This is a genomic window from Paraburkholderia agricolaris (genome assembly GCF_009455635.1).
GTDB lineage: Bacteria > Pseudomonadota > Gammaproteobacteria > Burkholderiales > Burkholderiaceae > Paraburkholderia > Paraburkholderia agricolaris.
In genome coordinates this window covers 3,501,935-3,616,165 of the sequence record NZ_QPER01000002.1, presented here as the reverse complement: position 1 = coordinate 3,616,165, position 114,231 = coordinate 3,501,935, and the positions used below count along the sequence as shown (strand labels likewise).

The 114,231-nt window shown below is 61.4% G+C and carries 104 protein-coding genes and 1 pseudogene (2 of these 105 only partly in view); 55 read left to right on the top strand and 50 right to left on the bottom strand.

Features of this window, described 5'->3' with window-relative positions:
- Positions 1-70, bottom strand: partial view of a response regulator transcription factor gene (locus tag GH665_RS37410; RefSeq protein WP_153142026.1) — the start only. The gene continues 962 nt to the left of window position 1, outside the view; 70 of the gene's 1,032 nt are visible here — the first part of the coding sequence; its start codon is at positions 68-70; its stop codon lies off the left edge, out of view.
- A gap of 622 nt (positions 71-692) precedes the next feature.
- Here GH665_RS37410 and GH665_RS37405 point away from each other — a divergent pair.
- On the top strand, positions 693-1,793 hold the full coding sequence (locus tag GH665_RS37405; RefSeq protein ID WP_153142025.1) for an aromatic ring-hydroxylating dioxygenase subunit alpha: 1,101 nt from the start codon (positions 693-695) through the stop codon (positions 1,791-1,793).
- Positions 1,794-1,820: 27 nt separating this feature from the next.
- On the opposite strand, the gene GH665_RS37400 is transcribed toward GH665_RS37405, so the two are convergent.
- The 4 genes from GH665_RS37400 to GH665_RS37385 are packed head-to-tail and all read right to left on the bottom strand — an operon-like array spanning position 1,821 to position 7,764.
- Positions 1,821-2,573, bottom strand: a complete 753-nt coding sequence (locus tag GH665_RS37400) for a class I SAM-dependent methyltransferase (protein ID WP_153142024.1) — start codon at positions 2,571-2,573, stop codon at positions 1,821-1,823.
- Positions 2,574-2,577: 4 nt separating this feature from the next.
- Positions 2,578-3,477 carry a phosphotransferase family protein gene (locus GH665_RS37395; RefSeq protein WP_167531061.1) on the bottom strand — a complete coding sequence of 300 codons (900 nt, stop codon included), beginning with the start codon at positions 3,475-3,477 and terminating at the stop codon, positions 2,578-2,580.
- 10 nt (positions 3,478-3,487) lie between these two features.
- Positions 3,488-6,991 carry a hypothetical protein gene (locus GH665_RS37390; RefSeq protein ID WP_153142022.1) on the bottom strand — a complete coding sequence of 1,168 codons (3,504 nt, stop codon included), beginning with the start codon at positions 6,989-6,991 and terminating at the stop codon, positions 3,488-3,490.
- 32 nt (positions 6,992-7,023) lie between these two features.
- Entirely contained in the window at positions 7,024-7,764 is a 741-nt protein-coding gene (locus tag GH665_RS37385; RefSeq protein WP_153142021.1) for a DUF3455 domain-containing protein, read from the bottom strand.
- 314 nt (positions 7,765-8,078) lie between these two features.
- On the opposite strand from GH665_RS37385, the gene GH665_RS37380 reads away from it, so the two are divergent.
- The 5 genes from GH665_RS37380 to GH665_RS37360 all read left to right on the top strand — a co-directional run bounded on the left by GH665_RS37380 (position 8,079) and on the right by GH665_RS37360 (position 15,379).
- Entirely contained in the window at positions 8,079-9,188 is a 1,110-nt protein-coding gene (locus tag GH665_RS37380; RefSeq protein ID WP_167531060.1) for a cupin-like domain-containing protein, read from the top strand.
- A 188-nt stretch (positions 9,189-9,376) separates the two neighbouring features.
- Positions 9,377-10,204: a hypothetical protein gene (locus tag GH665_RS37375; RefSeq protein ID WP_153142019.1), complete on the top strand. Its 828-nt coding sequence runs from the start codon at positions 9,377-9,379 to the stop codon at positions 10,202-10,204.
- Positions 10,205-10,501: 297 nt separating this feature from the next.
- Entirely contained in the window at positions 10,502-12,610 is a 2,109-nt protein-coding gene (locus GH665_RS37370; RefSeq protein ID WP_167531059.1) for a glutamate cyclase domain-containing protein, read from the top strand.
- A 74-nt stretch (positions 12,611-12,684) separates the two neighbouring features.
- Complete coding sequence (locus GH665_RS37365; protein WP_153142017.1) at positions 12,685-13,080, top strand: type III secretion system chaperone family protein; 396 nt, start codon at positions 12,685-12,687, stop codon at positions 13,078-13,080.
- Positions 13,081-13,084: 4 nt separating this feature from the next.
- The gene (locus GH665_RS37360) at positions 13,085-15,379 is read left to right on the top strand and encodes a hypothetical protein (protein WP_153142016.1); all 2,295 of its coding nucleotides are present in this window, start codon (positions 13,085-13,087) and stop codon (positions 15,377-15,379) included.
- Here GH665_RS37360 and GH665_RS37355 read toward each other — a convergent pair.
- Positions 15,352-16,557 (bottom strand): cytochrome P450, encoded by a 1,206-nt coding sequence (locus tag GH665_RS37355; RefSeq protein WP_153142015.1) that lies wholly within the window; start codon positions 16,555-16,557, stop codon positions 15,352-15,354. The two genes, GH665_RS37360 and GH665_RS37355, sit on opposite strands and share 28 nt — an antisense overlap.
- Before the next feature lie 97 nt (positions 16,558-16,654).
- Positions 16,655-17,269 (bottom strand): hypothetical protein, encoded by a 615-nt coding sequence (locus GH665_RS37350; RefSeq protein WP_153142014.1) that lies wholly within the window; start codon positions 17,267-17,269, stop codon positions 16,655-16,657.
- A gap of 327 nt (positions 17,270-17,596) precedes the next feature.
- Between GH665_RS37350 and GH665_RS37345 the strand changes: the two genes are divergently transcribed.
- The 3 genes from GH665_RS37345 (at position 17,597) to GH665_RS37335 (ending at position 20,924) form a co-directional block, all read left to right on the top strand.
- Positions 17,597-18,004 carry an HrpB1 family type III secretion system apparatus protein gene (locus GH665_RS37345; protein ID WP_153142013.1) on the top strand — a complete coding sequence of 136 codons (408 nt, stop codon included), beginning with the start codon at positions 17,597-17,599 and terminating at the stop codon, positions 18,002-18,004.
- A gap of 1,050 nt (positions 18,005-19,054) precedes the next feature.
- Positions 19,055-20,218, top strand: coding sequence for a porin (locus GH665_RS37340; protein WP_153142012.1), 1,164 nt, complete (start codon positions 19,055-19,057; stop codon positions 20,216-20,218).
- A gap of 352 nt (positions 20,219-20,570) precedes the next feature.
- Positions 20,571-20,924 (top strand): transposase, encoded by a 354-nt coding sequence (locus GH665_RS37335; RefSeq protein ID WP_153142011.1) that lies wholly within the window; start codon positions 20,571-20,573, stop codon positions 20,922-20,924.
- Positions 20,925-21,045: 121 nt separating this feature from the next.
- Here GH665_RS37335 and GH665_RS37330 read toward each other — a convergent pair whose 3' ends face one another.
- On the bottom strand, positions 21,046-22,605 hold the full coding sequence (locus tag GH665_RS37330) for a methyl-accepting chemotaxis protein (protein WP_153142010.1): 1,560 nt from the start codon (positions 22,603-22,605) through the stop codon (positions 21,046-21,048).
- Positions 22,606-22,851: 246 nt separating this feature from the next.
- Positions 22,852-23,598, bottom strand: coding sequence for a Crp/Fnr family transcriptional regulator (locus GH665_RS37325; protein ID WP_153142009.1), 747 nt, complete (start codon positions 23,596-23,598; stop codon positions 22,852-22,854).
- A 166-nt stretch (positions 23,599-23,764) separates the two neighbouring features.
- Here GH665_RS37325 and GH665_RS37320 point away from each other — a divergent pair, with 166 nt between their 5' ends.
- Positions 23,765-25,396, top strand: a complete 1,632-nt coding sequence (locus GH665_RS37320) for an acyl-CoA synthetase (RefSeq protein WP_153142008.1) — start codon at positions 23,765-23,767, stop codon at positions 25,394-25,396.
- Between the two features lie 99 nt (positions 25,397-25,495).
- Here the strand turns inward: GH665_RS37320 and GH665_RS37315 are convergent, their stop codons facing one another.
- From GH665_RS37315 to GH665_RS37305, 3 genes are all read right to left on the bottom strand, one after another.
- Positions 25,496-25,720 carry a hypothetical protein gene (locus GH665_RS37315; RefSeq protein WP_025495857.1) on the bottom strand — a complete coding sequence of 75 codons (225 nt, stop codon included), beginning with the start codon at positions 25,718-25,720 and terminating at the stop codon, positions 25,496-25,498.
- Between the two features lie 288 nt (positions 25,721-26,008).
- Positions 26,009-26,212 carry a cold-shock protein gene (locus GH665_RS37310; protein ID WP_012428559.1) on the bottom strand — a complete coding sequence of 68 codons (204 nt, stop codon included), beginning with the start codon at positions 26,210-26,212 and terminating at the stop codon, positions 26,009-26,011.
- 292 nt (positions 26,213-26,504) lie between these two features.
- On the bottom strand, positions 26,505-27,140 hold the full coding sequence (locus GH665_RS37305; protein WP_153142007.1) for a LysE family translocator: 636 nt from the start codon (positions 27,138-27,140) through the stop codon (positions 26,505-26,507).
- Between the two features lie 462 nt (positions 27,141-27,602).
- Here GH665_RS37305 and GH665_RS37300 point away from each other — a divergent pair, with 462 nt between their 5' ends.
- A complete protein-coding gene (locus tag GH665_RS37300; RefSeq protein WP_025495855.1) occupies positions 27,603-27,866 on the top strand; it encodes an H-NS family nucleoid-associated regulatory protein in 264 nt (87 codons plus the stop codon).
- Positions 27,867-27,982: 116 nt separating this feature from the next.
- On the opposite strand, the gene pcaG is transcribed toward GH665_RS37300, so the two are convergent.
- Together pcaG and pcaH are read right to left on the bottom strand one after the other, a co-directional pair.
- Positions 27,983-28,570 (bottom strand): protocatechuate 3,4-dioxygenase subunit alpha, encoded by a 588-nt coding sequence (gene pcaG, locus GH665_RS37295; RefSeq protein WP_153142006.1) that lies wholly within the window; start codon positions 28,568-28,570, stop codon positions 27,983-27,985.
- A gap of 3 nt (positions 28,571-28,573) precedes the next feature.
- Positions 28,574-29,278: a protocatechuate 3,4-dioxygenase subunit beta gene (gene pcaH, locus GH665_RS37290; protein WP_153142005.1), complete on the bottom strand. Its 705-nt coding sequence runs from the start codon at positions 29,276-29,278 to the stop codon at positions 28,574-28,576.
- 107 nt (positions 29,279-29,385) lie between these two features.
- Here pcaH and pcaQ point away from each other — a divergent pair, with 107 nt between their 5' ends.
- Positions 29,386-30,402, top strand: coding sequence for a pca operon transcription factor PcaQ (pcaQ, locus tag GH665_RS37285; protein ID WP_153142004.1), 1,017 nt, complete (start codon positions 29,386-29,388; stop codon positions 30,400-30,402).
- 12 nt (positions 30,403-30,414) lie between these two features.
- On the opposite strand, the pseudogene GH665_RS39370 reads toward pcaQ, so the two are convergent.
- Positions 30,415-30,550, bottom strand: a pseudogene (locus GH665_RS39370) (translesion DNA synthesis-associated protein ImuA); the annotation flags it as partial.
- A gap of 148 nt (positions 30,551-30,698) precedes the next feature.
- Here GH665_RS39370 and GH665_RS37280 point away from each other — a divergent pair.
- From GH665_RS37280 to GH665_RS37250, 7 genes are all read left to right on the top strand, one after another.
- Positions 30,699-30,908 (top strand): hypothetical protein, encoded by a 210-nt coding sequence (locus tag GH665_RS37280; protein WP_153142003.1) that lies wholly within the window; start codon positions 30,699-30,701, stop codon positions 30,906-30,908.
- Positions 30,909-31,099: 191 nt separating this feature from the next.
- Positions 31,100-31,654: a fasciclin domain-containing protein gene (locus tag GH665_RS37275; protein ID WP_153142002.1), complete on the top strand. Its 555-nt coding sequence runs from the start codon at positions 31,100-31,102 to the stop codon at positions 31,652-31,654.
- 227 nt (positions 31,655-31,881) lie between these two features.
- A complete protein-coding gene (locus GH665_RS38990) occupies positions 31,882-32,166 on the top strand; it encodes a hypothetical protein (RefSeq protein WP_153142001.1) in 285 nt (94 codons plus the stop codon).
- Positions 32,167-32,672: 506 nt separating this feature from the next.
- Positions 32,673-33,002, top strand: a complete 330-nt coding sequence (locus GH665_RS37265) for a hypothetical protein (RefSeq protein WP_153142000.1) — start codon at positions 32,673-32,675, stop codon at positions 33,000-33,002.
- 961 nt (positions 33,003-33,963) lie between these two features.
- A complete protein-coding gene (locus GH665_RS37260) occupies positions 33,964-34,410 on the top strand; it encodes a hypothetical protein (RefSeq protein WP_153141999.1) in 447 nt (148 codons plus the stop codon).
- 557 nt (positions 34,411-34,967) lie between these two features.
- A complete protein-coding gene (locus GH665_RS37255) occupies positions 34,968-36,086 on the top strand; it encodes a 4-hydroxyphenylpyruvate dioxygenase family protein (RefSeq protein WP_153141998.1) in 1,119 nt (372 codons plus the stop codon).
- A gap of 510 nt (positions 36,087-36,596) precedes the next feature.
- Positions 36,597-39,803, top strand: a complete 3,207-nt coding sequence (locus tag GH665_RS37250) for an autotransporter family protein (protein WP_153141997.1) — start codon at positions 36,597-36,599, stop codon at positions 39,801-39,803.
- A 30-nt stretch (positions 39,804-39,833) separates the two neighbouring features.
- On the opposite strand, the gene GH665_RS37245 is transcribed toward GH665_RS37250, so the two are convergent.
- Positions 39,834-40,772: a LysR substrate-binding domain-containing protein gene (locus GH665_RS37245; protein WP_153141996.1), complete on the bottom strand. Its 939-nt coding sequence runs from the start codon at positions 40,770-40,772 to the stop codon at positions 39,834-39,836.
- A gap of 168 nt (positions 40,773-40,940) precedes the next feature.
- On the opposite strand from GH665_RS37245, the gene GH665_RS37240 reads away from it, so the two are divergent.
- Together GH665_RS37240 and GH665_RS37235 are read left to right on the top strand one after the other, a co-directional pair.
- Complete coding sequence (locus GH665_RS37240; RefSeq protein WP_153141995.1) at positions 40,941-41,978, top strand: DUF1338 domain-containing protein; 1,038 nt, start codon at positions 40,941-40,943, stop codon at positions 41,976-41,978.
- A 52-nt stretch (positions 41,979-42,030) separates the two neighbouring features.
- A complete protein-coding gene (locus GH665_RS37235) occupies positions 42,031-45,066 on the top strand; it encodes an FAD-binding and (Fe-S)-binding domain-containing protein (RefSeq protein WP_153141994.1) in 3,036 nt (1,011 codons plus the stop codon).
- Positions 45,067-45,095: 29 nt separating this feature from the next.
- Here GH665_RS37235 and GH665_RS37230 read toward each other — a convergent pair whose 3' ends face one another.
- Positions 45,096-45,740, bottom strand: a complete 645-nt coding sequence (locus GH665_RS37230) for a helix-turn-helix domain-containing protein (protein ID WP_153141993.1) — start codon at positions 45,738-45,740, stop codon at positions 45,096-45,098.
- A 263-nt stretch (positions 45,741-46,003) separates the two neighbouring features.
- Between GH665_RS37230 and GH665_RS37225 the strand changes: the two genes are divergently transcribed.
- Both GH665_RS37225 and ppnP read left to right on the top strand, forming a co-directional pair.
- Entirely contained in the window at positions 46,004-46,744 is a 741-nt protein-coding gene (locus GH665_RS37225) for a hypothetical protein (protein ID WP_153141992.1), read from the top strand.
- 223 nt (positions 46,745-46,967) lie between these two features.
- Positions 46,968-47,288 (top strand): pyrimidine/purine nucleoside phosphorylase, encoded by a 321-nt coding sequence (gene ppnP, locus GH665_RS37220; RefSeq protein WP_153141991.1) that lies wholly within the window; start codon positions 46,968-46,970, stop codon positions 47,286-47,288.
- A 123-nt stretch (positions 47,289-47,411) separates the two neighbouring features.
- On the opposite strand, the gene GH665_RS37215 is transcribed toward ppnP, so the two are convergent.
- Positions 47,412-48,332 (bottom strand): LysR family transcriptional regulator, encoded by a 921-nt coding sequence (locus GH665_RS37215; protein ID WP_153141990.1) that lies wholly within the window; start codon positions 48,330-48,332, stop codon positions 47,412-47,414.
- A 129-nt stretch (positions 48,333-48,461) separates the two neighbouring features.
- Between GH665_RS37215 and GH665_RS37210 the strand changes: the two genes are divergently transcribed.
- Together GH665_RS37210 and GH665_RS37205 are read left to right on the top strand one after the other, a co-directional pair.
- Positions 48,462-49,211, top strand: a complete 750-nt coding sequence (locus tag GH665_RS37210) for an SDR family NAD(P)-dependent oxidoreductase (protein ID WP_153141989.1) — start codon at positions 48,462-48,464, stop codon at positions 49,209-49,211.
- A gap of 64 nt (positions 49,212-49,275) precedes the next feature.
- Positions 49,276-49,815 carry a carboxymuconolactone decarboxylase family protein gene (locus GH665_RS37205; protein ID WP_153141988.1) on the top strand — a complete coding sequence of 180 codons (540 nt, stop codon included), beginning with the start codon at positions 49,276-49,278 and terminating at the stop codon, positions 49,813-49,815.
- A gap of 20 nt (positions 49,816-49,835) precedes the next feature.
- Here the strand turns inward: GH665_RS37205 and GH665_RS37200 are convergent, their stop codons facing one another.
- Positions 49,836-50,528, bottom strand: coding sequence for an NnrU family protein (locus tag GH665_RS37200; RefSeq protein ID WP_153141987.1), 693 nt, complete (start codon positions 50,526-50,528; stop codon positions 49,836-49,838).
- A 492-nt stretch (positions 50,529-51,020) separates the two neighbouring features.
- Between GH665_RS37200 and GH665_RS37195 the strand changes: the two genes are divergently transcribed.
- From GH665_RS37195 to GH665_RS37185, 3 genes are all read left to right on the top strand, one after another.
- The gene (locus tag GH665_RS37195; protein ID WP_153141986.1) at positions 51,021-52,340 is read left to right on the top strand and encodes an Nramp family divalent metal transporter; all 1,320 of its coding nucleotides are present in this window, start codon (positions 51,021-51,023) and stop codon (positions 52,338-52,340) included.
- A gap of 104 nt (positions 52,341-52,444) precedes the next feature.
- On the top strand, positions 52,445-53,098 hold the full coding sequence (locus tag GH665_RS37190; RefSeq protein ID WP_246216503.1) for a TetR/AcrR family transcriptional regulator: 654 nt from the start codon (positions 52,445-52,447) through the stop codon (positions 53,096-53,098).
- Positions 53,099-53,215: 117 nt separating this feature from the next.
- The gene (locus GH665_RS37185) at positions 53,216-53,620 is read left to right on the top strand and encodes a VOC family protein (protein WP_046573127.1); all 405 of its coding nucleotides are present in this window, start codon (positions 53,216-53,218) and stop codon (positions 53,618-53,620) included.
- 155 nt (positions 53,621-53,775) lie between these two features.
- On the opposite strand, the gene GH665_RS37180 is transcribed toward GH665_RS37185, so the two are convergent.
- The 3 genes from GH665_RS37180 to GH665_RS37170 all read right to left on the bottom strand — a co-directional run bounded on the left by GH665_RS37180 (position 53,776) and on the right by GH665_RS37170 (position 57,114).
- A complete protein-coding gene (locus tag GH665_RS37180; protein ID WP_153141984.1) occupies positions 53,776-54,171 on the bottom strand; it encodes an RcnB family protein in 396 nt (131 codons plus the stop codon).
- A gap of 271 nt (positions 54,172-54,442) precedes the next feature.
- Positions 54,443-55,813, bottom strand: a complete 1,371-nt coding sequence (locus GH665_RS37175; protein ID WP_153141983.1) for an MFS transporter — start codon at positions 55,811-55,813, stop codon at positions 54,443-54,445.
- Between the two features lie 50 nt (positions 55,814-55,863).
- Entirely contained in the window at positions 55,864-57,114 is a 1,251-nt protein-coding gene (locus GH665_RS37170) for a metal-dependent hydrolase family protein (protein WP_153141982.1), read from the bottom strand.
- Positions 57,115-57,524: 410 nt separating this feature from the next.
- Between GH665_RS37170 and GH665_RS37165 the strand changes: the two genes are divergently transcribed.
- Positions 57,525-57,731 carry a hypothetical protein gene (locus GH665_RS37165; protein ID WP_153141981.1) on the top strand — a complete coding sequence of 69 codons (207 nt, stop codon included), beginning with the start codon at positions 57,525-57,527 and terminating at the stop codon, positions 57,729-57,731.
- 533 nt (positions 57,732-58,264) lie between these two features.
- Positions 58,265-59,356 carry a serine hydrolase domain-containing protein gene (locus GH665_RS37160; protein ID WP_246216502.1) on the top strand — a complete coding sequence of 364 codons (1,092 nt, stop codon included), beginning with the start codon at positions 58,265-58,267 and terminating at the stop codon, positions 59,354-59,356.
- A gap of 37 nt (positions 59,357-59,393) precedes the next feature.
- Here GH665_RS37160 and GH665_RS37155 read toward each other — a convergent pair whose 3' ends face one another.
- From GH665_RS37155 to GH665_RS37145, 3 genes are all read right to left on the bottom strand, one after another.
- Positions 59,394-59,816, bottom strand: coding sequence for a cupin domain-containing protein (locus GH665_RS37155; protein ID WP_246216544.1), 423 nt, complete (start codon positions 59,814-59,816; stop codon positions 59,394-59,396).
- A gap of 454 nt (positions 59,817-60,270) precedes the next feature.
- Positions 60,271-61,224 (bottom strand): PDR/VanB family oxidoreductase, encoded by a 954-nt coding sequence (locus tag GH665_RS37150; RefSeq protein ID WP_153141978.1) that lies wholly within the window; start codon positions 61,222-61,224, stop codon positions 60,271-60,273.
- A 1-nt stretch (position 61,225) separates the two neighbouring features.
- Positions 61,226-62,275 (bottom strand): aromatic ring-hydroxylating dioxygenase subunit alpha, encoded by a 1,050-nt coding sequence (locus GH665_RS37145; RefSeq protein ID WP_153141977.1) that lies wholly within the window; start codon positions 62,273-62,275, stop codon positions 61,226-61,228.
- Between the two features lie 100 nt (positions 62,276-62,375).
- Here GH665_RS37145 and GH665_RS37140 point away from each other — a divergent pair, with 100 nt between their 5' ends.
- On the top strand, positions 62,376-63,317 hold the full coding sequence (locus GH665_RS37140) for a LysR family transcriptional regulator (RefSeq protein WP_153142491.1): 942 nt from the start codon (positions 62,376-62,378) through the stop codon (positions 63,315-63,317).
- An 81-nt stretch (positions 63,318-63,398) separates the two neighbouring features.
- Here the strand turns inward: GH665_RS37140 and GH665_RS37135 are convergent, their stop codons facing one another.
- From GH665_RS37135 to GH665_RS37115, 5 genes are all read right to left on the bottom strand, one after another.
- Positions 63,399-63,653 (bottom strand): hypothetical protein, encoded by a 255-nt coding sequence (locus tag GH665_RS37135; RefSeq protein ID WP_153141976.1) that lies wholly within the window; start codon positions 63,651-63,653, stop codon positions 63,399-63,401.
- Positions 63,650-64,066 (bottom strand): VOC family protein, encoded by a 417-nt coding sequence (locus GH665_RS37130; protein WP_028196200.1) that lies wholly within the window; start codon positions 64,064-64,066, stop codon positions 63,650-63,652. Before GH665_RS37130 ends, GH665_RS37135 begins: the two co-directional genes overlap by 4 nt.
- Complete coding sequence (locus GH665_RS37125; protein ID WP_144192960.1) at positions 64,063-64,605, bottom strand: helix-turn-helix domain-containing protein; 543 nt, start codon at positions 64,603-64,605, stop codon at positions 64,063-64,065. Before GH665_RS37125 ends, GH665_RS37130 begins: the two co-directional genes overlap by 4 nt.
- A 118-nt stretch (positions 64,606-64,723) precedes the next feature.
- Positions 64,724-65,683 (bottom strand): phosphotransferase family protein, encoded by a 960-nt coding sequence (locus tag GH665_RS37120; RefSeq protein WP_153141975.1) that lies wholly within the window; start codon positions 65,681-65,683, stop codon positions 64,724-64,726.
- 125 nt (positions 65,684-65,808) lie between these two features.
- Complete coding sequence (locus tag GH665_RS37115; protein WP_153141974.1) at positions 65,809-67,173, bottom strand: tetratricopeptide repeat protein; 1,365 nt, start codon at positions 67,171-67,173, stop codon at positions 65,809-65,811.
- Positions 67,174-67,551: 378 nt separating this feature from the next.
- On the opposite strand from GH665_RS37115, the gene GH665_RS37110 reads away from it, so the two are divergent.
- Positions 67,552-68,010 (top strand): hypothetical protein, encoded by a 459-nt coding sequence (locus GH665_RS37110; protein ID WP_153141973.1) that lies wholly within the window; start codon positions 67,552-67,554, stop codon positions 68,008-68,010.
- 143 nt (positions 68,011-68,153) lie between these two features.
- Here GH665_RS37110 and GH665_RS37105 read toward each other — a convergent pair whose 3' ends face one another.
- The 3 genes from GH665_RS37105 to GH665_RS37095 all read right to left on the bottom strand — a co-directional run bounded on the left by GH665_RS37105 (position 68,154) and on the right by GH665_RS37095 (position 70,808).
- Positions 68,154-68,537: a hypothetical protein gene (locus GH665_RS37105; protein WP_025495829.1), complete on the bottom strand. Its 384-nt coding sequence runs from the start codon at positions 68,535-68,537 to the stop codon at positions 68,154-68,156.
- 130 nt (positions 68,538-68,667) lie between these two features.
- The gene (locus tag GH665_RS37100) at positions 68,668-70,125 is read right to left on the bottom strand and encodes an NCS1 family nucleobase:cation symporter-1 (RefSeq protein ID WP_153141972.1); all 1,458 of its coding nucleotides are present in this window, start codon (positions 70,123-70,125) and stop codon (positions 68,668-68,670) included.
- A gap of 227 nt (positions 70,126-70,352) precedes the next feature.
- Entirely contained in the window at positions 70,353-70,808 is a 456-nt protein-coding gene (locus GH665_RS37095) for a tautomerase (protein WP_153141971.1), read from the bottom strand.
- An 82-nt stretch (positions 70,809-70,890) separates the two neighbouring features.
- Between GH665_RS37095 and GH665_RS37090 the strand changes: the two genes are divergently transcribed.
- Positions 70,891-71,880: a GlxA family transcriptional regulator gene (locus GH665_RS37090; protein ID WP_153141970.1), complete on the top strand. Its 990-nt coding sequence runs from the start codon at positions 70,891-70,893 to the stop codon at positions 71,878-71,880.
- Between the two features lie 84 nt (positions 71,881-71,964).
- Here the strand turns inward: GH665_RS37090 and GH665_RS37085 are convergent, their stop codons facing one another.
- Positions 71,965-72,900 carry a LysR family transcriptional regulator gene (locus GH665_RS37085; protein ID WP_153141969.1) on the bottom strand — a complete coding sequence of 312 codons (936 nt, stop codon included), beginning with the start codon at positions 72,898-72,900 and terminating at the stop codon, positions 71,965-71,967.
- A gap of 126 nt (positions 72,901-73,026) precedes the next feature.
- Here GH665_RS37085 and GH665_RS37080 point away from each other — a divergent pair, with 126 nt between their 5' ends.
- On the top strand, positions 73,027-73,530 hold the full coding sequence (locus GH665_RS37080; protein ID WP_153141968.1) for a hypothetical protein: 504 nt from the start codon (positions 73,027-73,029) through the stop codon (positions 73,528-73,530).
- A gap of 289 nt (positions 73,531-73,819) precedes the next feature.
- Entirely contained in the window at positions 73,820-74,482 is a 663-nt protein-coding gene (locus GH665_RS37075; protein WP_153142490.1) for a dihydrofolate reductase family protein, read from the top strand.
- 52 nt (positions 74,483-74,534) lie between these two features.
- On the opposite strand, the gene GH665_RS37070 is transcribed toward GH665_RS37075, so the two are convergent.
- From GH665_RS37070 to GH665_RS37050, 5 genes are all read right to left on the bottom strand, one after another.
- Positions 74,535-74,897: a cupin domain-containing protein gene (locus tag GH665_RS37070; protein ID WP_153141967.1), complete on the bottom strand. Its 363-nt coding sequence runs from the start codon at positions 74,895-74,897 to the stop codon at positions 74,535-74,537.
- 139 nt (positions 74,898-75,036) lie between these two features.
- A complete protein-coding gene (locus GH665_RS37065) occupies positions 75,037-76,155 on the bottom strand; it encodes a polyamine ABC transporter substrate-binding protein (protein ID WP_153141966.1) in 1,119 nt (372 codons plus the stop codon).
- A gap of 753 nt (positions 76,156-76,908) precedes the next feature.
- Positions 76,909-77,220 (bottom strand): DUF4148 domain-containing protein, encoded by a 312-nt coding sequence (locus tag GH665_RS37060; protein WP_153141965.1) that lies wholly within the window; start codon positions 77,218-77,220, stop codon positions 76,909-76,911.
- Between the two features lie 173 nt (positions 77,221-77,393).
- Positions 77,394-78,479, bottom strand: a complete 1,086-nt coding sequence (locus tag GH665_RS37055) for an aldose epimerase family protein (protein ID WP_153141964.1) — start codon at positions 78,477-78,479, stop codon at positions 77,394-77,396.
- Positions 78,480-78,512: 33 nt separating this feature from the next.
- Complete coding sequence (locus GH665_RS37050; RefSeq protein WP_153141963.1) at positions 78,513-79,730, bottom strand: XylR family transcriptional regulator; 1,218 nt, start codon at positions 79,728-79,730, stop codon at positions 78,513-78,515.
- Between the two features lie 274 nt (positions 79,731-80,004).
- Between GH665_RS37050 and xylA the strand changes: the two genes are divergently transcribed.
- The 5 genes from xylA to GH665_RS37025 all read left to right on the top strand — a co-directional run bounded on the left by xylA (position 80,005) and on the right by GH665_RS37025 (position 87,481).
- Positions 80,005-81,327 carry a xylose isomerase gene (gene xylA / locus GH665_RS37045; RefSeq protein WP_153141962.1) on the top strand — a complete coding sequence of 441 codons (1,323 nt, stop codon included), beginning with the start codon at positions 80,005-80,007 and terminating at the stop codon, positions 81,325-81,327.
- Positions 81,328-81,498: 171 nt separating this feature from the next.
- Positions 81,499-82,527, top strand: a complete 1,029-nt coding sequence (gene xylF / locus GH665_RS37040; protein ID WP_153141961.1) for a D-xylose ABC transporter substrate-binding protein — start codon at positions 81,499-81,501, stop codon at positions 82,525-82,527.
- An 88-nt stretch (positions 82,528-82,615) separates the two neighbouring features.
- Positions 82,616-84,175 carry a D-xylose ABC transporter ATP-binding protein gene (gene xylG, locus GH665_RS37035; protein WP_153141960.1) on the top strand — a complete coding sequence of 520 codons (1,560 nt, stop codon included), beginning with the start codon at positions 82,616-82,618 and terminating at the stop codon, positions 84,173-84,175.
- Positions 84,172-85,371 carry a sugar ABC transporter permease gene (locus GH665_RS37030; protein ID WP_046571964.1) on the top strand — a complete coding sequence of 400 codons (1,200 nt, stop codon included), beginning with the start codon at positions 84,172-84,174 and terminating at the stop codon, positions 85,369-85,371. The genes xylG and GH665_RS37030 overlap by 4 nt, the downstream gene beginning before the upstream one ends.
- A gap of 337 nt (positions 85,372-85,708) precedes the next feature.
- Positions 85,709-87,481: a tetratricopeptide repeat-containing glycosyltransferase family protein gene (locus tag GH665_RS37025; RefSeq protein WP_153141959.1), complete on the top strand. Its 1,773-nt coding sequence runs from the start codon at positions 85,709-85,711 to the stop codon at positions 87,479-87,481.
- 211 nt (positions 87,482-87,692) lie between these two features.
- On the opposite strand, the gene GH665_RS37020 is transcribed toward GH665_RS37025, so the two are convergent.
- Together GH665_RS37020 and GH665_RS37015 are read right to left on the bottom strand one after the other, a co-directional pair.
- Entirely contained in the window at positions 87,693-89,315 is a 1,623-nt protein-coding gene (locus GH665_RS37020) for an FAD-dependent oxidoreductase (protein WP_153141958.1), read from the bottom strand.
- The gene (locus GH665_RS37015) at positions 89,315-90,832 is read right to left on the bottom strand and encodes a polyamine aminopropyltransferase (protein WP_153141957.1); all 1,518 of its coding nucleotides are present in this window, start codon (positions 90,830-90,832) and stop codon (positions 89,315-89,317) included. The genes GH665_RS37020 and GH665_RS37015 overlap by 1 nt, the downstream gene beginning before the upstream one ends.
- A 127-nt stretch (positions 90,833-90,959) precedes the next feature.
- On the opposite strand from GH665_RS37015, the gene GH665_RS37010 reads away from it, so the two are divergent.
- The 5 genes from GH665_RS37010 (at position 90,960) to speD (ending at position 94,532) form a co-directional block, all read left to right on the top strand.
- The gene (locus GH665_RS37010; protein WP_153141956.1) at positions 90,960-91,346 is read left to right on the top strand and encodes a DUF350 domain-containing protein; all 387 of its coding nucleotides are present in this window, start codon (positions 90,960-90,962) and stop codon (positions 91,344-91,346) included.
- A 63-nt stretch (positions 91,347-91,409) separates the two neighbouring features.
- Positions 91,410-92,420, top strand: coding sequence for an SPFH domain-containing protein (locus tag GH665_RS37005; protein WP_153141955.1), 1,011 nt, complete (start codon positions 91,410-91,412; stop codon positions 92,418-92,420).
- 9 nt (positions 92,421-92,429) lie between these two features.
- Complete coding sequence (locus GH665_RS37000) at positions 92,430-93,989, top strand: DUF4178 domain-containing protein (protein ID WP_153141954.1); 1,560 nt, start codon at positions 92,430-92,432, stop codon at positions 93,987-93,989.
- A 2-nt stretch (positions 93,990-93,991) separates the two neighbouring features.
- Positions 93,992-94,141: a hypothetical protein gene (locus tag GH665_RS38865; protein WP_167531058.1), complete on the top strand. Its 150-nt coding sequence runs from the start codon at positions 93,992-93,994 to the stop codon at positions 94,139-94,141.
- Positions 94,142-94,151: 10 nt separating this feature from the next.
- Positions 94,152-94,532: an adenosylmethionine decarboxylase gene (gene speD, locus GH665_RS36995; RefSeq protein ID WP_153141953.1), complete on the top strand. Its 381-nt coding sequence runs from the start codon at positions 94,152-94,154 to the stop codon at positions 94,530-94,532.
- 31 nt (positions 94,533-94,563) lie between these two features.
- Here the strand turns inward: speD and GH665_RS36990 are convergent, their stop codons facing one another.
- The 8 genes from GH665_RS36990 to GH665_RS36955 form a co-directional block, all read right to left on the bottom strand.
- A complete protein-coding gene (locus GH665_RS36990; RefSeq protein ID WP_153141952.1) occupies positions 94,564-96,099 on the bottom strand; it encodes an efflux transporter outer membrane subunit in 1,536 nt (511 codons plus the stop codon).
- Positions 96,096-97,100 (bottom strand): efflux RND transporter periplasmic adaptor subunit, encoded by a 1,005-nt coding sequence (locus tag GH665_RS36985; protein WP_153141951.1) that lies wholly within the window; start codon positions 97,098-97,100, stop codon positions 96,096-96,098. Before GH665_RS36985 ends, GH665_RS36990 begins: the two co-directional genes overlap by 4 nt.
- Positions 97,097-97,306, bottom strand: a complete 210-nt coding sequence (locus GH665_RS36980; RefSeq protein ID WP_120348982.1) for a DUF1656 domain-containing protein — start codon at positions 97,304-97,306, stop codon at positions 97,097-97,099. The genes GH665_RS36985 and GH665_RS36980 overlap by 4 nt, the downstream gene beginning before the upstream one ends.
- A 45-nt stretch (positions 97,307-97,351) precedes the next feature.
- Complete coding sequence (locus GH665_RS36975) at positions 97,352-99,454, bottom strand: FUSC family protein (protein WP_153141950.1); 2,103 nt, start codon at positions 99,452-99,454, stop codon at positions 97,352-97,354.
- A 6-nt stretch (positions 99,455-99,460) separates the two neighbouring features.
- Complete coding sequence (locus GH665_RS36970) at positions 99,461-99,922, bottom strand: MarR family winged helix-turn-helix transcriptional regulator (RefSeq protein ID WP_153141949.1); 462 nt, start codon at positions 99,920-99,922, stop codon at positions 99,461-99,463.
- 127 nt (positions 99,923-100,049) lie between these two features.
- Positions 100,050-101,708 (bottom strand): ATP-binding protein, encoded by a 1,659-nt coding sequence (locus GH665_RS36965; RefSeq protein WP_153141948.1) that lies wholly within the window; start codon positions 101,706-101,708, stop codon positions 100,050-100,052.
- Positions 101,709-101,712: 4 nt separating this feature from the next.
- Complete coding sequence (locus GH665_RS36960) at positions 101,713-103,230, bottom strand: ATPase domain-containing protein (protein ID WP_153142489.1); 1,518 nt, start codon at positions 103,228-103,230, stop codon at positions 101,713-101,715.
- 153 nt (positions 103,231-103,383) lie between these two features.
- Positions 103,384-104,292 carry a LysR family transcriptional regulator gene (locus GH665_RS36955; RefSeq protein ID WP_153141947.1) on the bottom strand — a complete coding sequence of 303 codons (909 nt, stop codon included), beginning with the start codon at positions 104,290-104,292 and terminating at the stop codon, positions 103,384-103,386.
- A 201-nt stretch (positions 104,293-104,493) separates the two neighbouring features.
- Here GH665_RS36955 and GH665_RS36950 point away from each other — a divergent pair, with 201 nt between their 5' ends.
- The 5 genes from GH665_RS36950 (at position 104,494) to GH665_RS36930 (ending at position 109,673) form a co-directional block, all read left to right on the top strand.
- Positions 104,494-105,549 (top strand): porin, encoded by a 1,056-nt coding sequence (locus GH665_RS36950; protein WP_153141946.1) that lies wholly within the window; start codon positions 104,494-104,496, stop codon positions 105,547-105,549.
- Positions 105,550-105,633: 84 nt separating this feature from the next.
- Positions 105,634-106,710 carry an alpha/beta hydrolase gene (locus tag GH665_RS36945; protein WP_153141945.1) on the top strand — a complete coding sequence of 359 codons (1,077 nt, stop codon included), beginning with the start codon at positions 105,634-105,636 and terminating at the stop codon, positions 106,708-106,710.
- Positions 106,707-108,068: an MFS transporter gene (locus GH665_RS36940; protein WP_153141944.1), complete on the top strand. Its 1,362-nt coding sequence runs from the start codon at positions 106,707-106,709 to the stop codon at positions 108,066-108,068. The genes GH665_RS36945 and GH665_RS36940 overlap by 4 nt, the downstream gene beginning before the upstream one ends.
- Positions 108,069-108,110: 42 nt before the next feature.
- Positions 108,111-109,127 (top strand): alpha/beta hydrolase, encoded by a 1,017-nt coding sequence (locus tag GH665_RS36935; protein ID WP_153141943.1) that lies wholly within the window; start codon positions 108,111-108,113, stop codon positions 109,125-109,127.
- Positions 109,128-109,232: 105 nt separating this feature from the next.
- A complete protein-coding gene (locus GH665_RS36930; RefSeq protein ID WP_153141942.1) occupies positions 109,233-109,673 on the top strand; it encodes a hypothetical protein in 441 nt (146 codons plus the stop codon).
- Between the two features lie 56 nt (positions 109,674-109,729).
- On the opposite strand, the gene GH665_RS36925 is transcribed toward GH665_RS36930, so the two are convergent.
- Positions 109,730-110,383, bottom strand: a complete 654-nt coding sequence (locus GH665_RS36925; RefSeq protein ID WP_153141941.1) for a histidine phosphatase family protein — start codon at positions 110,381-110,383, stop codon at positions 109,730-109,732.
- A 237-nt stretch (positions 110,384-110,620) separates the two neighbouring features.
- Here GH665_RS36925 and GH665_RS36920 point away from each other — a divergent pair, with 237 nt between their 5' ends.
- The 5 genes from GH665_RS36920 to GH665_RS36900 form a co-directional block, all read left to right on the top strand.
- Positions 110,621-110,842: a CbtB domain-containing protein gene (locus GH665_RS36920; RefSeq protein WP_028196224.1), complete on the top strand. Its 222-nt coding sequence runs from the start codon at positions 110,621-110,623 to the stop codon at positions 110,840-110,842.
- 11 nt (positions 110,843-110,853) lie between these two features.
- Positions 110,854-111,600: a CbtA family protein gene (locus tag GH665_RS36915; RefSeq protein WP_153141940.1), complete on the top strand. Its 747-nt coding sequence runs from the start codon at positions 110,854-110,856 to the stop codon at positions 111,598-111,600.
- Between the two features lie 224 nt (positions 111,601-111,824).
- The gene (locus tag GH665_RS36910; protein WP_153141939.1) at positions 111,825-113,012 is read left to right on the top strand and encodes an ABC transporter substrate-binding protein; all 1,188 of its coding nucleotides are present in this window, start codon (positions 111,825-111,827) and stop codon (positions 113,010-113,012) included.
- A gap of 55 nt (positions 113,013-113,067) precedes the next feature.
- Positions 113,068-113,883 (top strand): VOC family protein, encoded by an 816-nt coding sequence (locus GH665_RS36905; RefSeq protein ID WP_153141938.1) that lies wholly within the window; start codon positions 113,068-113,070, stop codon positions 113,881-113,883.
- 320 nt (positions 113,884-114,203) lie between these two features.
- Positions 114,204-114,231 carry the beginning of a DUF6531 domain-containing protein gene (locus tag GH665_RS36900; RefSeq protein ID WP_246216501.1) on the top strand. The gene runs 2,438 nt beyond the window's last position, so 28 of the gene's 2,466 nt are visible here — the first part of the coding sequence; its start codon is at positions 114,204-114,206; its stop codon lies off the right edge, out of view.

The window sequence follows — 114,231 nt, the reverse complement described above, 5'->3', positions numbered from 1 at the left end:
CGTCGGCTTCGAAACACTGACAGATCAACCTGAAAAGCGCCCCGCTTCGGGTCATTACTGCGAGTTTCATTTTTCCTCCGAATGGTCCTGGCGCGCGACGGACTCATACGCGACGGGAACAACAGCCTGGCGGTGGGAGTGCGTTGCGAATGATCGGACAGTAGAGCTACAGATCAATCAAGGGTGTAACGGTTTGTTTCATATAAATTGCAAAGCGTCACCCAGCTAATTTCCAGTTACATGTTGATGAATTGAGCATCGCATTTTGTGAACAACTTATCGGCAGTTAGCAGTGAATTAGCTCACTAATACGGCTTGAGTATTTTTTTCGTCTTTTCCGAACCTTACGGTCGGTTCGACCGGATGGTGGTCGATGGCCCGTCGTAGCGGGCTCGTGATAGTCATTCTTTCAAAATTGAAAGTTAAAATTAAGCTAATTGAGGTTCTGTTGTCTGTTTGAATATTCATTGCTTATTGCAAGTTCGTTTTTCAAAACATCAGGCCGCATTGAAGCGGCGATCTGTATGTCGCGTATTGCATCCGTACTGCTATTTGGGAAAAATTGACGAATACGGCATTCGTGAGGATTGTTGAGCGTGTGGCTGTGCCGCTTGCTTAGGATCGAATCTGCACGCTGCCAGCACGCAGGTTACCCATCAAGCTGCGCAGATATCCTCCTCGGAGCCCATCCCATGCCGTTTCTATCCAGCGCCTGGTATGTCGCTGCATTCAGCCGCGAGATCACCGTAGACGCGCCGCTTGCGCGCACCTTGCTCGACCGCGCGATCGTGCTTTATCGCGAGGCGAGCGGGGCGGTGGTCGCGCTCGACGATCGCTGCCCGCACCGCTTTGCGCCACTCTCGCGCGGGCGCCTGATCGACGGTGCGCTCGAATGTCCGTACCACGGCCTGCGGTTCGGCGCGGCGGGTACCTGTGTACTCAATCCGCACGGCGATGGACGCGTACCCGCGGGAGCGGTGGTGCGGCGCTATCCCACCCGCGAGCGCTACGGTGCGATCTGGATCTGGTTTGGCGAAGCGCACGAGGCCGCGACGGTGCCGCTGCCGGAGTTCGAGTTTCTGGACCCGCTGCACAATTTCACCTGTGACGGGTATCTATTGACGCAGGCGAACTATCAGTTGAGTGCCGACAATCTGCTTGATCTCAGCCATTTCCAGTACCTGCATCCGGATACGCTCGGCAGCGACATGATGGCGCGCGGCACGGTGCAATCGGCAAGCGAGGGTGACATCGTATGGGTGCATCGCGCGATGCGTGGGGAAATACTGCAACCATTTGTCGGGCGTTCGTTCGGCGTGCCGGATGGCAAGTCGGCGGATCGCGACCTGGACGTGCGCTGGCAACCGCCCGGTCTGCTGACGATCACGGTAAGCGTGCGCGAAGCCGGGGCGGCGCCGGAAATGACGCGTGTGGGGATGTCCGCCCACTGGCTGACGCCCGAAACCGCTGCCACGACCCATTATTTCTTCTCGTTCGGACTGCCGCGCGAGATGGGCGACGCGGGCGAGGCGCTTGTTCAGTTCTCGGTCGAAGGGTTGATGAAGCCCTTCCGCGACGAGGATCTGCCGATGCTGGAAGCGCAACAGCGTGCCATCGGCGAGCGCGATTTCTGGTCGCTGCGCCCGGCGCTGTTGCCGATCGACGCGGGCGCCGTGCGTGCCAGACGCATCATGGAGCGGTTGATTGCCGACGACCTTGCGTACCTCAATGCCGCGGTGCCGGGCGCACCGCAGCGTGTCGCCGGCTGCGTCGGCGAGGTGTCGGGGCGATGAGTTACGCCAATGAGTCGCGCCAATGAGTCAGGCGCGTGAAGCAGTGCGGTAGCTGATCATCCACCAGCGCCCCTCGGCGCCGGTCGAATAAACCAGCTCCTCGGCGGTACCCGCCAGCAGACCGGCGAGCTCGGCCTCGGTCGGAAAATTCTTGACGATTTCGAACCGGGTGCCGTCCAGCAAAGCGCGTTCCTCGAGCAGGTTGCCTTCATCGTCGAAATGCCGGTTGCCGCGCCATTCGTACGGCAGTTGATCGGCGAAAACGACCTGTGCGCCGGGTGCCAGTTTGCTATGCAGTGTGCTCAGGAAGGCGGGAATTTTCGACTTCGGCATATGTGACCACCAGAACAGCGCGAAGGCCGCGCTGAACGGGCCAGATACGCCGTCGAGGGAATAAGCGTCGGCATGCTGGCAACGAACATGGTCGCTCGACGCCATCCTCGCTTGTGCGAGCGCGAGCGACGCTGCGTCACGATCCGTAGCCAATATCGAACGCGCCGTGGCCGCGGCCACGTGGGTCCAGTAACCGGTCCCGCATGCAAGTTCGAGTGCGTCGTGGCCTTTGAGGTTAGCCTGAAGCCGAGCCTGCAGCGAAGCGAGATGCCGCTCCACGAGGGGCGTTCCATAGCCCACGGAGACGTCATATTCCGACGCACGCGCCGCGTAGTACGCGGCGTGCGGGTCGGCATGAGGCTCTGCGTTATGGGCCATTGCATGCGTATGCTTGTCGCGCTGCGGCGGCGCATCGGTCGGTTGATGGTGAAGGTCGGTCGCGGACATGGTGTTATTCCTCCTTGAGCAGTTCTTCTGATAGCGGCAGCAATGCGCTCCGCTCGGCACTGCCGATGCCTTCGCTCAGACGCGCCGTGGCGGCCACCGGAAGCCAGCGCGCCAGGCGGGCGGGCCCGTCGGGCACACCGGCAAGTTCGAAGTAGCGTTTCACGTAGGTATCGTGAACCTGTTGGCGTGCTGCCTCTTCGTGCGGCGATATCACGTGTGTTTCCGAGGTGCGCCCAAAACGCAGGAGAACCGATGTTTTCGCCAGATCGGCGAAGGCGTTGCCGCGCTCCGCGGACATCCAGTCAAGCAGGGAGACGGTTCCGTCACGGCATACGAGTACGTTCGAGGGATGGAAATCGCCATGACAAAGGCATGCGTCAGCCGCGTCGGCAGATTCCAGCGCGGCGAGCGCATGCAGCGCCGCGGCTCGAAGCCGGCGCGGCAGGTCTGGCGCTGCCTCGATCGACCAGCGCAATTTCGCGTGCTGGTGCGGCAAGCCGCGCAACCGCGTGTGAGCGCCGGCCTGGATACGATGTATCGCGAAATGAAGATTGGCCAGTTGCTCGCCGCAGCGTGCGAGGGGCGACGGACATCCCGTCTGGCGCATTGCACTAACCATGGGTTGTCCTCCGGCGCGCCGATAGAGCAATCCGTGGCGACCCGAGACAGCGACGATTCCGCCTGGGCACGGCACAAGAAACGCCGAATTCTCGTAGGTTGCATGACATACGTGGTCGACGAGGCGAGCCTCCAGTTCGATCTGGAGCAACGGGTAACCCGGGCGAAACAGTTTCACCACCCAACCCGGCGACCATTCGAACACCTCGGAGGTGCGGCCGATGCCAAGCGGTGTCGTGCCCGCGGTCAACTCGAACCTTGGCCTGGCGGCGAGGGGTTCCCTCACGGGTGCGCCTCTAGATGCCGCTACCCGGCGCGGTGGCACCCGGTGTGAGCGCCGGGCGCGGCGTGACCGGTTCCCACATCGTCAGTCCAATGCCGCTTTGCGTTTGTTCGTGCGAAGCACGCACGCCATACTTCCAGCCCTGGGAACTGCTGCGTGTCGTTTCCCGCAGGCCGTACAGTCCGAGTGGCCGCCATGCATGCGGATCGTTCAGTTCGTCGTCCATCTTCTTTTCCAGCGCGTGCAGTTTCGCGTCGATAGCGGCACGCTCGCGTCGGCTCGGGGCGTTGTCGCGTTGTTCGTTCAACTGGCGGCTGAGCGTCAGATAGTGGTTGAGTTTCGGCACACGCTCTTCCTTGATGATCCAGCGCTCGCCAAAAGCGAATTCGCCGGACGACTCATCCTGGGCCTCGCTGAGCACCTGCTCCAGCCGCTGCGCTCCCACGCCCGCTACCCAGGCGGGATTGGCGCGAATCGCATGGCCCCAGTCGTCCGCGTTGCGGTACATCACGTCGCGCAGCATGAATTCGGGCACAAAGCCGCGATTGTCACGAGTCAGATAAATAAAGCCGGAACGCCCGAGGCGAGCGAACTCCGTCGACGCCGCCGCAAGCGTCTTGCTGGCCGCACTGACGGATTTCACTTCGCCGTGGCCGTCGCCGTTGTGGATCAGGCGCGGCGCGAACTGCGCACCGGCGCCCGCGGTAACGGTGTTCTGAAAGATGGTCGAATCGACGACGTTGGTGAACTCGCCGGTTTCGGTGCGATTGCCACCCGCGAACAACGTGGTGTTCAAACCCGCGTTGACGTAGATGCCGACGCGATTCGGCGCGTCCGGACTGTCGTCGACATTCGCGCGTACTGCGACGCCGGCGGTTGGCGTGGCCGTGACGGTGGTCGCGCCGTAGGTCTGCGAAGACAGCGAGATGCGCGGATTATCCGCCGTGAGTTCCGCGAGCTTTTGCATGAAGCCTTCCGGCGAGGCCGACTGCTCGATCGCATCCCAGTAGGCGTCGACCATTTTGCTGCTGTCGTCGCGCCATTGATTGGCGTCGGGCGTTTGACCAAGACGCGTTGCCGAGGCGCGATGCGCGCGCAGCACAACGGTGTCTTCGCGCGATACCGCGCCGTTGACGGTGGCGGAGGCCACCGCGCCGGCGATGCCTTTCACCTTGCCGACCTCGCCGCCAATGCCAAGAAACCCTTGTGCCCCGACCGACGTATTCAGGCGGTTGCGCGTGCCGAATTGCATCTGGCCGCCGTCGTACGCGGTACCTACTGCGTAGACAGCGTCGCGGCCGCCCATTGCCGAGAGGATCGGGCCCACCGACGTCAGCCTGACTTTGGCGGGCAGGTTGGCCCAGAGATTCGCGTCGAGTCCGAGCATGCCGCCGTCGTAGGACGTGTAGATCGTGCCGAGCACGTTTTGCTCCATCAACTCGTGCTGCTGGTCACGCAGGTTTTCCGTCGAGATGCGTTCGAGCGGTGCGATGCCGGGCTGCGTGGTCAGGTCGCGTGCCGTGTCGATTTTCTCGCGTAACTGTTCGGCGCGCGCCGGGTCGTCCTGCTTCATGCCGCTCGCCATCGTCCAGCGCTCGAGGGCGGCGAGCGTGAAGCCGGTTTTCGCGTCGTCGCTCGCGGCGCCCTGGGTCATCTCCTTGACGAAAGCATCGCGCTGCGCCCGGCTGTCGAACAGGTCCAGCGTCCGCTGGATCAGCCCGTCGTTTGCGCCCGTGCGCATGTTTTCAACGCTCGCCCGTGCGTCCTGCCACATCCGCTGCGCTTCGCGCCGGCCGATGCCGAACGATTCAGGGCGGCGTTTCTGCAGCTCGTGCGGAGCGGCATTCGTCGGGACGTCGGGACGGGCCGCCTGCCATGTATCGAGCCGGCCGACATTGAGCGCCGTGTTCATCAGCGTGGCCGGATTCGTCGCGTGCGGCATCTGCTGCCGGCTGTATTCCAGCAAGCCGGTGCGGACGTCGATCAGTGCGGTGTCGTACTGGCCGCGTAACGTGTCGAAGAACGGCACGTCCGCGCCGAGCATGTTCGGCATCGTCCGGTAGGGCGTGCGCTGCTTGCTGAAGGCGCGCGGGACGTCATGGGCGGCGAGCGCCACGCGCGCCTTGACGCGGGCCATGCGCTGCGCGGGAGGGGCGCCGTCGATCGAGCCCATCGCACGATCTTTCAGCGCCTGCCGCTTCGCACCCAGCTCGACCCACTTCGTGCCGCCCTCGTAAAGCAGTTGCGAGGCTTTTTCCAGCTGCGAGCCGCGGCCGCTTTCATCGAAGCCCCATTGCCACGTCCGGTAGGCCGTGATCTGTTCCGGCGAACAGGCGCCGATGTCGCGGGAACCGGTGGGGGTATCGGGCAATTGCCGGGCGGCTGTGAGCGCGAGCGTGGCTTGCCGGGCACGGGCGTCGCCGAGCAAGCGGTCGCGCGTGCGGTCCGGATTGAGCGCCGAGGGTGTCGCGCCCAGATTCTTCTCCAGCGTGCGCAGCTTATGACCGGCCTGCAGGTAGACCACCAGCCGCGCCGCTTTGCCGTTGCCGCGTTCGCAATCGGCTTGCGCTGTGCCGTACTGCAAACGCAGTAGCGCGTCGAGCGCCGCGCAGCGCGTATGCGCGAGATCCTGCGCGCATTGCCATGCTTTCTCCTCGATAGCTTCGTTCGGCACACTGGTGCGCGGGTCGTCGATATCGAGCGGTTCCTGCAAGCGCGCGAGGATCTGCTGCGCAGTCCGCGCATCGCCGCCGCTTGCGCGCGCGAGGGCGTCCGCTAGCGGCATCGCGCAATCATGGGGCAGGCGTTCGACCGTGGCCCCCAGCGCCGGGTCGGCTTGTGCCGGGGTTGGGCGGTGCAATGTCAGTTCGTCGAGCAGTGAGTTCAGTGCTTGCCCATGAGCGGCCAGGGCTTGCGGGTCGCTACTGTCAGGTGGGGGAAAGAGCGCGCCGATCGCCAGTCTCGGCGTTTCGAAGTGTGTGTCGAGATCGTCAGCCCACACGCGTGCTTCGGCGGTCAACTTGCGCTGCCGTGTGCGGGTCAGAAATGATTTGATTGCCCGCGGACTCATGAACTTCGGCACCGGCACGCTCCGGCTTGCCGCGCCGTCCGTGACCAGATGCGCGCTCACGCGCTGGACCGAACCGCTGCCTAGCCGACCACCCTGCGGGCCCATGCGCACGTCATTGCGCGCCGGCGGCGCAGGCTCGGGGAGCGGCGTTCTGCGTGGTGGCCGAGGCAGCGAGGCATCGGCAAGTGGGTTTGTCAGCCCGCCTGCCGAGACCGTGGTCGATTCGAGTTTGACGCTCGTTGTCGTGACGGTGCGAAAGAGTCGGGTGCCGGGATTGTGTCTGGCTTTGTCCGCGGCCTGCGCGAGTCCGCCGAGGGGCGTGTCGGGCGCGGCGCCCGGTTGCGGCTTTGATGCCGGTGCGGAAGCCGGAGTGCCGGGCAGGTTCGACGCATGCGCGCTGTTGCCCGGCAACAGTGTGCTTAGCCACGACATGGGGCGAAAATTCATCGGCTTCTCCGAAACATGCGGCGGTTGCGCTTTTACTGCCCGCGAGCGGGCGCCGCGCCAGGGGCTTCCGTGTGCGACACGATCACGGCGGGATCAGCAACCGGCGTGGTGGCAGCATCGGCAGAGGCTGGCTCCGCGGTCCGATAGAACAGATATGTCGCGCTATAGGGGACGAACAGCGACGTCCCTTCCTGGTTACACGAAGGGGCGGGTGGCACGCCACCGGAGGTTCGCACGCGCTGAACCGAGCTGGTTTTCGCAAAGCGGCCCTGACCTTGCCGCTCGCCGGCGTTGAATTTCGCGCTGAGGCGCTGCCACGACAGCGCACCCGTCGTGACGATCTCTTCGCCCGTCACGCGGCCAATCACATAGCTGCCGTCGTAGGCCGTGAAATAGCGTCCTGGTGCGACCGTGCCGACGCTCTGCCGCGCGCCGTCGACCAGCGTGGCTTCCGAACCGGTTGGAACCCAGGACAGTCGCTCGCCGTCGCGGCGGCAACTGTAGGTGATGTCACCGACGGCGGTCAGCGCATCCTGGAGGATTTCCTGTGGCGTGGCGCGCAACGAGGCGGGCAAGGTTGCGTTGGCCGGCGGGATCTGCTCGGCCAAGGGTGGCTGGGCACAGGCAGCGAGCAAACCCGTGAGCGCCGCAGCCGATGCGGCCCGAACCGCCCGCGCTGCGCGGCGATCCCGGCTCAGGGCCGCGACACCGCCCGAAAGCAGGATGAAACGAAGCGCGGACAAAGCCGGTAGTGAGGTCGTGAAAGGTTTCATCGAAACGGCGGGCTCACCTGGGTGCAATCTACGCAGTACAACTCAAAGGAGGTGCGCCGGGCGCCTGCGACCCGAATTTTTGAATGACCGGACGCACCGACGCGCAACGCCGCGTGCGTTCGCGGCATTGCGCCAGGCTTCGCACCGGACGAAGCACTCAGTTGAGGCCAGCGGGAAAGTATGGCTTCTTCCGACTGTGTCGCCCGAACCTTGACGAGCCTTGTTCTGAAATCCATTTCGCCCAAGCAGACTGGCGCGCAGTTTGCCGACCGGTCCGCCATTCGATTCGCGCGCTCGCGGTGCGGGGCGCAGTGATGGGCGCGGCCAACCAGGAAAGTGCCCGGCCAGCGGCGCGGCTTGCAGAGTTGCTGTATGAACGCGTGGCTGAGCACTACTTGCCCACCGCGCGGCCGGTGAGCATTGGCGTCAGGGTGGCGGATGCGCCCGAACTCGATTGCCGCTTTGTGCTGGGAGAGCGATTGGCGATGTCGGGCGGCGTCGCGCCGGCCGATGCTGTCATCACGCTGACGCGCGGTGCGCTGGCATGGGCGCTGGCGGAACCCGCTGCATTCGACTGGCGCAACGAAGCCTTTCTGCGGGCGTGCAACGGCTGCTTTCGGGTGGATGGCGAAAGCCGCTTCGCTTACTACTGGCTGCAATTGCTCAAGCGTCCGGAACCCGCCGCGCGTGCCGCGCTTGCCCGCGCGCGGGCGGTGGCGCCGGTGGCGCTTGCCGTGGTGCCGGCCATTGCGATGTGCGACCGTGTCGCGATGCTCGACGCCGTGCGGCGCAGCACGCCGCTGCATCTGCAACGTGTGCTCGACTGGCCGGCGGTGCAATGGGATCCCGTCGAATGGGACGCGCGCTATGGCGATATCGTGCTGCGCGAGGCGGCGCCCGGCGATGATCCGCTGCGGCTGCGCGACGTGCTGCCGGTGCCCGGCCGTGAGCATGATGATCGGCACGGTAGCGTGCCACCGTATACAGACGGATGTCTGCTGCCCGAAAAACTTGCACCATTGTTCGCGTTGCCCGGTTTGCCCGCTGCCTCGTTCAGCGCGGCCCAGTTGTGGAGCGGACGGCGGCGCGACGGTTTCGTCACGGGCTTGCATTGCGATATCGCCAGTTCCTTTCTGGCGCAGGTACGTGGCCGCAAGAAGGTGCGGCTGTTCGCGCCCGGGCAGAGCGAGCTGCTGTATGTCCTCGACGCGTTCAATTCCCATCAGCTATGCCGCGTCAATGCCGATACACTGGATCTGGTGCGGTTTCCGCAGTTTGCGCAAGCATCGCCCGTTGATGTGATTCTCGAACCCGGCGACCTTCTGATCGTGCCGACCGGCTGGTATCACTGCACGTGGGCGCTCGACGACGTCCTGTCGGTCAGCCGGTTCATGCGTGACGAGGTGGCGCAGGAGCTGACATAGCGCGTCCGCAACGCACAACCCGAGCGCTCGCAAATTTCGTTTTTTCGTTCGTCGCTACGCATGCCGCCCTGCCGTGGCCGCTTCCTCGTTCTAAGGTAGGGGACGCCTTAGAGCGTGTCCACCGCATCTGGCGCTCAATCACACGGCGCGCTGCGAAGCCGCCCGCGCACGCCGCGAAAGGAATTGTCATGTCGAATAGCGCAATTTCCCCGTTGTCTTTTTCGTCCACGTCGTTCCCGACGTCCTTTGACGCCTCTTCATTTCAGCAAGCACCCGGCGCGCAAGGCGGAGACGACACCGCTTACTGGACCTCATGGCAAAACAAGATCGACAATTCCAGTTCGAAATGGGACGCAGCGGGTAGCGCATCGAATAGCGCTCTGGATGACGCGTTACAACAACTGCTGGCGGCGCTGATGGAAATAATGAGTGAATCGAGCTCATCCGACGGCGCTTCGGGTGGCACAGGGTATGGCGGGGGAAGCGGAGGAGGCGGTGGCGGCTTCGCGCCCACCCGCCACGCCGGCGCATCTTCGGGTAGCGGAAGCGGGGGAGGTACGGGCCAGCAAGGCGATCTGAATGTGAAGCGAGCCGGTTCCGGCAACCCGGCGGGTATTGCCGAAGGGCTGCTCAATACATCGGCGGCCAGCATCATGCAGAACCAGCAAGTGCCGATGGACAAGGGTATTCCGACCGACGTGTGCTGTGCGAACTTCGCCTCCGCCTGTCTCGTCAAGGCCGGTGAACTGCCGGACTCGCAACACACGAATAGCGTCGGTACGCTGGCCGGCGAACTCAAGGGCGACGGCTGGCACAACGAAAGCAGAAGCCAGGCAAAACCGGGCGACGTATGTATCGTCGGCGGCGACGAGCACGTCGAGATCGTCGCCAGCAACGACAACGGCCGCATCACGCTGGTTGGTTCAAACAATACGGACGGCGGCTCCGGACCGCAGGTCGTTTCGTACGACAACTGGACCGGCAATCAGGACGACGTTCAGTTCCTGTCGCAGTAACGTGTTGCGGCGTGATGCCTCGTGAGCACAATATAATTCGGCATCCATAATTATATTTGGAGTGCAGATTCGTTTGACCGTTGCTGACGTCGCCTCGCCGAATATGACAGTTCTATTGCGCTCGTAGAGTGACCCCTCGCTGTATCCCCGATATGACGATACGGAAGGTGTCTCATTATGGATGGAAAAATAACCGGGGCGGCCAGTCCCGAACCAGAGCGCAGCAGTGGCCGGGCAGGTGAACCTCAGGAGCAGGCGTCTTCGACAAAGCCCACCGAGCAGTCAAAGGGGCCGTCTGTGTTGAAACGCCTGGCGGATTTCGCACCGGCCAGGAAGATCGCTGCAAAGTTCGGCAAAGGCGGCGCTGCCAAAGCGAAATCCGCGGACGCGGACGAGGCCGTCACAGAGCAGGAAACACGCGTATCCGCGCGGCTGGATCGTCTGCTGACCGCGAACGACCTGCGCGACGTTTCCCGCTTTCACGTCGAGGGGGGCGCCTTGAGCGCGGCGAAAGCGCTCGAGCACGCCGACCGGGTGATGATCCTCACGGGCTTCTCTGTCGATCACACCGATCCCGCGAATCCTGCCAGTCCAGGCTTGCCGGAGACCGATGGCCCTCCGGGCGCCGCCGCCCTGGCACACGCGCTGTGGGAGCTTGGCAAGGTGGTCACCTTCGTCACCGACAAGGCTAACGAGCCCGTGCTGCGCGCGGCGGTGAAGGCGCTGAACCCCGAGGCTGAGCAATATGCGCGCTTTGACGTCATGGATGCACCGCATGCAGGTCATGCCGCCTCCAGACAGGCAGACGCGCTTCTCGACAAGCATCGTCCCGACGCGGTGGTGGCAATCGAATTGCCCAGCCGCAACGAAAATGGCGAGCGCCTCAATATGCGCGGCAAGAACATCAACGGCTTCAACGCGCCGGTCGACCAACTGCTGATCAACGCGAGAAGGCGTGAAGACATCACAACCGTCGGTGTTGGTGATGGCGGTAACGAAGCCGGCATGGGCGGCCTCGCGGGGATACCCAAAGCGCTCGATGGTGCAACGATGGCCGCCGCGGTGCCGGCCGATCATCCGGTAACCGCATGGAACTCGAATCTGGGTGCGACCGCGATCGGCGCGGTGATGCTGCAGCGTGCCGGCAAACTCGACAAGTTGCTCACGGGCGAACAGCAGGACGATGCGATTCGCGCGACTATAAAAGCAGGTGCTGTGGACGGCGTTACACGTGGCCGCGAAGTCAATCAACCCACCGCGGATGGGCGGAACTACACGGGCGTCGATGGTCATTCGCTCGATGTGCACCGGGGGATGCTCGAACTGCTGCGGACCAACGTCGCGCAACTGCCGCCAGGCGGAATCGTTGCGAAGCGCTCGCCTGACCACGACAAGCCGTTCCTCGTTGGGCTGTTCGATTCGGGCAACGGCGGACTGATTGCCGCGCAGAATGTCGCGAAGTTTCTGCAGTACCGGATGCCACGCAAAGCGCGTCTTGTGATCGTGACGGATCATGGCTCGGGTGCATACGGTGACAAAGAGCACGAGGAACTCGTTTCGCTGGTCGCCAAGGGGTTGAAGACCGGCGAGGACGTCGGCGTGGATGTCATTGCGATGGCGTGCAACACGGCCTGCACGGCGTTCCCGACGGCCAATGACGGCATCTCCGTGCCGGTGCTCGATCTGATCGAAACGACGGCTGAGCAGATTGTCAATCATGGTGGGGACCGGCCGGCCATGCTGTCGACGCAAAGGACCGCCGAATCACCCGATTACCCTTCGAAGATCGCGCAATACGCACGCGCCGGTGTCGATCAGTCGAAGCGCAACGTCAGGCTGCGGGACGGCTACGCAATCGGCGCGCCGGGCTGGGCCGAGCGGGTGAACAATCTCGACCACCTGAGCACGGATCCCGAAGTCTCGGGCGAGGTGGACGCAACCGTCGCGGAGTATGTCGACAAGGTGCCGCAGGATGCTACCTCGCTGTGGCTGTGCTGCACCCACTATCCGGCGCTGAAGGAGCGCATCGAAAAGCGGCTCGAAGAGCGTGGCATGGGCCACATGCCGGTGATCGATCCCATGGAGTACCAGGCCGACCGGATCATCACGACTCTGGAAGATGAAAACATCATTGTTCGTCACGACCGGCTCGCTACATTCTCTCCCGTAGTGCTGACGACCAGCACCGAAGCGGGGATTGTCGAGCGGTCCGCGCAGAAGCTGATGGATGCAACGGATACGCAGGTGATCCACACGCAGTTCGGCGAGGGTCACACGATCGAATTGATATCGCCGTTGCGTGTCGGCCAGAAGAGCGTGACCCAGGGGCGTCTGAAACCGCTTCGGCTGCCTACACGACGCACGCCGGAGCAGGGCGATCATCCGCCCGGATCGTCATCCACGTAACGTCGGCTTAAGCAGGCGCGCCGGGTCCGATTGACGGCGGCGCGCTTCACCCATTGTTCGCGAGCGAAATTTCCATGAACACTTCCGAATACAAGCGCGTTGTCCAGGAACTCTGCAAGGTGGTCGGCTTCGATTCGCCGAAGACGCTGCTCGACGGTGGCCGTTTGAGAATCGACGACTATCTCGTGGCCTTGATCTATGACGAGAGTTTCGACCCGGATCTGCTACAGGTTTATATCGACATGGGCCCGCTTCCCGACAATCGGGCTGATGTCTACAAGACGTTTCTCATGATCAATTTCAAACTCAATGCCAGCCAGCGCGGCTCGCTTGGCGTGCATCCGCAAACCGGGCATCTGTTTTACTCGTTCCGCTACCGGCTCGACCAGCAGGCGTCGGGTCAGGCGCTGCTCGATTCGCTGATCCGTTTCGTCGGCGACGTGGGGCTCGAGACGCTGGCGACGGTGTGAACCGATGGTCAAGGTGACTTCCGGGAGCAGCCCCGGCGCGTTCGATGAGCAAGGCGGCGATAAGCACAAGGAGGCGGAGTCGTCCAATCCGCCTCCGACTCACGTACGTCCACCGTCAGTGGCCGGTCTGAGCGCGCGACCGCGGGAGCATCCCGACGCGTCGAAGCCCGCAGCGCCTGCGCGGGCTGCAGCCGGTACCGATCCGACCGCACCCGCGACGCCCCCCGCAGCACGCAGGCAACGCGCGCTGCCGGCGCTGTCTCGAGCGAAGACCGCCCCTGCGGCGCTGCCCGAAACCTCGCAGACTCGCGACGCCGACGCGGAAGACATCAGTCGCGCGCTTACGTTGATCGAGGCGGCCAACCGCGCCGATGTGAAGCTGTCCGCGAAAGATATCGCGTATGGGCTCGGATACGAGCGAGCCCCGGTGATGGGGCGCCGCATCGACGCGATGAAACACCGTTTGCCACGCCTGAAGAGCCGTTGTGAGCGGCTCAAGGAGGTGGTCGACCATCTGCATCAGCGTGCCACGTGGGAGCAGCAGGAGCGGGAAGACCGGGCACGTCTCACCGAATGGTTCGGTTCGCAGGGGCCGCAGACACGAGCCAGTCTCGACGTGGATTTCGCAGACGCTGACGGTGCGCTGATGATGCAACCGCTAACGGTGCGTGCACAAGCTTCTGGAGACAACGCGTTCGATGCGGGACACATGGTGTCGTGGCCACCCGAGGTGCTCGCGGCATTGCCATCTGAACAACGCGAGTGGCTCGATGCGCGGCGCGACTTATGGAATGCCTTGGGCGTTGAAAGTGGGCCACAGGTACCGGTATTCATCGACGATCATTTCGAGAGTGTCACGTTCCAGGCCGACGGCGACATGCCGCGCGAAATCGAACGGCTCAGCGAATTGAGTCCCGCGGCGAAGCGCGCGCTGGATAAGCTGCATCGGCAGGGCGCGACGCTGCAGTTCGTCAAATGCAAGCAGACGCCTGATGGCGTGCTGGAAGCGATTCGCCATGTGGCGACTCAGTCGCAGCACAATTTCGTGTCGAACTGGTTGCCTGATCTCGTCAAGGCGGACATCGAGCCGACGGTGATTCAGGCGGACCGGGATCGCATCAACGAAAACCATCCGAAGCAATGGGCAAAGTCTCTGGCTAAAGTGGATGACGCCAGTTTTCGGGGCCAACTGCTCGAGCGCCAGTCCGCCGGGGAGCTCGCCGACAAGCTGGATTTCACCCGTTCAACCGGGTTGATCCGCACCTTTTCCGGCAGCGTCATGCGTGTAACCGCAAGCGGTGGCGACGCTGCCTCGACGCGCGAGCTCGCCGCCCTGAATGCAACCCTTGGCAGTACGTTCGGGCGCGAGTACGCGCACCGCCTGTTGACTGCCGACGACGCCAACAGCACCTCGGAAGGCGCCCAGGCGATCATCAAGTCGTTGGCCGTGATGGCGCCGACGGTGGAAATCGTTCAGGACGCGCTGCATCTGGGCGGCGTCGCAAAGTTCATCGCGGCTTCAGGCGACGATGTCATGGCCGAAGCCGCCGAACTGTCGGCGCTGCGCGGCGCCGGCATGACGCCGGCCGAAATGCGCAAGCGAGTCGTGTTCCTCGCACCGTTCGCGGCAGCGGCCCTCGCCGCAGCCAGTTCGATCGACGAGGTGGCGCACAAGGTCGGTGAGCGGGTCGGCGGCGCGTTGTTCTCCGTCGGTGCGGTACTCCTGTCCGCGGTGACCGGCATCATGTCGGTCAAGTATTTTGCCGGCCAGTATCGCCAGTTGGAACAGGAGGGCAAACTGCCAGGTCATCTGGCGCTTCCGCCCGAATTGCACGGCAGGCTCGACGAGTTGAGCGAGATGGACTTGTCGAAGGAGCGCTTGATAACGATCGTCGACGATGCGTTGACAAGTTGCGGCGCGGAACCGGCCGAGCGCGAGGCGGTGGTGGCGCGCATGAGCCAGTTGGACGCGCCGGAGATCGCGGCGGCGTTTCTCGAGCAGAGCAAGCCGGTGGGATGGCGCGAAGCCTGGGGCGCGGGCGCGCGGGAAGCGATGGGCATCAATCCGGCACGTCTTGGGCTGACTATCGGGACCTACACTTCTCCACTGATGGGCGCGGCACTGGGGCCATATTTTTTGCATCAGCCGGTTCTGTACGCGATCGCCGGGTCCTATGAGACGATCATCGGCGCCGCGTCGATCTGGGCGTACAAGCGCACCTTCGATGCACGCTGGAACCGATACGTGAGCCGGCAGGAAGCGTCTGAAGATCAGGATGGCCGTTCGAGCCAAAGCTGATCGAAGCCATGAAACGTGCCACGCTGCAGGCGCCGCGGTTCGGCGGCGCCCAGTTGCAAGTCGGGCAGACGATGCAGCAACGCGCGCAGCAGCGATTCCAATTGCATGCGCGCGAGCGCGACACCCATGCAGCTATGCGGACCCGCGCCGAACGTTAGTGAACGGCCCTGAGTGCGTGCGAAGTCGATCTCATCGGGCGAGTCGAATTCGTCCGGATCGCGATTGGCGGCGCCGAGCAGTAAGGCGACCAGTTCGCCGCGCCGGATCAGATGGCCGTCGAATTCGGTATCTTGCCAGGCATAGCGAAAGATCGCCTGCACGGCGGGATCGTAGCGGTACAGCTCGCGCACCGCTTGTGGAATCAGCCCTGGATCGTCGCGCAACGCGCGCCATGCGCGAGGCTGGCGCAACGCGGCGGCGACGCTGTTGCCTATCGACAGCAACGTCGTGCCGTAGCCCGCGATGAAGAGAAACAGAATGTTGACGAGCATTTCGTGGCGCGTGAACTCCCCCTCCTTCTCGAGGCGCAGAAACCAGGCGACCGGATGCTCGGGCGAGCGGGCCGGATCGATCGCGCGGATGAGAGAGTCGATGTGATCCAGAAAGGTTTGCGTCTGTGCCACCGCGTGAGCACGCTGCCCGGCACTCAGCGGGGCACCGCTGATCAACTGCCATGCGCCCATGGACGCCTGCAGATAGTTTGCTGCGTTCGATACCGGAAAGCCGAGCAGGTGGCAGATCGTGCGCAGCGGCAAGACGCTTGCCACCTCGGCGACGAGATCGAAACGCGCGGCGTCCTGCAACGGTTCTAGCAGACGCGCAATTTCCGCATCGATGAAGTCCTGCAGCGTAGCGAGCGACTTGCGCGAGAACAGGGGTGCGAGCAGGTGCCGCAGGCGGTCATGCTGGTCCGCATGCTGGAACACGATCATGCTTGCATAGCCGAGCGGGTCGTCAGCCGCGAGATCCATCGTCGGCGGCCGCGCGGAGAAGTTGCGATTGTCGAGCATGCGCGTGATCAGCGCATGTGACGAGAGCAGCCAGACGCCGCTTGCATCGCGATGCACGGGGCAATTCGCGCGCAGGTAGTCGTACACGGGATACGGATCGTCGAATCCGCTCCCGATGATCGAAGGCAGGACGCTGCGTAATTCCAGATCGGGGGTGTCCAATGTCATGTCCGGCCCAGTGGGCAAAACTCAAGCGCAATGCGCCGAACAACGCAACCCGCGCCTGCTTCACTCAGAAAGTCAGGCGCCACGGTTGCGCGAGCGATCAGAAATCGTTTTGCTGATTCAGGTCGCCGTCGGCGATGCTGACTTGCGAAGACGAGAACGTGACGTTGCCGCCGTCGCCCTTGGTCCCTTGCACCGGACCACCGGAAGCCAATAGTTGAAACGGGTTCTGACCGCCGGTTTCCAGCCGCTTGATTTCATCCGTGGCGCCGGAATTGAGCGTGACGCTGCCGTCGGCCCCAATGACACCCACCGAATTGCCGCTGCCGTTGTAGAGGGTGCCGTCCGGGCCTTCCTTCAGGTGCAATGCTTCGCCGCCGGCGCCCGAGTTGATCTTGACGTCGCGGAAACCTTGCTGGCCATCGCCCTGACCTTGGCCCAAACCCAGGTTCTGACCCTGGCCTTGACCAAACTCCTGTCCCTGGTTGCCACCCTTGTTCAAATAGCTGCTCGGGTCGTAGGGGCTGTTTTGAGCGCCGCTCGAGCCGGAGCTGTTGTTGCCGCCCATTTCGGAAAAGAGCTTTTCAATGTCAGAAATGAGCTGCTGTTCCTCTGCATTGTTCGATCCGCCGCTGGACTGGGAACCGTTGAAGTTCATGTTGTACATCGACGAATCGTTGTTCATAAACTGTGACGTAATCGCATTGGAGGCCATGGTTCTCTCGCAGGTTGGATGTACGGATGTCGGGGGAATCGGTGTGATCGCAGGCAGGCGCCGATCCAGCGGAAAGGGTATGAGATTGAGTGCGGCGCACCTGAGCGGATGCGAAGTGAGGTGTCGTCGCGCGAATCTCCGGCGGCCGATCGATATGCAGCAAACGGCGCGCTGTTTTTTTTGCCTGGGCGAAGAGGTACGGCTGGCGCGAGACTTCGCGTTGCCGGGCGGTTCTTCGGATTCGCCGGGCAGAGTGTCACTCCGCCTGGAATAATGAAAGGTCGCGTGCGAACGACGGCTGGGCAGGGCATATCGCGAGGACGAAACATGACGAACATTCAATGCAGTCCGAAGGTGCTCGGCGTGTTGCTGTCGATTTTCGCCGCGGGGCTCAGGGTCGACGCGCGCGCCGACCTGGAGGAACTGCTGCTTGCCTTGCGCTTGCTGCACCCCAAACCGTCCGCGGTCGATATCTGCGAGGTGCGGCTGCTCGTCAATTCGCGCAAGTGGATTGAAGCGCTGCGCCTGCTGATACAAATCGAAGAACACGAGCCGGGCTCGCCGGCCATCCTCGCATTGCAGGGCTGGTGCCTCTACGTTCTGGGCGACAAGGACTGGCGCCGCTGCGTGGCTTCGGTGCTGCGCAGTGGCGACTCGACCGGGATCGCCATCGCCGCGAGGTTTCTGGAGGTCAGCGGCGAGTCGGTCGCCGAACGGATAGCCGAGGTGCTGTGAGCGCGTTTGCGTTTTACGTAACGGGCGGGTCTGGGTGGATTCGCCGCGACTCACCCGAGTTGTGAAGAAGGCTTCCAGGTTTCAGGAATCCTTTTTGTTTGGTTGGGAAGCGTCAATATCGGATACGGCAATATGCCGGGTATTAAGCACCGCACGTCCCACGGCAGTATCGCCGCCATTTGCCTTGAGAGATGGAATCGGCGAACTTGCCGCAAATGTGCGCCGGCGTCTGGCGCCGGCAGGTTCGCGGCGAGCCCAATGAGCGGCGGCCGGAGATTAGGGAAACTCCGTGTAAAAAATGGTCCCGGCGACGCCGTTAATTGAATACGGAAGGCAGTTCGATATATGCCGTCCGCTTTCAGCACGGGCCTCTGTCACGCGGCGGTCGGCGCCGCAACTCACCTCCGGGCAACGCCCGTGCTGAAGGCTTTACTTCGGCTCGCTTGCCGCCCGCTTTGTAGCGCACTTCGTCAAGCCCGGGGGCGATCGCCCCTTTTTTAGCGGCACGCCTTAGGTCCAGCTTAATCACGGCTATTTGATAGCCGTCCCCGGGCGTATTCCAAGCCATTAAATCGGCGACCTTATTAAAGCAATTAAGTTCCCGCTTTTCTAAAATAAATTTATATCGAGTGGAATTGAACCTGTTGCAAATGCCTGATTTTCAGGCAATCAGTCATCTCTCACTTTTCTAACGTTCCGACCCGATTACGTCGAGCATATTAAACGCTGTTGCATACACACAACTTTAATATTGATATGTTGCGAACAAATTCTGTCCAGAGCAGGTGCGGCGCAGCCCGTATTTTGCGATAAACGTATGAAAAATAAAGACTTAGTGCCTGCCCCGATCCGATTGTTGCTGATTCTGAAAAATCCTGTTGCGTAAATTGCGGGCGTCCCTACTAGGGTCTCCCCCTACACTCACGCTTCGTTTAAAGGGTGCCCGGCTGATCCGAAACGGTTCGGCCAATTGGGCGGCAGCGACTGATGTATGCGCTGTTGAGGCTGGTCCCGCTCCCCGCGTAAATTTATCGAACTGGAGTCCCACGCATGAAAAAGAGTCTCATCGTTGTTGCGGTTGCCGCATCGTTCGCATCCGTCGCTCACGCACAAAGCAGCGTGACCCTGTATGGTCTGCTGGACGCAGGCCTGACGTACACCAGCAACGTCGCCCCCGCCAATGGCGTCGGCCACGGCAACGCAAAGTGGGCAGCGGGCAGCGGCGGCATCAACCAAAGCATGTTCGGTCTGCGTGGTTCGGAAGATCTGGGCGGCGGTCTGAAGGCAATCTTCACGTTGGAAAGCGGCTTCAACATCAACAACGGCAAGTTCGCTAACAACAACGGCATGTTCAACCGTCAAGCGTTTGTCGGCCTGTCGAGCGCGCAATTCGGTACGGTCACGCTGGGTCGTCAATACGACGCAGCACAAGACTACCTGGCACCGCTGACCGCAACGGGCAGCTGGGGCGGTACGTACTTCGCTCACCCGTTCAACAACGACAACCTGAGCACGAACGGCGGCTACGCAGTTAACAACTCGATCAAGTACTCGAGCGCTAACTACGCAGGCTTCACGTTCGGCGGCACGTACGGCTTCTCGAACCAGGCTGGCGCATTCGCAAACAACCGCGAATACAGCGTTGGTGCTGCATACCAGTACCAAGGTCTGCGTGTTGGCGCTGCTTACGCACAGCAGAACAACCCGGCTGCAAACGTGAGCGGTGCTTCGGACGGCGTGCTGGCTAACACCTCGGGCGTCATCACGGGCAACTTCCGTCAACGTGAGTTCGGCGCAGCTGCTGCTTACTCGTTCGGCCCGGCTACCGTCGGTGCTGCATTCACGCAGTCGCGTATCGACAACCTGGTTGGCGCAGCAGTTGGCCAACGTCAAGGTCGTTCGAACAACTACGAAGTCAACGGCAAGTACAACCTGACGCCGGCAATGGCTCTGGGCGTTGCTTACACGTTCACCGACGCACGTGGCTACGGTGTCAACGCTGCTGGCAACGACATGAAGACCCGTTACCACCAGATCGGCCTGCAAGCTGACTACTCGCTGTCGCGTCGTACGGACGTCTACGCTCAAGCCGTGTACCAACACGCAATGGGCGACGGCGGTGTTGCTTCGATCTACAGCGGCGACAACACCGTGCCGGCATCGTCGTCGAAGAACCAGACGGCTGCTACGATCGGTCTGCGTCACCGCTTCTAAGCTTCAGCAGAAGCTGGTTGTTGTAAAAAAGGTGCCGTTCGCGGCACCTTTTTTTATGGGCGCGCCATTTGCATGCATGGTCGGCGCCCGGCGCCCGGCGCGAATGCCGGATGCCGTGGCGTGTCCTGCTGAATCTTGCCGCACCGTGCGGTACCTGGGAAATCGTGCGCAGACCTGGCGTATTCAACCAGCGCGACCAACGTATTGCGATTTCTGACAATTGCACACACGAGCCTGACAATAATTGACTTTCCTGAGGGCGTGCTTGGGGTAGTCTGAAAAATGATCAATTTATAGACACCATTTTCGCGGCGGCGCTGGCATTTGCGCTGCGGGTGCGCGTTCTTACTGCATGGATACTCCCCCTTCAAACCTGCCGGCCCGCTCACCGGCCGTTCAGGATCTCACCGACGAGCAATGGCATCGCATCGTGCCGCTCCTGCCTGAAATGAAAGACCTCGGGCCTCGGCGTGGCCGTCCCAGCATCGACATCCGTTGCGTGGTGAATAGCGTGCTGTGGGTGTTGCACACGGGCAAGCCGTGGCACGCGATGCCCGACCGGTATGCGCCGTATCAGACCGCGCATCGCTACTATCTGCGCTGGAAGAATTCAGGTGTGCTGTCGAACATCGCGTTTGCGCTATTCGACGATGATGCGATGCTGGCGCGGCCTGTCACGCGCCGGAGCGACCCGCGCGCTGCGTAGCAGTGTCTACGCGGGTTCCGTCTGCAAAATGGAAAAAGCCGTTATCCGCCTGGCGGGTAACGGCTTTTTTATCGGCAGCGTTGACGAGCTATGCCGGGCGACTGCATAGCACGCCGCTCAATCACGCCTGCTGTTCGACCTTGAACACAGCAACTGCATTTCGCAGACGTTCGGTCTGCTCATCGAGCGACCCCGCCGCGGCCGCGGCCTGCTCGACTAGCGCGGCATTGCGCTGCGTGACGTCGTCCATCTGGCGGATCGCGAGATTGACTTCACCGATACCCGAGCTTTGCTCTTTCGAGGCCGCCGAAATCTCGTTCATGATCGCGGTGACGCGGCGCACGGCGTCGACTACTTCGCCGATCGTGCTGCCGGCCTTGCCTGCCAGCGTCGAGCCCTCGCCGACCTGCGCGACGGACTGATGGATCAGCACCTTGATCTCCTTGGCCGCTGTGGCGCTGCGTTGCGCGAGATTGCGCACTTCGCCCGCGACGACCGCGAAGCCACGGCCTTCTTCGCCGGCGCGCGCCGCTTCTACCGCAGCGTTTAGCGCCAGGATGTTGGTCTGGAACGCGATGCCTTCGATCACGCTGATGATCTCGCCGATCTTGCGTGAACTATCGGTGATGCCGGCCATTTTCTCGACCACGTCGTTGACGACCTGGCCGCCCCGCGCGGCAATATTCGATGCATCCGTCGCGAGTTCCGACGCGGTTGCTGCATTGTCGGCGTTCTGCGTGACGGTCTTGGTGAGCTCGTCCATGCTCGCGGCGGTTTGCTGTAACGAAGCGGCCTGTTCTTCGGTACGGCTCGACAGATCCAGATTGCCTGCGGCGATCTCCTTCGAAGCGATCGTGATCGTCTCGGCGGAGGTCTTGATCCGCGCGATGGTGGCAGCCAGTTGATTGCGCATCTCGCGCAGCGAGAACAGCAGGCTCGACGCGTCGTCATGGCGCAGGTCGATGTGCGTGGCGAGATCGCCGCGTGCGATCTGCATGGCAATCGTCGCCGCCGTGGAAGGTTCTCCGCCGATTGAGCGCGACACGTTGCGCACCACGCGCGAGGCCACGAACGACACCACCACACCGAGCAGCACCAGCATGCCGGCCGAGCGCGCGAGGGTGGCGTAGAACTGGGCCTGGATGTCGTCCATATAGGCGCCGGCGATAAAGTCCCAGCTCCACGGGGTGAAACGCTTCACATAGCCGATCTTTTCGCTCGGCGCCGTTTCACCGGGTTTCGGCCACCAGTAGCGCAGATAGCCTGCACCGCCCGTCGAGCCGCCTGCCTGCGCGATGTCGTGGTACAACGCGTTGCCTTTGGCGTCGCGGAAGCCGCTCATATCCTTGCCATTCAGCTTTGGGCTCATGGGATGAGCGACCATGACCGAATCGCTGCGCACGATCGTCACGTAGCCCGATGTGCCATAACGCTGTGCATTGATGCGGGCGATGGCCTGCTGTTTGGCTTCATCGACCGGGAGCTTGCCCGCGTCGGCTAGCTTCGCGTAGTCAGCGACGATCGATACCGCCATGTCGGTGACGTCGGCCAGGTCCGCACGCCGTGCGTCCATCTGGGCGTTGCGCGCATCGAACGCGTTCACGACGGTAACGATCAGGAGCGCCGCCCAGCAAAGCAGTATCGGCACCCATAATTTCTGTTTCAGTGTCAGGCGGTTCATTATCGGCTTTGACCATGCGTTGAACTCGGAATAGGGAGAGGCTGCAATCTGCGTTGCATAGTCGGCATAACGGCCATCGCTACGGATTCTTTATTGCGGCATCCGAAATTGCGCGCTGGAACGCGAGCGTCCGCTCTGATGCGGCCGATGAAAAGCGGGGAAATACTGGGGAAAATCGGGGAAAGTGAAGTCAAACCCGTAGAAAATGCGGGGAAATCAAGGGCCGGCGCTCGCGCGTGTCCGGACCTAGATCTGTTCCTGACCAAACGCCCCTAGGCGTTCAAGATCAAGCACGTCGATCTGGTTGTACGAGAGGCGCACAATCTGCAGCCTTTCGAGGTTTTGCAGTGCCTGGTTGATCCGTTGCCGCGATACGCCGGCCAGCAGGCCGAGCTCTTCCTGTGAAATGGCCAGCGTGCGCCCGGTGTCGGGATAGAGATCGGGATTGAACAACTGTGCGAGCGACTGGGCGACACGTGCGTCGACGTCGAGTAGGCGGCTATTCTGGATCGTCGCGATGAATTCGCCCATGCGGTTATTCAACTGCCGGATCACGAAGCCGGTAAACGGCAGGCTCGATTCCAGCAGCGCATGGAACGTCTCCGACGGCACGAACATCACGAGCGAAGGCTGGATGGTGGCCACGTCGTACTTGCGCAATTCGCGCTTGATCACGCTGCCTTCGCCGAACCAGCCGCCGGGCGGCACGCCGGAGAGCGTGCAACTGCGTCCCGAGGCGTTGTAGATGGCGAGTTTGATGAGGCCGGAATAGACCCCGATCCAGTAGTCCGACGGCTCCTGGCGGCGCGCGATCCATGCGCCTCCCTCGAGGCGCTCCGCGTAGGCGCTGGCAAGAATCATGGCCTGATGCTCGACGGCGAGCGCCCGGAACCAGGCGCAGGTGCCGAACAATTGCGGCAGGTCGGCGCGCGGGACCCGTTCAGGCCGATGCGAGGGGACGTCTGCGAGAGCGGGGAACGGGGCGTCATCCATAGGCGGCTAGCGGGGCGTAGGTGGGTGAAACCGGTTGGGTGGAGCCAGGGCGCGCCACTCTGTCATTTGAATGACAGACAGTTCACCATGACAGTTGTTAGGCTAGTTCGCTAGTCCATCAAGCAGAAAAATTGACGGCGCGGCCAGCGTCTCAGGAGACAAAGCGATGAAGCACATGTTTGAAGACGGCCTCCAGCGGCGCGAGGCCAATTACGTCCCGCTAACGCCCATCGATTTCATCGTGCGCGCAGCGGAAGTCTACGGTGAGCGGCTGGCGGTCGTCCATGGGGAGATTCGCCGAAACTGGCGCGAAACCTACCAGCGTACGCGGCGCCTCGCCAGCGCGTTGCGGCAGGCCGGGATCGAGCGCGGCGACACGGTTGCCGCCTTGCTGCCCAATATTCCTCCGATGATAGAAGCGCATTTCGGCGTGCCGATGGCCGGGGCCGTGCTCAATACGCTGAATACGCGGCTCGACGTGTCGTCGCTATTGTTCATGCTGCGCCATGGCGAGGCGAAGGCGCTGATCGTCGATACGGAGTACAGCGAATTCGCGCATCGCGCGGCGCTCGAGTTCCCGGAGTTGCGCGTGATTAGCGTGGCCGATGCGATGCCCGCCGACGCGGACAAGTTCATCCGCGCAACCGACTATGAAGCGTTCCTGCAAAGCGGCGACCCGGAGTTCGCATGGACCCTGCCCGCTGACGAATGGGACGCGATCGCGCTGAACTACACTTCGGGCACGACCGGCGACCCGAAGGGCGTGGTCTACCACCATCGCGGTGCTTATCTGAACGCGCTCAGCAATATCCTCGAATGGGATATGCCTAAGCATGCGGTTTATCTGTGGACCTTGCCGCTCTTTCACTGCAACGGCTGGTGTTTTCCGTGGACTGTCGCCGCGCGTGCCGGCGTCAACGTCTGTCTACGCAAATTCGACGCAAAGACGGTGTTCGAACTGATTCGCCGCGAAGGCATCACACATTATTGCGGCGCGCCGATCGTGCAAAGCGCGCTTGCGAATGCGCCCGCCGAATGGCGTGAAGGCATCACGCATCGCGTATCGACGATGGTGGCCGGCGCGGCGCCCGCGCCGGCGGTGATCGCCAAGATGAAGGAAATCGGTTTCGATCTGACCCACGTGTACGGACTTACCGAGACCTACGGCCCGGCCGCGGTCTGTGCGAAACAGGAGGAATGGGAAACGCTCGACGACAACGCGCGTGCCGAAATGAACGCGCGTCAAGGCGTGCGCTACCACTTGCAGGCAGCCGTCACGGTGCTCGACCCGGATACGCTCGCGCCCGTGCCTGACGACGGCGAAACGCTCGGTGAGATCATGTTCCGCGGCAACATCTGCATGAAAGGGTATTTGAAGAACGAGCGCGCTACGCAAGCGTCCTTCCATGGCGGCTGGTTCCACACCGGGGATCTCGGCGTGCGGATGCCTGACGGCTATATCCGCATCCGCGATCGCAGCAAGGACATCATCATTTCCGGCGGCGAGAACATCTCGAGCATCGAGGTCGAAGACACGCTGTACCGTCATCCTGCGGTCTCGGTTGCCGCCGTGGTGGCGATGGCCGATCCGAAGTGGGGCGAGGTACCCTGCGCCTTCGTCGAGCTCAAGGAGGGTGCTCAAGTGAGCGCAGAGGAGATCATCGCGCACTGCCGGCTGTTTCTTGCGGGATACAAGCTGCCCAAAGCGGTGCGCTTCGGCGAATTGCCGAAGACGTCGACGGGAAAAATTCAGAAGTTCGAACTGCGCGCGCGGATCAAGGCGGAACAAACCGGATAGATCGCGCACGCTAGTCTGGTCTAGCGCGCCGAATGGCGCGCTAAGTGTTGTGGAACGATGCAAGCGCGGGGTCCCGCGCGCATCAGGTTCGACAAGCGCTTAACCGCGCGTGTCGACCCAGCGGCGTGCCCAGCGTGCCGAGTGCTGCAGTGCCTGTTCTTCGTTCGGGAAGTAATCGAGCGAATAGAACTGGTAGCGCCCTTCGGTACGTGCGCTGTCAGCGCGTTCGAGCAACAGGTTGGATGAAAAGCTACCGTCGGGCAAACGATGCGCCGAGGGTTTGACGGCATAGCCGTTGTAATGATGAATATGTTTGTTTTGCATTTTATATTTTAATAATGTTCGAGTGCGCGCCTGCCGTGCGAGCCGTTTGTACGGGTCACGCGGACGAGCCGATTCAAGCCATTGCGAGCCGAATCCAAACGCAGTCGGAAAGCTAAAAAGGGCGTTGAAGCCAGAGGGGAGAATGAGGTGCAACGAGGCGTTTGGCGCTTAGGCTAGCTGCTCAACACACATGCAGCTAAAAGCGATCGCGCCAACTGTGGGAGACAAAGCTCCGCGAGGATGTCGCTGCAGCCCGATGTCCGTTGCCGGACACCGAGCCCTTCAAACTTACAGCGGCTTGATGTTAGCCGCTTGCAGACCCTTCGGGCCTTGCTTCGTTTCGAAGCTCACCTTCTGATTCTCAGCCAGCGTCTTGAAGCCGTCGCCGCTGATTTCGGAGAAGTGCGCGAACAGGTCGTCGCCGCCCTTGTCCGGGGTGATGAAGCCAAAGCCTTTGCTGTCGTTGAACCACTTAACGGTACCGGTATCCATGAGGAATCCTTGAGTAAAAATAGAAAAATTTGCTCGGTTGAGGAGCGCGTGAAGCATCAAGGAGGGAGAGGACAACGAATACCGCTGAGGAGCGAGACATTGATGAACAGCAATCGAACTTCTTGAACTTCGGACGTCACAGTAACCGCCGGGGCATGCCGGCGTCAATACTTATCTTGTAACTGTTTTGTTATGAACGTGGCTTGCCTGTGTTCGGCTTGCGACGATGCGGCCCCGTTACTGGCTTGCCGGCTCGTAACGCACGGCAAGCCATTCGAGCAGCCTTGCCGTTTCAGATACCCACTTTGTGCGCTGTCAGGATCAGGCGTAATCCAAGTGCGGCGACTGCGCTCGCGGCGACGCGATCGATCCAGGCCTTCCACCGCAAATACATTTCGCGCGGCCGCTTGCTCGAAAAGCACAGCGCGACCACGGTGTACCAGCCGGCTTCAATGGCGAAGATCGCGGGGGGCAGGGCGAAGTAGCACCACAGCGGCGGATGTTGCGGAAGCAGGGCCGCGAAGATACTGCCGTAATAGACCGCCGTTTTCGGATTGCTGAGTTGTGTGCTCAAACCAATCCAGAAAGATTTGCGCGCATTGGTGTTGGCGCCTTGCGCGGCATCGAATGCGAGCGGTTTGGCGGCGCCGCGCCAGATCTTCGACGCAAGGTAGATCAGATAGAGGCCACCGGCCACTTTCAAGCCGACATATAGCCACTCTACGGTCGCGAGCAGGGTGTACAGACCGAGCAAGGCAATCGCGCTGAAGAACACGCCGCCGATGCCCATGCCCGCTGCTGTCGCGAGGCCGTCGCTACGCGAGAGTCCGATCGAATTACGGGCAACGATGACAAAGCTCGGTCCAGGGCTCATGGCGCCGAGCAGCAGCGCGGCGAGGATGGTGGCGATGGCGGTCGAAGCGGGCATTTTTGTGTATCTCCTGGAGGCGGCAATGTGAGGCCGTCGGATCCGTGAAACATAGCATGAGAGAGTGGGGTTTTGTTCTTTGGCCGGTGTGAATAGAACTCGTAGGAATTGGAACAGGCCTGTGTCAGGCGCAAACGGAAATGACAAAAACCCCCCTCGTCACAGGTAAGCAATCACTTGCTGCAAGCAGCGGAAATTGGATGCTAGAATCACTTTCCATACGCTAAAGCAGCCTTGGAACACCAAGGCCGACCGGGCGCGATTCGAGCCGCTTGCCGACGAATTCCCCTAAATCCAGGATTTATTGGGCATGATTCCAGATGCGAATTGTCACGCATCGGGAGAGGCGTCGTGAGTTCGCTTTGCACCCAACCCATCTGATTTACCCACAGGCTTCGCGTTGTTTAGCGAAGCTTTTTGTTTTTCGAACGCGCGCACTATCAGCCGCGAAACCGGTACGTTATGAAAGAGCGAGAAGAACAACGGCTGTTCGACCTCGACGGGAATGCGCGTGAGCGCCTGATCGTGTGGATCCGCCGCCGCATGGACGAATACGGCATAACGATGGAAGCGCTTGCCGAAGCGATTGAGGCCGACAAAGCAGCAGTCCGCGCGGTGATGTATCGCGACGCCTTCGGTAATACGTGGGATGGCCATGGCGATAAACCGGACTGGCTCGCGCGCGCGATCTACGCCGGACAGAACATCGACCATTTCCGCTGCTGAGCGCAAAAAAAAGCCCGCGCGGGGCGGGCTTAACTACTCGGAGTTTCGCGATCCAGTCGCTAGACGGATCATCCTCAGTGTATGTGAAAGCTATATGAAAGTATAGAAAATCCACATCACAGGTCGAAAAACACCGTTTCCTTGTCACCCTGCATATGGATGTCGAACCGGTACACGTTGGCGGCATTCGGTTCGCGCCGCGCGATCAACGTGCCGCGCCGGTCCGCCGGAACTGCTGCCAGCACGGCATCCCGTTCGTTAGCCTCGGCTTCGTCTTCGAAATAGACACGCGTGAAGGTGTGCAACAGCATGCCGCGCATTGTCACGACCACGTTCAGATGCGGCGCTTCGTTCGGGCTTGCGCGGCCGGGTTTCACCGTTTCGACGACAAAGCGCTTCTGCGGATCGGTACCCGTGCCGACGCGGGCGAAACCGCGGAAGCCCGTTTTCAGCGTTTCCTCGCGTGATTCCGGGTAGTGGCCCTGCGCGTCCACCTGTGAGATTTCCAGCATTGCATCGCCGATCACCTGGCCGTCGCCATCGAATACCTGGCCGATGATCGTGATGTGCTCGCCGGCCGCTTCGCGGTCGGCCAGAACCGGTGTGAATAGGCTCTTGAAGTCGAAATCATATTGCTGCGGGCACAGACCATAGGCGAAGTACGGTCCAACCGTTTGCGAAGGCGTTTGCTTGAGAGTCGTCATGGCTTAGCGCTCCATCGGAGTTTCGTTGCGGCCGCGCAGCACGATGTCGAAGTCGTAACCGAGCGCATAGGCCTCTTGCGTCGTATCGAGCGAGAAGTTTGCAATCAGGCGGTCGCGGGCGTGCTCAGGCGTGCCCTGGAAAATCGGGTCGAAAGCCAGCAGCGGGTCGCCGGGGAAGTACATCTGCGTGACGAGGCGTGAGCCGAAATAGTCGCCGAACAGCGAGAAGTGAATATGGTTCGGACGCCATGCGTTCGGGTGATTGCCCCAGGGGTAAGCGCCCGGTTTGATTGTCAGAAAGCGGTAGCGGCCTTCGTTGTCGGTGATGCAGCGGCCGGCGCCGAGGAAGTTCGGGTCGAGCGGCGCGTCGTGCTGATCGTTCTTGTGCACATAACGGCCGGCGGCATTGGCCTGCCAGATTTCAACCAGCGTATTGCGTACCGGTCGGCCGCCTTCGTCGAGCACGCGGCCCGTCACGATGATGCGCTCGCCAAGCGGTTCGCCATTACGCACCGCGTTGCGCGTCAGGTCGTGATCGAGCGCGCCGAGGTCTTCGGTGCCGTAGACCGGCACGCGCTGGTCGCGCAGCTTTTCTTTCAGCGGAATCAGCGGACGCGTCGGGCCACGTTTGACCGACGAGCCGTAGCCGGGATAGACGTAGGCGGGGTGGGACGCGAAGTCGCGCTTGGTGAGAAAGGACTCGTCCATCAGTGTCTCCTTCGTGGAATTGTGGGATACAGCGTATGGAGCGACTTTATCCAACCTGTGCGGTTATGCAAAATGACGTTTTCGCCCTTTTCGTATAACCTCTCGTTATGCAACGCAGCCTCGCGGACAGCCGCGTCAAATTCCGTCATCTCCAGTGCTTTCTGGCCGTCGCGCAGTTCGGCAGCGTGCAGCGAGCCGCCACAAGCCTGTCCATTACGCAGCCCGCTGTCTCCAAGACGGTGGCTGAACTCGAAGCGATTCTCGGCGTGAAGCTGTTCGAGCGCGGCCGCCACGGCGCGGTGCCGACGCGTGAGGGGCAGCTTTTCATGCCTCATGCGAGTGCTTGCGTCAGTGCGTTGCGACAGGGCGTCGATTTATTGGCACGAGCGGAAGGCGCGGCCGCCGCCACGGTGGAAATCGGCATTTTGCCGACCGTTGCGGTCGCGCTGGTACCACCGGCGCTGAAGCGGTTCGCCGCGCTTTGGCCGCGTGTGATCGTGCGCCTCGCAACCGGCGCCAACCCCGAATTACTCGAACGCCTGAAGGCCGGCACGATCGAATTCGCAATCGGGCGCCTGGCGGACCCGGAAAGAATGGTCGGGCTCAGTTTCGAACAGCTTTTCAGCGAGCCGTTGATTGCCGTAGTACGCGCCGGGCATCCGTTGGCGCTCGTGGCAGGTTTACCGGCCACGTCGCTGGAGGATTTTCCAGTGGTGCTGCCGCCGTTCGGCACCCTGATCCGGCAATCGGCTGAAAGCCTGTTGAGCGCGTGGGGCGTGCCGCCGTTGTCGGGGTTTGTCGAAGTGCTGTCGGTGTCCACCGGGCGCGCTTTGACGCTGGAGAACGACGCGGTGTGGTTCGTGCCGCTGAGCGCGGTCGAATATGAACTCGGGCACGGGATGCTGGTGCGTTTGCCTCTGCCGTTCGCGGGCACCGGCGAGCCGGTGGGATTGATCCGGCGCTCGGACACGCAGCCTTCGCCGGTGGGCCGGGCGCTTATCGATGCCGTGCGCGAAGTCGCGCAGCAGCGCATGGCGGCCGCCGCCGGCAAGCCGGTGGCCAAACGCGCTTCCAGGTCCAGGTCCAAGCCCGGGCGTGGCCGCGACGAGCCGCCAAGGATCTGACGCATACCGCGCAGGCCACCCTCCTCCCGGTAGCTCAGCAGACAACGCGGGATAGCCGGTCTCAACGACCCGACCACGCCCGCGCAAGCTGAGACGCACGCCACAGCGACGGAGGTATCTCTTCGGCCGTGACAGTAGCGCTAGACATGGGGCATCAAAAAGCCTGTATATTTATACAGTATCCTGCACGCAAATTCGTAGGTGTGAACTGTCACTTTTATTTGAGGAAACGGGAGTCGCGCGACATCCGTCGCTCGGTTTCATGTCCTGCTTCCGTGTTCAGAGGAGGTTCCATCATGAGAGCAGATGAATGGGTTCGGGAGGCCGAACGCGAATCGAAGCTTGTTGACGCCTTGTACAAGGCTCGTTTTCTGATTTCGATGCACAACGGTATGACGGTGCGATGCGATGGCGAGGAATGGGCGCTCGATTTCGGTCCGGAGTTGATAGCAATTGATGCTGCGTTGAAGACGGCCGGAATTGACACTCAGCACCTCAAGCAGTAGGTACTTCTCGAGCCATCAGAACTGGTTGTCGTATCCCAACGCAAAGTGCCATGGCCACTTGAAGCTCAGCGCGAAACTATGGAGTACGCACACCATCGCGATGCGCCCGCCGTCGAATCCATTCGCAAGTATTCCCCGTATATGCAGTCAAGGCCGCGCAATCGTGCATGGCAACTCAGGGGGAGTACGTAATGAAATACAAGACTATGTTTGTTGCTGTCGCCATGTCGGCAGCTGTTTCAGGTGCCTTCGCTGCAAGCGACACGGTCATGGTAGGCGGTCAAGCCATGTACCCGAACAAGGACATCGTGGATAACGCGGTCAACTCAGCCGACCACACCACGCTTGTTGCTGCGGTCAAAGCGGCAGGCCTCGTCGACACACTGAAGAGCCCCGGCCCGTTCACAGTGTTTGCGCCGACAAACGAAGCGTTCGCAGCGCTGCCGGCTGGCGCCGTCGATTCGCTCGTCAGGCCTGAAAACAAGGCGATGCTGACCAGCATCCTGACGTATCACGTCATTCCTGGGCGCTACGACTTCCGCAAGCTCGACCAGGCCATCAAGGCTGGCGGTGGCAAGGCCGAACTGAAAACGGTCAATGGAGAGTCGCTGACGTTCACTGAGAACGGTCCACACAATATCGTAGTGACGGACGCAGGTGGCCACACTGCTGACATATCAACCTACGACGTTACTCAGAGCAATGGCGTCATCATGGTCGTCGATAAGGTTCTGATGCCGAAGTAGCGCAGACGGTCTACAAAGTCAGGGGCTCTAATTCAGCACATCGCTGTCACTTTCGGTGTCCAGCCTCGACTCACACGCATGCATTGCTCCTCGACGTGGCCCATCTCTGCTCCGTCCAGGAGCGGGCACCTGCTTGCGCGTTGCCGCCGCGCAGCCAGTCAGACCTTTGGCGGTATATGAGACTTCGGCACGGCTAACGGACGAGCCGACATCACAGGAGAAACACCATGGAGAAGTTGACGATGAAAGCTCTGGTCGCACGTGTCGCTGTCGCATCGCTATGTGTGTGTGCCGCGACGCTTGCGCAAGCTGGAGGGAATGGCAACGGTGGCAATGGCAGCGGTGGCGCCCACGGTGCCGCAACCGCAGGCATGACGTACCACAGCGAGCCCGTATCGAGCCCGTGGAACCGGGTCCCTGGCGACATGAGCAAGACGGCGGATAGCGCCAGTATGAACATGCCGACTATGCACCCCGAAGACAACAGCATGTCAACAAGGACTGTTCAGTAGGACCTTTCAGGATTGCCGGCAAGCGGAAATTCCCGGGGCAGGTCGCTCGCGAATTGAAGGTTCGGTAACTCCGCAGTACTTCCGTTCTGGTGACAAAGGCAGTTTTGTCCTGTCGGCGGCGCATCTGACTTCTGTATCTGCGCCGCCCACTTTGTCTGCGGTTTAGTAGCGGTGATAGTAGCCGCCTGCAGGCACAACGATGCAGCCGCCCAGCGCGCTACCAAGACAAACGGCCATCAGCATCAGCACAAGAATTCGTTTCATGGCGCACCTCACGTGTTGGTTGTGAGGGCACTATATTGAGCCGGTAGATTACCCGTGTTTTTGTGTGTAACGAGACGTGTAGACTGAAACATCTCCCTGCGCTCGCACGATTTTCCGAAACCCAGCCATCACGAAATATTCGGTTTCAGAACTCACAACTGCGCGGTCAGCATTGTGGTCCTCCGGAGCGTTAAGCAGTTGAACGGCCAGAAACCATCCCTTCAACTGAATCGGAGACGACCATGCGCAACGCTGCCTACAAAATCGCCGCTGCCGCGGCACTCGCCCTGTCATTTGTGGGCACCGCATCGGCGCAAACGAACTGGGATGCCACGCACCCACGCCGCGCTGAGGTCAACCATCGCCTCGCGAATCAGGACCGTCGCATCCATCAGGAGGTAAGGGAAGGCGAAATGTCCCACGCCGAGGCGGCGAGACTGCATCGCGATGACCATCAGATTCGCGAGGAAGAGCGCGACATGGCGAGCCAGAACGGCAGCCACATCACCAGGCGTGAAGACTACACGTTGAATCAGCAGGAAAACCACGTGAGTCGGCAAATCGGGCAATAACGCCCATCGCGAGCAGCAACGGTAGCCAAGGTACGGCGCTGCCGTTGACGGCCGACGCGCTCTCTGCGCCAACGGATGTCCTCAGACTTGCTGGAGGGTGACATGACAAGCACCAACGGGCAATCCCTGCGTTGCCAGGTGGAAAAGTGACTCGCACCGGGGCCACGCTATTGGTTGCAACCACAGTTTTCGCCCTACCTACTGAAGCCGATGCGCGTCCGCGCATGGAATGTCGCCGAGTTTGGGGGCATGGACATCTTGTTCGCAGGTGCAGACCGCTACCGCCGCCTCGGCGACATCATCATCGACTGCCTCCGCGCCACCGGCCGCCCCCGCCGCATCGCTACTGATGTCCCGCTCGCTTCATCTGTACGGCGGGCTATTGCAGTTGTTCGCAGCTGAACATTCACTCGGCGCACGTTCCATTTGCCAGATTTCTTTGCACGCGCGTTTCGGCTGTTCCGTGAAGTGCCAATTGCGCTCTGAGAAACGGCGTTCAATTGCCGCCTTTGCAGCATCGGTTGAAGCGTAATTAGGACTGGCCGGCTGTGCAGTAGGAGGGAGCCAGAATATCTAATCGCCTCCGCTGCAACTGCACGCGGTGCGCACAAATTTCCGGTATGCGGCGGCAGCACGAACGCGACCGGTCGATTGCCTGAGGTGCTGAGCGCAGGAGCCGCGATTCGCCCACTCCGGCTTGCTGCGCCATCAGGTCAACGAGCGCTCCGACCTTCCCCCCGACCGGGAAGTTCGGTAGACAACGCGGGATAGCCGGTCTCAACCACCCGCCCACGGCCACGCGCGAGGTGGGACACACGCCATAAGGACGGATGCATCTCTTCGGCCGTGACAGCAGCGCTGGACATGTGGCATCAAAAACTGTCACTTTTTTCGAGGAACGGGGCCGCGCGACATCTATCGCCCGGCTTCATCCTGCTTCCGTATTCAGAAGAGGTCCACCATGAGAGCAGATGAATGGGTTCGGGAGGCCGAACGTGAATCGAAACTTGTCGACGCACTGTACAAGGCGCGTCATCTAATTGCCACCGATTCCATCAATTGTGATCTCATCAACATCGCGCTTGTAGCCGACGATGGCCGAGAGTTTTACGGCGAACGATCAGACTATAATCAAGCCCGTCGCAGCGAGATCGTTGATGCGGCGGTCCTCTCGCGGCTCTGCCAATTCTTTCCGGTCGGGTGTTCACCCGCAACACTTCGGGGCTTGGACTGCTCGCGTGGCCATCAAGTTGTGCCGGAGCGGGAAAGGCTTCTGTGCTTCGACAATAGCGGTGGTTGGCAACTGCTTTGCGATTTACTCGGCGGATCACGAACCGGTTGGAAAGCGGTAGACGACCGCCAAGTCTTTGATGTAGGAAGAATGAAGGGGTGTTACCGAACACAGTGATTGGCACCATGCGCTATTCGACGCGCGCGAACCTCTACGTGATGGAAGACGGCAACGACTGTGAGAAACAATAGCTTTGCCCCATCTCAGATTACATGATGTTTGCTGCGATTGAAGATGTACGCAGCGACACGGCGTGTTATAGAGAGGTGCATGCGGAGATCGTTCAGCGACGTTGCGTGCGCTCGGCTCATGTAAAATTCGCGTGTACGCCGTCCCGCTATGTCGCATCAACATGGCGTGATCGGCTCGATACAGGAGGGCCGATTCTCAACTTAATTGTCAAGCATGCGGCAATACATGGCCGCCGACGGCATTAGTTCGCAACTTTACAAGCACTTGAGGCCACACCCGGAATGTCCCAGTGCGATGCTCAGCGGAGCTCGCAGTTCTCATCTTTATTGTGAAGAACTAGTGCTAAAGCCGCCGTGCGCTGCATTGCTGCGGCACGCCGCGCAAGCGGTGTCACACTGCGTGTGGACGGCAGCTTGCACCAGAGCGCAGAAACATCACAAATACTCGGAACGCTGTACGAAAAACCGTACAAGGAGATTGCCATGCCTAGCGACTTGCCCACTCCAGACGCCGCGTTACGCGCCGTGTCGGCGCCTGAGCACAATCCGCTCGGCACCGCCGGCCTCGAATTCGTGGAGTTCGCTTCGCGCGAGCCGAAAGCACTCGGCGAGACCTTCACGAAACTCGGCTTCAAGGCGATTGCGCGCCATATCAGCAAGGACGTCACGCTGTATCGCCAGGGCGAGATGCATTTCCTGATCAACGCCGAGCCGGATTCATTTGCCGAGCGCTACGCCGAGGAGTACGGCGCAGGCATCTGCGCAATCGGCATTCGCGTGGCCAATGCGCAGCGCGCCTTCGACCGCGCGATCGAACTCGGCGCATGGGCGTTCGAAGGTGAACGGATCGGCACGGGCGAGCTGTTGATCCCGGCGATCCAGGGCATTGGCGATTCACACATCTATTTCGTCGACCGTTGGCGCGGCCGTGGCGGCCAGCGCGGTGGCCTGGGCGATATCTCGATCTTCGATATCGACTTCCGTCCGATCGAGATCGATACCGCAGAAGCCGATCTGAATCACGCGGGCACCGGCCTCGTCGCGGTCGATCATCTGACGCAAACGGTCGGCGAGGGCCGGATGCAGGAGTGGCTCGATTTTTATCGCGACCTGCTCAATTTCCGCGAGATTCACGAGCTGCACGCGAACTGGCATGTGGCGGCGGAATCGCGCGTCATGGTCTCGCCGTGCGGCGCGATCCGCGTGCCGTTGTATGAAGAGGGCACCCGCCGCACGAATCTGATGCACGAATATCTGCCGGATCATCCAGGCGAAGGCGTGCAGCACATCGCGCTCGCCACCGACGATATCTTTGCGTGCGTCGAGCAACTGCTCGCGAACGGCGTCGAATTCGTCGAGCCGCCGCCGCGCTATTACGAGCAACTCGATGCGCGTCTGCCAGGCCATGGGCTCGATGTCGAGCGGCTCAGGCGTACGCATGTTCTGGTGGATGGCGAGATCGGCGCCGGCGGCGTGCCGTTGCTGTTCTTTCAGACTTTTGTTCGGCGCGGTGCTGGAGAGATTTTCTTTGAGATCGTGCAGCGGCAAGGACACCACGGTTTCGGTGAAGGCAATTTGAGTGCGTTGGCGCAGGCGCGATAAACGGTATATATGACCGGCTTCTGCCGCAACTGGGTAATCATTGCTTGATTTATGAGTGAATTGATTATCGTTCTCAAACTCGTGTTTGCTTTTATAGGTAATGGAGAATATTGATTATTTCAATTGAAAGATGTCCTGGTGCCAGAGCGTATTAATATTTTAATGAAAGCCGGGAATGCTTATGGAAAAGGCTTTCGGCGAATTTTTTCACTATTGTCTAAACAATCAGTTTCTCCATCTATTTCGCAGAAAAGCGACAAGAAAGGATAAAGTAATATCGTCTGTTTAATCTCCCGTTCGTAATATCTGGTAAGGCAGTCGTGTTGAAACAATTTGCGTTCCAACAACCAGGAGGGAGAGGTGCGATCAGAAGACGACTTCAGTGCAATACGACGTCTATGGATAGTGCGACAGGCCGGACCTCCTTCCGATCACATCAATATATGGCCCGCCAACGCGGTTGCAATCAGTTTGCGCGGGCGTCGAGGATTGCCTTTCCCCGCGACGACAATGGCAGTTTCTGCCGTCATCGCCTGCTTGCCGCTTCCGGCGCTCGCGAATTGCACCAGTGCCGGCAATGCCACCACCTGCGACACCAGCGCGCCTTCACCGTGGACGACCACTATCGGCACGGGGCCGAGCAACGCGTCAGGCGCGACCGTCACGATTGGGTCGAATGCCCAGGTGGTGGTCGGCGATGCAACGGCGATTGCTGTGTCCGACAATGCCAACATCACCGTATCGAGCGGCGCGTTGGTCCAGAACACCGCGAAGACGAACAACGGCTTGTACGGCACCGGCGCCAACACCATCGATTTCCGTAATAACAGCACGCTGACCGTGCAGCAGGGTGGGACCGTCATTTCGTCTGGAACACAGGGGTCTGCCGAGGCGGTCAACCCCGAAGGCAGCGGCAATACCGTCATCAACAGCGGCACGATCCGCGGTGTGAATTCGGCTGCGATCTGGTTTCAGAACACGTCCGGCACCAACACGGTGATCAACAACGCGACGGGGATTATCCAGGCGCCGAGTAGCGTGATCGGCGCATCGGGCAATGGCGCGGTGGACTTCACGAACCGCGGCCAGGTAATCGGCAATCTGGTGTTCGCGGGCGGCAATGACTCTCTGCATCTCTACACGGGATCGGTCATCACCGGCAACTTCGACGGCGGCGGCGGTAACAACGTCATCACGCTCAACGGCACAGGTACCGCTTCACTGCCCGGTAGCATCAAGAATTTCCAGAGTCTGTACAAGCAGGACAGTGGTACCTGGACGCTGACCGGTTCGATCGTCGGCGTGACGGTCGCCGAGGTGCAGCAAGGCACGCTCGTGTTAAACGGCAACAACTCGCAGTACACGGGCAAGGTGATCGTCGATTCAGGCGGCGTACTTCAGGCGCCCGCACAGAGCCTGCCGCCGACCGTTACCGATAACGGCCTCGTGCAATTCACGCAAACCGTCAACGGTATATACGCGGGTCTTATCACGGGTACCGGATCGGTGGAAAAGGACGGCGCCGGCACGTTGACACTCGCGCCGACGGCAACCGGCGGGAACACATACTCGGGCGGTACGGTGCTGACGCAAGGCGTGCTCTCGGCATCGGCGGATAACGTGCTCGGTGCGGCAACGGGTGGCGTGACGTTCAACGGCGGTACGCTGCAACTGGGTACCAGTTTTAATCTGGCCGGTACCCGGCCTATCACGGTCGCGGCGGGCGGCGGCACGATCGATACGCAGGGCTTCCAGTCGACCATCACACAGAACATTACGGGCTCGGGGGCGCTGACCAAAGCCGGCTCGGGCAGCCTGATCCTGGATGGCGCGAACACGTACAGCGGTGGCACGACGGTTAGCGCGGGCACGCTCGCGGTTGGCGATGCCGCGAGCCCGAACGCGGCGCTCGGCGGCGGCGGGACCGTCAATGTTGCTGCTGGCGCGACGCTCGGTGGCTATGGCAGCGTGACGGGCGACGTCACCAATAACGGCACGTTGAGCGTCGCCAATGCGCTGGCGGCCTTTTCGAGCGGGCCGAATGGCAACTTCACAGTCAACGGCAATGTGGTTAACGCGGGACTCGCGCAGATTGCGGGCAATGGCGTGGGCAATACACTGACCGTCGCGGGGAACTATACCGGGCAGAATGCGACGGCCGCGCTTAGCACGCAATTAGGTGCGGACAATTCGCCGTCCGACAAGGTCGTGATCAGTGGCGGCCGGGCGAGCGGAACGACAACGCTTGGGATTACCAATGTCGGTGGAACGGGTGGGCTGACCGTCGGCAACGGCATTCAGGTGGTGCAGGCGACCAACGGCGGCACGACCGCAGGCGGCGCGTTCGCTCAAGGCAATAGCGTCAGCGCGGGGGCTTATACCTACGCGCTGTATCACGGCGGGGTAACGCCGGGCACGCAAAACGACTGGTATTTGCGTTCGAGCTTGCCACCTGCGCCGACGCCTGCACCTGCACCTGCACCTGCACCTGCACCTGCACCTACGCCTGCACCTGCACCTGCGCCTGCACCTGCACCTGCACCGACACCGACACCGACGCCAACGCCAACGCCAACGCCAACGCCAACGCCAACGCCAACGCCAACGCCAACGCCAACGCCAACGCCAACGCCAACGCCAACGCCAACGTCAACGTCTTCGCCGGCACCGACTCCCGCGCCCGCAGCGGTTCCACCGCCAGTCCTCGCGGTTGGCGCGCCAGCTTTGCCCGTCGCCTCAGCCAACACCGCGACACCCGTGCCGATCTACCGCATGGAAGTGCCGGTCTATGCCGAAATACCGTCACTGGCGCGCGAACTCGCCGTCGAGCAGATCGGTACCTTCCACGATCGGCAAGGCTCACAGAGTTTGTTGAACGAAAACGGCGTGGTGCCGGCAGGATGGGGCCGCGTATGGGGCGGACACACTGTGCAGGGAAATGATGGCGCCGTGAACCAGGAATTCGACGGCTCGATCGTCGGCGCACAAGTCGGGCAGGACCTCTATGCCGATTCGAGTCCGAGCGGCCACCGTAATCACTACGGTTTCATACTCGGCTACGCTCGCGCGACGGGTGACGTCAACGGCTTCGCGCTCGCGCAACCGGATTTCGCGGCCGGTCATCTGTCGATCAATTCATACAGCCTTGGCGGCTACTGGACGCACATCGGACCCGGCGGCTGGTATACGGATACCGTGTTGATGGGCAGCACGATGACGATCGATCCGCGCTCCAATCAAAACATCGGCGCGACCACGCATGGCAACGCGTTCACGGCATCGGTGGAGGCCGGCTTGCCGATTCCGTTGCCGCTAAATCTGTCTATCGAGCCGCAGTTGCAATTGATCTACCAGCACACGCATATCAATGATCTGAACGATGGTGTCTCCACCGTCTCGTTCCACAGCGCGAGTGGCCTGATCGGACGCATCGGTGCGCGGCTGCTGGGGCAATTCTCCGCGCTCGGGACTCAATGGGAGCCCTACGTACGCGTCAACGTGCTGCGTTATTTCGGCGGTACGGACGAGGCGACCTTTGCCGGCACCACGGCGATTCCGACGACGGTCGGTCAAACGGAGGGACACGTCGGCGCAGGCATCTCGGCCCGACTGAACAACACCGTCAGCGTTTACGCAACGGCGGGATATCTGTTCAATCTGGGCGGTGCCCATCAACGTACCGTCGAAGGTGACCTGGGCGTGCGTTGGCGCTGGTAAGGCAGGCGGCGACGCCTGGGCGCCGCGCGATCAGGCGTCGCTGGCGTCGTCGGGTCCTGCTATCGATGGATTCCCCGCGCTGTATGCGGCCGCTTCCCGCAGCAGCCACTCGCGAAAGTTCGTGAGCGGCTTACCGTGGCTCAACTCGGTCGGATAGACGAGGTAATACGCCGAGTCAGCGACCGCGGGCGCGTCGAGCGGGATCACGAGTCCCAACTGCCCGAGTTGTGTATCGACGAAAAAGCGTGGCACGAGTGCGATGCCGAGACCGGCCGCGGCGGCACTGATCAGCATGGTGTGGAGTTCGTAGCGCACCCCTTGCATCGTCCGGTTATCGTCGACACCGAGACCGGCGAACCACGACGCCCAGCCGTCCGGCCGGGTGGTGGAATGCAGCAGCGGGTAGTCCAGCAGATCGGCCGCCGTTTCAACCGGGCGCGTCAGCAAGCTCGCCGCACAGACCGGCACAACTTCTTCACTGAACAGAAATTCCGCCGACGTGCCGGGCCATGTCGGCTTACCGTAGTGAATCGCCGCTTCGAAATGCGTCTCGGCGAACGGGAAGGTGCCGGTGCGCACGCCCATATTGACCCGCACATCCGGATGCTGCGCGTTGAATGCCGCCAGTCGCGGAATCAGCCATTGCGAGGCGAAAGTGGGCAGCACCGCCAGTTCCAGATACCCGCCACCGCTGCCATGCGCAATGATCGACAGCGTGTCCCGGTCCAGTTGTTCCAGCGAGCGCCGCACCTGCGCGCTATAGACCTTGCCCGCCTTGGTCAGGACCACGCGCTGTTTGACGCGCACGAACAGCCGCACGCCGAGATTGCTCTCCAGCGTATTGATCTGTCGGGACACCGCGCTTTCGGTCAGGAAGAGTTCGCGTGCCGCATGCGTGAAGCTCTCGTGCCGCGCGGCGGCTTCGAAAGCGAGCAGCGCGCCCATGTTGGGGATCTTGAACTTTCGCATGTTGATTCCAAAAACGCATCAAGTTGCGATTTTATCTCGCTTTACGGCGGCGCTGCGGATTTGAATAATCTCGCATCCAACGATGCCGCGCTTGCGTCCTGAAGCCGTGCCGACAGACCGTCTTCAGGCACACGAAAGCGTACTCACCGCACTCCGCCCGGAACCGATATGCGAAACATCAAGAATGCGAATGTCGAACAACTGCTGCTGAAACTGCTCGGCGCCGAGAAAACCGCGAGGCTGTTCGCCACGTTGAATCATCCGCTGATTCTCAATGAATGGGAGGACGGCACCGTCACACGCGCCGAGATGGCGCAGGCGATGAACATGGCGCTGTTTGAGGACCTGCTGGGGCGCTCGGCGAATGGCCGCCAGTACACCGAGGAAACGATTGCCGCCGGCGGCAGCGTCTACTTCGACCACGGCGCATTGCGCACCGTGCGCTGGGCCGGAAGTGGCGCGCTGCCGCCCGGTGAGGCGGCTTTCGCGCGCATCCTGCGGCCGCTTGGTTTCAGCATCAATGGCCGCTATCCGCTCGACCGTCTCGGCATGACAGGCCGTGCCTGGGCGCATGACGACGCGCCCGATGAAATCGCGCAGTTCTTCGTCAGCGAATTGCATCCCGAGCGATTCTCGACGGCATTCCAGCAGGCAGTGACGAACGTGATCGGCACTTCGCGCGATCCGCTGACGCCGCAAGCGGCCGGCCAGTTGTGGGAGCTCGAACGCGAAGGCGTGCTGCCGCTGGAGGCGGCCCATGCACTGCTGCCGGTGATCGTCGGCGCGTTCGCACGTCAGCATGAGACGCCACGCGAAGCCGATTACGCAGTATTGTTGAACGAGTCGGCGGAAATGGCATGGATCGCGACCGAAGGCAACGCTTTCAATCACGCTACCGATCGCGTCGCGGACGTGTTCAAGCTTGCCGACGACGAGAAGGCGAAAGGTCGGCCGATGAAGCCGGAAGTCGAGCGTTCGCGCTCGGGCCGCGTGTTTCAGACCGCGTACCGCGCGGATGTCGTGCGGCGCGAATTCCGTGCGGTCGACGGCAGCATCGTGACGCGCGAGGTGCCGGGATCGTTCTACGAGTTCATCACGCGCAAGCGGACTTTCGACCAGGACGCGCGCCGCTGGGAAACGGACCTGCGTTTCGACGCGGGCAACGCGCAGGGCATCTTCAAGATGACCGCGAGCCAGGCTGCGTGATGCGCAGTTCGGATCATGGCGCGGGCGTTGGACACGAGACGTGAGGGACGCGGTGGGAACGTCATTGGATGAAGAGCAGGGCGCGGGCGTGAATGCTTCGTTGCGTGCCGCGGCTGACAGCGCGTTGAAAGCGCCGCGCGTTGCGAAACCCTTTCAGGGGACTGCCACGGTGATGCAGGCGCTCGAAGCCGACCTGCGTCGCAATGTGCGCGGCGAAGTGCGCTTCGATCAGGGCTCGAAAGCGCTGTATGCGTCGGACGCGTCGAACTATCGGCAGGTTCCGCTCGCCGTGGTCGTGCCGTCGGATGTCGACGATCTGCTGGAAACGCTTGCTGCCTGCCGTCGCAATGACGTGCCTTTCCTGCCGCGCGGCGGCGGCACGTCGCAGAACGGCCAATGCGTGAACGTCGCGGTGGTGGCCGACGCGAGCAAGTATGTGAACCGCGTCGTGTCGGTCAATCCGGTCGAGGGTATCGCACTGGTCGAACCGGGCGTAGTGTGCGACACCTTGCGCGACGCCGCGGAACAGCACGGCCTGACGTTCGCCCCCGATCCCGCAACGCACAGTCGCTGCACGCTCGGCGGCATGATCGCCAACAACTCGTGCGGCGCGCATTCGGTGATGGCCGGCAAGACGGTCGAGAACGTCGAGGCGCTGGAAATCGCGACTTTCGATGGCGCGCGCTTCTGGGTCGGCCCGACGCCGGACGACGAACTCGACCGCATCATTGAGGCAGGCGGCCGCCAGGGTGAAATTTACGCCGCGCTCAAGCAACTGCGCGACACCTACGCCGATCAGATCCGCGCAAAATTCCCGCAGATCAAGCGGCGCGTGTCGGGTTTCAATCTCGATCAACTGCTGCCGGAAAACGGCTTTAACGTCGCGCGTGCGCTGGTCGGCACCGAAGGCACGTGCGCCGTGACCCTGCAGGCGAAAGTGCGGCTCGTGAAGAGTCCGGCGAAACGCGTGATCGTCGTGGTCGGCTTCACCGATATCTATACCGCTGCGGATGCCGTGCCGCATTTCATGCGCTGCGGGCCAATCGCGATCGAGGGGCTCGACCGCGCGATCATCCGTGGCTTGCAGGCGCGGGGTTTGAAGAAGGACGAGATTGCGTTGCTGCCGGAAGGCGATGCATGGGTCGTACTCGAATTTGGCGCCGATACGCAAGACGATGCGGTACGCCAGGCGCAAACCGCCGCGGCGTACTTTTCGTCGGGCGAAGCGGGGCCGAATGTGTCGGCGATGCTCGTCGAGGATCGCGCATTGCAGGCAAAGGTGTGGTCGATCCGCGAGACCGGGGCGTCCGCGGTGGCCTTGTCGGTGGATGCCGGCACGCCCGATCCGGTGGTCGGCTGGGAAGATGCGGCGGTCGATCCGTTGCGTCTCGGCGATTATCTGCGCGCGTTTCAGGCACTGGTGGATCGTTATGGCTACGAGACGAGTCTGTACGGCCATTTCGGCGACGGCTGCGTGCACGCGCGCATTACCTTCGACCTTCGCAGCGTGGAAGGCGTCGCGACGTGGCGCAAGTTTCTGCGCGAGGCGGCGCAGCTGGTAGTCGAATTCGGTGGCTCGCTATCGGGCGAGCACGGCGACGGTCAGGCCAAGGCCGAGTTTCTGCCGATCATGTACGGCCCTGAACTGATGCAGGCCATGGAGCAGTTCAAGGCGATCTGGGACCCCGCCAATCGACTGAATCCCGGCAAGGTCGTGCATGCATATCGCGTCGACGAAAATCTGCGCATGGGTCCCGCGTACAAACCGGTGACTCTGCAAACAAAGCTTACGTTCGCCAGCCAGCAAGGCGACGGCTTTCAGCGCGAGATCGAACGATGCATCGGCATGGGCAAGTGCCGTTCGCTCGAAGGCGGCACGATGTGCCCGAGCTATCGAGCAACACGTGAAGAGCAATACTCGACACGTGGCCGCGCGCATCTGTTCTGGGAAATGCTGCAAGGCGATGTGATCGCCGACGGCTGGCAAAGCCGCGAAGTGAAGGAGGCGCTCGATACCTGCCTCGCGTGCAAGGGCTGCAAATCCGATTGCCCGACGCGCACGGATATGGCGTCGTACAAAGCGGAGTTTCTTTCGCATTACTACGAGACGAATCGTCGGCCGCGTCAGGCGTTGTTCATGGGGCGGATCGGCGAATGGGCGCCGTGGGCGGCAAGGTTTCCGAGGCTGACGAATTTCATGACTTCAGCGCCGGGCCTGGCTGCACTCGGGAAATGGGCTGCCGGGGTGGCGCAAGCGCGGGAATTGCCGAAGTTTGCCGTGCGAACTTACCGGCAGATTGCGCAGCGATCGCTCCAGACCGAGGGCGACGTTCGCGCTCATACTCGCGCTCATGCTGATGGTGAGGTAAAGAAAGTCATTCTGTGGGTCGATACCTTCAATGATCACTTTACGCCCGAGATCGCGCAGGCTGCTGCCGATGTGCTGACGCAACTGGGCTGGCACGTCGTGCTGCCGAAGAAGCGTTTGTGTTGTGGGCGTCCGCTCTATGACTTCGGTTTGCTCGATCGTGCGCGTGAGTTGCTGACCACGATTCTCGATGACCTCGGCGACGATATTGCCGCGGGCGTGCCGTTGGTCGGCCTTGAGCCCGGTTGTCTATCGGTGTTCAAAGACGAGTTGCTAAAGCAGCTTCCCGGTCATGCGTTAGCGAAACAACTGTCGGCGCAAACTTTTCTGTTCTCCGATTTCGTCGCGCGTCAGCCGTTCGAATGGCCGACGCTCGCCGCGGACGTGATTGTGCACGGGCATTGTCATCAGAAGGCGCTGTTCGGTATGCAAGGCGATACCGCGCTGCTGGACAAGCTCGGCGTGAAATGGAAGTTGCTCGATACCGGATGCTGCGGAATGGCAGGGTCGTTCGGCTTTAACGACAAGCATCACGCGCTATCGGAGAAGATCGGTGAAGACAGGCTGTTTCCTGCCGTGCGTGCCGCAACCGCTGCGAATGCGGAAACGATCGTGCTGACCAACGGCTTTAGTTGCCGTGAGCAGATCGAGCAGGGGACGGGTCAACATGCAATGCATATCGCGCAACTGGCACAGCGGGCGTTGGCGGCGCGTTATTGAAGTGCGGTAGCGCGCGCCAAACGCCTTCGTTATTTTTTCGGCGCTTCTGCCGTAGCCGTAGCCGTAGCCGAAGTCTGCGGAATATCGGCACTGGTCGCCATCCACAACACTTCGGCGTCTTCGTCGCTGGTGGAGACCGCGGCGTGGCCGGTGCGGCTGTCGAAGTAAAGGCTGTCGCCGGCGTTCAGATGCGTCGGCGCGTACAGCTCGGAATAGAGGCACACGCTGCCGCTGATCACGTACAGAAATTCTTCGCCTTCGTGACGGCCCCAGTCATCGAACGCGTCCAGCGTGTGCGCCGAAATGCGGATACGGAACGGCAACATTGCTTTGTGCGCCAGATCCGTGGCGAGTAATTCCATCTGATAGCCGCGGTACGCGTGGCGCTGACCTTCGTTCTTGCGGGTCAATGCCCGGCGACCGCTGGCGCTGACCTTGGGTGTCGAGCCAAACAGTTCGCCGATCTCGATCTTCAGGCCGAGCACGATTTTCTGCAGGACGTCGAAAGTCGGGGACATCAGGCCGTTTTCGACCTTGGACAGCGTAGAACGGGAGACGCCGCACAGGCGGCTCGCAGTTTCCAGCGTCAAGTCCTGCGCCTGGCGGGCGGCGCGGACGCGGCGGCCGAGGTCGGTCGTGGAGGGGTCGGCGGGTCTGGTGAGGTGGGTGTCCATGGGGTGTGGCTCAAATGCGCGCCCCTGGTGAGGCGTCAGATGTTTCCGATCATAACATTTGAGTCAGTGGCTGAAGCCGGAGGCGCTTCGGCGATGAGTGTTCACGAACCTTTCGCATCGGAAACGAGGGACGGGGGACGGCCCGGGGCGTGATTGCCGCTATGGGCTCATTGTTCCAACGGGCGAGATTGCGCTTCCACGTATTGACTCGGCGTTTTGCCCAGCGATCGAAGCGATCCACGGGAATCGTTACAATCGTCCGGATGAATCCATCCTCTCAACCGCATCGCATGCCAGACGGGCTGACCTCTTATTTCTGGAGTGGCGACACTATCCGCAGCCGGCGTGTGAGCGACATCGTGCGAACCGGCACGGTCGACGTGCCCGTGTTGCCCACACGTCTGCTGGCGGATTGGGACAGGGAGATAGCGTCGCGCATGGTCCTCGAACCTGGCGACGTCGAGGTCATGCCACTGGCGCGCGCGCGGATGCGCTGGCCGGACTACACGCGCTGCGTGCAATCCATGTCCGATTGGACGGGCGCGCTTGGACTGCCCGGGGTACTGGCTGCCAGCGATATCGCCCTTATGGCCTGCCGCGGCGCGAGGTACCACCATGACGGTGAGCAATATGGCGGCGCTGTCTTCTGCAATCTTTTCCTGAGCGAGGATAAGGGGCTGGACGTGCATTTCCCCTCTTTGGACTTGCGCATTCCGCTGACTCGCGGCACGGCGCTGATGTTCGACACATGCCAGCCTCATGGTGTCATTCAGCGCCACAGCGGCGGCTTTGACGCGGCTGACTTCAGGCCTGATCAGGATTACGTCCAGATGTTTCTGACGTGGGAGCTACCCGTAGAAGATGCTCATGTCGGGCGCTCGCTTGAGGTTGCCTTCGACGTCGATCCTTCGACCGCGTCGCACCTGGATGCCGAGCAAGTCCGGTTGAACGGCGAACCGGTCATGGTGTGCCCGGAGTCTGGCCGTTGGCAGCGGACGGATTAATCGCCACGACCGCCACGACCGCCACGCCGCGGCGTCGCTCGAACAGGGCCGCCATTCGACGCAGGACGCTGACCGGCGCCATAGGCCGCCTGTATGATGGCGGGCTGGCGCCAACCCGAAAGCCCGCGCAGACGATTCGCGCAGATTGCCTATCGTGCCTATCGCCCGCTGCGGCCACCCGGCGCCAACGCATCCATTCACGATGATCCAGAGGAAGACCGCCATGACGGCCGCAACGCAATTCGATCAGGTTTCTGTTATCAAACGAGCCAACGTCTACTTCGACGGCAAGTGTGTCTCGCACACGGTTCTCTTTGCCGACGGCACGCGCAAGACGCTGGGCGTTATCCTGCCCGGCGCGCTCAACTTCGGCACCGACGCACCGGAACTGATGGAAGTGCAGGCCGGCCAGTGCCGCATCCGCCTCGAAGGCAGCGACGAGTGGAAGACGTACGGTGCTGGCGAGTCGTTCCCGGTGCCCGGCAAGAGCCGCTTCGATATCGACGTGATCGAAACGCTCGACTACGTTTGCAGCTATCTGTAAAGCCTGTCGATCCGAGCCGGCGCGCGCGGTGTTGCCGCCGCAAAAATCCGGGCGCTGCCGGTCTGACGCAAGAACGTCTGGAGACCACCGGGCCTGAAGGCTCGCGGTAGCCTCAGTGGTCTTTCAACTGCGAGACATTGCCTTGCCGACATGCTCGGCGAACGCCTTGACCTTGGCCGAATGCCGGCGCTCCATTGGGCTTACCAGATGGATCGGGATGGGGATCGTTTCCCAGTCCGGCAGCATCCTTTGCACTTCGCCACTGGCCAACTCTTCATCGAACAGCCAGTTCGGCGAATAGCCGATACCCATACCCGCAAGAACCGACGCCCGCATAACCTCACTGCTGTTGGTTTGCAGATTGCCTTCGACCCGCACGATACGCGTCGTTCCCACCGGGTCTGCCGCGCCAGGCCCTGCCGTAAAACGCCACGCGTTGCGCATCGCCAGTTCCGTGTAGACGATGCAGTTGTGCTCGACCAGGTCGTCGGGAACGCGCGGCGCCTTCGTTCCTTTGGGCAGTGAGCGCACGTAGTTGCGATGTGCCATCAGCATCCGCTGGGCCGTTCCAACGCGACGCGCGATGAGGCTGCTGTCCGGTAGATCGCCGATGCGCACCGCGACGTCGATCCCCTGTTCCACGAGATCGACAAAACCGTCGCTCAGGCGCAGGTCGATCTTCACACCCCGATGTTCTGCCAGAAACGACTGAACCAGAGGCATGAGCTTGAGGCGCCCAAAGCCGACCGAAGCCGCGATTCGCAGCCAGCCCGTCAGTTGCTGTTCGCCGCGCCGCAGCGCGCCTTCGGCCTCCGCGATCTCCGCAACCAGGCGCCGCGCCTGTTCGAAATAGCGCTCACCTTCTTCCGTTAGCGCAAGCGAACGCGTGGTTCGCGTCAGCAGCCGCGCGCCCAGTTCACGCTCGAGCGCGGCGACCTGTTTGCTCACAGCGCTTTGCGTCGTGTCGGCCTCGTGCGCGACCGCGGAAAAGCTGCCCGCTTCCACCACCCGCACGAAAGTCCTCATTGCCTGCAGCTTATCCATTTTGCTCAATATATTCCTGGGTGGAATCGGTTATATGAGCATACACCAGCTATATCGCCAATCTGGAATCAGTCAAAGTTCAGTCATCGCAACCGCGATTCGACTCAACCCAATCCAAGGAGTACCGCCATGAACTCACCCGTCGTCCTTATCACTGGCGCGCTGACCGGCATCGGCCGCGCTACCGCTCTTGCCTTCGCTCGCGAAGGAAACCGCGTGGTCGTTAGCGGCCGTCGCGAAGAGGCGGGCCAGGCGCTTGCCGCCGAACTGCGCGCGCTCGGCGTCGAAGCCGAATTCCTGCGCGCCGACGTGCGCTTCGAAGCCGAAGTGCGCAGCCTTGTCGAGCAGACCGTCGAGCGGTTCGGGCGCATTGACGTGGCGGTCAATAACGCCGGCACGGAAGGTCAACTGGCGCCGATCGTCGAGCAGACGGCGACCAATTACGAAGACACGTTCTCGGTCAACGTGCTCGGCACGCTGCTGTCGCTCAAGCACGAGATGCGCGTGATGCTGGCGCAGGGTGCGGGTTCGATCATCAATCTTTCGTCGATCGCGGGCCAGGTCGGCATTGCGGGCGCGTCGGTTTATGCGGCCAGCAAGCATGCGGTTGAGGGGCTCACGAAGAGCGCGGCGCTCGAAGGCGCTGCCGTGGGCGTACGCGTCAACGCCGTCGCGCCGGGTCCGGTCGCCACCGAAATGCTCGATCGCTTTGCCGGCGGCAGCGAAGAAGGCAAGGCCAGTTTCCTCGCGACGATACCGGCACGCCGCGCCGCGACCCCGGATGAGATCGCCCAGACCATTGTGTTCCTTGCGAGCGACAAGGCGCGCTATCTCACCGGACAGAACATCGCGGTCGACGGCGCCTATACGGCGCAATAGCGCACCGGTTTTATCTACCCGAAGTGTCCAATTTTCTACCAAGGTTTTACCAAGGAGCATCACTATGACCACCATCAATGTCCCGACGCGCGACGAAGTTTCCCCGGCTAACCAGGCCCTCTTCGATAAGCTCAAGGGCAGCCTCGGCACGGTGCCCAACCTGTACGCGACGCTGGCCCATTCCGAGCATGCGCTCGGCAGCTATCTCGCGTTCCAGAACGCGAAGAGCAGCATTACCGGCAAGGCGCGCGAAATCGTGAACCTCGTCGTGAGCCAGGTGAACGACTGCGAATACTGTCTGGCGGCACATACCGTGATCGGCAAGATGAACGGCTTGACCGACGAACAGATGCTCGAGATCCGCAGCGGCAGGGCAAGTTTCGACGCGAAGTTCGACGCGCTCGCACGATTGGTGAAGAACATCGCGATCAACCGCGGACATGCCGATCAGGCGCTCGTCGAAGCGTTCTTCGCCGCGGGCTGGAGCAAGGCCAATCTGGTCGACACGATCGTCGTGATCGGCGACAAGACCGTCACTAACTATTTGCACGGAACGACACGCGTACCGGTGGACTTCCCCGCTGCGCCGCAACTTCCTGCCTGAGCGTTGGAGCCGGGCCGCGGCTACAGCCAGTGCCAGATGCCCGCGGCCCAACCGGTGAGCGGCCCATGCGCCCAGGTCGCGACGAGCCAGACGAAGAGGCCGCCCAGCAGCGCGTGCGAGCCGAATCCACCCAACTGCGCACGGCCGGCGGCGATCGCCGCGAACGGCAGGTAGCTCGTCTTCGATTCCCATACCGGCCAGAGATCGGGCTGGAGCCGTTCCTTCTTCCGGTCCTGCAAAGCAGCACCAACCAGTGCGAGGAAGACGACAGCCGCCGCGAGGATGAGGTTCTTGGCCACCGGGAACACCGCGGCGTGGCACAGCCCCCAAAGCGCGAACGACCACATCATCGGATGGCGCGTTACCGCGAACACGCCGCGCGCCGTTTCCGGGAACGGGCCGGGCTGGCCGCCGGTGGGGAGGGCCGGGTTGCGGATCAGCGAGCCCATCAGCAGGATCGACGCGATCAGCATCACTACGGTTGCCACCGCCCAGAGCACATTTCCTGCCGGCCACAACGGCGCGGTGAGGGGCGCATGCACGTAGGCCACGATCAGCCAGCCGAACGTCGCGAATGCCACCAGCGAATAGACGCCGAGGAAGCCCTTTTCGCCGATTGCGCGGACGAGAAGCCCGCGCAGAGGATGAGACAGAAGAAAGTGGCTTCCCACGAAGGCGATTGCCGCCGCTGCAACTGCGCTGGTGCTTCCCATTGGCCTGGCTCCTCAAGTCAAATCGTCGACTGACCGCATTGCCCTCATCCGCGAAGAGGCGTGGCCGGACGGAGTCGCCGCTGCCGGCATGACGTGCACTTCAGCATTGAAGAGGCCTTCATCTGGACAGGTCGTCATGACAATTCAAACCGCCATCACGGGGCGGGTTATGACCCCGGTTCCGTGTCCAGTACCGAAGATTACTCCTGACGCGGGCAAACCGGTCAATTACGCGGGAACCGGCGCAGGGGCGGGCATTCCAGCGTGCCTTTGGCGCGTAGATCCACGGCATTCGGATTCATGGACCCGGTTTGCAGCAGGGTGAGCAATCGCACTCTGCGGTACATTTATTACTATGTCCGCTGGGGACGCGGCGACTGCACCGCGGTTGCGAAGCGTCTTCGGGGCAGTCGGCAGTGCTTGCCATGCCGCGAAGCCTGCCTGCATGGTAAATCGGCCCTCCTGTCAGTCTCATGAGCAAGGAGCAAGAGCTTGGACGATCGTGTTCATAAGGAAGCCAGACCGGCGACGAGAACCGAGCGCACCACGCTTGCGGTAAGAGAGGTATTGGAAGGCCGCCGCGGCGGTGCGCTGATGCTTCTGCCGTTTGCCGGGCCGGCCGTGGTGGTCTCGGTTGCCTACATGGATCCGGGCAACTTTGCGACGAATATTCAGGCGGGCGCCAGATACGGTTACGCGTTGCTCTGGGTCGTGCTATTGGCCAACCTGGTGGCGATGCAGTTCCAGGCGCTCTCGGCGAAGCTCGGCATCGTCACCGGGCGAAACCTTGCGGAACTGTGCCGCGAACGGTTTCCGAAACCTGTCGTGCTGGGCATGTGGGCCGTCAGCGAAATCGCCGCGATGGCAACCGATCTGGCGGAATTTCTCGGTGGCGCAATCGGACTGTCGTTGCTGTTTCACATGCCATTGCTTGGCGGCATGGTGGTCACGGCGATAGTGACCTACGGCCTGCTGTTGTTTGAGAGCGCCGGTTTTCGTCCGCTTGAACTGGCGATCGGAGCACTCGTCGGCATCATTGGCTTGTCCTACCTTGCCGAGTTGTTCATTACGCCGATTGCGTGGCCGAGTGTCCTCGCCCATACCTTTTCCCCCCGGTTGCCCGACGCTAGCGCGCTGACGATCGCCGTGGGGATCGTCGGAGCGACCGTGATGCCGCATGCGCTTTTCCTGCACTCCGGACTCACGCAAGGGCGAGCACCCGCGAGAACGGAGAGTGAGCGGGCAAAGCTGCTGAAATTCTCGAATATCGAAGTCGTCATCGCGCTGACCATTGCAGGTCTCATCAATATGGCGATGGTTATCATGGCCGCCGGTGCATTCCACAGTGGGCACCCGGACGTGGCGGAAATCGAAACGGCCTATCACACGCTGGCGCCGCTATTAGGGATTGGTGCGGCGGGGATTTTCCTGTTGTCGCTGATCGCTTCGGGCATCTCGAGTTCCGTCGTTGGTACCATGGCGGGCCAGATGATCATGCAAGGGTTTGTGGGTTTTCGCATTCCGTTATGGCTGCGCCGCGCCGTTACCATGGTGCCGAGTTTCGTCGTGGTGGCGCTTGGCGTCAATGCGACTCAGGCGCTCGTTCTCAGCCAGGTTGTATTGAGCCTCGCGTTGCCATTGCCGATGGCTGTGCTGGTATGGTTCACCTGTAGCAAGGAGGTGATGGGCCCATACAGAAATCGCGCGCTCGTTGCCGTGATCGCTACGTTGGCGGCATTCATCGTCTTATCGTTCAATGTCGTGCTGATCCTGCAAACGTTCGGCGTTGAGATTCCTGGCTTGCCGGGCTAAACCCATTCATAGCCACCCCTACACGTTATTGCCGTATGCCACGACAGCCGAATCCGTCACCGCTCAAACCGCGCCGGGCGCCCAGTCAGCCCCGCTCCGAGCGCATGGTTGCCACCTTGCTCGAAGCGGCCGCACAGGTGCTTGAAACAAAGGGACTCGAAGGTTTCAATACGAACGCGGTCGCGGAGCGTGCCGGTGTCAGCGTCGGTTCGCTGTATCAGTACTTCCCCGGCAAGGACGCGTTGACGATCGCACTGATGCAGCGAGAAAAAGAGCGCTTCTATCAGGATGCGCTGAGCGCGCTCGATCACGCGAACGGACCCGCCGCGCTCAATCATCTGATTGGCTGCTCGGTGCGGCAGCAGTTTGCGAGACCCACGCTCGCACGATTACTCGACGTCGAAGAGAGCCGGCCGCAACTGCGCGAGGCGCTAACCGGCACCGGCACGATGCACGCCTTGCTGGCGCAGATTCTTACGAGTGACGGTTTGCCGCCGCAAGACGACACGGTGCTCGCCGCACACGATCTGATGGCGATCGTCCGTGGTCTCGTGGACGAGGCTGGTGAGCGCGGGGAGACGGATATGACCGGACTGACTCGCCGCGTGACGGCGGCCGTGCTGGGCTATCTGACGATGATGTCGAACGCCGGTACCGGATGGAATAGCGATTCACCCGCCACGGAAACGCCGCAATCCGCGAGCAAACGCGAGCACGCTGTACGCGAGGCGCCGACGCGCAGGCTGAAACGCCCGTAGCACGGGCTTGAGCGGCGATCGGCGCGAGCGCGGCGATGCGAGTATTGAACGCGAGCTTTTACTCGTAACATTCTCCGTATGGAACGCAACGAGCGATCCAGATCAACGGAGATTGACATGACGAGTATCACCACCACCATGAAGCTCAATCACGCGAGCTTCCCCTCTTCCGATGTGAGCGCCACCGCCAGCTTCTTCGAGGCCCATCTGGGCTGTACTGTTGCGATGCGAGGCGCGAGCTGGTTGCTGAAACGTCCGGGATTCGACATCGTGATCGAGGACGCCGCCGACCATCCGGTCGAATGGCCGCATAACTTTCACATTGGCTTCGAACTGCCCACCGTCGACGATGTTCGCGCGCTTCATGGGCAGATGGCTGCCGCGAACGTCGTGATGAAAACCGACGTGTTCGCGCATGAGCGCGGTTCGCGATTCTTCTGCGAAGTACCGGGCGGCGTCCTCGTCGAAATCAATACCCGTTCAGATGCCGACGAGAAGTATCGTGGCACCTTCGACTGGTAACCTGGTTACTGTCTGGAGTGAATGTATTCGCCGGCAGGCGATACGGAGCGGGACGGCGGCCCGTAACCACGGGCCACCGCGCTCACGCGCGTTTGAGATGCGCGCAATGAAAAGTTGTTGCCGGTACCGAAAGCAATCGATTTCGATCCGCTTGCTTAGTGTCCGTTCAGCAGGACATTTGCAATGACACCGGTCGCGACGGCGGCGAGTACATAGTCTCCGTTCACGCCGACCCACTGATAGCCGCGCGGCGGCGCTTGCAGGCCGTGATCGTGCCAGTTGTCGACGACGTAATTACGGTCGCGGTATTCCGCCGGAAGGCGCTCACCCTTGTGCCAATCGTTATGAGGAACCGGACCGCCCGGGCCTCCCAAAGACGCTTCGTGAGGCGCAGGTCCGTGACCGCGGCCATACTGGCCGCCATGACCCGGATTCTGGCGCTGGTGCTGCGGCGGGCCGCCATGATTGTCGTCGTGTTGCTGTGCGAAGACAGCGGTGGACGTGCCGAGTAACGAAACGATCAAAAGTGGTGCGGCGATTGTCAACTTCATGGCTTTGTCCCTGAGTGAATGACGCGATAGCAGTCTGGCGCTCGAAGCTATGTCTGCCACGAAGCGCCTGCTGCGTGTTGATTGCCTCGCTACGCGACGTGGTTCGCTTATTAACGCTCACATCGTCTGCGTTGGCAAATAATGTCATAAGAACGTCAGTTCGCCAAAGCCGCGCGTGATTGCTTCGAAGAATCGGGTCACGTGACATAGCGGTGTCACAGGACAGCGCTTTGACCGTTATATTGGGGCTAAGGCTAGCAGGCTGGTTTTCTTACTGTTCGACTTGTCCCGCTGCAATGTCTTCGAGCGACCTTCCGCGCGTGGGCACCCCCATGAGCACCACGGCTATCGCACCCGTCAGCAGCACTAGCGTTGTTGCACCGAACACACCGGCAAAGCCCAGCAGCGGATAAACATACCCGACAAGGATCGGCGCGGCGATCGCGCCCAGCCGGCCAATTGACGAAGCGAGCCCCGTGCCCGTGGCGCGCACGTCGGTAGGAAACACCTCGGGGGTGTAAGCATAAACACCCGCATAGGTGCCGTTCATGAAGAACGACAGCAGGATGCCCGACACCATGATGCCTGCGTCCGTGCGCGTCAATGCAAGCCCGAGCGCCGATACTCCGCCCAATATCATGTACGACGCGATCGTTGCCTGCCGGCCGATCTTCTCGTTGAGCCACGCACCCGAAAAATACCCCGGAATCTGTGCAAGGTAAATCACGAGCGAATACGAAAAGCTCCGCGTGATCGTCATTCCGTTCTGAACCAGCAAGCCGGGAATCCACGTGAAAAAGGCGTAATAGCTGAACGTGATGGATAACCACATCAGCCACGTCATTGCCGTGATGCGCGCGAGTTTTTTTGTCCACAACGCCTTCACGTTCGCGACGATTGAAGCTCGTCCCGCTGCGCGCGGAACACTTGCGTTGCGCACAGCGGGCAGCGGCTCCAACTGTACGCCTGCCCGGGTCACCTCCGCTTCCATCTGCGACACGATCGCGTCGGCTTCCGCGTGCCGGTCGCGCGCTTCAAGCCAGCGTGGCGACTCGGGCAACGCGCGGCGCCACCAGAGCAGCATCAGAATGGGCAGCGCGGTGATGACCATGACCGCGCGCCATGCATTCGGTGCGAGCGGGATCACCAGATAGCCGAGCAGCGCGGCTGCAACGAAACCGAAGGAGAAGAACCCGGCGAGACTGCCAGTGAAACTGCCGCGATACCGCCGCGCCACGAACTCCGAAAGAAACGGCGCGACGATCGCGCTTTCCGCGCCCGTCCCCAAGCCGGCAACGATGCGCGTCGCAAGAAAAAATCCCCAATCATTCGCGAGCGCGCTGGCAAGAGACGCCACACAGTAAATCACGAGCGCGTACATCATCACCTTGCGTCGGCCGATGATGTCGCCAAGCATCCCCGCGAACATCGCGCCGACGAAATAGCCGATGAACGTGCCGCTTCCGAGCACCCCCGTCTGCACACTCGTCAGCCCCCATTGTGTGCGCAGCACCGGCAGCAGGAAGGCGAGCACGGCGGCGTCCATTGCATCGAAGGTGTAGCCGAGGCCGCCCATCAACAGCAGACGGCGGTGAAAACCTGAAAACGGCAGGCGTTCGATGCGGGCGGCGATCATCGACATGAGCAGGCTCCGATAAGAACTGTGGGCGCGACAGACGCAGGCTTACACGGTCAATGCCCTTCGAGTTCGTTGACGAAGAGCCGGCCGTCCTTCATCACGAGCGGAATATGCTCGCCTTGACCCAACAGGCAATCGACAGACTTCAGAGGATTGCCATCGACCACCAGCACATCGGCGTGAGCACCCGGCACGATTCTGCCGAGCTTGTCCTGCATGCCGAGCACTTCCGCGCTCACGACCGTTGCACTCGCGATTACCTCGGCCGGTGACAGGACTTCGGCCAGAATCCGGAACTCGTCGCTTTGCAGACGCTGGGCTTCGCCGAGCAGGTCCGTGCCGAAACCCATTTTGACGCCGGCTCGTTTCATGATTTCAATCGAATGCAGACCGGCACCATGCACGTCCGCGATCTTGGCGATGCTTGCCGGCGGCAGCCCATATTTCTCACCTTCGCTTGCAAGCGCGTCGTAAGTAACGAGGGTTGGCACGACATACGCACCGTGCTCGGCGACGAGGCGTGCCGTTTCATCGTCGATCAGGTTGCCGTGTTCGATCGTGCGCACGCCGCAGCGCACCGCGCGTGCGATCGCCGCCGGCGTGTAGGCATGCGCGAGTACGTAGGTGCCGCGCCCCTGAGCTTCGGCCACGATCGCGCGGATCTCGTCCTCGGAGTAACCGAATGCACCGACCGGGTCGGTTGGTGAGGCCACGCCGCCCGAAGCCATGATCTTGATCTGGTCGGCGCCCATCTGCAGTTCTTCACGCACGGCCCGGCGCACCTCATCGACGCCGTCCGCCACGCGGCCCAGTGCGCCTACGCGCACGCAGCATCCGCAGGGTGAGTCGGGCGGCATGTAGTCGGAGCGGGCGCGCGGATCGGCATGGCCGCCCGTCTGGCTCAAGGCCCGGCCGGATACGAAGAGGCGTGGCCCCTCGACGAGCCCCGACTCGACCGCCTGCTTGAACGGATATCCGGCGCCGCCGGCGTCGCGCACGGTGGTGAAGCCGCGGCGCAGCATCGCGCGCATGATTGGCACGGCGCGCAGCGTAACCAGCACGTTGGGTAGCGTCGCGACACGCGGCAGATTGAACTCGATCGCGACGACGTGCACGTGCAAATCGATCAGACCCGGCATGATCGTTTTGCCTTTGACGTCAATGACGTGCGCGTTGCTGCTCTTTATCGGCTTGTCGGATACCTCGCGGACGAAGCCATCTTCAATGAGGATCTCGAAGCCTTCCAGCAGATCAGGATGGGTGGGATCGAGAAGCGCGCCGTTACGTAAGAGGAAGGTGGTCAACTATTGTCTCCTTCAGGTTTCGATCGCCGCGCCCGGTATTCGGGCCGTGCCTCGAGTATGCAGGTATGACGCATGGAAGCGCTGCCAGGATATTCATCAGGATCGGTCCGGTACAGATCATGTCTGTGCGCTGACCAACACGTGGTGCGAAGCGTTCATGTTTCACCGGACGGCCGGTCATGCTGCACCGCGACAGCTTTACGAAGGTACCGTAAATATGCAGTAAAAAGCGTTTCCCACATATTGATCTATTGGACACCTCAGCATTATGATGGGTGCCTTGGCGCGCGACATGCCACCGAACGCACGGTGACATCCCGCAGCAGCCATCCCCGAATTGATCCTGCTCGCGAGGCGAGGCCAACGGATCAGGTTCCCAGCGAAGCAGCAGGCTCAGCCAGGAGACGGAGATGCTCAGTCCACATGAATTCGCGACCCTCATGCTACTCAAGGATGCGCCGGATCTGCTGAGTCTGGACAGCGCCGATCTGGAAGCGCTTCTGGACCGCCAACTCGTCACCGTGGAGGATCTGGCTTCCGGGCAACGACGTCCCCTCATCACTCACAACGGACAGATGTTTCTGAAGGCTTTCGCCCGTCTCCCGAACGACGAATGACACGTAGCGCTTGATCAGTCTGACAGTCAGGGAGTCTTTCGTGGCCGAATCGTGGACAGGAATCGTCGTGGGTCTGTGTGGGCTAAGCGCCGCTGTGCTGTTGGTGGCCGTTCACTACTGGCGCGAAATGACGCGACGGCGGAAACTCAAACGAATGGACCACCGCGATTGCTGGGAAGTGATGCGCGACAGACGTTGAACGCACGCTTCCTGATTCGTGGATAGTCACGACATGAAGGGATTCGCGGAGATTTAGCGAGCATTCCTGACCTGCAGAAACGCAGGTCACATGACCCCCCTCGCAACACACCCCACTCGAAGACAACGCGCCGGTGAATGACGCATTGCATCTCCAGCCCGATCGAGTCCGTAATATTCAGCAAGATTGCGCTGAACTATTTGCCAACGGAATTTCGGCAACCGGTCGTTTAACGTCTGACCGTACGAAATGATTTTAAGCGGTTCGTGGTGCCGATTCCGGCAACTCTCTTCGTTCGGACTGCCACGATTCCCGTTTGCCACTGGAGATGAGTTTGAAAATTACTCGCAGAGCGTTTCTCGCGCTTGCCATGGCTGACCTGGTGGCGCCAATCTCGCTCTCCTTTGCGAGCGAGTCATCCGGCACGGCAGACTGGCCGGGGCAGGAGTGGGATCGTATTGCACCCGGGCAGGCAGGATGGTCGGCCGATGCACTCGCGCAGGCCCATGCCTATGCTCAATTGATCGGTACGGCGACGCTCGTCATCGTGCATCGCGGCCGCATCCTCGATAGCTGGGGTGACATTGCGCGCAGGCTGGAGGTCAATTCGGTGCGTAAAAGTCTTCTCAGTGCGCTGATTGGCATCGCCGTCGCGGAGAAGAAAATCGATCTTGACGCCAGCCTTGCGAGCCTGAATATCGACGACACGCCTCCCGGTCTGACGGACGCGGAGAAAGAGGCGACAGTGCGGCAATTACTCCAGGCGCGTTCCGGCGTGTATCACCCCGCGCTTTACGAAACCGCCGGGGAGAAGCGGCTGCGGCCTGCTCGCGGCAGTCATCCGCCCGGCACGTTCTGGTACTACAACAACTGGGACTTCAATGTCCTCGGTACGATTTACGAGCGGGCAGTCGGTGCATCGATTTTCGAAAGCTTCCGGCAACGCATTGCGAGTCCGATCGGGATGCAGGATTACCGTCCCGAGGATGGGCGTTACGTGCGCGGGCGCAAGTCGGTGTTTCCTGCCTATCCGTTCCATATGAGCGCGCGTGACCTGGCGCGTTTCGGCTTGCTGTACCTGCGCTCCGGCCAATGGAACAACGAGGTCATCGTTCCTGCAAGCTGGGTCGCGGAAAGTACCCGGGCCTGGTCGGAGACGCATCTTCATTCCGGGTATGGCTATCTCTGGTGGACGGGGTTTCCCGAGCGACGCGTTGCGGCCATGGATTTGCCGCCGGGTGGTTTCTGGGCCGACGGCCACGGTGGCCAGTTCGTGGTGGTCGATCCTGCAAGCGACATTGTCGTTGTTCACCAGACCGACGGACGCCAGGTCACTGTGCAGCAAATGGGCCATCTGATGTGGTTGATCTATACGGCAGCCCACGTTAGCGACCCCGGCGCCGATCCTGTTGAGGCGAGCAATTGACGGCAAGCGCTGACACGGGAGCAGACCGGATAACCGCTTACGCTTCGCTTTCTTTGGCAAGGTCCACGAAAATCTTGTTGGTGCCCGCCGCATACAGGCGCTTGCCCTTGTGCGGGTAGTCGCAAACATCCTGCTCCAGCCGTTGACCCGCGACGATAAGCACGAGCGGGGCGTGACCGGTATTCAACAATGTATGTGCGGCGCCCCCGCGTGCAAAACCCATGAAGTCACCGGGTCCGACTTCGTGGGTCTGGTCGTCAATAATCGCTTCGCCCGTGCCTGAGAGGATGTAGACACATTCCTCTGCGTAAAGGTGGCGATGATATTCGGTGGACTCGTGTCCTGGCTGCAGTGTGATGAGGTGAAAACCGAACTGGGTGAGCCCGGTCAGGTCGCCCAACGACCTCTTAAGACGAACCGCTCGTTCATTCAATGGATGGACGGAGCGCTGCGGCTCCATTGCGTCGATTTCGGTTGCCTTCAATAGCTCGCGTGCTGGGTTCGACACTGTTCGCCTCGTCTCTAACGGATATCGCTTGTGGTGAAAGTCCGCCTGAATTGTCAGCGATCTTTTCATCCCTGTCGAATCGACGATGGAGCGTGCCAGAATCGGCTACGCCAGGCCGGACAGTGCGAGCATTGCATTGCTCATCGAATCGCTTTCTGCCAACGCGGAGCGGCAAAGACTTCGGCGATCCACTCCACGAACGCGCGACTCCTGGCCGGCTCACTTTCGCGCAAGCCGCCACGCTTCCGATTGCTGCCACAACCGCATGGAACGCGATGGTGACAGGGCGGGTTCGTCCGGGATCAACGATGGTGTTGCCTGGCTCGGGTTTGAAGCCGCCGCCGAAGGCTACCGGTTTTTTGGAAAGTGCGGCGCATTTGGGCAAAGTGGTGATCGACATGGACGCCTAAAGATCGATCACCAGCTCGTCGGATTTCGCTCGCGACACGCAGATCATGAGCGATCTGTTAGCCATCTGTTCATCCTCGCTCAATACGTAGTCGCGATGCTCGACCTCGCCCGACAGGACCTCGACCTCGCAACTGCGACACAGTCCTTCCCGGCAGGAAAACGGTGGGCAGACGCCCTGACGCTCGAGGCTTTCGAGAATCGACTCGTTGGGTGAAACCACGCAGCGTAGCCCCTGTTTTGCGAGCACGACCGTGAAAGCGCGCTCGCTGTTGTCGGCAATGCGCGGCGGCGATGCGGTGAATCGTTCAAAATGCAGGCTCTCGCGCGGTATGCCGCATTGTCGGCCGTGATGCAGTACGGCATCCATGAGTCCGTCAGGCCCGCAGCAATAGACGTGCTCCCCAGCTTTCACATCGCTTATCAATGCCTGAATGTACGGTATCCGGCCGGCGATCTCGTCGTTGGCGTGCACGTGAACGTTGTCGCCGAACGCGCGCAATTCGTCGAGGTAGGCGGCGCACGTTCGTGAACGCACGCAATAGTGCAGGTGCCAGGGTACTGAATGACGTACGCACCAGCGGATCATGCTGAGAATCGGCGTAATGCCTATTCCACCTGCAATGAAACGATGCGATGCCGCCGCAGGCGACAGACCAAATAAGCTGCGGGGCTCGCTGATTGTCAGCGAGTCGCCCTCGCGAAGCGACGTGTGCAGATAACGCGACCCGCCGCGCGATGTTGTGGACAGGCTCACGCCAAGACGATAGCGGTCTGTTTCCACCGCATCGTTGCAGAGCGAATACTGTCGTGCGAGACCGTCGGGCAGATGAACATCGATATGCGCGCCGGGTTCGAACGGGACAAGCATCGCGCCGTCAGCAGCCTGCAACTCGATACCTAGTATCCCCTCTGCCTCGCGCTTCAGTTGCGTGACTTTCATCTGAATCATCTCAGGCTCCCGGCACCGCTTCCGGCATCTTCTGTTTCTCTTCCTCAAGCCGTTGATTGACGGCCCAGCGAAACTGGGACAGTGCGGCGTCGATGCCGAACGGCATCATTCTGAAGCCAGGGTCCAGCGCCAGATTCTTCTGCTGCGCGGTGATGATGTCGCGGTCTTCGTCGAATGCATCGACTACTGCCTGATGGATCGCTCGCGTGACATCGGGCTGGTCAATCGCAAAGTTGTGCGGATGGCCGAAAAAGTAGTGCGTGGAGTTTTCCGTCTCGGGCGTGAGTGCCTGGCAACCGCGGAATTCGGCCGCGTCGACCCGCGTACCTTCCTGCGCGCCCGTACCCACCGGCGCCATGCCGGAATCCATCCGCAGAATCGCGGGGATCGTGAAGTCGTAAACGTTCCAGCGGTCGACCTTGCCGGGCCAGTTCTTGACGGCGGCGGCGAACGGAGGCGCATCCGTATTCAAAGTCCAGCGCGTGATGCGCACGCCGCCATCGATCCGCTCGACTTTGGGTTGCACCTTGGCATAGTCTTCGGGGCCACCCAGTGTGGTGGGATGCACGAACGGCAGATGCGAGAAGTCCAGCAGGTTGTCGCAGATCAGCAGGTAGTTCACGTCGTAGTGAATGTAGCCGGGCAAGCTGCGCCATTGCGGATCGTCGATCCAGTGAGTGTCGGGGATCGTCTCCGGGTCAGCGAGCGAAGGGTCGCCGGTCCAGATCCAGATCCAGCGGTGCCGCTCGACGACCGGGAAAGTTCGAACCTTCGCCTGCGGCGGAATGCGCTGTTGGGCCGGCGCTTCAACACACGTTCCGGTGCTGTCGAACTTCAGGCCGTGGTACATGCAGCGGACGCAATCGCCTTCGCGGCGGCCAACCGACAGCGGCGCGCCGCGATGACAGCAACGATCCTCGAGAGCAACAACGCTGCCGCCTTCCTCGCGATACAGCAGAACCGGGATGCCGGTAATGACACGAGCGAACAGCGCTTCTCCGTCGACCTCATGCGACCAGGCGGCTACGTACCACGTATTCCTGATAAACATCCTTGTCTCCATCATGTGGGTGCGGCCTATCGTTGGCACGCTTGACCTCAAGATAGATTCGGCACCATCATGCGTCAAGCCAATGGGACTAATGCAAGGAATGCACGCCGTGCATATACGTGATCTCGATCTGAATCTGCTGGTGGTGTTCGACGCACTGCTTCGCGAACGAAGCGTGACGCGAGCGGCATCCGAAGTGGGGTTGTCGCAGGGCGCAATGAGTCATGCGTTGAACCGGCTGCGGGCGTTTTTTGAAGACCCTCTGTTCGTCAAGACGCCATCGGGCATGGAGCCGACACCGAAGGCCACCGTGCTGGGCGTTTCGATCGTTGAAGTCATGACGACCTTGCGCCAGGACGTCGTCTCGCAGGCGCGCTTCGATCCTTCGACGGCGCGGCGCACCTTTGTTCTTTGCATGACGGACATGGGCGAACTGGTTTTTCTGCCGCCGCTTATCCGGCGGCTGCGCGAAGAGGCGCCGAACTGCACGCTACGATCCATGCAAGTTCCGATCGAGCAGATCGAGGGACTGCTGGCATCCGGAGAAGTGGATCTCGCGTTGGGGTCAATCCGTGCCGCGCCCGATGATCTGTATCAGCAACAGCTCTTTTTGCACTCTTTCGTGACGATGGTGAGCGTGCGCAACAAGCTGATTGGCGAGTCGATTACGCGTGAACAGTTCGAAACGATGCCGCAGATTGTCGTGTCCCTGACCGGGCGCGCGGGCGCCGCTTATGACAGTGCGTTCGACGAGTACGGCATCCATCGAAATGTTTATCTGACGACGCCGCACTTCCTGGTCGTGCCGCTGTTGATCGACGAGCACCCTGAACTGATCGCTACGGTGCCGCTGGAGCTTGGCAATGTCTTCGCCAAGCTCGGGACGGTCAAAATTGTCCCGCCGCCGGTGCAGCTTCCACCGTTTGCGCTGCGCCAACTCTGGCATCCCCGGTTTCACGACGAGCCGGCGAACATCTGGCTTCGCCAGCTCATCAAGCGCACCTTTGAACACTATCCCGACTTTCCGGAAAGCAGCCTTTAGACACCGAAGCGCGCGGTCTTGCGTTTATTTAACCGGTCACATGCCGTGCGCATCGTTCAGTTCGATGCGCTGCTGCCGGGATCATGCGCTGGGGGCCTGCTCGCCGCCTGCGGAACCCGGCCGGCGACGAGTGCGGTCGCGGCTGAAGTAGGGCCGTGCAAACAGGTAGAGCCCCGTGAACAGCAGGAGGGCCAGCGGCAGCAGCGGCGCGTAGGTGATCCAGGGCGGCGGGAGGCCTTTTCGTAGGGCCATGGCGACGAAGTTGGCGATAACCGTCAGCGTGAAGATGATGGATATCCACCGGTGAAATTGGCGAATCCAGTCGTTGGCGTTCATGTTGCGCTCTTCGGGGCCTGGATCATCTTCCAGCCGTTGCCGGCGGGGTCGCGGAAACCGGCATCGACGCTGCCAAAGCGATCTATCGGCTCCTGGGTGAATTCCACGCCGCGGGCTTGCAATTGGGCATAGCTGGCGCGGCAGTCGGCCACGGAAAGGACGAGAGGCGGCATGGCGCCCTTGGCGACCATCGCGCGCAGGGTTTGCGCGGTGGCCTCATCGTGGATGGGTGGGCCGGGGGTGAACAGGCCGAGCTGGAACGAAGGCTGCTCGGGATGCTGGACAGTAAGCCAGCGGTAAGGGCCGTTGCGCACGTCCGTATGGACGCGGAATCCGAGCTTGTCGACGTAGAACGTGAGCGCTTCGTCCTGGTTATCGACGTACAAGCCCACCACATTGATACCTTGAGTCATGGTTCCTCCTTGGTTGATGGCGGGAATGTATCTTTGGCCACGCGCCGGCGCTTCTCCAAAACTGCGATGGTGAGGTCGGGGCGCTGCGCGGCTTTCAGAACGCAAGCGGGCACGCGATCGAGTCGAGGCAGGTTGGCTTGCGCCTCAAGCCGCATGGCGCTGGGGCTTTGGCCGGTGATGTCGTGGAAGGTGCGCCCGAACGTGCCCAAGCTCTCCCAGCCGGTGGCGAAGGCAATTTCCGTGATGCTGAGTCCGGTGTCGCGCAGCAGGGTGGTGGCTTGCTCGATGCGCCGGCTCAGCAGGTAGCGGTGGGGCGGGACACCGAAGGCCCGCTTGAAGGAGCGCGCGAAATGGGCTTCGGAGACGCCACTGACTTCGGCCAGCCGTTTGACGGGCCAGGCCTCGTGCGAGGCGGCATCCATGCGGTCTTTGGCGCGCAGCAGGCGGCGCAGCAGGGCGGGGTCCTGCAATGCGTCGGCGCTGTCTGGTGCGGAGGGCGGGGCAAGCGGCTGGGCGTTATGGTTTTCGCGAGCAGGCATGGGTTCCGAGGGGCTGTGGCCGTATGCGCGTAGTTTAGGCGCGGCACGGGTGCCCGCATAGCGGCGCGCGAGTCGTCGGGTTGACCCGCTGGCAGTGGTGCACAACCTGCGTTGAGGCTTACGTTTCCGCCAGACTCAGCATAGCGTCGGCGATGCCGGCCAATTCCGTGGCGCGCGCGATTTCCCCTGCGGTTTCGGCGGCAGCCATAAAGCCGACGACCCACAAGGCTGCGTAGAAGCGGATCGCCCGCAGAGCGTCGAGTTGGGGGTTCCAGCAGCGAATCAGTTCTTGCCCGTAGAAGCGGCAGGCCTCCCCAACGTCAGCGGCGAGGTGAGCGAGTGTCGTGCCGACCGACATCAACGGGTCGCCATAGCAGACCGTGTCGCAATCGATAACGCCTTGCAGCCTGCCACTTTCGACCAGAACATTTTTCGTCGTCAGATCGTCGAGAAAGCATGTGGGGGATATCGAGGCAAAGTGTGGCTCGACAGATCTCCGGACTGCGCGCAGCCGAGCGCGCAGTTGCGCCAGCGGCGTCGCGTCGACGGAGATCGAATCAGTTGCCGGCTCGCCGAAGATATTCGTCCATTGCGCAAACGTGGGGTGTCCGCCGATCGGCGCCCAGCCGAAACCATCGCTGCGGGGTAAGCATCCGACACGTTTCTGATAATCGGTTACGGTTTCCGCAACACGTGTCATCTGTTCCGAGCGCATTTGCGGCAATTCATAGGCGAGATCGCGACCCGGTATCCAGTTCAGGATAACGAACGAACCACCTGCTGCCGTTTCACCGCTCGCAAGCACGGTCTGGACGGGCAACCCCATTGCACGCAGGATATCCAGATTGTGGTGGGTGTACGCAAAGGCATTGCGTTGCGGGCTGACGCGAAGCGCGGTAGATTTTCCTTCTGGAAGATCAACTCGAAAGATGCAGTTGCCACTTTGCGTAAGGAATTGCCGCACGGCGCAAAGCGGATCCACGTGAAGGGCCGCCCGAACCAGTCCGGTAGCTTGTTCGTTGTCAATCACGTTGGTCCCCGGCGCATGTCGCAATAGGTGAAGTGTGGCCGATTGCAACGGCTTTGTGTCGGCGGAACAAAGGGGTGAATGTTATCGTTCGTTACGTCATTACATTTTGGTAGTGATCCTTACGTTTTCATGTTGAGCTGTCCCGGATAGAACGGTGTCTTCGCACCGGAATTTCATGACCTTCGTTCGAGCAGTGTATGGAATGCCTGCTTGATGCGCTCCACGGCTTCCGTCTTGTACGGAAACTGCTGGTTATTTCCGTGAACGAGCATGCTCGCATTAACTTCGAACACGACGATGGTGCCGTCACGCGCAAGCGAACAGTCGATGCCGAAAAAATCCAGGCCGACCGCATCGCGGATTGACTGCAACCCCGCACGCTGGGCGACGCCGAAGACGCGCCATGGATCATCGAGAAACGCCTGTTCTTCGGCCTGCATCCACGGATGGCTAGCCATACGGGTCGTGCCATGGTGTACCTTCCATTGGTCGTCAATGGCGAGGTGGTACGGCAGGATCTCGTCGCCGGCACAGATGAAACGGTATTTGCGGAAATAGCCGTCGTCGGATCGATAGTCGACAAATGGCGTGAGGTAGTAGCTGCTGGCAGCGTGCCGGTTCAGGAACGCCTGCAACTGCGCGCAGTCTTCCATGCGCTCGAAGTCGTCACCGCCATGCGTGCCGGCCGGCCTCGCCAGCAGCGGAAACGGCAGCGACGTCTGCGAGGCGTGCAGGAGCATTGCGTGCAGCCCCGCTGCCGAATGGAGCCGCGTTTGTGGAACGAGACAACCCGCTATATGTGCGAGACGCCGCGCGACTGACTCCCGGCCCGTATCTGCAATGATTCGCGGATGATTGACGACGGGACGGCCGATACCGTCTACAAGCGCTTGCGCCGGTGCGAGAAAGGCGTGTCCCTGATCGACGTCCGAAATCAGATTGACGACTACGTCCGCGTAGACACGCAGCCGATCGACGTCGTAGTCCATGCCTTGCAATAGGGTGACGACGTTGCTTTCGAAGCGTGCGTGCCCGATCAGATGCTCAATGGGCGTATTGCCTGCACTGGGTGCGAACACAAACAGCACGCGAAAATCCGGCGGCGCGACGGCGGCCGGGACGGTGATCAGCGGCTTCAATTTCAGCGCACGGCGATAGGTTGCGTCAGCCTCGGCATTGAGGCCTAGCGCCTGCTGAAAGTTGGCAACGATATGCAAGGTCGCGGGATCGTCAGGGTCGTGTTCAAGGACGCGTCTGAAATGATCGAGCGCCTGGCGCCTCCGGCCCGCGCACGCTTCGGCCAGACCAAGCTGGCGATACACGGCGGCATGATCGCCGGGTTGATTTAACAGTGGTGTAAGCCAACCGATTGCTTCGTCGAAACGGTCGAGCCGGATCAACACCTGTGCGAGTCCAAAGCATATGTCCCAGCGATCCGGCTCAATGCTGATTGCCTGACGATAATGGCTTTCGGCCAGGTCGAGACGGCCCGCTTGATGGTGCGCGGACGCGAGGGAAAAAAGACGATCGATGGACATGACTGACGGGCGCGCAAGCTTGCAACGTGACGCGATACTTACGGGCCGGCGAAGCGAAGGTTAAGACAGTTCCCTTATCAGGTCGCGTGAGTAAAACCTGACCTGACGGAACGAACGAATGAAGCATAGCAGCGCCGCGCGCCGCGCTGATCGGAACCCGATTCCCGATGCTTACCGGCGCTTACGAGAGCCGTGCTACGTAACTTCTCGTAACGTAGAGCCACCTGACGATAGGCAGCCGCGGAACAAGTTGGTAGATCGCTTTGTTATTAAAAAGCGCAACTGCGTGTAAATTCGGATCTAGTGGTTTTCGACTCGCCACCGCGTTTTCGATTCGGTCGTCATTGGAGTCGGTCCGTCAGTCGTCCAGGAGCCGGTATGAGCACAAAGCATAATAAAAAGGGACATCTTGAAGCTGCGGCTTCACATCACGAGCAGGCCTCGCGATATCACCGCGCGGCGTCGCGGTATTTCGAGGCCGGTCAAGATCACGCCCACGCTGCGCACCAGGCAATGATGGCCCATGGCCACACGTTGCACGCAATCGATCAGGCACACGAGGCGGGGACGCACAGCACCAATACGCCGCCGATCACGGCTGCGTCGAGCAGCTCTGGCTCGGACAGCGCGAACGCGGCAAAACATCACGCAACGGCAGCGGAGCTTCATGACCAGGCCGCGCAACATATGCGCCACGCCGTCAAGCTCTTCGATCAGGACCGCAGCGCCGTCGCTCACGACGCGCAGCTAGCGCTTTCCCTTGCACTGCGTGCTTTGTCCCATGGCAACGAGGCCGCCAAGCTGTTTGTCAGGCTCGTTCCCGCCGATGCTTCGTGAATGATGCCGTATGAATTCAACCCGGTGGCATCCCGTCCAGCCGGGTGTTATGCAACGACTCGATTGTCGTGCGGATCTACGGTCGTGGGCCGGCCGTAGATCCGCGCAAGGCGCACGCGGCAAACCCGCTTGTGCCTTCAGGACTATGCTTTCGGGTGCAGCAGGTCCGCCGCAATGGACTTTGCATGCGCGACGGCTGCGTGTGCGTCAGGGAATACACCGAGCTGTTCCCAGCGCTCTTCGACGGCATAAGTTCCTTTCATGCCGAGCGCCCTTTGTACGCGCAATTGCGCGGCGTACTTGCCGTCCTCCAATGGTTGGGCCGTTGCAACCACTTTGTGCGGGAGATCGGATCGCTCCGGCTGAATCAACTCAACAGCGCCGCCCGGCGCGCCGACGTTTTTCAGCTCGTTCCTCGCTTTGCAATCCGGGCAGTAGAAGCACCACCCCTCGTTCTCCTGAACGGACCTGACTTGTCCGCGGGCCAGCACGGCGCGACATTCAACGTTTTCACAGATGAACGGCATAGCAGTCTCCGGAGTTGTTTGAGAGAAATCCTAGCATGACCGCCGACGGTTAACCATCGGCATTGTTGCCGTGCCTGCTCCGCGTTGCTAAAAGCCGGAAATCATCGTTATCCTGTTCGTCGAAAAACCGTCAGGCACGGGTCGGCGCGATCGCGGTACGCGGGCGCAGCGTCGCCATGATCAGGTAGATGCCGCCGCCAATCGCCACGCCGAAGAACCACCCATAGGTATTCCACCAGACCGGCAGCAGGCTGGTGAAATTAGGCAGAAAGGTCGAAAACACGCTGCCGACCGCCGCCGCGGCCAGTGCGTTGACGTTCCAGCCGCCTTGGTAGCGGTACTCGCCGTACTCCTGGTAAAGCGCCGCGACGTTGATATTGCCCTTGGCCACCAGGTAGTAGTCCACCAGAATGATTCCCAGCAGCGGGCCCATCGTCGCGCCGATGGCGTTGACGAAGTGCGCGGCGTTGCCTTCCCAGGGCGCGAACGGATAGAGCACCAGCGCGATGATCGCGGCGATGTAGCCCCCCTTCTTGAAGCCGATCTGCTTGGGGAACGTGTTGGAGATGTCGAACGCGGCCGAAACGAAATTGGCCACCACGTTAATACCCAGCGTAGCGACCGCGAAGGTCAGCGCCGCGATGAGCGCCAACACCCAGCTGTCGAACTTGGCCGAGATCTGTTCGGGGTGGAGCAGCACTTCGCCGTACACCCTGAAGGCGGCGATCGTGGTGATACCCGCAACCAGCGAGAACGCGATCAGGTTGACCGGCAGGCCCCACAGATTGCCTTTCTTGACCGCGTCGCGATTTTTCGCGTAGCGCGAGAAATCGCAAAAGTTGAGGTAGAGCGCTGCGAAGTAGGTGATCCAGGTCGCGCCCACGGCCATCAGCGCCCAGAACGAACCGGGCTCGCCGCTGACGCCGGCGTCGCTGGTCTTCTCGAGCAGCGCGTTCATGGGAATGCCATGGGAGAACGAGAAACCGCCGGCCTTGACGCACAGGCCGATCGCGAGAATCAGCATTGCGACCCACACTGCGGGACCGGCCCAGTCCTGGAATTTGCGCACCGTCTCCATGCCTTTCTGGATGATCAGCAACTGCAGCGCCCAGATGATCACGTAGCAGATCACCTCCAGCGGCGAGTGGCCGAGCCACTGGGTGCTCTTGTGGAATGCCATCAGGCTGTCGCTGCGGATCAGCAGCGCGACCATCGCCCCCGACGCGGCCGCGGTCTGCGCGCCGTACCAGAAGCAGGCCACTACCGCGCGCACGAGTGCCGCCAGGTTGGCGCCCCACACACCAAAGGAGGCGCGCGCCAGTACCGGATAAGGCACGCCGGTCTTCTCGCCGGCATAACCGATCAGGTTCATCAGCGCGAAGATCACCAGCGAGCTGAGCCCGATTGCCAGCAAGAAGTTGGTAAAGCTGCCGCATAGCAGGAACAGGCTGGCGGCGAGGTAGTAGCCCCAGAGACTGTGCACGTCCGAGGTCCAGACGTTGAAGATACTGAAGGCGCCCCAGTTGCGTTGCTTCGCGGGCGCGAGGTCTTCGTTGTAGAGTCCGGGGGAGGGATCGCCGATTTCCATCTGTCATCTCCTTTGAGTTTGTGGAACCGAGGAAACACCGCTGGGCATTCCTGGTGGAGATGTCCCCGCTTCTGAAATCACTGCGGACTTAATACTGCCCGAGCAAAAAAAACACGCCAAGGCCCGCGCAGTCGAATTATTTGCGGCTCAATGGTTCTGTTTCGCAGACCGTTTCAGGCCTTGTCAGCCAATCTTGCAGCGCAGCATCCCGTTCCGTGAGAAGTGGGTCATTGCCGAATAAGCGATTTCAGGTGGACGAAACCCGCCGCGTCCGCAAATTCCGGGAGCCGCCAGATTGCGCCATTTGCTCCCCATGAACCTTCCGCGACATCGTGGACGATCACCGAGCTAACCAGGCGGCGTTGGTCCGCAACGGGCAGCGCTTGTGTGAAGGCGTCGTGGGCCAGACTGGCGTATCGGGCGCGTGCGGCCGCGTCGAGCACGCCGGCGGGCACGTAGATCATCGCAATGCATGGCAAAACCTGGGCTGTGACATCGGTCCCTCCGCACGTCCAGAATCCCGGCGCGACTTCATCGATCGTGATCCAGCACAGGAAGCGCTTTTTCGCATCGTCGGGAATCTGCTCGGCACTAGCAGCTGCATCGTTAAGCAGACGCACTAGCGTCTCACGGTGCGGGGAGGGAAATGAATCCTTGGGAAGCTTGACCAGAATATTCGGCAAGTGAGCCTCTTCATTTGCGTGCGGAAGCTTGCATTAGAGCGTTGGCGTGCGCAGAATCCGAGTGTCTGACAGGACATCTTTCATGCGTATCCAGCCATTCTACGATTTCACGATTCTGATCCTCGATGGTGCTTATCCGTCGAGCGTCACGCTAACCCTCGACATCCTCGCGGTGGCGGCTTCGGTGTCGGCACGCGTTGGCGCCGCGGCGCCCAGATGGCGCGTCTACTCGACCGCCGGCAACTGCGTGCAGCTCGGGCACGGTCTTTCAATCGAAGCGAAGCCTTTGCCGAAGACCTCGCGCGCGGATAGTTCGATCTGGGTCGTGCCCGGACTGGGACTTGAAAGCCCAACGGATATACCGAACCGTCTGGAGCAAGCCGATGCGCTCATGGCGATTAAGGCTCTACGGAGTCATGCGCAGCGCGGCGGCACCGTAGCGGCATCCTGCTCGGCCGTCTTCCTGCTTCAGTCGGCCGGTCTGCTGGAAGATCGCCGGGCGACGACCTCGTGGTGGCTGGCGCCGCTGCTTCAACGTTTGGAGAAACGCTGCACCGTCGACGCGGATCGTATGGTGATCGAGGATGGTGGAGTCGTAACGGCGGGCGCAACACTCGCACAAACCGATCTGCTGTTGTATCTGCTGCGTGGCAAATTCGGGCCGGCACTGGCGGATGCCGTATCTCGTGTGCTTCTTGTCGACGCGCGGCAGGCACAGGCACCGTTCATCGCGCCCTCGCTGCTCGCAAGCGGGAGCGAACTGGTGGACAGGATCATCACGCATGTCGAGGCTTCGCTGCCTCAGCTACCTGGTTTGGCAGAGCTGGCGGCGCGGTTCTGCATGTCCGAGCGAACCTTCACGCGTCACGTGCGAGCCGCTACGGGGCGCAGCACGCAGGACTTGCTGCAAAGCGTTCGGCTTGGGAGAGCGCGCATGCTGCTTGCCACAAGCCGGATGACGGTCGAACAGATCGCCGAACAAGTCGGCTACAGCGATGCAACGGCGCTCAGAAGAATGATGCGCAAGCTTGTGGGTGCAACGCCGAGACAGTTCAGGCCGACCGCGTATTGAGTGGGCGGTTGATCCGATCCAGGGCGATATTTTTGCATCGATCCAGAACCGCTCCTGTCCGCAACCCCGGCACGCCAATATTCATCACGTACCCGGGGTTTTGCCCTGATCTATCGAGCGGCTCTTCACATGATCGATGAAGGCACGCAGCTTCGGCATCATCTGCCGGCGGCTGGGATAGTAGAGAAATACGCCCGGTATCACCGGCGCGAACGGCTCCAGCACCTGCACCAGGCTTCCCGCTTTCAATCCTTCAGCGACCATCGGCGCGGGTAGTTGCGCCAGGCCCATGCCTTCGACTGCCGCGCCGAGCATGGTGGGAAAATCGTGGGCGATGAAGGGACCGGATACGGCGATCTCGATCGCGCGGCCGTTGTCGTCGAATGACCAGAGCGCTAGCGCGCCGCTGGATCGCCGCCATCGCAAGCATGCGTGTTGGCGCAGATCGTCTGTGTGGCTGGGCCGGCTGCGCTCTGCGAAGTACGCTGGGCTGCCGACGACGATCAGACGAAGCGGTGGTGTCAAAGGTACCGCGACCATGTCGGCGTCGACGAACTGACCGAACCTGATACCGGCGTCGAACCCTTCCGCTGCAAGATCGACCAGTTCCTTGCTTGTGGCGATCTCCACTTCAACTTCGGGATAGGCTTGGCAGAAAGATGCGACCAGGGATTCGAGCAGGATCGGCACAACCGCGCGCGGCACTGACAGACGCAGCAATCCCGCGGGGCGTTGACCGAGTCCGCGCGCAACCTGACTGGCGGCGACAAGTTCGTCGAAGGCAGGTTTTGCGTGCGAAAGATACCGTTCGCCCGCTTCAGTCAGGCCGACACTACGCGTGGTGCGAATGAAGAGCGCTGCGCCAATACGCGCTTCAAGTACACGCACTGCCTGGCTGACGGCCGACGGTGTCACGCCGAGTTCCGCGGCTGCCCGGCGAAAACTGCGATGCTGGGCAACGCTCAGAAACACCTCCACGCCGTCGAGCGCGCCCTGCCTGACTGTGAAGTTCTGCTTCATAGCCCGTCAACATTGTGATGAATAGTCGCTCGCGAGAGGCCATGGTACACCTACGTCTGCAGATGACGCGCCGGCTGATCCCCAGCCTGGCCTCAATGCACCAGACCATACCTGACAGGAGGCAACATGCCACCGGAGCTTCTCTTTCAATTGCATCTCGTTTTGGGGTACGTCGCCTGGATGCTCTGTTTTCGCGTATACGTCTGGCCCAGGCTCAAGTCGATGGACCCGTTCGATGCGCAACGTGCGATCGCCACTTTGCACAGCTTCCGTTTCTTCGGGCTGGTGTTCATTCTGCCAGGTGTCGTCAGTCCCGACCTGCCTGCCAGCTTTGCCGCGTTCGCCGCATACGGCGACTTCGCCACGGGCGTTCTGGCGATGCTGGCGCTACTCACCGCACGAGTGCGCTCGCTTTTCTGGCTGTTCGTCGTAGCGTTCAATCTCGTCGGAGTGACCGACCTCATTGTCGACTACTACCACGCTATCCAGGCAGATCTTCCGGCACATGCGGGAGAGTTCGGCGCTACCTACGCGATTCCAATCATCTATGTGCCACTGCTGATGATTACGCATCTTTCCGCGTTCTATCTGCTGCTGCGCCCGCAGCCCAAGATGGTCCACAGCTATTGATCCGCGAGAGGACGCGCATTGCGCGGTGAACGTCTTGCTCTACGCCGTATCGCAACTTTTGATTGGCAGGCGGCATAGTTCATTGCAATACTACTGCCGGATTGCGCGTCGTTGAGTGCGGGTTTCACGGCGTTTTATCCGGCTGATTTTTTCAATGAACGCTGAAGAATAAGCTGGTAAAACACTTCTTCAGGATTCTTATAGCCAATGTATTCCGCAGTGGCCGATATAAGCCTCAGGCCTTGCGGTTGACATGACGTCAGGCGTCAATCGAAAGGAAGGCATGAAAATGACACGCGTCCGGGTTGAGGGTTTTACCGTCTCGCTTGACGGATACGGAGCTGGTCCGAATCAGGACATCAACAATCCGCTCGGCGTGGGCGGGACGGATTTGCACCAGTGGTTAGTCCCGACCCGCACGTTCCAACAGACCCTGTTTGGTGCCGACGGCGGCACAACGGGGATCGACGACGACTTCGCGGCGCGGGGCTTCAAGAATGTTGGCGCCTGGATTCTCGGAAGAAACATGTTCGGACCGATTCGCGGTTCCTGGCCCGACATGAACTGGAAAGGCTGGTGGGGAGACAACCCACCCTATCACGTTCCAACTTTCATCCTGACTCATCACGCACGCGCGCCGATCCAGATGGAAGGCGGAACGACATTTCACTTCGTCACGGGTGGTATTCACGAGGCGCTTGAGCGGGCGCGCGAAGCAGCCAACGGAATGGATGTGCGCATTGGCGGCGGCGCTAGCACTATCCAGCAGTATCTTCGTGCGGGCCTGATCGATGAACTGCACTTCGCTATCTCACCGGTCCTGCTGGGCGCAGGAGAGCGACTGTTCGAGGGGGTTGACGCGCGTGCTCTGGGATACGAATGCGCTCAGTTCGTTGCGACAGAGAAAGCCACCCATGTCGTACTCCGGCGCCGAGGGCACAGCGACGCCTGACAACGGGTTGCAGCGGACGGCGCTGCTGCGCCGCCGCATCCGCCAGGGCAACCTACCCCTTAAATTCCACCGAAACGAAAATCTTCTTACACGGCTCAACAACTTCCCACGTCCCTTTGAACCCCGCGGGAATCAGGAATCGGTCCCCGGCCCGCACGGTCTTCGCCGTGCCTTCCGCATCTCGAATCACGGACACGCCCTCAAGAATCTCGCAGTATTCACTCTCGGTGAAGTTCACCGTCCATTGACCGCAAGCCCCTTCCCAAACACCCGCCGCAAGCTGCCCGCACGGACTGGCAAAATGCGTGTGAACCGCTTGCGCAGGATTGCCGGCGAGCACTGCTTCCGCCTTCGGCATGTACTCAACGCTTTCCTTGGCGGGCTGTGAGAAATCTACGATGTTCAGAATGCTCATAATGTCTCTAATGCAAACAGAGTTAGAAATCGAAGCATCAAAAAGGACGTGACGCACGCACCCACTGCATGCGCCACGCTCAAAAGGCGTCACCTGACGTCGCCCAAGATCGCTACAGCACAAGAACAGCAACCAAGCTTCAACTTCCCGACTTCAACTGTGCCCACAGCCGGTTTTCAAGCCGCATGATCGGCGCAGGCTGCGGCCGCATCAACGTCATCTTGTTCAGCACGGCCTCAGGCGGATACACGTTCGCGTCCTGCTCAATCGCCGGCGTCACAAACTGTCTTGCCGCCCGATTCGCAGTCGGATAGAAAACCTCGTTGGTAATCGCGGCACTCACTTTCGGGTCTTCGATGTAGTTCATCCACTTCATTGCCGCTTCCGGATGCGGAGCATCTTTCGGAATCACCATCACGTCCATCCAGAGCAGACCTGCGTCCTTGATGTTCGAGAACCGTACCTCATACGAACGCTTCGCTTCCGACGAGCGCCGCCGCGCAATGCCCACATCGCCGGAATAACCGAGCGCGACACAGATATCGTTGTTCGCCAGATCGTTGATATAGCCGGACGAATTGAACTGCGTGATATACGGCCGCACTTTCTTCAGCACTTCGTACGCGGCCTGGTAGTCACCGGGATTGGTGCTGTTCGGGTCCTTATGCATGTACTGAAGCACGGCTGGGAAAACGTCCGCTGCCGCGTCGAGGAAAGACACCCCGCAGCTTTTGAGCTTCGAAAGATTCGCTGGGTCGAACAACAGCGACCAGTTATCAACCGGCGCGTCGGCGCCGAGTGCTTTTTTCACGGCCTGAACGTTATAGCCGATGCCGTCGGTGCCCCACGCCCACGGCACGCCGTATTGATTGCCGGGGTCGGCATCTGCAATCAGCTTCATCAAACCGGGATCGAGGTTCGCGAGATTCGGCATCTTCGATTTGTCGATCTTCTGATACACGCCTGCTTCGATCTGGCGCGCCATATAACTCGATGTAGGCACAACGATGTCATACCCGGAGCTGCCTGCCAGCAGTTTCGCCTGCAACGTGTCGTCGCTATCGTAACTGTCGTATTTCACGGTGATGCCGGATTGCTTTTCGAAGCCAGAGATCGTGTCTTTGGCGATGTAGTCCGACCAGTTGTAGACATTGATCGTCGTGTCCGCTGCGCGTGCAGCGTTCATGGGGGATACAGCGGCCATCGAGCACAGCATCGTGCCGGTGAGCGAGACAAGCTTGGCATGACGGATCTTCATTCGACTATCTCCTTGGTTGCGATCTTCAGTTTTCGCCGCAGCGCAGGCGCGGATGCGCGAGCGTGACAACCCGCACGTCCGTCTACGTCGCACGAATGCGGGCGAGAACGGGACGTGGCGCCGCCTGCCGCGGCGCAAGCGCACAGCAGAGCTAAATGGGACGTAGACGGACGAGCGCTATGAACCGGCCAACGCTAGCAAGGCAACTTGCAAAGCGCGGACGGACAAACGCATTGCAGGCGTTCAACCGCTAAATAAGCGGCCAGATCGCATGCAACACTTGCTCGCGAAAAGAGAAGGGGACTAAGGCAGAAGCGACGCGATTTCGTCAGTTCGCACCCCGATGGCTGCGGGGGCTGCAATGACGTTGTGCCGACGCACGGAGCGCCGCGACAACACGGTATCGATGGACAGGGGGCGGGATGGCGAAGCGCAGTTGCTCCCCTGATGAGCGATCGAGCAGCCGGACAGGAAGGTTCTTTCCCGACCAGGCTGGTATCTCACCAATGGACCACGGACTTTCACGATGGAACCCGAAGCGACGTTGAATAGAAGTCCTCGCTGATGCAGATCGACCCACTCTGCGAGAACCACCAGACTGCCGCCCTAGGATATATGAGCCATTATTTTCGTCAAAGGATTTTCTGACACTGCGCCGTCACAGTGATGCGCAGTGGAATGTGTTCATGCGAGCGCATGCTTGAACAGGCATGGCTCGCATCGCACTGCATGGCAGCAGATAACGTTGGCGTTTTATTGACCGTCCATCGGCGCGGGCTGAGCCGCCGGCGCAGCAGGTGCGGTCGTGCCGGTTTGCGACGATCCGTTTGCCGAAGAACCATAGCCGGTGGTGTCATGTTGTGCGGCTACACGCGCTTCGGCTGCCTGAATGTCCCCGGGGTAGGTCGAATCACCTGAGGCGGCTGGGTTGTAGCCGGCCTGTTCAATCTGGATCAATTGCGCCCTGACTTCCGCACGAGTCAACGGCTGTTCCGTCTGTGCGAACGAAGCCACCGGGGCGGCGATTACAACGACCAGTGCGATTGCCTTGATCAGCGATTTCATGATGCTTCCCTCCGAGAATTGTTTTATCCGGCGCCGCAACGCGGGTTGGGCGGCCTATGAACGATTCTAGGAAGCGGGGGTTCCAGGGCAAACCCCTAAACGGGTAATTCAGTCTTGCTGCAAATGATAAGTCGGGGTTATGTAATGCTCTTCCTAAGATATGGGGAATTACTTCAGAGTCCAGAACGTACGCCCACTCGATACGCGGTGGTCTGGCGATAGGTGCTGCCGGGCCTCACGATAACCTGCTCCTGTTCAGTCATATTGACTTCGTTCGGAAAGCCGCCGGCTTCGAGACACAGTCCGGCGTGCGGCTGGTAGGCGATGCCGTCGCGTCCTATGTCGCCGTTTAACGAATTGCCGGTATAGAACTGTAAACCGCGCTGATCGGTTGAAACGGTCAGCTCGCGCCCGCTGCCGGGGTCGTATGCGCAGGCTACCTGGCGCACTTGCGGCTCGCGCCCGGCCGTGGCGGCGTCGGATGTGCTGTGCAGGACGTAGCAGTGGTCGAAGCCGCCGGCTCTGGCAAGCTGCGCATGCGGCCAATCGAGCCGTGCGCCGATCGGCGCGCTCTGCCGGAAGTCGAACGCATTGCCCGCTACCTCTGCCAGTTCGCAAGGGATCATCGATACATCCACTTCGAAGAACCGCTCGGCGTCGATCGACAGCACATGGCCGCGTATATCGGCCCCGCGCCGGCCCGTCAGGTTGAAGTACGGATGGCTCGTCAGATTGAGTGGCGTCGCCGCGTCCGTCATGGCTTCGTAGGCGATCGTCAAGGTGCCGTCGTCGTCGAGTGTGTAACGCACCTGCACCGTCACGTTGCCCGGAAAGCCGGCGTCGCCTTCGGGCGACTCGAGGCGCATGAGCAGCGCGCCGTTATCTTCGCTCACGTCCCAAAGCGCGCGATGAAAACCTTGTGTGCCGCCATGCAGCAGATTCGCGCCTTCATTGCGATCGAGCGTGTACTCGATACCGTCGAGCGTGAAGCGCGCATCGGCAATGCGATTCGCCCAGCGGCCGATCAATCCGCCCATGTAGGTCGTGGCCGCAAGGTACTCAGCGGGCGTGTCGTGGCCTAGCAGAATGTCGCCGAGCCGGCCAGCGCGGTCCGGTGCATGCCACGAGACCAGGGTCGCGCCGAGGTCGCTGATCGCGACTTTCATGCCGTGCGCATTGCGCAGCGTGAAGAGCCGCACGGGATCGCCACCGGGCAGCGCGCCCCATGGCTCAGAAGAAAGAGGTGCAATGCTGATCATGTGGTCGGTGGAGATAAAGGATGAAAGGCATGCTCAGCCAGGCGCTGCGGTCGAATTCGCACGTTCCTGATACTCGCGCGGCGTACAGCCGAGTTCGCGGCGAAACACCGCGTACATGTATTGCAGCGACGTGAACCCGCAACGGATCGCCACCTCCGCGCTCGAGGCATCGCGCGCGGCAAGCAGCGCTTTGGCGACATCGAGTTTGTGGCGCAGGATTTCCTGATGCACGGTGCATTGCCGTTCGCGCCGGAAGTACTCTTCGAGCGACGATCGCGATACGCCCACGTAATCGGCAACCTGTTCGGTGCGAATGCCCTGGCACGCGTACTGGCGGATGAAGTGCCGTGCGCGCATCACATAGGGACTCGCGAGCGGCTGGTGCTTAGTCGATTCGAGCACGTTGATGCCGACCGGCGGTACGAGAATGCGCCGCCCAGGGAAACGCGCGCCGTGCAGCATCTGATGCAGCAAGTGAGCAGCGGTGCGGCCCATTTCCTCGGTGCCCTGAATCACGGAGGAAAGCGGAATGCGGGTCAAGGTGCGCGTGAGCGGATCGTTGTCGATGCCGATGATCGCCACCTGTTCCGGCACGGGAATGCCCGCGATCAAACAGGCCTGCAGCAGATGCCGTGCGCGGGCGTCGGTGACGGCGATGATGCCCACCGGCTTCGGCAGTTGATTCAGCCACGCGGTGAGCTGCTCGGTGGCCTGATTCCACGACGGCGCGCTGGTCGACAGGCCGCGATAAATCTCGGTGCCGATCTGCGCGGCGCTATGGCCGTCCGCGCTGCGCAGGTGAGCGAACGCCAACTCACGTTGCTGCGCCCAGCGATTTTCCTGCGCTTGCGGAAGGCTGTACAACGCGAAGTGTTCGAGACCCGCGCCGATCAGATGCGTGTAGGCGAGCGAAACGAGCTTGGCGTTATCGGTTGCGATATAGGGTAAGTCCGGAGGGTAGTGGGCCGGGTCTTCAAACGATGAACCGACCGCGACCACCGGCAACGGACAGTCACGCAGCGCTTCGCCCACAGCGGGATCATCGAAATCCGCAATGATGCCGTCGCCGTCGAATTGCTCGATACCCGTCAGACGGCAGCGGAAATCTTCTTCGAGAAAGAGATCCCAGGCTACGCGCGTCGACAGCAGGTAATTGCCGATGCCGGTGATGATTTCGCGGTCGTAGACCTTGTTCGCGTTGAACAGCAGCGCGATCCGATGGGTCGTCTGTGGTGTTTGCGGACGGGTCATGGCAGTGGGCGGTGCGCGGATCGGCAGGACTCGCGGCGCCTTCGTCTCCTGTTGGGTGCGCGCCAAAGGCGGCACTGTTTTTAAGCGTCTGGTTATTCTAGGCCGCGAAGCTCGCACGGGTGTGAAACAAACGCGTGGGCACTAAGAAACATTAAGCGTGCTGTGCAATTTCGCAATTGCCGATGCATCTGGCAAGCGGCAGCATGGCGTCACCTTGTCAACCGGCGCGGCGATGCCGCACGGGTTGCAGTGCAGCATAAAACAGGAGACGCTGATGTCGTATTTCGAACATATTCCTGCGATTCGCTACGAGGGTCCGCAATCGGATAACCCGCTTGCGTATCGCCATTACGACAAGAGTAAGCGCGTGCTCGGCAAGACGCTCGAGGAACATCTGCGTATCGCCGTGTGCTACTGGCATACGTTCGTGTGGCCGGGCGTCGATATCTTCGGGCAAGGAACGTTTCGGCGTCCATGGCAGCAGGCCGGCGACGCGATGGAGCGGGCGCAGCAAAAAGCGGATTCCGCATTTGAGTTTTTCTCGAAGCTCGGCACGCCGTATTACACGTTTCACGATACCGACGTCGCGCCGGAAGGCGATAGCCTGAAAACCTATAGCGAGAACTTCACGCGCATCGCCGACTATCTCGCCCGCAAGCAGCAGGATACCGGCATCAAATTGCTGTGGGGCACGGCGAATCTGTTCTCGCATCCGCGTTATGCGGGGGGTGCCGCGACCAGTCCCGATCCGGAGATTTTCGCGTTTGCCGCCGCGCAGGTTCGTCACGCGCTCGACGCGACGCAACGACTGGGTGGTGAAAACTATGTGCTGTGGGGAGGCCGCGAAGGCTACGACACGCTGCTCAATACCGACCTTGTTCGCGAACGCGATCAGCTTGCCCGTTTCCTGCATATGGTGGTCGAGCATAAACACAAGATCGGCTTCAAAGGCGCGTTGCTGATCGAACCGAAGCCGCAGGAGCCAACCAAGCATCAATACGACTACGACGTGGCCTCCGTACATGGTTTCCTGCTGCAACACGGGTTGGAGAAAGAGATTCGCGTGAACATCGAGGCCAATCATGCGACCCTTGCCGGCCACTCGTTTCATCACGAGATCGCCACCGCCTATGCGCTTGGGATCTTCGGCAGCGTCGACGCGAATCGTGGCGATCCGCAGAACGGCTGGGATACGGACCAGTTTCCGAATAGCGTCGAAGAACTGACGCTGGCCTTCTATGAAATTCTGAAGCACGGCGGCTTCACAAGCGGCGGTATGAATTTCGACGCAAAAGTACGGCGGCAGAGCGTCGACCCGGAAGATCTGTTCTTCGGTCACATTGGCGCAATCGATAATCTGGCGCTCGCCGTCGAGCGGGCTGCGACGCTGATCGAGAACGACCGGCTCGAACAGTTCAAGCGCCACCGCTATGCAGGCTGGGATTCGGAATTCGGCCGCAAAATTCTCAAGGGCGAGTATTCGCTCTCCACGCTGGCCACGGATGCATTGACGCGCGGCCTGAATCCGCAGCACACGAGCGGCCGGCAGGAGCAGTTGGAAAACGTCGTGAATCAGGCGATTTATAGGGGCCGCTGAACGGCAGTCACGAAGTAACGCTTTCGGAAATAGCGTAGTACGACATAAAAATCGCGCGGCCACGCTGACCGCGCGAGTAGAGAAGCTTTGGTTTGTCGCTTGTCCGGTTCTGTGGCTCGCAGCGCAGACCGTCCAATCCGGTATTCGGGCTATCAGAACAAGGAGTGAGACATGAAATTCGCAACGCGCCGTACCCTACTGAGTTCGCTTGTGTGTGGAGCCGTGCTCGCCAGCCTGTCACTTGCCGCGCCGCTCGCGCACGCAAGCAAGGATCACCCCGAAATTGGTTTCTGCATCGACGACCTGCGTGTCGAGCGCTGGTCGCGCGATCGGGACTACTTCGTTGCGGCAGCAGAAAAGCTGGGCGCCAAGGTATCGGTGCAGTCCGCCGATGCGAGCGAGGAGCGGCAGATTTCGCAAATCGAGAATCTGATCTCGCGCGGCGTGGACGTGATCGTGATCGTACCGTTCAACTCGAAGACGCTTGGTAATGTTGTCGCAGAGGCCAAGAAGGCGGGCATCAAGGTCGTTTCGTATGACCGCCTGATTCTCGACGCGGATGTAGACGCCTATATTTCGTTCGACAACGAGAAGGTCGGTGAACTGCAAGCGCAAGGTGTTTATAACGCGCAACCGAAGGGCAATTACTTCCTGCTCGGCGGCGCGCCGACCGATAACAACGCGAAGATGCTGCGTGAAGGTCAGCTCAAAGTGTTGAAACCCGCGATAGACAAGGGCGATATCAAGGTCGTCGGTCAGCAGTGGGTGCCGGAGTGGAGCGCGTCGACAGCGCTGCGTATTGTTGAAGATGCGCTCACGGCGAACAACAACAAGATCGACGCGATCGTCGCTTCGAACGACGGTACCGCGGGCGGCGCGATCCAGGCGCTCGCTGCGCAGCACATGGCGGGCAAGGTGCCGGTCTCGGGGCAGGATGCCGATCTTGCGGCCGTTAGGCGCGTGATTGCCGGCACACAGACCATGACCGTGTACAAGCCGCTGAAGCTGATCGCGAGTGAAGCGGCAAAACTCTCTGTCGCGCTGGCGAAGGGCGAGAAGCCGGCCTTCAATGCCCAGTACGACAACGGTAAGAAGAAGGTCGACACGGTGCTTCTGCAACCCACGTTGCTCACCAAAAGCAACGTCGATGTGGTCGTCAAGGACGGCTTCTATACCCAGGCCCAGCTCGCGAGCCAATGAGCGTAATGTGTGCGTAGTTCAAGCCGACGTGCCTGGCATGCACCAGGCACGTCGGCACGAGCGCGCGCCCTGCAGCGAGGCATAGCGAATGAGTGAACCATTATTGACGATGCGCGGCATCGTCAAAGCGTTTTCCGGTGTGAAGGCGCTCGACGGCATCGACCTGACGGTGGCGCCAGGCGAGTGCGTGGGCTTGTGCGGAGAGAACGGCGCAGGAAAATCGACGCTGATGAAAGTGCTCTCAGGCGTCTATCCGCACGGCACGTGGGATGGCGAAATAATCTGGGAAGGCGAGCCGCTGAAAGCCGCGAGCATAAGGGACACGGAACGTGCGGGCATCATCATCATTCACCAGGAATTGATGCTGGTGCCGGAGCTATCGGTCGCGGAGAATATCTTTCTCGGCAATGAGATCACGCTGCCGGGCGGCAGAATGAATTACGCCGCCATGTATCAGCGTGCTGATGAGCTGCTGCGCGAACTCGGCATCAGTGGAATCAATTCCGCACAACCGGTGATGAACTACGGTGGCGGCCATCAGCAGCTGATCGAAATCGCGAAGGCGTTGAACAAGCGCGCGAAGCTGCTGATTCTCGATGAACCGTCGTCGTCGCTGACGGCTACGGAAATACACATCCTGCTGGATATCTTGCGTGATCTGAAACGGCGCGGCGTCGCCTGCGTGTATATCTCGCACAAGCTCGACGAAGTCGCGGCCGTGTGCGACACGATCAGCGTGATTCGCGACGGCCGCCATGTCGCAACCGAACCAATGCACGCGTTGACTACCGACCGCATCATCTCGCTGATGGTGGGCCGTGAGATCAAGAACCTGTTCCCGCGTGAGCCGCATCCGATCGGCGAGGTGATCTTCGAAGCGCGCCACGTGACCTGTTTCGACGTCACCAATCCGCGCCGCAAGCGTGTGAACGATGTGTCCTTTGCGCTACGACGCGGTGAGATTCTCGGCGTTGCCGGTCTGGTTGGCGCAGGACGTACGGAGTTGATGCAGGCGATCTTCGGTGCGTATCCGGGGGTGAGCGAAGCGAGCGTGGTGATGGACGGCAAGCCATTGAAAATTCGCGCGCCGGTCGATGCGATTCGCGCCGGCATCGGCATGGTGCCGGAAGATCGCAAGCGTCATGGCATCGTGCCGGGACTGAGCGTCGGCCACAACATCACGCTTGCGGTGTTGCAACGCTTCGCGAAGGGCGGTCGGATCGATTCCGCCGCCGAACTCGATACGATTCATACGGAGATGAAGCGGCTTTCAGTGCGCGCGGCGCATCCCATGCTTTCGATTGCGAGTCTATCGGGCGGCAATCAGCAGAAGGCCGTGCTGACGCGCATGCTGCTCACGGACCCGAAAGTGCTGATCCTGGACGAACCGACCCGCGGCGTCGATGTCGGCGCGAAATACGAAATCTACAAACTGATCTTTCAACTGGCACAGCGAGGCATGTCGATCGTAATGGTGTCGTCCGAATTGCCTGAAGTGCTCGGTATCAGCGATCGCGTGCTGGTGATCGGCGAAGGCGAATTACGCGGCGACTTCGTCAACGACGGCCTCACGCAAGAGGACATTCTCAGCGCCGCGATTCGTCCTGTGCAGCGATCCACGAACCCAACCGCAGCGAGTGCCGCATGACTCCCGACGTCACTTCCCAACCCGCAGAAGGCGCCGCGCCACGTGGCGCGTTCGGTGGTCCGCAACGCGTTCAGCAACTGTTCGCACGTTACAAGATTCTCGCGTTGCTGATTGCCGTGGCCGTGATCTGGATTTTCTTTTCCTTTCTGACACACGGCGCGTTCGTGACGCCGCGCAATCTGTCGAATCTGCTGCGGCAAATGTCGATTACCGGCATGCTCGCGTGCGGCATGGTGTTCGTGATCATCGCGGGCGAGATCGACCTGTCGGTCGGCTCCCTGCTGGGTCTGCTTGGCGGCGTCGCGGCAATTCTCGATGTGAACCGGCACTGGCCGATCGGCGTCACCGTGCCGCTGGTGATGCTGCTAGGTGTGCTCGTCGGTATGTTCAACGGCTGGTGGTCGACCTACCGGCGTGTGCCTTCGTTCATTGTCGGTCTGGGCGGCATGCTCGCGTATCGCGGCATTCTGCTCGGTGTCACGGGTGGCTCGACGATCGCACCCGTCTCAGACGACTTCGTATTTATCGGCCAAGGATATTTGCCGCGTCTTGCAGGCGATACGCTGGCAGTTGTGCTGTTCGTGGTGCTGGCCTTTCTGACGGTGCGGCAACGAAGCAACCGTGAGCGATATAAGTTGCGCGTGGTGCCGATCTGGCAAGACGTCGTGAAGGTGGTCGGCGCGGGCGTGATTCTGGCCGCGTTTGTCGCCACGCTCGATCGTTACGGCGGAATTCCCGTGCCGGTTCTGCTGCTGCTCGCGTTATTGGGTATTTTCACGTGGATCGCGACGCAGACCGTTTTCGGGCGGCGCATCTATGCGGTGGGTTCCAACCTGGAAGCAACCCGGCTCTCCGGTGTGAATACGAACCGTGTGAAGCTGGCGATCTTCGCGCTGATGGGGCTGATGTGCGCGTTCGCCGGCATCGTCAATACGGCACGGCTCGCGGCGGGCTCGCCGTCGGCAGGATCGATGGGCGAACTCGATGCGATCGCCGCATGCTTTATCGGCGGAACGTCGATGCGCGGCGGTTCTGGAACGGTTTATGGCGCGCTGATCGGCGCGCTGGTGATGGCCAGCCTGGATAACGGCATGTCGATGCTCGACGTCGACGCGTACTGGCAGATGATCGTGAAGGGCAGCATTCTTGTGCTGGCTGTGTGGATCGATGTCGTGTCGGGGTCGAATCGGCGGTAAGGTATCCGTAGGATAATCGCGAAAATTGCAAAGGCGTTTCGGAGTTCGAAGCCGTGGCCGATGGCCAATTCGTCGTGACAAAGCGGAAATACCTCGGCTGTCGTAGGCGTTGGCTGAGTTCTCCAATGAAAAATAGAAACGTCTGATTGCTCATATCGGTTGCACTGTTTAGGCTTCTTGCAACCGGCGATTGATAGAACGCAATGCGCTGGCCGGTGGCGTCGGAAGGTTATGCATAACGTAAACGTCGACGGCAATCGACGAACGAACCTAACCTGCCCGAACTAGAACTTTGTCAACTCATCAATCACGGGTCTCCCCAGACCTTGAAGCCTACATGGCACGCGCCGACGCGTACTTCGCCGGGAAGCGTCTGCCGGAAGCAATTGATGCATATAGGCAAGTGCTGGCGCTGAAGCCACAGCACGTGAATGCGCTTCATCGTGCAGGGCTTGCATCTTTCCTCGACAACCAGATGGTGCAAGCGGGCGAATTCCTGAGCCGGGCATTGCTGGTGGCTCCGGATCGCGCAGATATTCTGGAGCAACGTGGATTGCTTGCGGCTTTGGCGGAAGAATGGATAGCGGCCGAAGCGTTTTATCATCGCGCGCTCAGTCTGACGGGCAGCACCGCCACTCTTCACCGGAATCTCGGTGATTGTCTAAGATCGTCGTTGCGGCTCGCCGAGGCAAAGGCACACTACATCAAGGCGCTTGAGCTCGAACCGGGGTTGCACCATGCGGTTCGCGCTCTGGCAAAAATTTGCACGGAACTCGAGCAGTTCGCTGACGCCGCGAAGTACTGGGCTCGCGCATGGGCGCTGGATTCAACCAGCTTGCCCGATGGGCTCGCCTTGATTCTGGCGCTGGCGAAGATTGGCCGTCGTAGCGATATTGATGCGGTTGTCGAAGCAATGCGCTGCTCGTTCGCATCGAATGCCGACGCTCTCAAAGAACTGTCGTACACGTTGAACTGCGCCCGCTGTTTCAGCGAGGCGATCAGCGTCGCCAAACAGGGACTCGCCGCCGATCCGAAAAGTGAGCAGTTGCATCTCAATGCGATGTACGGCTTTGACGCTCTCGTGGATCTTCCCGGACTGCGGTCGCATTGCATCGAGGCGGTAGGGAATCTTCCGGACAATGCATTGATGCAATACGTCCTGGCGACTTTGGAACTCAAGTTCGGTGAGTTCGAGCAGGGCTGGAAACGATGGAAATGGCACAAAAGAACGCCGTATTTCCGCGACCCGGTGCGGCCGGATTTCCCCGAATGGAGCGGGGAGGCCGTCGCCGGCTGCAAGTTTCTTCTGGTCAAGGAGCTGGGACTTGGAGATCAAATTCAGTTTCTTCGTATGGCGCATTGGCTGCATCGGCAAGGAGCCACCGTGGATGTGTGGGTTGACGCTCCGTTGGACAAGGTCGCCCGCAGCGCAAGCGGCATTCATGCCGTATGGACCGAGCTGCCTCCAGGGCCTTATGACTACTTTTGCCACATGATGAGGATGCCGGAGTATATGAAGCTGGATTTGCCGATGCTTCCTCTAGCCATGCCGTATATCGCCGCTACGCCAGAAAAAATTCATCAGTGGCAGGCGTATATTGACGACGGCGCGCGTGTCAAGTTGTGCGCGAAGAACAGGCGCATCGGGCTGGCGTGGGCGGGCGATCCCAACCATCCGTTCGATCATCGGCGATCAGTCAAACTGGACATGCTAAGGCCCTTGCTCGGGCAGTCCGGCGTAACCTGGTATTCGGTGCAAAAAGGTTATCTTGAACGCCAGAGCGAGCATCTGGCGAATGAGTTCGACTTACACACGCTGGGCCCCGAAATTAGCGATTTTGCCGATACGCTGGCTATTCTTCAGACGCTCGACCTGCTCATTACGGTTGATACGTCAGTCGCTCATCTTGCCGGCGCGGCGGGACTTCCTGTCTGGGTGCTGCTGCCTGCCCATTCGGATTGGCGGTGGATGCTCGATAGAGCGGATAGTCCGTGGTATCCGTCGATGCGGCTCTTCCGGCAACGCAAGCTAGGCGAGTGGGGGCCGGTCGTTGAGGAGGTACGGGAGGCGTTGGGCGCCTGGTGCGATACGCCCGCAATCCAGGCGTGAGCCAATTCGGCTCAATTCGCCAACATCTCCACAACCGCAACCACCACCGTGAAAACGCCAATGCAGCCGCCCAACGTGGCTGCGCCTTGCATGAAGTTCGACATACGTGCCCCGTAACGAGTAGTTGAAGGCTTATATTTAACCTCAATTGAAAGGTAAAAGAAAGCTTGTCAAAAATAGCGATTTACCCGGATAAGCCATGGTGGAACGCTCAGCTTATCGCCCGGTTCGCGGCCAACACGCCCCAGTACGACGCTTCCTCGAACAGCGACATCCCCGATAGATCGGCGTGAGCGAACAGAACGGGGCCGTGCGCGTCGCGTAAGGCGAGCAGGCCGGGGCGGCTCAGGAAGCCGACATCGGGCGTGGCCATGGCGTGACCGCGCACGGTGATCTCCAGCGCGGCGGCGTGGCGCCACAGATCGCGGCCGTAAGCCGGTGCAAGGTCGATCGCGGCCTGGGCGCGCAGGTCGTCGGGATGCGCGGCGGCAAGCCAGCGACGTGTGTCGTCGGGCGCCTCGAGGTTCAGTGCCTGATAAGCCGAGAACACCGAGCGCTGCGGTGGCGACAGGCGGATCAATTGATGCGTCGAGACTACATAGCCGAGACCGTCGCCACGATAAACAACGTTGTCCCACGCGAGCGGCACGCCTTGCGCTTCGCGCGGCATGCCATCCATCAGGAAGTTGGACACCAGCCACGGCGCGCGTGGCGGCAGATCGCGTGCGGCGTCGAAACCATACGCATGCAGCGATTGCGGCATCACATGCTGAGCGACGAAGAGCGGCATCGCGCAGACCGCGCGGCGCGCCTTCAACAGAAAGGTGGTGGGCACGTTGTTGCTGTCGATGCGAACGCACAGCACCTCGACGCCCGCCGTTTTCTCCTCGACACGGGCCGCAAAGCCGGGCAGCGACCATGCATGCGCACCCACTCGCTGGCTGATGGAGGCGCTCAGCCGGGTCACCATGCTGTGCAGGCCGTCGGGCCAGGTCAGCACTGCACCATCCTCCGCGTTGCGTGCATGGCCGCCGCGCGCTGAAAAATAATGCAAGCCGGCCCACGCGGAGACCCGTTCATAACCCGCGCCGAAATCGTCGCGGCAGGCGTAGTTCAGGTACCAGTGCAGCGACGGCGCGGTATAACCCTCGTCGAGCAGCCATTGCTTGAACGAGCGTTTGTCCAGTGCGCGCCACCGTGCATCTTGCGACGACTGCGCGAGCGGAATGCAAAACACCTTGCGGCCGTCGCTGCCGAACGCCGAGCGCAACGAGTCGGTATAAGCGAAAAAGCGCTGCTGCTGCGCGAGTTCCGCCTGGCCGACACCGAGGGTCGGCACGAGACCGTCTTGCCAATGGCCGTCGATCAGCAGGCGCTCGTCGGGCGCGTGCACCAGCACGCGTTCATCGAACACCGGCCGTGCTGTAAACGGATCGGCTTCTATCACACCGAGGTCGGCGAGCATATCGCGCAGATGTGTCGATTCCATCGACGGCAAAGGCAGATAGTGCGCCCCCTTCGGATAGCCGAGATCGCCATACTGGCCGCCCGCCGCATTGCCGCCGAACTCGGGTCCGGCCAGTACGACGAAGTCTTTGTGTCCCGCTCGCGCGAGTTGCCACGCGCACGACAGACCCGCCGCGCCGGCGCCGAGAATTGCGATGTCGGTTTCGAGCGTGCCTGACGGTGGCGGCAAGCTGCGATGGTCGCGCAGTGCGTGGCCTTCGCGCATCCCAGGGCTGTCGATCGCCGGCGTTGTCTCGATCCAGCCGGTGCGGCCGCAACCGGCAAGCGACGCCGCGGCACTGGCGAGCAGAAAAGTGCGGCGGTCCATCAGCGCAGTACGTGCTTCCAGTCCTCGTCGAAAAGACGGACGAGCGGCTGATCGTTCAACTGGTTCGGCGCCATCGGCAAGGCCGGCATGTCGGCGGGGAAGTGAAACATCTCGACGGCGGTTTGCGCGTCTAGCCAGCGCGTGGGCACCGAGTAATGCGTGGGGATCGTGTAATCGCGGCGCTTGCCCGCGATCACAAAACCCCAGTCGCCGAACGAAGGCACGTAACAGTGATACGGCCACGTATTGAAGCCCGCCTCGCGCAAGGTATCGACAATGGTCCAGTACGCATGCGGCGCGAAATACGGCGAAGTCGACTGAATCACCGCATAGCCGTTTTCCGAGAGATGCCGCGACAGCATCCGGTACACCGGCACCGAATACAAACGGCCCAAACCGAAGTTGGTCGGATCGGGGAAATCGACCACGATCGCGTCGAATACCTCGGCGTTCGATTCGAGCCAGCGCACGGCATCGTCGTTGATCACATGCACGCGAGGGTCTTTGAGCGAACCCTGATTGAGTTTGACGAGCGGCGCGGAATTCGAAAACAGGGTGGTCATCGCCGGATCGAGATCGACCAGCGTCACACTTTCGATGTTGCGATGCTTGAGAATTTCGCGCACGGCGAGGCCGTCGCCACCGCCGAGCACCAGCACATGTCTGGCCCACGGCAGTGCCTCGAGCGTCGGATGAATCAGGGCCTCGTGATAGCGATGCTCGTCGCGTGACGAGAATTGCAGATTGCCGTTCAGGTACAGCCGCATGTCGTCGTGCCATTGCGTGAGCACGATGCGCTGGTACGGGGTGGTTTCGGAGAAGATCGTCTCATCGCCATAGAGGCCGTGCTCGGCCCAATGCGTGAGGCGCTCGGAGAGCGCGAAGCCTGCTGCGAGCAGGCTGATCACCAGCGCGGCACGCGCCAGCTTGCCGGGCACGTTGCTGATTTCGGCGCGGAACGTGTGCGTGGTCCATAACGCGACCAGCGCGTTGAGAATGCCGAACAGGAAGCCGGTGCGCAGCAGGCCGAGACGCGGCGCGAGCACGAGGGGAAACAGCAGCGAGACGGCGAGCGAGCCGAGATAATCGAAGCTCAGGACGTCGCTGACGGTATGGCGAAACGCCTGGCGGCGCTGCTGGAACGCGCGCATCACGAGCGGAATCTCCATGCCGATCAGGATGCCGAGCACCAGCACCACTGCATAGAGCGCCGCGCGAAACGGCGCCGAGAGCCACGCGAACACGCCGAACAGCATCGCCGCCGACAAGCCGCCGAGCAAACCCACCAGCAGTTCGATATCGACGAAGCGGTCGAGCACGTCGTCATCGTCGACAAATTTGGCGAGCCATGAACCGACGCCCATCGCAAACAGATAGCAACCGATCACCGACGAGAATTGCAGCACCGAGTCGCCCAGCAAATAACTCGACAACGTGCTGCTGATCAGTTCATAACCCAATCCGCATGAGGCCAGCACCAGTACGGACAGAATCAGTGTGCGATTATGTTTATTCATCGTGCTGGGCACTCCGGTCCGATCTGGATATACTGGCGGCGATTTCTGCGAGCCGTCGATCGGCGCTGCCGGCATAATCAGGGCCGGTAGAAATGGCATGCGCGGCATGCAAAATCCGGGGGAATAAATGGGTGATGCCTTTTCTTATGGGATTCATTTACTGTCGGCTTTTGTGCTGATCCTCGGATTCGCGGCAGTTTACCTCAAGGTCACGCCGTTCGACGAACTGGCTTTGATCCGTGAAGGCAATGTCGCGGCACTCCTTTCCTTTGCCGGCGCGCTGGTTGGTTTCTGTCTGACGCTGGCCTCGAGTATTGCGCATAACTCCACGCTGGTGCTGGTATTGATCTGGGCATTCGGCGCGATGATCGTGCAGGTCGCCACTTACGCGTTGCTGACCCGGCTTTTGCCTGGCATGAACCACGCGATCGAAACGCGCAATACGGCCATGGGCGGTTTGATGGGTAGCGCGTCACTGGTTGTGGGGATTATCAACGCAGCCTGTCTGACCTGATTGGCGTTTAACACAATTCACACTATTGCCTTATAAGCGGGCGCCTCGCGCGAGGAGTGCACAATGAGTCTCGGATCGTTTATTCGCAAGCAATTCGTCGACGTTCTGCAATGGACTGAAGACCGCGACGGTGTATTAGCCTGGCGCTATCCGATGGAAGACCAGGAAATCCAGTACGGCGGTCAATTGACGGTGCGCGAATCGCAAATGGCGCTATTCGTGAACGAAGGGCGGATTGCCGATGTATTCGGCCCCGGGCTTTATACCTTGACCACCCGCACATTGCCGGTGCTGACCAGTTTGCGCAATTGGGACAAGCTGTTCCAGTCGCCGTTCAAGTCCGACGTGTACTTCTTCAGCACGCGTCTGCAGCTCGGCCGCCGCTGGGGCACGCCGCAGCCTGTCACGATCCGCGATAGCGAATTCGGGCTCGTGCAGGTGCGCGCTTTCGGCATCTATTCGTATCGCGTGGTCGACGTGCCGTCGTTTCATCGGGAGATCAGCGGTACGCGCGCGGTCTACACGGTCGACGATCTCGAACAGCAACTGCGCAATCTGGTCGTGACCGCAATGAGCGTGGCGTTCGGAACGGCGGATGTGGCGTTCGTCGATATGGCCGCGAACCAGGAGCTGCTCTCGCAGCGCATTGGCCGGGCGCTCGCGCCTGTATTCGCGCGCTATGGCGTCGCGCTCGATTCGTTCACCGTGCAAAGCGTGTCGCTGCCCGATGCGCTGCAGAAGACGCTCGACGCGCGTATCAGCGTCGGCATGAGTGGCGATCTGAACAAATTCGCACAGTATCAGGCCGCACAATCGATCCCGCTCGCCGCGCAGAACCAAGGCGGCATGGCCGGTGTGGGCGCCGGCATGGCGGCCGGCGCGGCGATCGGTCAGGCAATGACGGGCGCGCTCAACCCGCAGACGCCTGCGCAACCTGCTCAGCCCGCCCAAGCCTCCTCGAACGATTACGTGGAGCGCTTGCAACAACTCAAGACCCTGCTGGACAAGGGCCTCGTCACCGAAGACGACTATGCGAAGGCGAAAGCCGAGATTCTCGCCAAATTGACGAAATAAGCGCCCTCGATGTTCAGTACTTCGTGTCCTCAATGCGGCGCACCGCTCGAATTTCGCTCTGCCGCGGCGGTGATGGCCGTTTGCGAGTCGTGCCGCAGCACCTTGCTGAAGCGCGGCGAAGCGGTCGAGCGGATCGGCGAGATGGCCTCGGTGTTCGAGGATTATTCACCGCTGCAACTGGGCGCTACGGGCCACTACGCGTCACGTCTATTTACGCTGCTCGGACGTATCCAGTTACGCTATGACGCGGGTTACTGGACCGAGTGGTACGCCAGTTTCGACGACGGCACGTTTGCCTGGCTCTCCGATGCATCGGGACAATACGCGATCACCACGCAAAAAAATCTCGAAGGCAACGATAGTGCGCTGCCGCGATTCGATTCACTGAGCCCGGGCACACCGTTCGATTTCGACGGCAAGCGCTATCTGGCGTCGGATATTCGTACGGCGCAGTGCGTAGGCGGCGAGGGTGAGTTGCCGTTTCGTGTCGGCGACGGTTGGCAGGCACGTGTCGCGGATTTCCGCTACGAAGACAGATTCATCACGCTCGACTATTCGGATGCAGACCCGCAGGCCGGCAAACCGGTGGTGTACGAAGGCGAGTCGGTCGAACTGACGTCGCTAGCCTGCCAGGGGTTGCGCGACGAAGCGCAGATTCGCGAATCCGCCGGCCGTTATCGCGGTGAGCTTGCGGCATTCACCTGCCCGAGTTGCGGTGCGTCGCTCGATTGCCCCGCCGGTGTAGCGAACTACGTGATCTGCGGATCGTGTCATGCGGGTGTCGATTGCAGCGCGGAACAGGCCACGCTGTTTTCGAAGAAACGCAGCGTGGAGGCGATTGAAACCGCGTTGCAACTGGGTGCCGGCGCCACCTTTGATGGCGCGAAATATACGGTGCTCGGCTTGATGCGCTGCCGCACTTCCGACGCCGAGTCCAGCTGGGACGAATATCTGTTGCACAACCTCGAACGCGGCTTTCTGTGGCTCGTGCATAGCGAAGGTAGCTGGGAGCGCGTCGACGTATTGAACCGTTGGCCGATGATCGGCCAGGACGGCCAGGTGCTCGAAGCGGGCAAGACCTACCGCGAACGCGAGCGCTACGTCGCGGAAGTCATGTACGTGGCGGGTGCGTTCAACTGGCGGGTTCAGGTGGGCGACAAGACGTCGATCACCGATTTCGCCTGGCGCGACTTCAAGATGACGCGCGAAACCACTGCCGATGAAATCGTCTGGTCGCGCGCGAAGCCTTTGAGCAACAGCAAGGTGGCCGAGCGATTCGGCGTGCCGGAACTGTCGGGCGGAACGGCGAGCGGTGCAGCCGAGTCCGCAGGCGGCGGGGCGGCAGGGAAAAGCGAAGGGCCGAGGAAAGGCGCGTTCGGGCCGTGGCCCTGGATCGCCACCTTCGCGATGGCATTCATCAACTTCAACAAGCTGTTCGAGTTCGACGGTTCGACGGTGCTGGTGATCGTCGGCATGGTCGCCTTGTGGGCGCCTGAGTGGATCTGGCGCGCCGTACACGAAGACTCTCATGTGTCGCGCAAGGGCGCGTCACGAAGCACATCGAGGTAAGCGTGAGACAGCTTTTATATGTGCTTTACGCGCTCGTCGTGATTGTCATGTTCAGCTGCACATCGATGACCGGGAACGGTGGCGGCGGCGGTGTCGGCTACGGCAGTACGTCTGCACGCAGCGGTTATTCATCGTATGGGTCGCACAAGTGAGCGCGCTGTCATGACATCCGTAACCACCCCGCGCGAGGCCTATGGCTCACATGTGCTGGCGGACCTGGGCGGTATCGGTGCGGACTTGCTGCGCGATGCCGTGGCGCTTGAAACGATTCTGGTGAATGCCGCCGCCGCGGCTGGAGCGCGAGTGCTGTCGGCGCATTTTCATCACTTCGGTGGCGAACATGGCGTGACGGGCGTGGTCCTGCTCGCGGAGTCGCACATCACCATCCACACGTGGCCCGAGCATCGCTTTGCCGCGCTCGATATTTTCATGTGCGGCAAGGCGCGTCCTGAAGAGGCGGTCGCGCAGATCGCACGTGATTTGCAGGCTGAACTGCAAAACGTGCGGACCTGCGAGCGCGGTTTTGCACCGCCGCCTCGCTAAAGCGTCTTAAGGTAAAGCGTCTTAAGACCCGTTAAGGCGTTCTGGCAGCGGCCGTCGGCATGGCGGCCTTGGCCGGTACCACGGCAGCCGGCGTTGCAGCGTCCGACCCGGCTCCCGGCACCGTATGCGCATCCGTTTCCCATCCGCCGCCGAGTGCGAGGAACAGGTTGACCTGATCGACCGCCACCTGACCTTCGGCGGCTGCCACCTGAGACCTCGTTGAGGTCAGTGTGCGCGTCGCATCCAGATCCGAAATGAACGACTCACGTCCGGCGAGATACAGCCGATGCGTTTCATCCGCTGATTGGGCCGCCGACTTCAGCGCGGCACGCAAGGCGTCGGCGCGGGTGGCGTCGGACGCGTAGGTTGCGAGGCTGGTTTCGGTTTCGCGCAACGCGGTCAGCACGACGCCATCGAATTTCGCCAGCGCAACGTTGCTCGACGCTTCCGCTTCGCGCACGCGGCCACGCGCGCCGTTCGTCGGGAAGGTCCAGCTGATCAGCGGACCGAACGCCCAACGCGCTGTCGGCGAGGTGCCGAGGTCTTCCAGAACCCCCGTCAAACCTGCCGATGCCCCGATGCTCACGCTCGGATACAACGCGCCCGTCGCGACGCCGATCCGCGCCGTCGAAGCCGCCAGTTGACGCTCGGCCTCGCGCACGTCCGGACGGCGTTTGAGCAGCGCGGCGCCGTCGCCGATCGGAATCGGCTGGCGGATCTGCGGCAGCGTGTTGCAGGCCAGCACGGCCGGCGGCAAATCGGACGGTGCGCGCGCGAGCAGCGCGGCGAGCCGGTATTGGGCAATCTGGCGGCGCGCCGTGTAGCGGGGAATATCCGCTGCGAGCGTATCTACCTGGGTCTGGTTACGCGTTACATCGGGTTGATTGCCGCGGCCCGCGTCGCGCAATCGGCGCGATACGTCCGCGCGCTGTTTCTGCAATGCCAGCGACTGCTGCGCGATCTTGAGCTCCTCAGCGGCCGAGCATTGGTCGACGTAAGAGCGCACCACATCCGCGACCACGCTGATCCGTGCGAGATCGCCGGCTGCCTGCACGGCTTCCGTGTCTGCCGACGCCGCTTCGACGCCGCGCCGCAGCTTGCCGAACAGGTCGATTTCGTACGAAATGCTGATGCCGATGTCGCCTTCATTGACGACCGGCAGCTTCTCGGTAAGCAGATACTGCTCGGCCGATTCCTGCGCGCGTTCGATAACGGCCGAGGTCTTGCCGGAAAAGCCGCCTTGCGCTTGCGCTACACCCAACGCTTCTCGCGACCGCGCGAGGTTCGCCGCGGCGACACGCAGGTCGGTATTCGATTTCAGCGCTTCGTCGACGAGGCTGTTCAGCACCGGATCGTCATAGAGCTTCCACCAGATCGCGGGGACGGTCTGCCGCGTGGTCAGCCTGGCATCGGCGCCCTCGATCGGCGCATTGGCGAGCGGGGCGTTGACCAGCGCCTGCTTCGGCAACGCGTAATTGGGGCCGACGTTCATGCAGCCGTTGAGCGCGACGGCTAACGGCAGGAGCGGCAGCAGCGGTAATAAGGGCAGCGTGCGCGACGGCTTCATTGCGATGCGCCCGACGTGACGGCAGCAGATGCCGGTTGGGTAACAGGTACAGCAGGCACGGCAGATGTAGCCGAAGCCGCCGAAGCATCCACCGCACCCGAAGCGCCCGTAGCCGGGTGCCGCTTGCCGCTCAGCGACAGATCGAGCACCGACACTGTTGCCGTGCGTCCGGCGATCATGCGGAAATCCGCGGGGACTTCGTCCAGCGCAACCCGCACGGGAATCCGTTGCGCGAGCCGCACCCAACTGAACGCCGGGTTCACGTTCGGCAGCAGATTCGACCCTTGCGTGCGGTCGCGATCCTCAATCCCCGCGACGATGCTTTGCACGTGACCGCGCAGCACCTTCGGCTCGCCCATCACCTGAATATCGACCGGCTGGCCGATGTCGATACCGCGCAGCTTGGTCTCTTCAAAGTAACCGTCGACGCGGAACGAATGCATATCCACGACCGACAGCACCGGCCGGCCCGCGGAGACGAACTCGCCGGCGCGCGGCGCGCGGTCGTTCAGATAACCGTCGACCGGACTCACGATCGTGGTGCGTTGCAGATTCAGTTTGGCGGTATCGATCGCGACATTCGCATCGGCGAGTGCGGCCTCCGCCGTTTCGACCCGCGAGCGGCTTTCTTCGGCGACTTCCAATGCAACCAGGTTGCCGAGCTTGCGGTTACGCGCGTCTTCGCGGCGCGCCTGATCGAGGGTGGCGCGGCGTTGTTCCGCGGTGGCCTGCGCCTGGCGCAGCGCGAGCGCATAGCGGGCCTGGTCGATGACGAATAGCACCTGGCCTTGCTTGACCTGCTGGTTGTCGGCTACCTCGACCGATGAGATCAGCCCCGAGATATCCGGCGCGACCTGAATCACGTCGGCGCGCACGTGTCCGTCGCGGGTCCACGGTGCGAACATGTAATAGGCGACCAGTTTCCACAGCACGAAGGCCGCGACCACGACGACGATCAGGGTCAGCAGAATTTGACCGACGGAGAACCAGGTTTTTTTCACGTTATTAGTCTGTGCGAAACGACGACGACAAGGCCCAGCACCAGCACATAGATGCCGAGATCGAAAATGGAACGGTGCCAGACGAAGCGGTAAAAGCCGACGCGCGCGAGCACCGTGCGGATCACCAGGTTGATCAGATAGGCGATCAACATCAGCACCAGCACGGCCGGCACGAACACGCCGAAGATATCGATTTCACCGATCATCGCGGGAACTGGCCAGGGGTTGGATAAGGTGGCGGGACAGGCGCATCAGGCAGCGGCCTCCGGTTCGGGCGGCGTGGGTGTGATTAGCGTGGCCGGAAACAGCGAAAGACGCAAGCCGACCAGCGCGTGCAAGGCCTCGCGCAAATGGCGCGCCGAGGTTTGCGAGGTCGGGCCCGGCGCGCTGGCATTGGCGAGGCCTTGCGCCGTGACGCGCGTCACCGCAACGTCGATCGACGAGCGCAGGCTCTCCGGTACCGGTTGGCGCGCGCGTTGGTCCACGCACATTTCGAAGTATTGGCGCACGTCGTCGAGGACGAGATCGATCGCGCCTGGCGCTTCTCCGCCGAGTTTGCGGGTCAGACGGCGCAGATCGAGCGCGTTGAAGGCAATCCGCAGATCGCGAAAGCTTTCGATCGACGGATGGCGATGGTCGTCCGTGGCCGCAAGGCGCGGGATCAACTGCATCAGGCGGTCGAGCATGCGCGCGGCGAGGTTGCGCGGGTCTTCAATGGTGCGGGTGGACGCCGTCAGCGCCACGTCGGCCCAACTCGAGCGCAACAGCCGGGAGGCCGCGAGTTCGGCGCCGAACGGCCGCGTCACGCGGGTCCACAGATAGGCATACAGCAAGCCTGCGAGGCCCGCGAGATTGCTGTTCAGGAAGATCAGGAAGTTGGCCGAGTAAGCGTCCTGAATGCTGATGAAGGTGGCGGTATTGACGGCTACCAGCACCGTCACCATGTTGAACGCCGGACGCGGGATCAACGTGCCCACCAGAATGAACGGCGCGGCGAACAGGATGACCAGCATCGGGAAGTCGTGCACGTGCGGCAGCACGGCGAACAGATAGATGCCGGCGGCCACCACGCTGATCGCCGTGGCCACGAAGAACCTGAACACCATCGGCGCGGGTTCGTCGAGCGCGGCGAAGAAGCAGCAGGCGACCGCCGCCAGCGTTACGGCACTGGCGCCGTCCGCCCAGCCCGAGCTGATCCACAGACTGCACGCAATGATCACCGCGGCACCCGCTGAAACCGTCGAAAACAGCATGATGCCGCGATCGAAGAAGCGCTCAGTGCCCCCCAGCCGCCAATGCCGGAAACGTGGCCGCCATGAGCCTTCTTCGCGCGTGATGATGATGCGCAGCGAGCGGCAGTCCTGCCAGACGTCGATCACCTGCTTCATACGCCACAGCGCGTTCGAAAGCAGCGCGCCGTCCCAGGCCGCGAGCGCGGCCGGCGGCGGTTGCATGGCGGCAATGCGCTCGCGCAAGGCGTTGGCGGTCGCGTCCGGGTGATAGCCCCCGCTGGCCGCGGGCAGCGGTGCGTTGAACCATTTGATGACATCGTTGAGCAACGCTTCGAGACCCTCTGGCCAGGTTTGCCGCCCACTGTTGTAGAGGGCGACCAGCGGATCGGCCAGCGCCGACATCATCGGCAGCAGCAACTGCATGCGCCCGCGCAACTCGTGGGCGCGGGCCAGGATATCCGGCCGCGTATGGTCGTAGGCAAGCTGGCTCAGGAGCAGTTCCAGCCCGTTGATCGTGGTGGCGATCCGTTGGCGGGCCCCTGAAATGGCCGCGCCGGCGATGCGCCCGGACAGCGTTTCGGTCGCATAGAACGCGGCGTCGCGAAACCACGCATCGGTCCGCTCGATAATGGTGGGGGCGAGCCGGCTAGGAAACAGCGAACTGCCGACAATGCTCGCGCACACAATACCGAGCGTGATCTCTTCGGTGCGGCTGATCGCCAGATCGAACACGCCGCCAGGATTCGTCACCGAAGGCAGCGCGATGATCGGCATGGTGTAGGCCGCCAGCATGAACACGTAGCTGCGCGCGGTGCGGTCGGCTACCGCCAGATACAACAGCGTGCCGGTCCACAACGCGACGACCACGCTGAACAGATACGGCGATTCGACGAACGGCGGTACCAGCAGCACGGCGGCCGACGCGCCGAGCGCGGTGCCGAGCGCGCGATAGAGCGCCTTGGAGCGGGTCGCGCCGACAAACGGATTCGATACGATGTAGACGGTGGCCATGGCCCAGTACGGCCGCGGCAGTTCGAGCGCGAGACCGATGTAGAGCGCGATCATCGCTGCGGCAAACGTTTTGACGGAGAACAGCCAGTCGCGGACGGAGGGGTAGACCATGAACCGTTACTCGGAGTCTCTGGCGTTGTGCGGCGTCGTGGCATCGGCCGTGAAAGCGGCCAGTACCCGCAAGGTCGCTTCGAGATCGCTGCGGGAAATACCTTTCAAAGCTTGCGCCCGCAACGTATTAAGCTCTTCTTCCATTTTTGCGGTGACGGCGCGGCCCTCGTCGGTGAGCACCACGGTCTTGGCGCGGCGGTCTTCGGGATCTTCGTCGCGGCGCATCAGGCCGGCCGCGCACAGTTGATCGAGCAGCCGTACGAGCGACGGTCCTTCAATACCGATGTGATCGGCCAGCGTGACCTGCCGCACCGCTTCGCCGAGCCGGCTGGCGGTCAGGAGCGGCGTGGCGCACGCTTCGGAAACGTTGAAGGCCGCGAGCACGCCGTGACTCGTGCGCCGCCATTTTCTGGCAGCGACGACCAGGGTGCTGCTGACGGTGCGGCGCAGGGCATCGAGATTCGACATGGCCGGTATTGTATGGCCAAAATATTCGTTAGCAAACTATTGAATTGCGGATTTTTTGCAAGGATGGATTCGTCAGCAGTTTGCAGGCGCGCTGTGACAACTTCTCGAGGCGCGCCTGCGATCTCGTTCAGGCCGCGAGGCCGAGCCGTACGGTACGCGCCAGATCGTCGAGCCGGAATGGCTTTCGTAAGATCGTGCAGCGCTTGACCGCGAGGCCCGAAATATCCACGTCTGCGTAACCGGTTGCGAGAATCACTGGCAGATCCTCGCGCAGCTTGCGCGCCTCGGCGATCACGTCGATGCCGTTCATGCCGGGCATCGCGAAATCGACCATCAGCAGGTCGGGATTGTCGTCTTTCAAACGGTTCAGCCCGGCCCGCCCATCCGCCGCTTCGGTCACGGTATAGCCGAGTCCTCTCAGACAATCGACCAGCATTGCGCGCACCTCGCCATCGTCTTCGACCACAAGCACGCGTTGCACGCCCACCGCATTTCCTTCGACAGCCGATGCCGCTTCGATTGGCGGAGTCATACGCTTGCGTAGCGGAAGCCAGATCTCCACCGTGGTGCCGAGACCTTCCTCGCTGAACAGGCGCGCGGCGCCGCCGGCCTGACGCGCAATGCCGTAGACCTGGCTCAAGCCGAGCCCCGTGCCCTTGCCGATAGGCTTGGTCGTGAAGAACGGATCGAACACCCGCGGGACGATATCGGGAGGCATACCCGAACCGGTGTCGACGACTTCGATCACGACATAGCGGCCGTGTTCGAGGGTTTCATCGGGGGCCGTGCGTTCCTTTACGTGAATGCTCAACTGGCCGCCGCCGGGCATCGCGTCGCGCGCGTTGATCGCCAGATTGAGGATGGCTAGCTCGAGCTGATTGGCATCGGCCTCGGTCCACATCTCTTCGCAGTCGGATTCGTTGACGTAGTGGATGCCCGAACCGAGCGACACGGTGACGATGTCGCGCATGCCGTGCAGCAGCGCGACCACGTCCACCGCTTTCAGATCGAGATTGCTGTTGCGCGAGAAAGTCAGCAACTGGCCCGTCAGTTTCGCGCCTCGCTCGGTTGCGCGTTTGACGGTGGCGGCCATTGCGCGAATACGCTCGTCGTTGCCGGCCCGCGCGATCAGTTCCGAGTTGACCATGATGACGTTCAGCAGATTGTTGAAGTCATGCGCGATGCCGCCCGTGAGTTGTCCGAGCGCTTCCATCTTCTGCGACTGGACCAGCACCGCCTGTACTTTGGCGCGCTCGTGAATCTCCGTCATCAGCCGGTTGTTGGCGGAAGCGAGTTCGTGCGTGCGCTCGGTAATGCGGCTCTCAAGCGAATCGTTGAGTTGCACCAGGGCTTCTTGCGCCTCGATCAGTTCGGCCAGATGACGGCGCGACTCGTACTGCCGCGCACGCACCCGCAGCGACGACCCGACCGCACGCCGTAGTGTTTCCGAGTTCAGCGGCCGCTCGAGCACCACCACGTTGCCGAGCCGCTCGAGCACTTCGAGGCTGCGCGCCGACCGGCGCCCGATGCGATTGGCGGCGAGCAGAATAAAGGGGAGGTCGGACCACGCCGGTTGCTGTTCGAGCCAATTGAACAGGCGCGATACATGACCGTCCGAGAGGGCCTCTTCGGCGATCAGGGCGCTGCCCGCGCCGGCATCGAGCATTTCGGTGAGCGCGTCGGCATCGCGGCAGGCGACGCATTCGCGTTCGTCCTTGTGCAGGACTTCGGCAATCACATCGGCGTCGCGGCCAAACGGTGCAAGGATAAGGACGCGTTGCTCCATGACCTTATTGCCCGGACGTGTCGATGACGTGGCCGGGCTCACCGAGCAGGGCGGTGCTGCCACGGTAGGAGGGCAGGCCTGAGAGCACGCCCTCGAAGTCGCGCAACGCTTCGCCCACTTCCACGCCGCCGCTGCGCAGCCGGAACTGGCGGATCGAGCGCTCGTGCGCGTTTGCCCGGCTCTTCACTGCGGTCACTGCCGTCAACACTTCGCCTTGGTGTTCGAAATAGCGGAACAGTACGACCACGTCGCTGAGATAGCTGATGTCAATGTCGTTCTGCACCTCGCCGATGATGCCGTGCTGGCCGAGCACCAGCATGGTGATGATGCCTTGCTGGTTCAGATAGCCGAGCAGTTCGTGCATCTGCAGCAGCAGATAGCGTTCGCCGGGCATCGCCTGGAGATAGGCATTCAGACTGTCGATGGCGACGTAGGTACAGCCCTTGTCCTCAACCGATTTGCGCACGTCGCAGGCAAACTCGCCAGGCGAGATTTCGGCTGGATCGATCTGGCGCAAGGTCAGCAGGCCGCTTTCTACATAGGGCGCGAAGTACATGCCGAGCGTCGCGCAACGCACTGTCAGGGTGGTGAGCGTCTCGTCGAACACGTAGTAGACGCAGCGCTCGCCACGCTCGAGCGCCGCGATCAGGCACGACACCACCGTGGTGGTTTTTCCGACCCCCGACGGGCCGATCATCAGCGCATTGGTGCCGGGGATCAAACCGCCGCCGAGCAGTGCGTCGAGCCCCGGCGTTCCGGTGCTGAGCACTTTGGTATCGAATTCCATATGGTGCTCCGCCGCAACGAGGCGCGGATAAACCTGGATGCCTCCGGTGTCGAGGGAGAAGTCGTGATAGCCCTCGCGGAACTTGATGCCGCGCATCTTGGAGATGCGCACGCGCCGCCGGTTACCGCCGTAGTCGTGCACGAGGTTGTCGAGGCTGATCACGCCGTGGGCGATGCTGTGCAACTGCAGGTCGCCGGGGTCCGACGTGTTGTCGTCGAGCAGGAGCACGGTGCATTCGCGAGTGGCGAAATAGCGCTTGAGTGCCAGAATCTGCCTGCGATAGCGCAAGGGGTTCTGCGACAGCAGGCGCAATTCGGAGAGGCTGTCGAGCACGATGCGCACGGGCTTGAGTGCGTCAACCTGTTCGATAACGTTGCGCACGGTCTCGCCGAGTTCGACCTCGGCCGGGTGTAGCACGGTCTGTTCGTAGCGCGGGTCGAGCCCCTCGTCGGACAGCAGTTCGAGGATGTCGAACCTGCTGATGTCCCAACCGTGGCTGTTCGCTACGGAGATCAGTTCGTCGCGGGTTTCGGACAGCGTGATGTATAGACCCGCCTGGCCTTCATTGACCCCCTGGAGCAAAAATTGCAACGCCAGGGTAGTTTTTCCGGTGCCCGGGGCGCCTTCGACAAGATACATGCGGTGCGGGGTGAGGCCACCGCCGAGGACGTTGTCGATTCCCTCTATTCCGCAGGAAAGGCGGGCCGGTGCGGCGACAGCAGGTTTGTTTGGCATGGCGAGTAGGTTGGCGTCAGTTTGATGGACGGTGAACTCCTTGCCGGCACGGAGAATGCAATTTTTGTGCCCACGGTTTTCGTTTGCCCGCGTATTGCTGTACGGCGCATGTGATGGGGGCTTCTCGCGGCGCTCCCGCAAAGTCAAACGTGTTCATCCGTGAACGCGCGTCTTCACCAGTTCGATAAAGCGGGTCGCCGCGCTATTGCGCAGTTCCGCCGGGTAGGCAAGATGGAGCGGCGCGCTCAACTTCGCGGGATTCGCCAACGTGCAATACACCGTTCCCACCTGGTCGTAACGTTGCATCGACGCGGGCACCAGCGTGACGCCCAACCCTGCTGCGACGAGATTGATGCCCGACACCATGCGCGGCACCTCGCGAGCAATCCGCGGCACGAACCCGGCTTGCCGGCAGGCCGCCAGGATGTCGGCATACATGCCGGGCGCCCCAGGCCGGCGGACCAGAATGAAGTCTTCGTTCGCCAGCGCCTTCAACGACACTTGTGGCCTTTTTTTGCCCGCGCTCTTTAGCAATGGATGCCCAACGGGCAGCACGACCACCATCGGTTCGTCGAGCAATAACTCAAATGCCACGCCTTCGCGTGCGTCGACCGGCTTGCGGAGAAACGCAGCCTGGATCTGGCCCGCGGCCAGTCGCTCGATAATTTCTGCCGCGTTGAGTTCGGCAAGCTCCACGGCGACTTCGGGACACACCGCGCGAAAAGCCCGGATCGTCTCGGTCGTGAAGGGGTGGAACGCAGCCGAACTGGTCAGTCCGATCGAAATCGTGCCGAGTTCGCCCTGCGCAATTCGTTGCGCCTTGTCCACCGACTGCTGCAGTTCCAGCAGCAAGCGTTGTGCGTCTTCCGCAAAGGCCTGCCCTGCGGGTGTCAAGCTCACGCCGCGTGGCATGCGTACAAACAGCTCGAAGCCGATCTCTTCTTCCAGTGTCCGGATCTGCTGCGAGAGCGGCGGTTGTTGCATGGCCAGCCGCTCGGCTGCACGGGTGAACTGGCCTTCCTCGGCAACTGCCAGGAAGTAGCGCAAGTGGCGAAGCTCCATGGTGTTCCGTCTCCTCGGTCGCGTTCTACGTTCTGTTTATTGCCATATTTTATAAATATGGATAGTGCGTAAAACAGGTATTTTACATTTACCACGCCCGATCCTACGATCTCGTCCATCGCATCGACCGATGCCCGCATTGCCCACGGCAAGCAGGCTCGAACGCATCGCGACATAAAACAACATCGACAGGAGACGGTAGTGAAAAAACAATGTGCGGTGGCCGCATTGGCCGTGGTGAGTTGGACGGGTGCGCATGCTCAGGCATCGGTCACGCTGTATGGGTTGATCGATACGAACATCGAATTCCTCAACCACGCGGGTGCCGCGGGCGGCTCGCTGGTCCGCGAAAATTCCGGTGGACTGAGCAACTCGCGCTTCGGTTTTCGTGGGACTGAAGATCTGGGCGGCGGCAACAAGGCGTTCTTCATTCTCGAAGCGGGCTTCAACGGCAACGACGGCACCAATGCAAGCGCGGGCGTGCTGTTCAACCGGACCGCGGCGGTCGGGGTGTCGAATGATGCTTTCGGCGCATTGTCGGCGGGTTTGCAGTACACGGCGATGTACGACACGCTCATCAAGTACGACCCGATGGTGTTCGGCCAGCAGTACACGTGGATGCCGACCACCGGTTCCGCGGACAGTTTTTCGTTCAAGGCGCGCGTGAACAACTCGGTCAAGTATGTGGGCCGCTTTGGCGGTCTGACAGCGACGGCGGATTACAGTTTCGGCGGCACGGCCGACTCGTTTCAAAGCAGTGCCGCCTATGGCGGCGCGCTCGATTACGACGCCGGCAGTTTCGCGGCGGCGGTGGCTTACGACTACCGGAACGGCGCGATCAATTCGACCGGCATGTGGACCAAGTCGCGTAACTGGAGCGCCTCGGCCCGCGAGCAGATCGGGGACGCAACTATCATGGGCGGCTATGAACATTATCTGTACAACCCGACCAAGGGCAAGTCGGTGTCGTCGGCATTATGGTTCGGCGGGGTCCGCTACCTTGTCCTGCCGTATTTTCGCGTGACGGCCGCCGCGTATTATCAGAGCAACAAGGCGGATAACGTGTCGAATTCGTTGATGGGCGTGCTCGGCGCGGACTATATTCTGTCGAAGCGAACCGATGTGTACGCAACCGTTGCCTACGCGGCCTCCACGCACTACGCGAATGACCAGTACACCCCTGTCGGTTTGACGAGCGATACCGCGTTCGGTCCGAACCAGACGGGCGTCACGCTCGGTATTCGCCACCGGTTCTGAGGTTCTGAGATTTTGAGCTTTTCAACGACGGATTTGACGATGCACCGCGTTCAAGACAGTGCACTGTAATCAGGAGCAAGCTGCATGACATTCAATCTTTCACGACGTCTGACCATGAGGTGCATGGCAGCCGGTGCCTCCATGCTGGCATTGCTCGCGCAACCGGCATTCTCGGCGAACCCCAACGGATCCCATCTAAAACCGGTGGCGACGATCTCGGATACCCGGTTCACGATCGACACGCCGCAGGGGCAGGCCGAGTTTCCGCTGTATCTGTCGAAGGATTGGACTGTCGCGCAACCGCAGGTAACGCGTGCGGTGATTGTGGTTCACGGCAAATTGCGCAACGCGGATGTTTACTTCCGTACTGCACAGAATGCACGCGCCGCCGCACATGCGGATCCCGACAGCACGCTGCTGATCGCACCACAATTCCTCGCCACGCTCGACCTGCGCGTGCATGACGAACCGGCCGATCTACTGCGCTGGAAGGGTGACGCGTGGATGGGCGGCGAAGCGGCCCGAGCACCGCTGCCGATCAGTTCGTACACGGTGCTGGACGCTATTGTCACGCGCCTCGCGGATCGCAAGCTGTTTCCGAATCTGCAGCATGTGGTGATCGCAGGGCATTCGGGCGGCGGGCAAGTTGTGCAGCGCTATGCCGTGGCGGCACGTAATATCGATGTGCTGACCCGTGAAGGCATCGACGTACGCTACGTCGTGGCGAATCCATCCACGTACGCATATTTCGATGCGCAACGGCCGAATGCGCAAGGTGTCGCGGCGCCGTTCGATGCCGCGCAATGTGCTGACTTCAATCGGTGGAAATACGGCATGGACAATCGGCCGCCCTATCTCGACGACCGCTCGCCCGCGCAACTCGAAGCGGCTTATGCGTCGCGCCGGGTTGACTACCTGGTCGGCGGTGCGGACAACGATCCGCAGCAAAGCGCGCTCGATAAAAGCTGTGCCGCCGAAGCACAAGGTCCGCAGCGCTTCGCGCGTGCGGAAGCGTATTACCGGTACATCCAGGCGCGTCATCCGGAAGGCCTGAAACAGAGCTTGCATATTGTGCCGGGCGTCGGCCACGACGGCGCGCGCATGCTGACGTCGGTGTGCGCGTTGTCGGCGATGTTCGACACCCAAGGATGCGAACAATGAGCGAGACGAGCCTGAATCAGCATGAGGGTGCGAGGTCCGGCACGGAAGCGTCGAACGGCTTGAGCCCCTCGATGGTGCGTCGCGCGATCTTTGCCTCGGTACTCGGCAACGGACTCGAGTGGTTCGATTTTCTGATCTACGGCTACTTCGCCAAGATTATTGCGCAAGTATTCTTCCCAGGCGGCAGTGGCTTCGTGTCGATCATGCTGACGCTCGCCACGTTCGCCGTCGGTTTTATCGTCCGGCCGATCGGCGGCATTCTGCTCGGCATCTATGCGGACCGCGCAGGGCGGCGCAAAGCGCTTTCGCTGCTGATCATCTCGATGGCGGCCAGTACGCTGTTGATGGGCCTCACGCCGGGCTATGCCAGCATCGGCATCGCGGCGCCTCTGCTGGTGGTGTTCGCGCGGCTATTGCAGGGGCTCTCGGTCGGCGGCCAGTTCGCAACGGCCTCGGCGATGCTTGTCGAATACGCGCCGCCGCATAAGAAGATGTTCTACGGCAGCTTCAACATGTCGGCGCAGGCGTTTGCCTTACTGCTTTCATCCGGTGTCGGTTATCTGCTCACCACGCAACTCACGCATGAGCAACTGGTGGCGTGGGGCTGGCGCCTGCCGTTTCTGTTCGGCGCGCTGGCGGGACCGTTCGGCTTCTATATCCGGCATCGTGTGGCGGAGTCGCCGGAATTCGAGCGCCTGCTCGATCAGCAGGACAAGCCGCCGCGTGTGACCGTGCGTCAGTTCTTCCGCGACAACGGCGACGCGGCGATCTGCGCGATGGGTGTGATCATCGTCGGTGCGGCGACAAATTATGTATGGCATTCCTATCTGTCGGTCTATGTCGAGCGGCAATTGCATCTGCCGTTGTCTACCGCCCTGCTCGGTGCATTCGTGTCGGGCGTGTTGAATCTGTTCCTGTTTCCGCTGTCCGGCAAGCTTGCCGATCGCTATGGCGCATACCGGCTGTTCTATCCGATCGTGATTGCGTGGATGGTATGCGTGTATCCGCTGTATCACTTCGTTGTGACGAATCCGACGCCGGGGCATCTGTTCATCGCGCAGATGGTGGCGACGGTGTTCCTTGCCGCCATGTCCGGTTCACACCCAGGCATGCTCGCGACGCTGTTTCCGGTGCGTAGCCGCTCGGCCGGCGTGGCGCTGTCGTACAACATTGCGGTGACGCTGTTCGGCGGTATGGCGCCGCTCACTATCACCGGTTTGACGCATCTGACCGGCAGCAGTTTGACGCCGGCCTTCTATCTGATTTTTGCCGGCTTCGTGTCGCTGGCGATGGTGTATTTCACTCGCTCGGGACGTGAACCGGGCGGTGCAGCCGCGAAGTTCGCCGCGCCGCGGTAGCCGCCACTCGCTAGACTTATTGGATTAACCAGAGCTTATTGCATGACCCAGCCTTTGATCACAGATGACGAACGCGCGCCGAATGAACATCCGGTCGCCGTCGTCGGCCGCCAGTATCTGCGTGTTGAGACGCAAACGGGTAGCGGCACCGTGCCGGTATTCGCGAACGGCAACTGGCTTGTGTCTGCGCGTGACGTCAAGCGCGCGGTGATTCTGATTCATGGACGCTTGCGCAATGCGGACGCGTACTTCGACCTGGCGGAGCGCGCGTGTGCGCTAGCCGGTGGCGATACCGCCGATACGTTGCTGATCGTGCCGCAGTTCCTCGCGAGTGCGGACGTCGACGCGCATAGCTTGCCGCCGTCCACGCTGCATTGGGAGTGGACTAGCTGGATGGGCGGCGGGAATGCCGAGGGTCCCGCGCCGATCAGTTCGTTCGAGGTGCTCGACACCATCTTGCGGACGCTGGCGTCGCGCGAGCAGTTTGCGTCGCTCACCGAGGTGGTGATCGCCGGGCATTCGGGCGGTGGCCAGGTGGTGCAGCGCTATGCCGTCGTGACGCGAGGTGAGGCGCCGCTCGTCGCGCGTGGGATTGCGCTGCGCTATGTGGTCGCGAATCCTTCGTCGTATGTGTACTTCGATGCGATGCGGCCGAACGTGTCCGGCGAATTCGCAGTGTTCGATGCGACCGCGTGTCCGTCGTTCAATCGCTGGAAGTATGGGCTCGAGGATTTGCCCGCCTATGCTTCTTCATACGGCGGAAATCCTGACTCCGCTGGCGCGCTCGAATCGCTTTATGCGCGTCGTGATGTCACCGTGCTGCTCGGCGGCGCGGATTGTGATCCGCAGCATCCGGCGCTCGACCGTTCATGCGCCGCGCAGGCGCAGGGTGCTCATCGGCTGGCGCGTGGACTGACTTACGCGCGCTATATGGCGTTGCGTCATCCCGGGAGCGCGGCGAAGCATCGTACGTTTGTGATCGACGGCATTGGGCATGACGCGAAGGGGATTTTTGCGTCGCCGCTCGGGCTGGCGGCGTTATTTGGTGTCGCTTCCTGACACCTGTCGGCGCGGTTTTCGGGCAGGAGGCGGGCGCTATTCGAAGCTTCGTGGGCACGAACCGTGCTACTGCGGTAAGGCCACCTTTCGAAGGACTGCGCCGACATGAACAAGACCCGAATCCTCGCCACTGCAATTGCTGCTGTATCGCTGGGCGCATTGCTACCGTGCAGTGCGAATGCCGACGACGCGCCTAGCCCATGTGCGTCGCTCAAACGGATCGTCGCGGCGGCGCCGGACGGTTTGACCTCGCTGACACCGGACGACGGCAAGGGTGTCGCGCAACCCTACGGCGACGACGCGCAATGCTCGGCGAACCATGGCAGTTATCAATGCACGTGGACGCCCCACCATGACGCCGGTTCCACCGCGGACGCGCTGCAGTCCGTCGCGGCGGACGTCGCATCGTGTCTGCCGGACGCGACCCATGACCAGAATTCACCCGGGCGGCAGCACTTTTATCTAGGCACGCGTGCCAGACGGACCGACATCACGTTGACGCGGGCCGGCTCGAACAAGCTAAGGTTGGCGGTCTCGGGCAAGTGAGCCGGCACAGGCGTTTCGATGCGATCGCCTATGCACGGCAGACGTCGCCGTCGCCGTTAGTGCGATGCCGGCCACCAGCTCCAGCCGCGTCGCGAGCGTCGCAATTCGATCATCGAAAGCGGCGCGATTTCGATGCGTGAGAATATCGCCGGAGACGCGCCGAGCGCGTGAATGATGGCGGCCCGGATTACCGGCGCATGCGTGACGGCAACGACGTTCTGCGCGTTTTGCGTATCGCGCGGCGCCTTGTTTTTTCCATGGCCTGGTGCACTGTCCTTTGCGTGGATCACGCTCTTGCTCACTGTGCTCACTGTATCGTCGAGCGAATCGAGCCATCGTCCTACCCGCTTCACGAGTTCGCTGAACGATTCGCCGCGATGCGCGGCAGCGTCGGGATCGTGCGTCCATGCGGCAAGGTCAAGCGGTGCTTCGACGGCAAGATCGGCAAGGCGGTGGCCATGCCATACGCCGTAGTCCATATCCGCCAGTCCCTCGTGCACTATTGCAGCAAGGCCCAGGGCCGATGCCGTATCACACGCGCAAACAGCCGGGCTGACGAAGGTGGCCGCGTTGTCTGGAATCGACAACTGTGCCCGCGCGGCGCCCGCGTCGGCGAGGCCAAGTGCGTCGAGCGGATCGTCGGCGGGGAAGCGGGCCGCGCGCATTGCCGCGGTCGACGCGTGGCTGATCAAGAGCAGCCGTGTGTCCATTCGGTTGATTCCCATAAAGGCCAGCTTAGGCGGGATGCGTGCGTCCATGCTCAGCGTTGCCGGACGGCAAAGTTTAACGCGTAGAATAGCGGCACTGCGAAGCACGGAAGCCGGTGAGAGCCCGGCGCGGTCGCGCCACTGTAATCGGCATTCACTATGCCGAAAGCCAGACCTGAGCTTCGTTTCATCCCTCTTCAATCGACTATCGGGGCGCGTTACCCCAAGGAGATGTTCATTATGTCCAACGCTGTTTTCGATTCCGCGACGCAACCGGTTGCCCAACCCACGCCGATTCCGCTGCGCGAACTGCTGCCCTGGATCGTGTTCGGCGGCTTGCTGCTGTTGCTCGCGATTTACTTCGTGGGTGCTGAACAGGGCGCTACGTCGCTGGTCCCTGGCATGTACGTGCATGAGTTCGTGCACGACGGCCGCCATCTGCTCGGCTTTCCTTGCCACTAACGGAGTCGAACATGGTTGGTAAATTGTTGGTACGCGGGATGCTTGCAGGCATCGCCGCAGGGTTGCTCACGTTCGGCTTTGCCAGGCTCGTGGGCGAGCCGCAGGTTGATCAGGCGATCTCCTTTGAGGAAAAAGCCGACGCCGCCAAAGGCGAAGCACCCGAACCCGAACTGGTAAGCCGCGAAACACAAGCCGGCCTCGGATTGTTGACGGGCGTCGTGACGTATGGCGCAGCGTTTGGCGGGCTGTTCTCGCTGGTGTTCGCGTTTGCGTACGGCCGCGTCGGCGTGTTGAGTGCGCGCGCCTTGTCCGCATGGCTCGCGCTTGGTGCGTTTATCGCGCTGGTGATCGTGCCGAACATCAAGTACCCGGCGAATCCACCCTCGGTGGGCGACCCTGAGACGATCGGAATGCGGACAGGCCTGTTCTTCCTGATGATCGCGATTTCGCTCGCCGCACTGGTGTTTTCGCTGAAGGTGCGCCGCCGCGCGGCGCTGAAGCTGGGCGCGTGGAATGGGTCGATCGTGGCGGGTGGGGTGTTTGTCGTGATCATTGCTGCCGTGCAACTGTCGATGCCGGTGATCAACGAAGTGCCGGCCGCCTTCCCGGCGGTGCTGCTGTGGAAATTCCGCGTCGCGGCAATCGGCATGCAGGTGATCATGTGGACGACCATCGGGCTGCTGTTCGGCGCGTTGGTTGAGCGAAGCAAACTGCTGGCGCCCGCAAACCGGGGTGTGGCGAAGTCCGCTTACCTTTGAGGTAGAAAGGCGGGGCCGCTGGAGCGGTCTCGCCGACGTGCAGCGCAAGAGAAGCCAGATACATCAAGTACTTGGCGCGCTTGCCAGAATGTTATCCACAGGCTTGCGAACAATTTCTGTGGACAAGTTCCCCGGCAGCATAACGATATGCAAATCGCTTGGTTGCCCGGAGCCGGGGCACATCCGACACTCACTCCAATCTCACGCGAACCGAGCCTGGAGTCATGTCGAACACGTCAAACCAGCGCCCATCATGGGCCACGCACTTCACCGCACTTCTGCTGCTCGCCGCCTCGGCAATCACGCTGGCGACGACGGCCGTGGCCGCGCCGCCCTCGGGCGATCCAATTCTGATAGGCGTGAGCGGGCCGTTGACCGGCCAGAACGCTCAGTATGGCGCGCAATGGAAGGCCGGCTTCGATCTTGCCCTCGACGAAATCAACAGTCACAACGGCATCAACGGGCGCCCGCTGAACTACGTCTTCGAGGACAGCCAGAGCGACCCGCGCCAATCCATCACGATTGCGCAGAAGTTCGTCAACGACCCGCGCATCCTGATCGAACTCGGCGACTTTTCCAGTCCGGCATCGATGGCCGCTTCACCGATTTACCAGCATGCCGGTCTGGTGCAACTTGGCTTTACCAACTCGCATCCTGACTTCACCAAAGGCGGCGACTACATCTGGAGTCCGTCGGTCAGTCAGGCCGACGCGCAACCGTTGCTCGCCGATCTCGCCGTTAAGACGCTCGGCCTCAAACGTGTCGCTGTGCTCTATCTGAACACCGACTGGGGGCGCACCAGCAAAGACGTGTTCGTCAAAGCCGCCAATGAACGCGGCGCGCAGGTCGTAGCGGCCGAAGGCTATCAGCCAACCGAGAAAGATTTTCGGGCGACGCTGGTGAGGGTGAGCGCTGCGAATCCGGATGGCATCGTGCTGATCTCGTACTACTCCGACGGCGCGCAGATAGCCCGTCAGGCGCGGACGAGCGGCATTACCTTGCCAATCGCCGCAGCCAGTTCCGTGTATTCGCCGAAGTTCCTCGAACTTGGCGGCGAGGCGGTTAACGGCGTGGCGACCAACACCAGCTTTTTTCCTGGCGAATCCGGGCCCGAGGTGCAAAGTTTCGTCAAACGTTTCGAAGCGAAATACCACCGTGAACCGGACGCGTTCAACGCCTACGCGTATGACGCCGTCATCATCGCCGCCTACGCGCTGCGCGCCGGCGGCCCCGACCGCAAGGCCGTGCGCAATGCGCTACCGAAGTTGCACGACATTCCGAGTGTCGTGTTCGGCAAGGCCAATTTCGATCCGGCGACGCGACGCGTGATCGGCGTGAAAAATATCAACGTGGTAGTGAAGAACGACAAGTGGGCGTTGCTTGAGAGCAAGGCAACGGTTGCGCAGAAGTAGGTATTCCATCGTCTGTCTAACCAGCCGATCATTCACGACATTTTATTTTTTTGCCATGAGCCTTTCACTCGATCACATTGTGATTCGCGTCCACGACCTGACGCAGACTATTGCAGATTTCACTGCGCTCGGTTTCACCGTGCAACAAGGCGGCACGCATGCCGATGGTGTGACGCACAACGCGTTGATCGGCTTTGCCGACGGCAGTTACATCGAGCTGATCGCCTTTTTGCAGGCGGCGCCGCAGCGTCGCTGGTGGAACGTGGGGCAGCGTCACGGCGATGGCTTTGTCGATTACGCGCTGTTGCCGGCGAGCGTGGGCGTCGTGATCGACGCGGCTCATGGACGCGGGCTGCAGTATGAGGGCCCGCAGGCGGGGGGACGTGTGCGTCCGGATGGCGCGCGGCTCGAGTGGCAGACCGGCCGGCCAGAAACCAGTGACTTGCCGTTCCTGTGTGGGGATATCACGCCGCGTGCTCTGCGCGTGGCGGAAGGCGCGGTGCGTGAACATGCAAACGGCGTGCGCGGAGTGGCGAGTTTGACGGTTGCGGTGGAGGATCTGAAGCTGAGCGTGCAGCGGTATGAGGCGTTGCTTGGTTCTGAAGCGGTGGGGGCGCGGCAGGTGGCTTTGCCGGGACTGGGCGCGGTGTCGGCGACGGTGTCGATTGGCGCTACCTCGGTGGTGCTATTGAGCCCTGTACACGCCGATGCCGCGAGCGTTACGGCCGAAGGTGCGGCCTTGCGCCGGCAACTCGCCACGCGTGGGGAAGGGGTGTTTGGGGTTGCTCTGCGTGGCGATGGCAATGCGAAGGCGCGGGCGCTCGATCGTGATCGCACGCATGGGGCATGGTTCGAGATCGTGGCGGGCTGACTGACTGGGAATCGTCGATTGATGCGCAGCGTCCAGGAACTGAAGTGCATCAAGCACTTGGCGCTGTTGTGGGGGTGTTATCCACAGCCTTGCGAACAAAAACTGGGGATAACTTATTCAGCGTCTAACGTTCCAGGTTTTCCTCTGCAACGGGCTAATGACTGACAGGCTCTTGCGCCGCTCCCTACGCATTGCGCAGGGAGTCTGACGGCATCGATTGGATGTGAATAGCGAAGACGTGTTTTTAGGAATTGTCGGATAGCGGGGACGGGATGCTCCTTATAGGGTGCTTGGGCTTCAAACAAGTACAACTAATAAGGATGACGATGAAAAATAAAAGAGTGACGG

What these genes read in the sequence shown, in the direction of transcription:
- GH665_RS37405 (WP_153142025.1), top strand. Translation starts at nt 693, where the DNA reads ATGCCGTTTCTATCCAGCGCCTGGTATGTCGCTGCATTCAGCCGCGAG.
- GH665_RS37400 (WP_153142024.1), bottom strand. Translation starts at nt 2,573, where the DNA reads ATGTCCGCGACCGACCTTCACCATCAACCGACCGATGCGCCGCCGCAG.
- GH665_RS37390 (WP_153142022.1), bottom strand. Translation starts at nt 6,991, where the DNA reads ATGAATTTTCGCCCCATGTCGTGGCTAAGCACACTGTTGCCGGGCAAC.
- GH665_RS37385 (WP_153142021.1), bottom strand. Translation starts at nt 7,764, where the DNA reads ATGAAACCTTTCACGACCTCACTACCGGCTTTGTCCGCGCTTCGTTTC.
- GH665_RS37380 (WP_167531060.1), top strand. Translation starts at nt 8,079, where the DNA reads ATGGGCGCGGCCAACCAGGAAAGTGCCCGGCCAGCGGCGCGGCTTGCA.
- GH665_RS37375 (WP_153142019.1), top strand. Translation starts at nt 9,377, where the DNA reads ATGTCGAATAGCGCAATTTCCCCGTTGTCTTTTTCGTCCACGTCGTTC.
- GH665_RS37365 (WP_153142017.1), top strand. Translation starts at nt 12,685, where the DNA reads ATGAACACTTCCGAATACAAGCGCGTTGTCCAGGAACTCTGCAAGGTG.
- GH665_RS37360 (WP_153142016.1), top strand. Translation starts at nt 13,085, where the DNA reads ATGGTCAAGGTGACTTCCGGGAGCAGCCCCGGCGCGTTCGATGAGCAA.
- GH665_RS37355 (WP_153142015.1), bottom strand. Translation starts at nt 16,557, where the DNA reads ATGACATTGGACACCCCCGATCTGGAATTACGCAGCGTCCTGCCTTCG.
- GH665_RS37350 (WP_153142014.1), bottom strand. Translation starts at nt 17,269, where the DNA reads ATGGCCTCCAATGCGATTACGTCACAGTTTATGAACAACGATTCGTCG.
- GH665_RS37345 (WP_153142013.1), top strand. Translation starts at nt 17,597, where the DNA reads ATGACGAACATTCAATGCAGTCCGAAGGTGCTCGGCGTGTTGCTGTCG.
- GH665_RS37340 (WP_153142012.1), top strand. Translation starts at nt 19,055, where the DNA reads ATGAAAAAGAGTCTCATCGTTGTTGCGGTTGCCGCATCGTTCGCATCC.
- GH665_RS37335 (WP_153142011.1), top strand. Translation starts at nt 20,571, where the DNA reads ATGGATACTCCCCCTTCAAACCTGCCGGCCCGCTCACCGGCCGTTCAG.
- GH665_RS37330 (WP_153142010.1), bottom strand. Translation starts at nt 22,605, where the DNA reads ATGAACCGCCTGACACTGAAACAGAAATTATGGGTGCCGATACTGCTT.
- GH665_RS37325 (WP_153142009.1), bottom strand. Translation starts at nt 23,598, where the DNA reads ATGGATGACGCCCCGTTCCCCGCTCTCGCAGACGTCCCCTCGCATCGG.
- GH665_RS37320 (WP_153142008.1), top strand. Translation starts at nt 23,765, where the DNA reads ATGAAGCACATGTTTGAAGACGGCCTCCAGCGGCGCGAGGCCAATTAC.
- GH665_RS37315 (WP_025495857.1), bottom strand. Translation starts at nt 25,720, where the DNA reads ATGCAAAACAAACATATTCATCATTACAACGGCTATGCCGTCAAACCC.
- GH665_RS37310 (WP_012428559.1), bottom strand. Translation starts at nt 26,212, where the DNA reads ATGGATACCGGTACCGTTAAGTGGTTCAACGACAGCAAAGGCTTTGGC.
- GH665_RS37305 (WP_153142007.1), bottom strand. Translation starts at nt 27,140, where the DNA reads ATGCCCGCTTCGACCGCCATCGCCACCATCCTCGCCGCGCTGCTGCTC.
- GH665_RS37300 (WP_025495855.1), top strand. Translation starts at nt 27,603, where the DNA reads ATGAAAGAGCGAGAAGAACAACGGCTGTTCGACCTCGACGGGAATGCG.
- pcaG (WP_153142006.1), bottom strand. Translation starts at nt 28,570, where the DNA reads ATGACGACTCTCAAGCAAACGCCTTCGCAAACGGTTGGACCGTACTTC.
- pcaH (WP_153142005.1), bottom strand. Translation starts at nt 29,278, where the DNA reads ATGGACGAGTCCTTTCTCACCAAGCGCGACTTCGCGTCCCACCCCGCC.
- pcaQ (WP_153142004.1), top strand. Translation starts at nt 29,386, where the DNA reads ATGCAACGCAGCCTCGCGGACAGCCGCGTCAAATTCCGTCATCTCCAG.
- GH665_RS37280 (WP_153142003.1), top strand. Translation starts at nt 30,699, where the DNA reads ATGAGAGCAGATGAATGGGTTCGGGAGGCCGAACGCGAATCGAAGCTT.
- GH665_RS37275 (WP_153142002.1), top strand. Translation starts at nt 31,100, where the DNA reads ATGAAATACAAGACTATGTTTGTTGCTGTCGCCATGTCGGCAGCTGTT.
- GH665_RS38990 (WP_153142001.1), top strand. Translation starts at nt 31,882, where the DNA reads ATGGAGAAGTTGACGATGAAAGCTCTGGTCGCACGTGTCGCTGTCGCA.
- GH665_RS37265 (WP_153142000.1), top strand. Translation starts at nt 32,673, where the DNA reads ATGCGCAACGCTGCCTACAAAATCGCCGCTGCCGCGGCACTCGCCCTG.
- GH665_RS37260 (WP_153141999.1), top strand. Translation starts at nt 33,964, where the DNA reads ATGAGAGCAGATGAATGGGTTCGGGAGGCCGAACGTGAATCGAAACTT.
- GH665_RS37255 (WP_153141998.1), top strand. Translation starts at nt 34,968, where the DNA reads ATGCCTAGCGACTTGCCCACTCCAGACGCCGCGTTACGCGCCGTGTCG.
- GH665_RS37250 (WP_153141997.1), top strand. Translation starts at nt 36,597, where the DNA reads ATGGCAGTTTCTGCCGTCATCGCCTGCTTGCCGCTTCCGGCGCTCGCG.
- GH665_RS37245 (WP_153141996.1), bottom strand. Translation starts at nt 40,772, where the DNA reads ATGCGAAAGTTCAAGATCCCCAACATGGGCGCGCTGCTCGCTTTCGAA.
- GH665_RS37240 (WP_153141995.1), top strand. Translation starts at nt 40,941, where the DNA reads ATGCGAAACATCAAGAATGCGAATGTCGAACAACTGCTGCTGAAACTG.
- GH665_RS37230 (WP_153141993.1), bottom strand. Translation starts at nt 45,740, where the DNA reads ATGGACACCCACCTCACCAGACCCGCCGACCCCTCCACGACCGACCTC.
- GH665_RS37225 (WP_153141992.1), top strand. Translation starts at nt 46,004, where the DNA reads ATGAATCCATCCTCTCAACCGCATCGCATGCCAGACGGGCTGACCTCT.
- ppnP (WP_153141991.1), top strand. Translation starts at nt 46,968, where the DNA reads ATGACGGCCGCAACGCAATTCGATCAGGTTTCTGTTATCAAACGAGCC.
- GH665_RS37215 (WP_153141990.1), bottom strand. Translation starts at nt 48,332, where the DNA reads ATGGATAAGCTGCAGGCAATGAGGACTTTCGTGCGGGTGGTGGAAGCG.
- GH665_RS37210 (WP_153141989.1), top strand. Translation starts at nt 48,462, where the DNA reads ATGAACTCACCCGTCGTCCTTATCACTGGCGCGCTGACCGGCATCGGC.
- GH665_RS37205 (WP_153141988.1), top strand. Translation starts at nt 49,276, where the DNA reads ATGACCACCATCAATGTCCCGACGCGCGACGAAGTTTCCCCGGCTAAC.
- GH665_RS37200 (WP_153141987.1), bottom strand. Translation starts at nt 50,528, where the DNA reads ATGGGAAGCACCAGCGCAGTTGCAGCGGCGGCAATCGCCTTCGTGGGA.
- GH665_RS37190 (WP_246216503.1), top strand. Translation starts at nt 52,445, where the DNA reads ATGGTTGCCACCTTGCTCGAAGCGGCCGCACAGGTGCTTGAAACAAAG.
- GH665_RS37185 (WP_046573127.1), top strand. Translation starts at nt 53,216, where the DNA reads ATGACGAGTATCACCACCACCATGAAGCTCAATCACGCGAGCTTCCCC.
- GH665_RS37180 (WP_153141984.1), bottom strand. Translation starts at nt 54,171, where the DNA reads ATGAAGTTGACAATCGCCGCACCACTTTTGATCGTTTCGTTACTCGGC.
- GH665_RS37175 (WP_153141983.1), bottom strand. Translation starts at nt 55,813, where the DNA reads ATGTCGATGATCGCCGCCCGCATCGAACGCCTGCCGTTTTCAGGTTTT.
- GH665_RS37165 (WP_153141981.1), top strand. Translation starts at nt 57,525, where the DNA reads ATGCTCAGTCCACATGAATTCGCGACCCTCATGCTACTCAAGGATGCG.
- GH665_RS37155 (WP_246216544.1), bottom strand. Translation starts at nt 59,816, where the DNA reads ATGGAGCCGCAGCGCTCCGTCCATCCATTGAATGAACGAGCGGTTCGT.
- GH665_RS37150 (WP_153141978.1), bottom strand. Translation starts at nt 61,224, where the DNA reads ATGATTCAGATGAAAGTCACGCAACTGAAGCGCGAGGCAGAGGGGATA.
- GH665_RS37145 (WP_153141977.1), bottom strand. Translation starts at nt 62,275, where the DNA reads ATGTTTATCAGGAATACGTGGTACGTAGCCGCCTGGTCGCATGAGGTC.
- GH665_RS37140 (WP_153142491.1), top strand. Translation starts at nt 62,376, where the DNA reads ATGCACGCCGTGCATATACGTGATCTCGATCTGAATCTGCTGGTGGTG.
- GH665_RS37135 (WP_153141976.1), bottom strand. Translation starts at nt 63,653, where the DNA reads ATGAACGCCAACGACTGGATTCGCCAATTTCACCGGTGGATATCCATC.
- GH665_RS37130 (WP_028196200.1), bottom strand. Translation starts at nt 64,066, where the DNA reads ATGACTCAAGGTATCAATGTGGTGGGCTTGTACGTCGATAACCAGGAC.
- GH665_RS37125 (WP_144192960.1), bottom strand. Translation starts at nt 64,605, where the DNA reads ATGCCTGCTCGCGAAAACCATAACGCCCAGCCGCTTGCCCCGCCCTCC.
- GH665_RS37115 (WP_153141974.1), bottom strand. Translation starts at nt 67,173, where the DNA reads ATGTCCATCGATCGTCTTTTTTCCCTCGCGTCCGCGCACCATCAAGCG.
- GH665_RS37110 (WP_153141973.1), top strand. Translation starts at nt 67,552, where the DNA reads ATGAGCACAAAGCATAATAAAAAGGGACATCTTGAAGCTGCGGCTTCA.
- GH665_RS37105 (WP_025495829.1), bottom strand. Translation starts at nt 68,537, where the DNA reads ATGCCGTTCATCTGTGAAAACGTTGAATGTCGCGCCGTGCTGGCCCGC.
- GH665_RS37100 (WP_153141972.1), bottom strand. Translation starts at nt 70,125, where the DNA reads ATGGAAATCGGCGATCCCTCCCCCGGACTCTACAACGAAGACCTCGCG.
- GH665_RS37090 (WP_153141970.1), top strand. Translation starts at nt 70,891, where the DNA reads ATGCGTATCCAGCCATTCTACGATTTCACGATTCTGATCCTCGATGGT.
- GH665_RS37085 (WP_153141969.1), bottom strand. Translation starts at nt 72,900, where the DNA reads ATGAAGCAGAACTTCACAGTCAGGCAGGGCGCGCTCGACGGCGTGGAG.
- GH665_RS37080 (WP_153141968.1), top strand. Translation starts at nt 73,027, where the DNA reads ATGCCACCGGAGCTTCTCTTTCAATTGCATCTCGTTTTGGGGTACGTC.
- GH665_RS37075 (WP_153142490.1), top strand. Translation starts at nt 73,820, where the DNA reads ATGACACGCGTCCGGGTTGAGGGTTTTACCGTCTCGCTTGACGGATAC.
- GH665_RS37070 (WP_153141967.1), bottom strand. Translation starts at nt 74,897, where the DNA reads ATGAGCATTCTGAACATCGTAGATTTCTCACAGCCCGCCAAGGAAAGC.
- GH665_RS37065 (WP_153141966.1), bottom strand. Translation starts at nt 76,155, where the DNA reads ATGAAGATCCGTCATGCCAAGCTTGTCTCGCTCACCGGCACGATGCTG.
- GH665_RS37060 (WP_153141965.1), bottom strand. Translation starts at nt 77,220, where the DNA reads ATGAAATCGCTGATCAAGGCAATCGCACTGGTCGTTGTAATCGCCGCC.
- GH665_RS37055 (WP_153141964.1), bottom strand. Translation starts at nt 78,479, where the DNA reads ATGATCAGCATTGCACCTCTTTCTTCTGAGCCATGGGGCGCGCTGCCC.
- GH665_RS37050 (WP_153141963.1), bottom strand. Translation starts at nt 79,730, where the DNA reads ATGACCCGTCCGCAAACACCACAGACGACCCATCGGATCGCGCTGCTG.
- xylA (WP_153141962.1), top strand. Translation starts at nt 80,005, where the DNA reads ATGTCGTATTTCGAACATATTCCTGCGATTCGCTACGAGGGTCCGCAA.
- xylF (WP_153141961.1), top strand. Translation starts at nt 81,499, where the DNA reads ATGAAATTCGCAACGCGCCGTACCCTACTGAGTTCGCTTGTGTGTGGA.
- xylG (WP_153141960.1), top strand. Translation starts at nt 82,616, where the DNA reads ATGAGTGAACCATTATTGACGATGCGCGGCATCGTCAAAGCGTTTTCC.
- GH665_RS37030 (WP_046571964.1), top strand. Translation starts at nt 84,172, where the DNA reads ATGACTCCCGACGTCACTTCCCAACCCGCAGAAGGCGCCGCGCCACGT.
- GH665_RS37025 (WP_153141959.1), top strand. Translation starts at nt 85,709, where the DNA reads ATGGCACGCGCCGACGCGTACTTCGCCGGGAAGCGTCTGCCGGAAGCA.
- GH665_RS37020 (WP_153141958.1), bottom strand. Translation starts at nt 89,315, where the DNA reads ATGGACCGCCGCACTTTTCTGCTCGCCAGTGCCGCGGCGTCGCTTGCC.
- GH665_RS37015 (WP_153141957.1), bottom strand. Translation starts at nt 90,832, where the DNA reads ATGAATAAACATAATCGCACACTGATTCTGTCCGTACTGGTGCTGGCC.
- GH665_RS37010 (WP_153141956.1), top strand. Translation starts at nt 90,960, where the DNA reads ATGGGTGATGCCTTTTCTTATGGGATTCATTTACTGTCGGCTTTTGTG.
- GH665_RS37005 (WP_153141955.1), top strand. Translation starts at nt 91,410, where the DNA reads ATGAGTCTCGGATCGTTTATTCGCAAGCAATTCGTCGACGTTCTGCAA.
- GH665_RS37000 (WP_153141954.1), top strand. Translation starts at nt 92,430, where the DNA reads ATGTTCAGTACTTCGTGTCCTCAATGCGGCGCACCGCTCGAATTTCGC.
- speD (WP_153141953.1), top strand. Translation starts at nt 94,152, where the DNA reads ATGACATCCGTAACCACCCCGCGCGAGGCCTATGGCTCACATGTGCTG.
- GH665_RS36990 (WP_153141952.1), bottom strand. Translation starts at nt 96,099, where the DNA reads ATGAAGCCGTCGCGCACGCTGCCCTTATTACCGCTGCTGCCGCTCCTG.
- GH665_RS36980 (WP_120348982.1), bottom strand. Translation starts at nt 97,306, where the DNA reads ATGATCGGTGAAATCGATATCTTCGGCGTGTTCGTGCCGGCCGTGCTG.
- GH665_RS36975 (WP_153141950.1), bottom strand. Translation starts at nt 99,454, where the DNA reads ATGGTCTACCCCTCCGTCCGCGACTGGCTGTTCTCCGTCAAAACGTTT.
- GH665_RS36970 (WP_153141949.1), bottom strand. Translation starts at nt 99,922, where the DNA reads ATGTCGAATCTCGATGCCCTGCGCCGCACCGTCAGCAGCACCCTGGTC.
- GH665_RS36965 (WP_153141948.1), bottom strand. Translation starts at nt 101,708, where the DNA reads ATGGAGCAACGCGTCCTTATCCTTGCACCGTTTGGCCGCGACGCCGAT.
- GH665_RS36960 (WP_153142489.1), bottom strand. Translation starts at nt 103,230, where the DNA reads ATGCCAAACAAACCTGCTGTCGCCGCACCGGCCCGCCTTTCCTGCGGA.
- GH665_RS36955 (WP_153141947.1), bottom strand. Translation starts at nt 104,292, where the DNA reads ATGGAGCTTCGCCACTTGCGCTACTTCCTGGCAGTTGCCGAGGAAGGC.
- GH665_RS36945 (WP_153141945.1), top strand. Translation starts at nt 105,634, where the DNA reads ATGACATTCAATCTTTCACGACGTCTGACCATGAGGTGCATGGCAGCC.
- GH665_RS36940 (WP_153141944.1), top strand. Translation starts at nt 106,707, where the DNA reads ATGAGCGAGACGAGCCTGAATCAGCATGAGGGTGCGAGGTCCGGCACG.
- GH665_RS36935 (WP_153141943.1), top strand. Translation starts at nt 108,111, where the DNA reads ATGACCCAGCCTTTGATCACAGATGACGAACGCGCGCCGAATGAACAT.
- GH665_RS36930 (WP_153141942.1), top strand. Translation starts at nt 109,233, where the DNA reads ATGAACAAGACCCGAATCCTCGCCACTGCAATTGCTGCTGTATCGCTG.
- GH665_RS36925 (WP_153141941.1), bottom strand. Translation starts at nt 110,383, where the DNA reads ATGGACACACGGCTGCTCTTGATCAGCCACGCGTCGACCGCGGCAATG.
- GH665_RS36920 (WP_028196224.1), top strand. Translation starts at nt 110,621, where the DNA reads ATGTCCAACGCTGTTTTCGATTCCGCGACGCAACCGGTTGCCCAACCC.
- GH665_RS36915 (WP_153141940.1), top strand. Translation starts at nt 110,854, where the DNA reads ATGGTTGGTAAATTGTTGGTACGCGGGATGCTTGCAGGCATCGCCGCA.
- GH665_RS36910 (WP_153141939.1), top strand. Translation starts at nt 111,825, where the DNA reads ATGTCGAACACGTCAAACCAGCGCCCATCATGGGCCACGCACTTCACC.
- GH665_RS36905 (WP_153141938.1), top strand. Translation starts at nt 113,068, where the DNA reads ATGAGCCTTTCACTCGATCACATTGTGATTCGCGTCCACGACCTGACG.